The organism is Pseudoalteromonas sp. 0802, assembly GCF_013350085.1.
Lineage (GTDB): Bacteria > Pseudomonadota > Gammaproteobacteria > Enterobacterales > Alteromonadaceae > Pseudoalteromonas.
On the sequence record NZ_JABVXE010000002.1, the window covers coordinates 287551 to 402893 of the forward strand.

Genomic DNA, 115343 nt, shown 5'->3' on the forward strand with positions numbered 1-115343 from the left:
CGAGTACCCGGTACAATAATACGTGGACCAAACACGTTATATACAAGTGATGTCGAATGGAAACCATCAGCAGAGTCATAACCCATCTGTAAGTTTGCTACCCACTCAGAGTGACCCACTAAACGGCGCTCATCGTTAGTAACAATGTTAGACACTGTATCTGCATCAAGTGCATCTTTTAATTGCTGCTCAAACAACGAATCAACGCCGTCAGAATCATCGATACCTAGTTTCACAGTTGAATCAGATAGCGTAACGTTACCCGACAAGAACACACTCGACCAATCTGCACTGATAAAGCTAAAGTCAGTCAAGAAATCAACTTCAATACCCGTTAACTCACCTGATTCAGCGTTTGCAGTTAATAACTGTGGCGCAGCACCACCTACACCTGCAAGCTCTACCATTTCAATAGGGTTTGTAATGTCTTTGTAGAACAATGCAACTGATAGGTTATTACCCGATGCCATATACCATTCAAAACGGAAGTCAGCATTTTTCAGTTTTGAACTTTGTAGTGTCGGTGAACCACGAACTAGGAACTCTGTTAATGGGTCAACGAAGAACGTTGAACTTACATCACGCATATCAGGGCGAATCGTTGTTTCGCTTAAATTTAAACGAAATTGCATTTCTTCATCCATGATATAAGTCACAGCTAAAGAAGGATAAAAATCGTCTTCTTTAATTGCTACTTCAGCGAGTTCATCCGTTGTTGCATCAAATAAGTTACTATGCGCCTTAAATGGTACTGATACTTGGGCAAAATCTTCCCAACGAACACCACCGGTAATACGCCACGTGTTGTCTAGGAAATAATCAGCCATAAAGTAATATGCATCTAACTTATGGGCTGCACTGTATTTATCGCCGTCTGTTGTTCTGTCATCAAAAATGCCAGAACCCGTTGAACTTGCATAGAAAGCATCATTATTGATGTTGTCGTAAGCAAAAATCTCATCTAAACGTGAACCAAATGAATAATCATCTGAAATACCGCGGTGTGTAATCCCAAATGTAGTATTGTTTGCTATACGGGTTTTCTCTGAGAAATCGCCACCCACTTTTAGCTCAAGCTCATAGCCTTCACCATAAAATGGCATACCCATGTTCCAACCCCAGGTATCAACTTCGTCATGAAGCACTTGGAATTCACGTGTTACGTTAGTTGCTGAAACGTCTTGTAATTGCTCAGAAACAAACACACCATCGTCGTAGTTACGTTGGAAAACAGCGTCTACACCACCTGGTGCATCACGGTTTGCACGGCTTGTACCGGCGTACCAATCAACAAACAAGTTGTTAAAGTCGATAAAGTTGTGTGTACCTTTTAATTGGCTAGAGAACATTTCACGCTCTTCATACACAACATCAACACGGCGAAGATCACGTACACCTTCTTCCGTTTCGTTAGCATCATAGAAATTACGATTACGAACACGGTCACGCATGTCATGCAGGGCAATATTAGTCAGTTCAATTTTATGGTTTGAATTAAACTCATAACCAATATTGAAGGTACCACTCCAACGCACATTTTGTTCAGTCGATGTACCATCGTAATACTGAGCAAAACACTTGTCTTCACACCCTAAGCTGCCGAGGTTTGTACCACTTTTTTCTTGTGCTACTTCCCACTCATTTTCGTAAGAAACCGCAGCTAACACACCAAATGTACCCATTTCACTTTCAAAGCGATCGCCTAGCGAAACTGAAAAGCTCATTTCAGGATCAACGTCTTTTTCAGTTGCTGAAATGTTCCAATCAAGAGCCGACATCAATGCTTGGCGTTCAGCCAGTGTTGTGTTGATATCGCCTTCAAGGCCCGCACCATAAAAGGCATCGATGAACTCACTTGGTAACGCACGAGTACCATCATCACGCCCCATCCAGTCATCATCACCACCTTCATAGAAGTAGCCTGTATCACTGTTATTGGTGTTATAAGAAGTACCAATATCGACTTTAAATAAAAAATCAGTCGGAATTGATTTGGTTCTAATATTTACGTTACCACCACCAAAATGCGCAGGCATATCGGGTGAAAACGATTTTTGAACACTTAAACTTTCAATAATATCTGATGGAAATAAGTCAAGCGGTACAACTGAGCGAGTTGGATCTGGACTTGGTACATACATGCTATTAAGCTGAGTACTCGAATATCGCTCACCTAAACCACGAACATAAATGAACTTGCCATCAACAAGTGTCAAACCTGTTACACGACGAAGTGCCGATGCAGCATCGCCATCACCAGTACGAGAGATTTGCTCTGCACCCATGATATCGGCAACGAAAGCTTGATTTTGACGCTCTTGAAGAACCGCGCCGGCACTCCCTTTTAAACGCTGTCCTACAGCAACCACTTCTTCAATTTCTTGTGCTTCATCCGCTGCATAGGCAGTATTCACTGATAAGCCAACTAATGCTGCAAGCACTGCGTGGTTTATCTTTGAACGCACAAGTTTAGAGGGGGTAAAAGATTTCATTATTATACTCCGAAAACAAAACTAGAAGCTGGCCGGGGTTGCCCCCGACCATGGATTAGAAGGGCTTAGTTAAGACCTACTTTTACCCAACCTGCTGTCCAGTCTGTTTGCGCATCCATTGCACCGATGTAATCTACTTGGTCGAAGAAGCTATTTAGGCTTGAAGCATCGAAACCGCTACCAAGTAGTGCTGATTCAGCACTTGGTTGATAACCGTTGTCGCTTAGACCTAACATTGCTGCGTCCATGATAGAGTTACCTTCTTGGCCTTCGAACCAAGATTGAACATTACCCGTTCCAATTGCTTGGCTTGAGAAGTTGTTATCTGTTGCACATGCAACTACTGAGTGGCTGATAGTAAGTGAACCATCTTCAGCGCGAGGTGCTGAATCTGCGCCAACTCGTAAGCAGTTTTTATAACCTTCGCCACCTGTTACTACTACGTTTTTCAGCATACCTGCAGTACCTGCACGTAAACGGATACCGTTTACACCATCTGCACCGATGATAGTTACGTTAGAGATAGTAGGAGTTGTTAAAGGTGATGCATCTGAATCAAACTCTGAGTTATCAGCTTCAATTGCATTGTCACCTTCAGATGAAGACTGCTTGATTAATACGTATTGTGCATTACCAGTCCAACCGAATGACCAATCTAGCGAGTCATCACCAATGTTTGTTAGTACTAAGTGGCTGATGCTTGCAGTACCACCGAAGAACTCAACACCGTCATCAAGGTTTTCGTGAACGTGGATATAATCAAGTTCAGTTTGGCTACCAACACCTGCAAGTGAAATACCGTTAAGCTCATCACCGTTACCAAGTGTTTTACCAGCTTGTTTTACAACAACATACTTAAGTGTACCTGAGTTATCTTCTGGTTGATTACCACCGAATTGACCAGCATCACCTTCTGCAGCAACACCACAGTTTGCTAGTTCATCAGCCGTTGTTTCACCCACTTGGTCACCACAAGAGTTAGCTGGTGCGTTACCAAGAAGCACTACACCACCCCATTGACCAATGCCTGTTTCAGCACCTGTCATATCTTGGATAGATGTCATAACGATTGGTTGAGTTGCAGTACCTACCGCTTCAATCTTCGAGTCACGACGAACAACTAAGAAGTCATCACCGCTTTCACCGATTAGCGTTGTACCAAATTGAACATAAAGCGTTGCACTATCTGTACGGTCACCACCCACTGCCGTGCGGCCTTTAAGGATCCAGTGAGCATCGTTAGTTAATGTCACGTCAGATGTGAAAACAACATCTTGTGCTAACTGATAAACTGGCTTATCGGTAATTTGTGGGAAGCTTGCAGAAACATCAGTTGCTAAACCTTGCTCCATTGCGTTTGTGATATCAGCAGGGAAGCTAGGGTTAACAGCAACTGTCCAACCTTCCATCCAGTTGTTGTCACCGTCAAATGCACCAATGTAGCTTGTTTTAGTGAAGAATGGGTCAAGGTCTGACGCATCAACACCTGCACCTAATAGCGGCGAGCTTGATTTAGGCGTGAAACCATCTGTAGCAAGGTTTAATGTCGCTGCAGTAAGTGTTTGGTTACCAGTTTGACCTTCGAACCAAGACTGAACATTACCAGAACCGATTGCTTCAGAACCGAAGTTATTGTCTGCACTACATGCTACCACTGAGTTCTCGATAGAAAGCTCACCAGACTCAGCATTTGCTACAGAGTCAGAACCTACACGTAAACAGTTTTTGTAACCTTCTGGGCCTGTCACGACCATGTTACGGATAACACCCGCAGTACCTGCACGAAGACGAACACCGTTTTTACCGTCAGCACCAACAATCGTTACGTTTGAAAGTAGTGGCTTAGTTAATGGTGTAGCGTTTGAATCGAATTCTGAGTTATCAGCTTCGATTGCATTGTCACCTTCAACAGATGATTGTTGGATATAAACGTTCTGTGCGCGACCTGTCCAACCAAATGACCAGTCAAACGCGTCATCACCAATATCAGTTAGTACAACGTTACGAACGTTGACAGTACCACCGAAGAACTCGATACCATCGTCAAGGTTTTGGTGAACCTGGATGTATTCCACTTTTGTTTGAGAACCAACACCCGCGAATGAAATACCATTTAGCTCATCGCCATTACCCAGTGTTTTACCTGCGTGTTTAACAACAACATAACGAACAACGCCCGAGTTGTCTTCTGCATCATCACCACCGAATTGACCTGCATCACCTTCAGCTGCAACACCACAGTTTGCTAGCTCTTCAGGTGTTGTTTCACCTTGTTGGTCACCACATGAGTTAGCCGGTGCATTACCAAGTAATACTAAACCACCCCATTGACCGATGCCTGTCTCTGCACCTGTCATATCTTGGATAGATGTCATAGTGATTGGTGCTGTTGCATTACCATTTGCGTTAATTTGTGAGCCACGACGAACAACTAAGAAGTCATCACCTGTTTCACCAATTAATGTAGTACCCGCTTGAACATATAATGTTGCGCTATCAGTACGGTCACCACCTACTGCTGTACGACCATTTAAGATCCAGTGAGCGTCATTTGTTAATGTTACATCTGCAGTGAAGGTTGTATCTTCAGCTAAGCGATACACTGGTTTGTCAGTAATTTGTGGGAATTCAGATGAAACGTCTGTCGCAAGACCTTGCGCCATTGCATTTTCGATATCAGTTGGGAAACCGCCATTGATAGCAACAGTCCAACCTTCCATCCAGTTATTTGTTGCGCTAAACGCACCGATTTGACCATTCGCTAATAATGGTGAACCTGCTAAAGGCATATAACCATTATCATCTAGCATTAAATCTGCTGGTGTAAGAGTTTGGTTACCGTCTTGGCCTTCAAACCATGCTTGTACAGTACCACCATTAATTGTTTCGCTACCGAAGTTATTAGCAGCTGTTTGACAAGCAACAATTGAGTTAGTGATAGTTAGAGAGCCATCTTCTGCACGAGGCACTGAATCAGAACCGACACGTAAACAGTTTTCATACGTTGCAGGGCCTGTAACGAAAACGTTTTTCAGCATACCTGCAGTACCTGCACGTAGGCGAATACCATTGTTACCTTCAGCACCCACGATTGTTACGTTTTCAATTGTAGGGTTAGTCAGTGGTGTAGCGTCTGAATCAAACTCTGAGTTATCCGCTTCAATCGCGTTGTCACCTAAGTTCGCAGCTTGTTGAATGTATACGTTTTTCGCCGTACCAGTCCAACCAAATGACCAATCTAGTGAGTCATCACCAATGCTTGTAAGTACCACGTTACTTACGTTTACTGTACCACCAAAGAACTCGATACCATCATCTAAGTTTTCGTGTACTTGAATGTAATCAACAGTCGTTGCAGAACCAACACCAGCAAATGAAATACCGTTTAATTCGTCACCATTACCCAGTGTTTTACCTGCATGTTTAACAACTAAGTATTTCAATGTACCAGAGTTATCATCTGCAACGTTACCACCAAATTGACCTGCATCACCTTCTGCAGCAACACCACAGTTTGCAAGTTCGTCTGCAGTTGCTTCGCCTTCTTGGTCACCACAAGAGTTTGCAGGTGCATTACCAAGCAGAACTAAACCACCCCACTGACCGATAGACGTTTCAACATTAGTTACATCTTGAATCGAAGTCATCGTGATTGGCTGGCTTACAGTACCTACTGATTCGATTTGTGAACCACGACGAACAACCAAGAAGTCGTCACCCGATTCACCAATTAATGTAGTACCTTGTTGGATATATAAAACAGCGTTATCAGCACGGTCATTACCTACAGCTGTACGACCATTTAAAATCCAGTGAGCATCGTTTGTTAGTGTTACATCAGCTGTGAATGTAGTGTCTGCTGATAAACGGTAAACTGGTTTATCTGTAATCGTTGGGAATTCTGAAGAAACATCTGTTGCTAAACCTTGTGTTAAAGCATTTTCGATGTCAGTTGGGAAACCAGTTGTTGCGTTTTGAGAATCATCACGACCTGATTGGTCGCCGCCGTTATCACCATTGTCACCACCATTATCGATGATGTTTGTGACGTTATCGCCTTCGTTGACAGTGGTGTCGCCTTCTTTAACGACTAAATCACCACCACAACCAGCTAAAGAAACTGCTGCAGCTACCAAACTAACTTTGAATAAGTCAGATAATTTCATTGTTCACTCCGTTAAGATAGATATTTAATTATTGTGTTAGCGCATAAACTCAAGTCACCAAAAAGCACTGGCACTTAATGCTTTTGGGTCACTTGAGTTTTAAACTGCGACTACCTTACGGGAGCTGTATGACAAACTAGTTACACTTTAATAAACATAAAATGACAATATTAATTATATAAAAAAGAGTGAGTTAGTTAACTTTAGGAACGGAAAAAAGCCGCCCGAAGGCAGCTTTGGTGTTGCGATTATAAATTAGTTCTTTTGTACGCTTACCTGTTGAATACGATTTAGAGTAAAGCGGTACGTAATGTTTCGGCGTGCACTTTTTCACGCTTCACATACTTGATCCATTGCTCAGCTAAACGCTGCGACTTTTTGTGTTTTTCCGCTTGTTCAAACGCTAAAATCGAGGCATCAAAGTTTTGTAAATTGTATTGCGCCATACCTAAGGCAACATATACATTTGATTCAAACTCTAAGCCGCCTTTATCTAGGGCTTTACGTGCTGCATCCGCTGCTTCTTCGTATTTTTCAAGGTTAATGCTTACCTCTGCAATACGTTGTTCGTACTGACCATGCGTTACTAAATCAGCGGCTTTTGCAAAGTAAGCAAGTGACTTTTCAGCTTCTTTTGCTTGTACCATTGCTTCTGCAACAAAGGCATAGTTTTTCGCTGATTTTTCAGCGACACCGTCTTGCATAGCTTTACTCATCACGTTCGCCGCTTTAAAAGCCAGGCCGTTGTATAAATACACTTGTGATAATTGACGTAAATCTGATTTAGATTTCATGAAACCTTGTTGGTATGCCGCTTCTAAAATCGCTAATTGCTTTTTCTCTGCGCCCGTTTCACCGTACATGCCGCCTAACTGAACCCAGTACTCTGGCTTGTTGTAAAGCTTAACTAAACGCTCAAGTACCTCGACCACTTTGTCAGACTGATTAAGTGAGTAGTACATTGCACGTTGTAAGATTAACCAGTTTTCTTTCGGCATCTCACCTTTGCTGTCGGCTTCTGCAATAGCTAAGTTAATGTTCTCAATGCCTTTTTGGTAATCTTTAAGCTGATAATACGCTTGAGATTTCAATACATAATAAGCATCTGTTTTAGGCTTGTCGTTAATCACATCCCACTGTGCTAAATATTTGATTACCTTTTCGTAATCGCTATTAGCCATGGCAAGTTGCGCTAAGCTAAAAGTGGTGCTTACACGTAATGTTTCAGGAATCGCATCTTCGTTTACTACTTTTTCAAACGACGCAATTGCTTTATCAAGGTCGTTTTCGTTGTAGTAAATAAAACCATAGAAATTATGCATCATGGCAATTTCATACGAGTTCATGCTCGAAGAGCGCTCTTGAATACTATCAAGAGCTTCTAGCCCTGCTTTTGCATCACCATCATCAGCCAGCTTTTGTGCTCGTGCTAATTGGCTATACACTTTTTCGCGCAGTGCAGGTACTCGTTTAGTTTTTTGTTCTTGTGCGTAAGCCGTTGCCAGTGTGACACCTGGTAACATGCTAACAACGCTTGGGACTACAAGGCTGCTTGTGAAAGCAGCCGCGCAAATCACGGCAACTTTTAAAGGTTTCATAATCGCATTCCTCTTTTCTAACCGTTAATTTGGAAAGAAATTTTGTTCTGTACGCCCGCTACTTCAACAGCTTCACCGTTAACAACGCGCGGTTTATATTTAAATTTAAGTGCTGCATCCATCGCAGCGCGGTCAAACAATGACTCTGGTTCAGCTTTAATAACTTTCGGGTTACGTACTGTGCCTTGCTTGGTTACTGTAAACTCAACAATCACATAGCCTTCGATCCCACGCGATAAAGCTCGGCGCGGATAAACAGGCGCTACTTTTACAATCGGTAAGTATTCACCGTCGCTTGATTCAAGGGCTAAGCCGCCAGCTAAGTTAACGTCGGCTTCAACACTGGCACCAAAGTCAAAATTGGCATTGCTCGCGTTAGGATCACTGTTTTGCATTTGAGGTGATTCCATTGGCGGAGGTGGCTCTTTTGGCGTTGGTGGCTTTTGCGGTTTACGTTCTTTCTTTTGCACTGTCTCTTCTTTTTTCAGACGAACAAAATCAAGTACGTTTCCTTTTACGGGCTCAGACATGGCCCCTTCACCACCGGTGATCAGTGCCTGCATGCCTAAAAACAGCATAACAGTCACGATACCAGCGATGATTAATGCAACTATATAACGCATCGCTCACATTCCTTATGATGCTTCTTGCGCAGCAATCGACACATCAAATGCGCCTGCAGCACGCGATGCATCCATTACTTTAATAAGTACATCGGTTGTGGCTTTCTTATCAGCTTGAATAACCACACTACCTTGTGGATTTTCAGCTTTTAAGCGCTCGATATTTGCTTGTACTGCACGAACATCTACTTGGCGTTTGTTGATCCAAATCTCACCTTTGTCAGAAATAGCAACTAAGATGTTGGCACGCTCTTTTTTCACTGCCGTTGCTGCTTCTGGGCGGTTTACATCAATACCGGCTTCTTTTACGAATGATGCTGTTACGATAAAGAAGATAAGCATGATGAAAACAACGTCTAGCATTGGCGTCATGTTGATTTCTTCAGCGTCGTCTTCTTGAAATAAGTTACCTAGTGGCGCTCTCATTGTTAGTCTCCTCGTGGGTGATACTCACATCACCCTAAAATTCGTTTAGTGGTCTAAGACCATGTTGTCTTCAAGTAATTGCACTTCGCGTTTTGCACGACGTTGTAAGAACGTTGATGCGAAAACCCCTGAAAGTGCACCCACCATGCCGGCCATTGTTGGGATAGTGGCTTTAGACACCCCTGATGCCATCGAACGTGCACTGCCTGTGCCTGTAATTGCCATTACATCAAATACTTCGATCATGCCGGTTACGGTACCTAACAGACCTAAAAGTGGACATAACGCAACCATTACGTTGATTAGCGCAAGGTTATTATTTAGTTGCATGCCAGCGCGTGAAATCATCGCTTGGCGAATTTGCTCTGCGTTCCAGCTGTTACGCTCTGCTCTATTGCTCCAAGTGCTTTTTACGTCTTTCTTGTAGCGTTTAAAGCCACCAAAGAAATACATAAAACGCTCAAGTATCAATAACCACATCGCGAAGATGAGGACCCCGATGACCAAGAGAACTTGGCCACCTGTGTCGAGGAAATCACGTAGAGCATTGATTGCATCAATCAATAGCACCATGATTTATGCTCCTTTCTCGCTTCGCTCTGCGATGATACCTGCGCTTTGCTCTTGTAAAATCAACAGCATATTTTTAGAACGCGTGTTAAGAAGTGTGTATAAGAATACTGTTGGGATAGCCACAACCAGACCAAGTACCGTTGTTACAAGTGCCTGAGAAATACCACCCGCCATTAGTTTAGGGTCACCTGTACCGAACAAGGTAATTGCTTGGAAGGTGTTAATCATACCGGTTACCGTACCTAGTAGACCAAGTAGTGGTGCTACTACAGAGATAATCTTAATTAGTGTCAGGTTACGAGTAATTTTTGGCATTTCACGAATGATAGCTTCACTTAATTTAAGCTCAAGCGTGTCGTACGCTACATCTGGGTACTGGTCTTTCACTTTCATTACGCGACCAAGTGGGTTGTCATCACGTGCCACTGTGTCTTTAAGCTGACGACGGATTTTGCTACCCATAATCATCAGAGATACAAAACGCTCAAGTGCAATTAGTAAAGCGATTAAGCCAACACCTAAGATGATGTAACCAACCGTACCACCTTGGTGAACTTGCTCTTCAGTGTCTGGTGCTTGTACTAAAAGACCTAAGATTGAACCACCTGTAGGGTCAAGTGCGAACGGCACAACACCTGAATTTGCTTGCTGTAAATCAGCTGCAGTTGCTGTGTAACGGCTGCTTGGCTGACGCGTAAGCTGGCTGATTGTATTTGTAGCCGGTGTGTACTCAAGGTATTTACCATCTGCGATTAAGTTAAATGCACCAACACGCACCACTTCTTTTTGTGCTTTGCTGCCACCTTCAACGATTACATCTGTTGTAAAGCGAGATACTTTACCTTGCTCAGTCATTTCGCGTTGTAATTCAAACCATACTTTTTCGATATCATCGATAGAAGCAAGCTTTGACGTTGAACCCATTTTTTGTGCTAGCTCATCCATGAAGTTACTACGACCAGGAAGCTCTGCAGAAACAACTGACGTCATGAATTTATTGCTTGAATCGCCCGCTACTTGTTGTAACACACCGAATAGCTCTTTAAGTGAACCCATACGGTTTGAAAGTGTGTCTGTTAAGTTAGCAAGCTTTACTTCGTTTTCTTCAAACTGAGTTTCTAAACGCTCTGATTCGTTTAGCATTGCTGTACGTTTTGCTTGTGTATCTTTAAGCATTTGTACTTGCTCGTTTTGACGCGCCATGAACTCTTGTTCACGTTGTTTATTTTCAGCGCTTTGCTGTGCTTTACCTTGCTCTAATGTTTTTAGTAATGAGTCTAAATCCATTGGCTCAGCCGCTAGGCTGCTACCAGCAAAACCAAGGCCAGCTGCAAACACGGCCATTTTTGTCATTTTCGTTAATAATTTCATCTCAAACCTCTTATTCAGCAGCGTGGACTGGCAGTGTTAACATATCTGGGGCAAGTTGCTTACGTGCAATGCGTAAACCTTTGTTGATTTGGCTGATTGCAGAATCTGGTAATTCAACAAACGATTTTGTTTCTTTATCCCAGCTACCTGCTTTTTTGCCGTCGCGTGTTAAATAAATAAGTTCTAAACGACCGATGCGTAAGAAATCTACTTCGCGCTCTTGGCCATCTACATTCAGTAATGATGTGTACGCTTCGATAGTGCGACCGTAATCTACTTCTACTTGATAAGCTTCAAGTAAGCGGCGGAATTTTTCACTTGAAGTGATGTCTGCGCGGTCCATCATTTCTTTTAATGATGCAATACGCTTGCTACGTTCTTCAGTTAAGAAAGGCACGTCTAGTGCAACAAATTGCTCAAGACCTGTGATCATACGCATCATTAAAGGCGTAATTTGACGCTCAATAACTGATACCTGATCCATTGACTCGTTTAACGCGTCCATTTCTGCAATTTGGTTGTTTAATTGCTTAGTAAGTTGCGCGTTATAAACAGTTAAGCCGTCAATTTCTTTATTAAGGGCTTTGAATTGTTGTAAACGACCTTGCATTGAATCTGCAATCTTGTCGATTTTAGTTTGTGATTGCGCTGCAGATTTGTTTATCTCGCTGCTTTTATCAATTACTTTATCTAGATCGTTTGCATGTACTGCTGCAGATGCCGCTACAATACCTGCTAAAATCAGTGGTTTAACGCCTTTCATCGCATACACCTTTACTCGTTAAGTTAGCTTAATTTGCTAGTTGGGTTGTTTTATTGTGCGAAAGGATAACGATGAAAAATGACAAGCATGTTGCGCAAAAAATACAAAAATATGACAGCTGTAACAATTAGTTTATATTGCGCAAAGATAAGGCAAAAGTTGCAGGGTTTCGGGAACTAAATATGGGATAGGATTTGCTGATAAGTGCTTTGCCAGTCTAGGTAATTAACAGGGACAGCAGCGTAGAGGCCTTTATTTTCAAGGACTAAAGAAGGAAAACCTTGAATAGGTAAACTTCTCGCCTGGTTTATTTCGGCCAAAAGTAACGAATTTATTCTTTCACTTTCAATTTCGTTAATAAATGCATTTTTTTCTAACCCTATTTGCTCAGCAAGGCTTGCAAGGGTGCTGATGTCAGATGGATTTTGTGCATCTAAGTAGTAGGCTTTTTGAATGGCGAGTAGCATCTCGTGCTCTTTATTGTGCTGCCTTGCAACAAGCACTGCACGGCATGCAGGGTAAGTAGAGCGGCGTGGTTGCGCGGTATGCCAAAACTCATGATTGAATGGCGTGCCAAGTTGCTGTTCAATACGTTGCCATGTTTGCTGTAAAAACTGCTGCATCTCTTTAGGCATTGGCTCATCTGAATCAGGCGCAAGGCCACCTACTTTATATTCAATAGCAAGTTTATCACCAAGGGCAGCTTTTAGTTTTAACCAGGTTTCTCTGTAGCCCCAACACCAACTACACATTGGGTCATATACATAAATTAGCTTTGCCATTTAGCTTATCTCAGTTAAATCAGAGACCACTACATTACGCCCTTTAGCTTTGGCTTTATAGAGGTTGTCGTCAGCTTGTTTAATCGCTTTACTAAATTGGCTACCACGTTCTAGGCTGGCAATACCGATACTACAGGTAATAGTCACAGACTGCCCCACATCATAAGGGATCTGTTTTTCGGCGACATAACTACGCAGTTTTTCAGCCACAGCATGGGCAATGTTAAGCCCAGCTTTTGGCAGCAAAATAATAAACTCTTCACCGCCATAACGGGCTTTTATATCTGTACCACGTAATTTATCGTGCAGCATAGAGGTAAAGGCTATTAATGCCTGATCGCCAAAGTCATGACCATAAGTATCGTTAAGTGATTTAAAGTTATCTAAATCAATTAATAATACCGACATAGGTAAATAATTAGCCGCTTCAGCTTCAAGGCGCGGCTGAATATGCTCATAAATGTAACGACGATTGGCAAGGCCTGTTAGTGGGTCTGTTAATGCATCGCGTTTTTCTATTAAGGTAATATCAGCAATTTTTTGATGGCTTTTTTGTCTAAAGTATTCACTGATCCCAGAAAACAAAATCACCATAGTGAAAGAGGCTAAAAAGCGTGAAGTTTCAACTTGCCCGTAATGCGCTTGGCCAAAGTTGGGGCTAAACAGCAGTGCAACTGCACTAGCATACATAATCCCAACCAACACACTGCCCACTTTTAACCCTAAGGTGACATAAGCCACAATAGGGTAAAACATAAGCCAATATAAAGCGGTGTTTTCTTTGCCGCCGGTGTATACCAAGGCTACACAGAGCAGCAAAATGATCGATAAAATAATGCAGCTTACAGAGACTAAAGCACCAGTGCGAAAGTAATAGAGCATACACAGCACAATAGTGACATCGCTCACCACTAACATAATAGTGAGCGGTAAGGCGTAAATTTGATAGTTAGATAACACTAACGAAGTGATTAATACGATGGCAAAAAAAGCCATGGCAAATAACGTGAAGGCACGACGCTGTTTATCCGCCGTGTCGACACTGTTTAACGTAATGGCATTAAGCCAATTTTGATCCAAAATTGCAGTCTCTTAACAACTAAACTTTAAATTTAAGTACCAATTGTTCAAGCTCATAGAACTGGGCTTTCAATTTAGTGCACTCATTCAAGGTGTTATTAAGATTACTTTGACCTTGATTTGAAAGCTCACTAATTGAGTGTATGTCACTGTCTAAACTTTGAATCACTTGATTTTGCTCAGTCGTGGCATTGGCAACACTGTGGTTCACCTCATCAATTGACTCAATGGCACGGGTTACCTCTGCCATTTTATCGCCAGCTACATGAGCTTGCTCAACACTCTTTTCACTGTCGCGAATACTGGCCGTCATAACTTCAACGGCAGACGCAGAACCTTGTTGTAACTGAGAAATAGTGTCTTCGATTTCTTGTGTTGATTGTTGTGTACGGTGCGCAAGTTGGCGTACCTCGTCGGCTACAACCGCAAAACCACGACCTGCTTCACCTGCACGGGCCGCCTCTATCGCCGCATTAAGTGCGAGCAAGTTAGTTTGCTCACTCACACCTTTGATCACTTCAAGCACTTGGCCGATGCTTACAGTGTGTGCATCTAAACTATTAATGGTTTTTTGCGCCTGCTCCATATTACGAGATAAAGCATTAATAGCTGATAAGTTGTCAGCTAATGCAGATTGGCTTTGTAATGATTGGCTGTTAGCACTGGTTGCTAATGTTGACGCATTACTTGCACTATTTGAGATTTCTACCGCACTCGATGTCAGTTCATTGATTGCAGTTGCCACGTTATCAGTACGTTTTGTTTGGTCAGCATACATGTCGAGCGTGCCTTGAGTTTGATTAACTAAACTCTCAACTAAGCGTTCAAGCTCAACGGTGGTATTTTTAACTTGCTCAATTGATGTATGAATTTTCTCGATGAACGCATTAAAGTAATGGCTTAGCTCACCAAACTCGTCATTATTTTCAACCTCAAGTCGGCGGGTTAAATCCCCCTCACCTTGCGCAATATCTTTAATTGCATCGTTTAAGCGTTGCATTGGGCGCATTAAATAGCGAAGTAAAAACTGCATCATTAATACAATCGCAACTATACCCAATAGCATGTAAATAGCCGCCATATTTCTAAATGAGGCAACTGATGAGTAAGCAATTTCTTCGTTGATCACCACACCTAAATACCAATCAACGTTTTGAATTCCTTTGATTTTGGTAAACGATACTAATTTGTCTAAACCACCTACCTGTACTTCAACAAACTCAGATTGTAACGACAAGCTTTTACCGAATAAGTCACTCATGTTTTTGTCGTTAAATTTAGTTTCTGGGTGGCTTAAAATGCGGCCTTCACTATCTAGCAAAAAGCCATAACCGAACCCTAAAAAGTCAATTTCGTTGACGATTTTAGTAATGGTTTTCATGTCGATGTCGGCACCTGCAACCCCACTAAACACACCGTTAGCTTGCATAGGCGCTACAGCTGAAATAGTCAGTTCATTGGTGGTTACGTCAATATAAGGGGCAGTAAAGGCAGTGTTTGTTTTGTTTTCAACAAGCTTGTACCACGGACGTGTTGTTGCATCGTAGTCTGGCGGTAAGACAACAGATTGGTCGTTTAATACAAAGGTGCCATCCGTGATACCGATGTAGGTATTTTTAAAACTCCCCGCTTTGTCGGCTGTGTTCAGCTGCGTAAGCGTAAGCTCTTTGCTATCACCAAGTTGATAGGTATCAGCAACTGACGAAACAATGGCTAATTTAGCATTTAACCAGTTAGCTATGTTTTGCGACACTGACTGAGAAATCTCTTGAAGAACAAGCGAAAGCTGCTCCTGCGTTTGGCTGCGCATAGAGATGAAGTTATTAATGGTGAATAAACCGAGCACTATCACTAAAACCAGTGATGCAGCCACAGTTACCTTGGTGGTAAATTTAAGAGTGCTTTGCATGACAAACCTGTTTGTTATTTTTTTCGTTGTTAGCCTCTTTATATTTAACAAATTTAAAGCTCTTTGTCTTATAAAATTAAGCTAAAACTAGAAAAACGTTCCTTTTATTAAAGTACGCTTTCTTTGAAAATCAATTACTTTGTTAACGGCAGCCAATTTCACTTCTTAAGTCGTATTAATAAAAAAGCAGCAAAAAACCCTTTGGAACGTTCCTATAAATTGTTACTTAAACCGTCCCTGAATACGTATTCATTAAATCATTTTGTCATCTAGTTTTTTTCGGTATAGCAAAAAAATGGCACAAAAAAACCCCGCAACTCAGTGCGGGGTTTTTATTGATAGTAATTTTAGCTGATGCGTTTTTTCCAGCTATCAGCTAAACGTACAACATTTAAGCCATACCAAGCGATAAATGCATAACAAATCACTGGTACAAAGAAGCTTTGTTGGATGTTTACTGTATCAGCAACTACACCTTGTACTAATGGTACTAAGGCACCACCAACGATTGCTAAACATAACCAACCCGAACCTTTACTGGTTAGTGAGCCTAAACCTTCAATAGCAACAGAGAAAATAGTCGGGAACATAATTGAGTTGAATAAACCAATTGCAAGTACTGAGTAAAGCGCCACATCACCTTCAGTGAATATAGTCACTAACAGCAATACAATAACCATCATGGCATTAAAGAATAACGCTTTTGAAGGCGCAATTTTTTGTAGTGCTGCAGAGCCAATGAAACGACCCACCATTGCACCACCCCAATAATAAGCAATTAAGCTTGCAGCCGCATGCTCTTCAAGGCCAGCAATGTGTTCTTCACCAAAATAGTTTACTAAGAAGCTACCAATTGAAACCTCAGCACCTACGTAACAGAAGATACCTATAACACCCATCATTAAATGAGGTGCTTCGGCAAGGCTGTGGCCTTTCGCTTTACAGTCTTGCTCTTCTGTATGCTCTGCAATCACCGGTAATTTAAAGAAGGCAAATACTACAGCAATGGTCAGTAGTGCTGCTGCAAGCATAAGGTAAGGCACTTTTACAGATTCTGCAGTTGCTGCGTTTGCAGCTAATGTGCCTGCTGTACCAAAGAATAAAATACCACCCACATATGGACCAACTGTGGTACCGAGTGAGTTAAGTGCTTGAGCTAAATTTAAACGTGACGACGCCGTTTTTTCAGGACCTAACGCCACAACATACGGGTTAGCAGATACCTGTAATACGGTAATACCTGCTGCTAGAACAAATAACGCACCTAAGAATAACCAGTACTCATGCACAACAACTGCTGGGTAAAATAACATACAGCCAATTGATGCCACGACTAAGCCGGTTAGTACGCCATTTTTGTAGCCCATTTTTTTAACCAACATACCCGCAGGTAGCGAAACAATAAAGTAAGCACCAAAGAAACAAAACTGAACCAGCATTGCTTCTGTGTAGGTTAAATCGAATACCCCTTTTAAGCGCGGGATCAACACGTCATTTAAAACTGTAATGAAACCCCATAAAAAGAACAGGGTTGTCATTGCTGTCAGTGGTAGCAGGTAGTTTTTATTTTGCTGCGAACCATCGGCGACAAACGATTGGTTTGTATTTATTTCACTCACGTGGTTTTCACTCCGTTAACAAGTTACCTTTGATTCTACACATTGAAGTAAAAATAGCACAAAGATTTACTAGGAACGTTCCAATATTTTTATTTCCTGCTATAGTTGCAAGATGTACACAGATTTATTAATAACCCATGGCCAAAGTTGACTTTAAAAGCCCTGATTTTCTTAAGCAGCATATCCAAGATACCCTTGCTTTTTATCACCCCCATTGTGTTGATCATTCAGCCCATGGCTTAGCGGGCTTTTATCAGTTCTTTAAAAATAATGGCGCGATTTACGATAAACACACTCGCCATTTAGTCTCGAGCACCCGCTTTGTTTTTAACTATGCAATGGCGTACATAGAGTTTAAAGACCCAGAATATTTAAGCCTCACTAAACATGGTTTAGCTCACCTTGAACATGCGCATAAACAAGCATCTGGTGGTTATGCTTGGCTTATTGAGCAAGATGATAACGGCAAAGTCACTGTGTTAGACGACACCAACCATTGCTACGGGCTTGCCTTTGTAATGCTTGCAAACGCGGTTGCTTTAAAAGCAGGGGTGAACGACTGCAAAAAAACTATTTCACAGGTATGGAATTTATTAGAGCAGCACTACTTTGAACCACAGCATAATGCCTATTTAGATGAGCAAAATGCTGATTTTAGCTGTGCAGATGACTATCGCGGCCAAAATGCCAATATGCATTTATGCGAAGCCTTACTCATGTGTTTTGAAGCAACTAACGAGACCCGTTATTTAAAACGCGCTAAACAGCTTGCCGAAACTTTTACCGTAAAACTGGCAGCCCACAGCCAACAGTTGGTGTGGGAGCACTATTCTAAAAATTGGCAAATCGATTTAGATTACAACAAAGATGACCCGCAGCATTTATTTAGACCTTGGGGATTTCAACCAGGTCATCAAACTGAGTGGGCAAAACTGTTACTTATTTTAAACCGCCATATTGATGAACCTTGGCTGGTAACGCGCGCTAAAAGCCTGTTTGATGAAACTCTGAGCATCGCGTGGGATCAACAACATGGGGGCATTTTCTATGGCTTTGCACCAGATAAACAAATTTGTGATAGCGATAAATACTTTTGGGTGCAGGCCGAGTCATTAGCCGCAGCAGCCCTACTAGCTGATGCCACACATGACGAAAGCTATTGGCAATGGTACGAAAAAATATGGCAATACAGTTGGCAACATATGGTAGATCACCAATATGGTGCGTGGTATCGCATTTTATCAGCACAAAACCAACCATACAGTGACGAAAAATCGCCAGCAGGCAAAACCGACTACCATACTATGGGTGCCTGCTACGAAGTATTAAGAACCTTAACCTTGAGGAATGCATAATGAGTTTAGTGTGTTTTGGCGAAGCATTAATCGACTTTTTATCAGATGGTAAACAACCAGAGTCATTTACCAAATACGCAGGTGGCGCACCAGCTAATGTGGCTGTTGCAGCAGCAAAACTAGGCCTAAACACCAGCTTTTGCGGTATGTTAGGCGATGATATGTTCGGTCACTTTATTAAACAAGAGCTTGACCAGCATGCGGTAAACACTGATTACTGTACTTTCACCGATGCGGCTAAAACAGCATTGGCGTTTGTATCACTTGATGACAGTGGCGAACGCTCGTTTAGCTTTTATCGCCCACCAGCCGCCGATTTACTGTATCGCGTAGACGATTTTGACCATGCAATGTTTGCAAATCACGCCATCATGCATGTATGCAGCAACAGTTTGACTGAGCACAATATCTATCAAACCACAATTTATGGTTTAACGCAGGCGAAAAAAGCCGGTGCAATTTGTAGCTTTGATATGAATCTGCGCGAAAACCTATGGCCAAGTATGCGCCATACGCTTGATAGAATGTGGCATGTAATTTCACTTGCAGATATCGTAAAACTTTCATTTGAAGAGCTTGAGTTTTTAAATCAAAAAAGCCATCAAGAAATGCCACTTGAGCATACTATTGATGCCATTTTAAAGGCCGGTGTAACCTGTTTGCTAGTTACTAATGGCGGCGAAGCAATCAGCTTTTACCACGCAGACTTTAAAGGCCAAGTTAGCCCACCAGCTACAAAAGTGGTTGATACCACAGCCGCAGGCGATGCATTTATTGGCGGTATGCTATCAAAGATTGGTCAGCACTGTGAAAACAAACAAAGCTTTAAAGCGTTTTGCCAAACGCCAGAGAATATCGAACAAACCATTGCTTATGCAGCTAAAGCTGGCGCTTTTGCAGTAAGCCGTTATGGTGCATTTGCGTCTTTACCAAGCGCAGCCGATTTAGCCTAGAACTTTGTTTAGGTTGAGTAAAAAGCCCAGCATTAGTAATTAATGCTGGGCTTATTTGCTATTGCTCAACTTTACATTTATCGATAATTGGTAAATACCTAAACACCTTCATGCTTGGAGCGAACACCACATAACCCCCGCTTTTAAAGCAATGCTAATCTCGCCATTTCAACGTTAAGTTGTTCACTGATTGAATAACAAAACGAAAATATTTCATCATCAAATCAATGCAAAAAAGCCCAGCGTTTCTATAATTAATACTGTGATTTACTTAAAAGGATTTGATAATGCTCACTTTAAAACAACCTCGTATGTTAACGATTTTATCTTTCGGTTTAGTATTCGCCTCACCAACCGTTTATGCCGACCAATGGCAATTTTCTGTAGAGCCTTATTTAATGGCCACTGCGATTGATGGCAGTTCGGCAATCGGCACTATAGAAGCCCCCCTTGAAGTCGAATTTGATACCATTTTAAACAACCTCGACAGCGCATTTATGCTCCATCTTGAGGGATATCATCAATCAAACTGGGGTTTTATTGCTGACTGGGGCTATATGGATTTAAGTAAATCTCATAACGCCCCAAAACTTGGCGTGCTCAGTGCCCGGGTGCGCCAAGCCGTGCTCGAATTAAGTGTTGCGTACCGTTTTTCTAGCCCGTCGATGGGTGATTGGGTTAACTATATGGGTATTCGTCGTTGGGATAACACCTACGAATTCGATCTTGATCCTAACTTTATGTCACAAGTGTCAGTGGTCGACAGAGATGAAGATTGGATTGACCTAATTTTTGGCTTTCACTTTAACAAACAATTAAGCGAACATTGGCAATTAACAACTGCTGGAGATCTCGGTGGCTTTAACTTAAATGCTAAATTGACTGGCAGCTTTAAATTAGGTGCGGTGTATCAAATAAACCCGCATTGGGATCTGGGTATGAGCTATAAAACCACCTATGTAGATTACCAAACCGGCCAACGCGGAAATAAAAACTTCTTTAGTTATGATACGTTTACCCATGGTCCGCAAATAAGCGTGAGCTATCAGTTTTAGTCGTTAGCCTGCTAGTAATTTGTTTCTATTTCATGGTATGTTTTTTAACTAATTAAAGAAAAAGGAATTCATCCTATGAATAATAAGCTTCTTGCTGGGGGCGCGATTGCTATTGTTGCAGGTGCGTTGTTGTACTCACAAAATAAAGCCAGTGTTGATGTAGATTTACCTGAGCTTGCCTACGTACCTGCCGACACGGCGGTTTTTTATGGTCAACTTAAACCGTTTCCGTACAGCAAATACTTTGCGCTTATGCCAGATGCAATGAAAGGCACGAGCGATTTAACGCCCATCATTGCTGAGCTTAAAACAGTTGATGATAAGAATGCCCTATTCCTTGCATCACTGATGGAAAAATACCAACAATCACTGAGCTCTTACGATGCCTTCAAATCGATTTGGGGCTTTGGTGATGACTACAAAGGCATGATGTATGCGCAAGGTTTAATGCCGATTGTGCGTTTTCAGGTCGCTGATCAAAGCAGCATTATCAATAGCATTAAGCAATCTGCTGATGAAGCCGGTATTGCGTATACAACTGAAAGCCTTGAAGGCGTAAACTACACACGTTTTACCATTGAGCTTGAAGGCTTAGATAACTTCAACCTAATTGCATCAACTCATAACAATTGGGCTACCATCACGCTAACCACTGCGCTTTCTAATGATCAAGATTTACGTATTGCCCTTGGCGTAGAAAAACCGGCTCAATCACTGGCTGAAACTAAAAAACTACCTGAGCTTATTAAAACTTTCTCGCTTGATGGCAACTCGGTTGGCTTTGTTGATCATCAACGTATCGCTAATGCTGTAACAGGCAAAGAAGACTCTCGCTTACACCAAATGCTCAAAGAGCTACTTGATAAAGCCCAGCAATCAAATGCATTAGCAGCGATTTCAACACCTGAGTGTCAAGATGATATTGCTGCCATTGCCGCTAAATGGCCTGCAACAGTATCAGGCACAACAAAAACCCGTATTACTGCCGACTACGCCGACTTTGACGTAAAAGCGGTACTTCAAAGCACAGATCAAGACTTACTAAATACCCTACAAGCTGTGCGTGGTTTTGTGCCAAAACATACCACTGGGCTTGACGGGCAAATGATGAGTGTTGCTTATGGTATTGATGTAGCAAAAGTCCTGCCGCTAGCCAATACACTAACCGGTGCAATTAAATCAGCTGAGTTTAACTGTGGCCCAATTGTCGCACTACAAAATGAAATGCAAGAAGTAAGCACCGCAGGCCTTGCTATGATGTCGGGCTTTGCAAATGGCGTACAAGGCATGAGTGTCAGCGTTCAAGATGCTGCATTTACTATCGATGACTACAATGGCCCACAAATAGACAAGCTTGATGCCATCGTTACCCTATCTGCAACCGATGCCCATGGCTTGTATTCAATTGCGCAAGGTTTTGTACCGCCGCTTGCTAACATAAAACTACCAGCCAATGGTGATGCAGTGTTGATTAATGAATACATTCCATCGCCTGTGCCACTTAACTTTGATATAAAAATGGCGCTTAAAGGCAATCATATTGTGATTTTCACCGGTGATAAGTCAGCGCAGATTGCCGAGACTTTAGAGTCGCAAAGTGTCACTAAAAATGGCTTTGTGAACATGGCATTCGACGTACAAAAAATCTTATTACCTTTACTTGATACGATTGCATCAACGGGTCAATTAACGAATGAAGAAATGGCTGAGCTTGATTCCCTACGCGACCAACCTGTCGGTGTTTATTTTGCCACAGACATTACCGACAACGGCATTGGCCTTGAAAGTAACGTACAAATTACTAAAAAGTAGTTTTGAGTTTGGATCTAAAGAGAGCGCTATTCAGCGCTCTTTTTTTGTTGCCATTTAAGTGAGTTGTTATTGTCTCGACTATTACAAATGGTGTCGTTTGAACTCTCAATACCACCGAGTTTGGCAAGTCGGTCGTATAGCACAACATTGCAGGTTGCAGCTAGGTTCATACAGCCTATGGTTGGCACATACACTACTTCATCACACCATTTCAGCACGTCTTTACTAACCGAGCCATCTTCAGGGCCAAACACATAAAATGCGTTTTCAGGGTGCTTAAATTCAGGCAGCGGCGTTGCACCTTCAACAAGCTCAATCACCACCGTTGTGGCACCTTCAGGCTTTGCTTGCTCTAGGCTTTCAACTTGCGTTAGCGGAATATGCTCAAGCACATTTTTGGTATCAGTATGGTACTTATTAGCGCGTAAATAGCGGCTACCAGTAAAAAACACCTGCTTAGCGTTGTAACAACCCGCGGCACGTAATACCCCACCCACATTGGTTGGGCTTTTTGGGTTTAACAAGCCAATGCTTGCTTTAAGGGCGCTCATTAATCAATGTCTCTGGTTGGCCATTCGGCCACGTAAAGGTCAAAGTCATCAAGGTCTACATCACAGTCTTTCACTGTTTTGTCACGCACAGAAATACCTAACTCATGCATCATGTCTTTACTGCCATCGTTCAACAGTGGGTGCCAAGACGCAAGGCCACGGCCTTCGTAAAGGCGACGGTAGCTACAGCTTTGCGGCATAAAAAAGATATCTTTGAGGTTTTCTTTAGTGAGCTTTACACATGAAGGCACCAAGGTTTGGCGGTTCGCATATTCGCTACACCCACAGGTGTCGTTGTCTAGGTATTGGCAAACGATATTAGTGAAGATCAGTTCTTCACCCTCGCGAAGTTGATCCGTTGCGGTAAATTCATCTTCGTCTTCACTGTCGATAAATGTGTTTAAACAACATTTACCACAGCCGTCACAAATGGCTTCCCATTCGGGTTGTGACATTTGCTCAAGCGAGCGCTTAAGCCAAAATTGATCTTCTAACATGGTATTACTCAAAGCCCCTAAACAGCGCGCATTCTAGCGTAAAGCCAGCATGCGCGCAAAGTTTAGCGTGTTTGAGCGATTACTTTTGCTCGTTAACCCAACGCTTAATTTTCTCTTCAAGAATTGGCATAGGTAATGCGCCATCAATCAGCACTTGCGTATGGAAAGCTTTAATGTCGAACTTATCGCCTAGCTCTTTGCTCGCGTAGTCACGTAGTTCTTGAATTTTGAACTGACCTAACTTGTACGATAGCGCTTGGCCCGGCCATGCAATGTAACGCTCAACTTCGGCGATAATGTCACTTTCGGCCATTGATGAGTTAGCCAACATGTAATCAATACCTTGTTGACGTGTCCAACCTTTTGCGTGGAAACCAGTATCAAGCACTAAGCGCATTGCACGTAATTGCTCATCTGATAAACGACCGTACCACATGTAAGGGTCGGTAAATAAGCCAAGCTCTTTACCTAAGCTTTCTGCATACAATGCCCAACCTTCTGCAAATACCGTGTAGCCACCAAATTTACGAAACAGCGGTAGTCCTTCAATTTCTTGTTGCAAGGCAATTTGAAAGTGGTGACCCGGTGCGGCTTCGTGAATAGACAAGGTTTCAAGCAAAAACTTAGGCTGAGCTTTTAGGTTAAAGGTATTGATATAGAAAATACCTGGACGTGAGCCATCTGGTGCTGGTGACTGGTAAGATGCACCCGCAGCTGATTCTGCGCGGAAATCTTCAACTGCTTTTACAACATATGGCGCTTTTGGCGCAATATCGAACATTTGCGGGAGCTTAGCATCAATCTTTTCTTTTACAGCTTCGTACGCGGCAATTAACTCTTCTGGCGTATCGTAGTAAAACTCATCTGAGGTTCTTAGGTGTTCAAAAAACGCTTTTAAATCGCCTTCGAAACCGACTGTCTCTTTGACTTTTTTCATCTCAGATAAAATACGCGATACTTCGCTTAAACCAATGTCATGAATTTCATCGGCGTTTAAGCTCAGCGTTGTATGCTGTTTAATTTGGTACTCATACCACGCTTTACCATTTGGTAGGTCACTGTAACCTATGCTTTCACGGGCATTTGGAATATATTCATTCGCTAAAAAGTCAGCCATTTTTTGATACGCAGGCACTAAACGCTCGCTGATCATCGCCGTGTACGCGCTTGTTAGCTGTGCTTTTTGTTCGTCGCTGAAAGATTCAGGTAACTGAGCAATTGGCCCCCAGAATAATGACTCTTCTGGTTTTTCTACAATATGAGTTTGAAATTGTGGTAATAGTTTTTCAGCAAGCGGTTTAGGAAGAACCACTTTGTCTTTCATGCCTTGGCGCATTGATTGTTCAACACTGTCTAACCAAGCGATGAAACCGTCAGCACGTTTTTCAAATGCTTGATAATCTTCAACCGTGTTAAAAGGTTGTGCACTTTGCCCAGAACCTAATGCAGCAAAGGTATTATGCGCCCCGCCCATTTGGTTAATTGGCATTAAGTAGCTTGGAAACTGAGCGCCTTCAATCGCAAGATCTAAATCGCGGGCTAGAATTTCGTAGCTCAATAATGACTGACCTTTTAATTGCGCTTTGTCGATATTTGCTAGTTTGTTCTTGTATTCTTTAACAAAGTTAAGCTGCTCATCGCGGTTTGCTTTACTAATAGGTGCAATAAATTGGTCGTTATATTCGCTACGGCCAATGTAGGTACCACCAATTGGATTAAACTTTAAGCCTGCTTCAAAGTAGTCTGCTAGTAATGTATCAAGTTGCTCTGTGGCTGACGTTGCGCTTGGTGCTTGTTTGCTTACTTCTTGAGTTGGTTTTTCGTTGCTTGGCGTTGATTCATTACAACCAAGTAATGCAAACATCACTGCCGAACTAAGTAGTGCTAGTTTTACGTTTTTCATTCTTTCCCTGCCCTTATATTAAGTACGCGTAAATTATGAGGGTTTAGTTCCCTATTTAGCAAGTATCGCTGCAACTTATCGCAGTTTATTTACACTTTGCAAGCTGATTGCTAGAGTGGCGGCTCGACTTACCAATTTTGAATAAAAATGAAAAAGACTGCTCTTGCTATTAGCCTAGGCCTAGCTTGCCTAACCTCTTTAAATACCTACGCAACAACCTACTTATCGGCAAAAGCCATGGTAGATGTAAATTCAGGTAAACTGATTAAATCACCACTTATTAGTATAGATAATGGTCAAATTACAGCCGTACAAAGCAATAAACAGCCTAGCTTAAAAGACGGCGATAAGCACATTCAATTATTAGAACTGACTCTGGTGCCAGGTTTAATGGATATGCATGTGCATTTAACAAGCGATCCGACCGTGCCACGCAGTGAGCGAATTGGTCAATCGATTCCGCGTAAAGCAATTAAAGCAGCGCACTTTGCCGAAAAAACACTGTATGCAGGTTTTACAACGCTGCGTAACTTAGGCGCAGAAGGCTACAGCGTGATTGCAGTACGCGATGGCATAAACGCTGGCGACATTGTTGGCCCACGTATTTGGGCGGCTGGCCCGTCTTTAGGTGTTACTGGCGGTCACTGCGATAACAACCGTTTACCACCAGAAATGAAATACACCGCCGAAGGCGTTGCTGATGGCCCATGGGCTGTGCGCGCTAAAGTGCGTGAAAACATTAAGTACGGTGCCAATGCCATTAAACTTTGCGCTACAGGCGGGGTATTTTCAAAAGGCACAAAAGTGGGTATTCAACAATATAGCCAAGACGAAATGAACGCCATTGTTGACGAAGCTCATTTACGTGGCCTAACCGTTGCAGCCCATGCGCACGGTACCAGTGGTATTAAAGCAGCCATTGTTGCTGGTGTAGACAGTGTTGAGCACGTTAGTTTTGTCGATGACGAAGCCATTAAACTTGCCAAAAAACACGGCACTTGGTTCTCAATGGATATTTACAACACTGAGTACACCCTTGCCTTTGGCGAACAAAACGGGGTTGCAGAAGAAAACCTCAATAAAGAACGCCAAGTATCTAAAAAGCAACGCGATAGCTTTAACCGTGCAGTAAAAGCAGGCGTAAACATGGTATTTGGTACCGATGCAGCCATTTACCCTCATGGCGATAACGCGAAGCAGTTTTCGCGTATGGTTGAATTTGGTATGACACCGCTGCAAGCATTGCAGTCTGCCACCATCAATAGTGCCAAACTACTTAAAGCTGATGATCAACTTGGCCAAATCAAAAGCGGTTTCTTAGCCGATATTATCGCCGTAAAAGGCAACCCGCTTGAAAACATTGCAGTACTTGAAGATGTACAATTTGTTATGAAAGACGGTAAAGTTTTTAAATAAGCTATTATGCTGGCTTTGCATTAGTGAAGTCAGCAATCTTCCTTTGTATCTATATCGTAAACAAGATTACCAACCATAAAACTAGTTGTTAGCAACTTGTATCCAAAAAAAGAAATTACCCAAAATAGATAAATAAAACTTGAAATGAAAATAGCTCGCATTATCATTGCCGAAAAATTTCGACAATTTACCTATAATGACGACATATAAATATTCAATTTTAGCCCTAGCCTGCTTAAGCGCATTCAATGCAACCGCCAACAATTTAGATTCTGTTGAACGTATTACCGTATACGACAAACAAAACCGTGTAGTACTTGAATCTGGCCTTGCCACTAAATCAAATATGACCCTAATGGAAACGCCAGCCCCGGTTGTGGTTGTTGATCAGGAGCTTATCAACTCGCAAGGCGCAACAAACTTACAAGACTTAGTGCGTAACATCAGTGGTGTAACCCAAGCCGGTAACAACTACGGCATTGGCGATAACTTAGTGATCCGCGGTTTAGGTGCAAACTATACTTACGATGGCATGTACGGCGGTGCAGGCCTAGGTAACACCTTTAACCCAACACGCTCAATGACCAACGTTGAATCTGTAGAAGTTCTTAAAGGCCCTGCAACGGGCTTATATGGTATGGGTAGCGCAGGCGGTGTTATCAACCTAATCGAAAAGAAACCGCAATTTACTGAGCAGCACACCGTTAATGCCGAGCTTGGTCAATGGGATAGCTACTCATTAGGCTTTGATAGCACAGCGGCATTAACCGACAACCTTGCTTATCGCGTTAATGCTAAAACCGCTCGCAGCGATGGCTATCGCGACTTAAAAGACGACCGTGATGAAATTTATGGCGCGTTAAAATATGTATTAAGCGACAAACAAGACATCATGATTTCTGCCGCTTATATTAAAGATGCCATTGCTGTTGATTCAATTGGCCACCCTATTCGTATTTTTAACAGTGACTCAGTAAATGGTAAAACCGCAGGTGAAGTAACCGCTGCCGATTTAATTAACGATGCAACAGCAAAAGGCCTGCAACTAACCGAACAGCAACGCCAACAATTGGCAGACTCACTGGCAGCAAATGATGGCCTAACACCTTACACCTTTGGCCATAACGGTATTATCTCGCCAATGGCAAATGATAACGAAGGCGAAGAGCTGCGCTTTAAGTTAACCCATAACTACTTCATTACTGATAATTTATTTTTAAATCAGCAACTACAATACCGTAATTACGAATCAAGCTTTGCCCGCCAAACCGGTGCTTATAACTATGTTTATTGGAACCGCAGAGGCGTGATCAATGCCGACCCACGCGCTCCTTTAGTGGTTGATGACGTACTTTACCCATTTGCAGCGCGTCGCCAAGAGTACCGCCAAGTAGAAGCAGACGAAAAATCATGGCAATACTTTGCTGACTTGCGTTATGACTTTAGCTTTGCCGGTATTGATAACGAACTACTGGTAAACGCCAACTACGAAGACCGCGATATTCGTTTTAAACAATACTCAATTTACGATGCTGATCAGGTCATTAAAAACAAAGATGGAGAGATTATTTACCAAGGTCAATTACCTTACATTTTTGATATTCGTAACCCGAACTGGGGCGAAGGCAGCTTTTTTGATTACGATCCGCTAAAAACCAGCGATTACAACAAAAAGGTTCAGGCTTGGGGTGTGGGTATTCAACATGTTGCCTATATTCACGATACCTTTACAACCCGAGTAGGCGTTGCTTTTAATCGTATTAAACAAAGCTACGAACACTTTGGTGTTGATGCACGCTACCGTGCAAGTGCCGCCGAGCCAACGCCAGAAGCAGATACATCAGACAGCGGTATGACCTACAATCTAGGTGCAACTTACAAACTGAGCGATGATATTTCGTTCTTTGTAAATCACTCTAAAGGTCGTACAGCTTACAGCGTGCTTGGTAGCGTAACGGGTAACGAAGCTGACCGCGATGACGCCGAGTCAGTCAGTAACGACATTGGTATGCGTGTAAAAGCCTTTGACGATCAACTACTAGCATCACTGGTGTTATTTGATAGTGCCCGTACAAACCTTGAGTATGCCAACCCAGATTACGAAGCCGGTGTGTCTGATGCCTCAGTACCAAAAAGCTTTTACGATGGTGAAGAGCAAACCAAAGGTGTTGAACTTGATTTAAATGCCGATTTAAACGAGCAGTGGAAACTTAACGTAAACGCGGTTTATCAAGACGCCCGCGATAAGAAAAACCCTAACTCATCATCTTTCGATACTCGCCAAAAAGGTGTGCCTTATGTAACAGCAAGCAGCTGGTTAAGCTATGACGCTAAATGGTTTGATTTAGCCGAGCCACTGACAATTAGCGCAGGCGTAAAGTATGTTGATGACCGCAACACAAACTCAACCTCGTTTGGTATTCCTGATGGCTACGTACCTAGCTACACGGTATACGACGCCGCAATTCAATATCAAACAGATGATTGGAAACTACAGTTAAACCTAAATAACTTGTTTAACAAAACCTATTACTCAAAAGCAATGTTCTTAGGCGGTATGCCAGGTGAAGAGCGTAATGCTAAATTAACCTTTAGCTACACACTTTAATTGTGAATTGATAGCAAAAAGCGCGGCTTAGTTAAGCCGCGCTTTTTTGTTTGGATTTTTGATATTAAACATAAGATGATAGATTTTAGATGAAAGATGAAAGATGAAAGATGAAAGATGAAAGATGATTTTGCAGGGATTTTGTGAATTTTAAGACAATTTTTCTAGTTACAACGCTAGTTTCATTTAAAGGAATCACAATGGAAAACACATACTTCACATGGGCGGCGTTCTCTAAAAATTATAACGATGAAATTAATAGTGCAGATTCTGTTTATTTCAGCATGGAGTCGAATGGCTTAACACCATATTCGATGCTCGCTTTCGATTTTCATTTTCTTTCTGACAGTAAAGCCAATTTAAATAATTTGGCTTTACTTCTGAAAAATAGTTACGGATATAAAGTTTTAGGGCCAGTTAAGACCGAAAATGGTGTATGGGATTTATCAGGAAAAACGAGTCCCTTCCCTGTAACCGCAGATAACTTGGTGTATTGGACATTAGATATGTACAAAAGAGGATACGAGTTTGATGCAAAATTTGATGGGTTTGGAGCGCCATTCGATAAAAACAATCAAATTTTTCCGCAATTTGAGGCAACAACAGCAGACGAATTTTTTAACAAAGGTTTTGATTACTATAATCAAGGCAATCTTTCTGCTGCCATTGCGCAATGGACAAATACTCAAAGTGAATAGCAAAGACGTAGACGCTCTTTATTCGAGAGCGATAGCAAAGAATGAATTATATGCTTCTAATGCTGCAATGATTGATTATGATAAAGCGATAGAGATTGCACCAAACTTTTCGAGCGCATTTTTAAATAGAGGAGCGTTAAAAGATGACAACGGCGATCATCTGGGGGCAATTGCTGATTATGGTACTGTAATTGAAATTATCCCGAAGGATGAAATTACATTGCAGCGCGCTTACGCTAATATGGCAAACTCCTTCAAAGCCTTAGGCGATTTAGAAGCCGCTTGTCAGAATTGGAAAAAAGCAAAAGAGCTTGGTGCAGATTACGTTAATGCAGTACTAGCGGAATACTGCAAGAGTTAGATAGGCTATTACAGTCTGAACTGTAACTTCGATGAGAGTTGATAGGATAACAGCCAAACTTTAGCTATACATGTTATGAAATACCAAAAGGTCTGTCATTGAAATACTACAATTCGACAATTATAAAGACTGCAGCAAAAGCATCGTTCTTTTATATCTCTTGGCTAGTTGCATTAATCGGTATTCCAATAGTGTTTTTTAGGGATGGACTTGATCTCATTGAAAAAGCCTTATTATTCACAGGGTTTCTGTTATTTTTCTGGTTGATGTATTTGCTTTTATGTATTTCATTTCATCGATTTAGTATGCGAAATGAACAAAGTCGTATCAGTTATTTAGCTAAAGAGGATATTGAAAAGGGTAAAGAACTAGGTACATATTTGGATGGTTGGTAAGCATTCAAGTTTTATAAATTTGAGTATGTTTAGTCTCATTTAAAAATTAACCCGACAGGTTAGCTAGTTTCAAACTGGTGTTCCATTTATATGCTTGAAACGAGTATCGTCGAATTTAAAAATAAATTCCTTTTCAATTTCAAGATTAGCACCCACTTTTAGCCTATTGTGATTGTTTAAAACAAAGAATGAGTAATATAAGCTTTTATTGGATTATTAATTTTCGTCATTCAACTCAAAATCCAACCTGACTTGCAATTCCTTTTGAGCAACTTGAACACCATTTACAACTTTAGGTTTGAATTTCCATTTCTCCAAGGCAATAACAGCTTCTTTATCAAAAACAATAGACGGATTTGACTCAAGAACTTTGATATTAATAGGATTTCCATTGCTATCAATATCGAACGAAAGCAAAACCCAGCCTTTTGGAACAGGTTCCACATCAGAAGAAGCACACCCCGATAAAGCATAGATAAGACAAATCAATATTAACTTTTTAATTTTGAACATCCTTTTGACAGTTACCGACCCATTTAGGTTGTAAGTAATACAACGGGATCTTACGCTCTAATAATTAAGCACATATTCAATGTTTGATAAATTGCTTATTAATCCCACCAAACTGCTACTGGGCGGGTTTCAGTGGGTATTTCATAAGCCTCGTAATCTTGATTAACAAAGCCCTCCCAAATTTCGTCGGGTTTTAAGTGTTCAGGGAACCATGAACCTACCTCAGATTCAGAAGCAGAGGTCATTATGTACACTGTATCCGAAAATGGCCAATCTGGATCATCAAAAGCAGATACTTGGATTCTAATATCCTTTACATCAGGTCGGTGGCTAATAGCCTTAAATACTTTGAAAAATTCATTGGGATGCGGAATATCAATTAAATTGCATCCTATGCTTCCTACTACATCGTTTCCCTCGAAAAACTCATCAATTGAAAGTAATGGTCTTGGTGTCTCCGGATCATCTGGATGACCGTTGCGACATACTCTTTCAGTGATTCTTTCTAGTGCTTCCATGGATAACTCTCTCCTAATTAATAAATTTATAGTTCGCTGACACTGTTGAACACAATGAAAACAGCCAAATGTTAATTTACCCACTTACTATCTTGTTATATACCCTTTACTTACCTGTTCTTATTTGAGGGAGTTGTATTTGCAATATAACAAATGCAGGAATCAATGGTAAAAAAGCCAACCAAGATAATGGATTAACAACCCAAAACCAGATGAACCAAGCTTCTGCGATAATTAAAAGAAGTAATTTATTAACGCGCTTGAAAAGAATGCAGTCACCGATAGCTAATAAAGGTAAACCAAAACATAACGAGCCAAATAAGACTATAAATGGGTGCGGAGCCTCAATTTGAATGTTTTTTATCACAGAAAAGTAAAATTCGCTCCCATAGCTAGACAATAATGGGCTCATTAGTAAAAACACCCAAACTGTGCTCCAGCTAGCATTACGCTGATGTCTAGAGTGGATTTTATTTTTTTCTTGAAGCTTGCTCAATGCATCCATTTAACTCAGGCTCTCTCTAAGTAGATAACGAAAAACTATGTGCTACTATGTTTGGTTAAAATTAGTCACGAGAGCGCACGCCAAGGTTTTGCGTTCCAACGAGCGGTAGCTAGTGCCATAATTTGTTTGTTATACTTTTGACTGAGCAAAAAACTGCCTCATCCCAGTACTATAAAACACATAGTACGCCCAAAAAGCAATTAATGCCCCACCTATTACTACCCCAGTTAAAGAATAGAAAGACATAAAGGCAATAATAGATGCCCAGTATAAAAAAGTACCTACACGGCCAGCCCAGTGTTTATTCACTGAAGCGAAGCAAATTGAAATGATTAGTATGCAAAATAATAGGAAACCAGGTGCCATGCCTGTTAACCAAAATTCTTGGTAAGTAAGGCTGCGCCCATTCAACGAATACTCTCCGTTTGGCCAAGGCCAGAAAGCAAAAAGTACCATTAGTGAATATGTAATTGAGTTAAGCATATGCTGAAACTGGAATAACTTTGGCATCCCTTTCGTTTCTTTGAATACTCTAATGAATTTATTAAAAATCATCTGTGATGCCTGTTCGACGTATAACAATTTTATATTGTGCGCTTCGCGCATCTTTCTGCAGATGTCACGCTCATGTATTAATAAATCTATTCTTAACAAATAACGTATGTATTACCAACTATAATTTTTTATTAATACTAGAGAGATTCAGAAAGATAAATTGCGCTCATCGCTTATTTTTTTGAATATGGAAGCACAACAAGAAAACTAATATATTTACACAGTCCCTCGTATTGGTAATAACATAAAAGTTATGTGGTATGTCAGATTTATGGAGTTTAGCCAATAGCATTAAATGCATAGCACTGTATCGGATCACTCAAAGCAGACCTATTGAGTAATTACGTTAGCTCATCTAGAGGCAATAACGAGTTACACCCCCCCTATTTTCTAGCATATGAAAAACTGTCAGATTCAATTGATTACTCAACAAACCTGACAGCATTAACTAACTCAGCTTAAAGCGTCATCACGATTCGGCCTGTGATATCGCCTTTTAGCATGTCGTCAAAAATATCGTTGATATCTTCGAGGCGTTTTTCTTCAATAATGGCTTTAACTTTACCTTTCGCTGCAAAGTCTAGGCATTCTTGTAAGTCTTTACGCGTACCAACGATTGAGCCTACAACAGACACACCATTTAACACGGTATCGAAAATTGGCAGTGGCATATCTTCGGGTGGTAAACCTACAAGCACACATTTACCGCCACGGCGTACGCTTTTATAAGCTTGCTCAAAACCGGGTTTTGATACAGCTGTACAAACAACACCATGTGCCCCGCCCACTTGTTCAAAAATGGTTTCTGAAGGCACTTGCTTCATAAAATCTATGGTGATGTCTGCGCCAAGCTCTTTGGCTAGTGCCAATTTGCTTTCGCCGGTATCAACGGCAATCACATTAAAGCCCATTGCTTTTGCGTACTGCACTGCCAAATGACCTAGGCCGCCAACACCGACAATTGCAACCCAGTCGCCTGCTTTTGCATCAGTCACTTTAAGCGCTTTATAGGTAGTAACCCCCGCACAGAATAAAGGTGCAGCTTCTGCAAAGCCTAATCCTTCAGGAATTTTCACCACGTAATCACCATGGGCTACACAGTACTCGGCGTAACCACCATCAACTGAATACCCTGTGTTGTGCTGCTCAAGGCATAAGGTTTCTTTGCCTTCTAAACAAAACTCACAATGACCACAGGCGCTATACAACCAAGGAACACCGACACGGTCGCCTACTGATAAGTGTTTGATGTTTGCGCCTACTTTTTCGATAGTACCTACCCCTTCATGGCCCGGCACTAATGGCATTTTGGGTTTGACTGGCCAATCTCCATGACAAGCATGTAAATCTGTGTGGCACACTCCACACGCGGCAATTTTAACTAGCACATCGTTAATTCCCACCTCTGGGCATGGGATATCTTCGATAGTTAATTTACCTTTGTACTCTTTATTTACTGCAGCTTTCATAACGTTCCTCCATGGTATTATTGGATTTCAGCCTATACGATAAACTTATTAACTGTCACTATTATTGATCCAAATCAAATAGCTAACCACTGCGGCACTTAATTAAACTATTGCTTAAATTCAATGACTTAAATTTAAAATATGATGTATCTACACTTTAGTAGTAGCAGATTGCATAGTGGCTATTTCTTTTAGTTATACCCCGAGCGTGCTAGCATTTAATTTCTGAAATTTTTGAATACTAAAAATTATGAGCCTATCTGAAAAAAACTTAGCTTTTGTTATGCACTGCGGTGAAATGGGAAGCCGTTGGGGCTTTAACCGCACCATTGGTCAAATGTGTGGATTATTAACCATTACTAAAGAGCCAATGACCGCCAATGAAATTGCCGATACTTTAAGTATCTCGCGCGGAAACGTTAGCATGGGCATTAAAGAGCTACAGTCTTGGCGCTTAATTAAAGTGCACCATATTCCGGGTGACCGTAAAGAATACTACGGCCCTGCTGGCAGCATTTGGGACATGGCCAACCGCGTATTCGAAGAGCGTAAAAAACGCGAGATAGACCCAACCCTTAGCCTTCTTCGCGATAACATTTTAGAAGAAGCCCACAATGATGATGAGCGCTTTGCTCAGCAGCAAATGCAAGAAATTCACGACCTACTCGAAACCGTGACCAAATGGTCTGCAGAGCTACAACGCTTAAGCCCTGAACAACTTCAAAGCCTAATGAAACTGGGTTCTGGTATTGGAAAGGTACTTGATTTTAAAGATAAGATTTTGAAAAAACCGGGGAAAGGGGAATAAGTTAGCGAGTTACTAGGGGAAAGAGTAAAGTTAGCGAGTTACAAGGGGAAAGTTAGCAAGTTACAAGAGTAAAGTTTGTAGGATGCGTTTAACGCCGAACATCTAAAGATTCACGGCTGAAGCCGTTCCTACGGGATTCACCGTAGGCGTGAAACTTGTTTCGCGCGCTCTCTTGTAGGTCGTGCTTTAGCTCGTCATATGAGAAAGCATTCAAGATTGTGTCGCCATAAATGACGACCTACACCAAAATAATCTCTGTGTAGGGGGCGTTTAACGCCGAACAAGTAGCTAAAAATAAGGATAAACATGTGAATAAGCTTCTATTGATAATCAGTATTGTATTAATTTTGGCAGGCATACTTCTATTCTTATATGACTTTTTACCTGTCGGAGTTGCTAACAAAGAAGGCTCTTATTTAAGAATAGTATCGAGTGATGCCTTCTCAATTTTAAACTACAGACTGCATTTATTGGTCACGGGTGTTGGGCTCTTAGTACTATACAAACTTAAAATATTTTAGCTTTAAAGAATTACTATGACTGCGAAGCCGATTTTAGATAAACACTTTTATCATGATGGCAGAGGACCTGAACTACAAAAGGTTATTTGGCAAAAAAATGGTAAAGACCTTTTAGGCTTTGAGTACTTCAATCCCGATGATGAATATTCGTTAGCTAACCTAAAGCATATACGATTAGATAACGTAATAGCATATTCAAAGGCAACTGTTGATGTTCATGGCTGTATTCTAGCGAATACAAAGTGTGTGGCAGCCATATTTGAAGTGCCTAATTCGAATTGGCTACCCTCATTAAATCAAAACGAAATTGCTGGGTGTAAGCACTTTCAAATAATGTTTTATGATGAGATTTATGACGTTGTTTGTAAAAGTGTAATCACAGGAAAAGGAAATCTGGCGTTTTAACGCCGAACATGTAGCAGCGATTTTATATCGCGTCCCAGAGCCTAAACCCTAGAGCCTAATGTTTTCTATCGTAGGCATGAAACTTGTTTCGCGCGCTCTCTTGTAGGTCGTGCTTTAGCGCGTTTTTAAAGGATAATCATAACTTCACTTGCCTTTGCTATACTAATGACTAAACGTTTATTTACGTTCTGACTTAAATGGATCTTAGGCTATGTATAAACAGACAGAAATAAGTTACTCGTTAATTATTATTTTATTAGTAATTAGTGCCTTTATAATTTTCTCGCCTGAACTGGCTGGCCTCAAAATAATTATATTATCGATAAACCTGCTTGTTACTTTGCTGTTCTTTTCACTAACAATAGTCATCAATGAGCAAAAGCTTCATTGGTATTTTGGGTTTGGGATTATTAGCAAAGATGTTGAATTATCTCAGATTGTACAGACCTCAGCTTACAAAACAAAGTGGTATCAAGGGATTGGTATTCGTATGCTAAACGATGGCTGGTTATACAATGCGTCAGTTGGACAAGCCATTAAAATAACTTTAACTGACGGAAAAAACATATACCTTGGCTGTAAAAACGTTGATGCACTGCAAAAAGCACTCAAAGTTAAGGTTTAAAAATTGTATCGAAGGGAAAGTTACAAGAGTAAAGTTAGCAAGTATATTTTAATAATTTTGTATTTTTCCTCTTGAGCGCAGCGCCTCTTGAACTCTTTGTGAGTAATTCACTTAGAGATCTTTTGCAGTAGTAATAAAAAAGCGCGAGATAAACTCGCGCTTTCTGCAAATCCCCTAGTGCCTAGCACCTAGTTACCTAGGCTCTAGTATCTAATCACTTAATCGCTGGGTAACCGATGCGATCTGATAAGTAACCAACACTGGTTGCAAAGTAATAAGAGCGGTTCCAGTGCATAAGTGCTTTGTAGTTATCGTAGGCTAGATACATACGGCCGTTTACGTCATCAGGCATTACCATTGCGGCGGTAATATCAACGTTTGGTAGATCGCTACCATCCATTTTACGAACACCGATTGCTTGCCAATCAGCAAGGCTGCGCTCTGAATCTTTCCAATACTCTAACCATTGGCTGCGTGTTCTAGTGCCACGCTTAAGAATATTTGAGTTATCAAAGCCTTCAGGTAGTTTAACTTGGCGACCCCAGGTTAAATCATCGTTCCAACCTGCTTGTTTAAGGTAGTTAGCAATTGAAGCGAATGCGTCTTCTTCTGTGGTCCAAATGTCTTTGCGGCCATCACCGTTGTAATCAACAGCGTAAGCGTTAAATGAGGTTGGCATAAACTGCGTTTGCCCCATTGCACCAGCCCATGAGCCTTTGAACTTATCAAGGGTAATGTGACCCTCTTTTAAGATATCAAGTGCTGCCCAAAGTTGGTTTTTATACATGGTTTCGCGGCGACCATCAAAAGCAAGTGTAACTAATGATGCAATTACACTGTGACCACCTTGGATTTTACCAAAGTTACTTTCAAGGCCCCAAAGTGCAACAATAAAACGTGCTTGAACGCCGTATTCTTTAGCGACTTTTTCCAGAACGTCTTGGTTTTCTTTGTATAACTTACGCGCGCGGTCAATTTTCCATTGCGGCACACGTTTTGGTAAATAAGTTTCGAGGGTTTCTTTTACTTCTGGCTGATTTTTATCTGCTGAAATAACTTTCTTTTTGAATTTAGCTGTTGCAAGTGCTTGATCAACTAGGGCTTCATCATAGCCTTTTTCAAGTGCTTCTTTTTTTAATGCTGCAACGTAAACGTCAAAATCAGCTTGTGTCTTTTGTTCTGCCAATACTGAAGTACTTAGTGAAGCACTGAGTAAAATGACGGCAAGTTTTTTAATCACTCTCAACTCCCTTGTCTTTTTTAAATTGGGTTAACAGATTTTCTTCCGGCGGAGGTAATTGCAAGTAGAACCCTTGGTCAATTAACGCTTGCTTAACCGCGTCTAAGTCTGCCACACCTAACTTTTCACGGCTTGCTAGATTAATCATCATCACGTACTTAGGTTGACCAAACGTTTCTAGTAATGGCTCAGGTACGCGTGAGAAATCATCTCTTTTTTCTACAAAAAGGTATGTATCCGCTTTTTTAATACTTTTATACACCGCAGTTAGCATTATGGCCCTATAATATCTTGCTTAACGAAGGCGCACACTATAACATGAGTGATATAATAAGTTAGAAAAAATAGATTAGATTTTTACTGTATATGCCTTGTTCAGCCTGTGTTTATACTTAAATAATGCTAATCCAGACAATTCAATTGAGCGTGTATGTCGGAACAAATTTTTGAATTAAAAGGGAACCTTTTTACGTTATCTGTTTTACATTTATTTTCAGCAGATACAGCCCTTTTAAGTAAGCAGTTAGATGAGAAAATCGCCCAAGCACCTAAGTTCTTTGCCGGTGCGCCTATCGTAATCAACTTAAGCGACGTACAAGATGAAGCGCTTGATTTCTCTTTCTTAAAATCAATGTTAAGCGGCCTTTCGTTAAACCCTGTTGGGGTTTGTAATGGCTCTCAAGAGCAAAACGAAAGCGCAAAAGCTGCGGGCCTGTCGGTGTTAAATTATTCACAAGACGTTAAGGGTGCAACCGCTAAACAACAAACAAATACATCTATCGTTGAAAAAACCGTTCACCTGCCTGCGCAAGTTATTCATGGCACTGTACGTTCGGGTCAGCAAGTGTATGCAAAAGACCGCGACCTGATCGTAATTGGTGCTGTAAGTCATGGCGCCGAAGTGATTAGCGACGGCAACGTGCACATTTATGGCACTCTTCGTGGCCGTGCAATTGCAGGGGCTAAAGGTTACAACGAAGCAAATATATTTTGCCAAAAATTAGAAGCAGAACTTGTTTCGATTAATGGTAGTTATTGGATCAGCGACTCTCTACAAGGTGAACACTGGGGCAGCGCAGTACAAATCCAACAAAAAAATGATTCATTAGAAATTTCAGCTTTGGTTAAAGGATAAATCTCATGGCAAAAGTGATTGTCGTTACTTCTGGTAAAGGTGGTGTTGGTAAAACCACATCGAGTGCTGCGATTGGCACAGGTTTAGCGCTTAAAGGCTTTAAAACCGTTATTATCGACTTTGATATTGGTCTACGTAATCTTGACCTTATCATGGGTTGTGAACGCCGTGTTGTTTATGATTTCGTAAACGTAATCAATGGCGAAGCTAACTTAAATCAAGCACTTATTAAAGATAAGCGCGTTGATAAGCTACATATTTTACCTGCCTCACAAACCCGTGATAAAGACGCCCTAACCCGTGACGGTGTTGAGCGCGTACTAAACGAGCTGAAAAAAGATTTTGATTACATTGTGTGTGATTCTCCAGCGGGTATCGAAGCTGGTGCAATGATGGCAATGTACTTCGCTGATGAAGCGATTGTAACAACGAACCCAGAAGTATCATCAGTACGTGACTCTGACCGTATTCTTGGCATTTTACACAGCAAATCAAAACGTGCTGAAGAAGGCCTTGAAAGCGTAAAAGAACATCTACTATTAACTCGCTATAATCCTGAGCGTGTTGAAAAAGGCGAAATGCTTTCGGTAGAAGACGTACAAGAAATCTTAGCGATTAAACTACTGGGCGTTATTCCTGAATCACAAGCTGTACTTAGTGCATCTAACTCTGGTCAACCGGTTATCCTTGATGGTGAATCGGATGCAGGCCAAGCATACACAGATGCAATCAATCGTTTATTAGGCGAAACTGTTGATTTTCGTTTCTTAGACGTAGAGAAAAAAGGCTTATTTAAACGGATTTTTGGAGGTTAATGTGTCTTTACTTGACTACTTCCGCTCAGAAAAGAAAAGCAGTGCGTCATTAGCAAAAGAGCGATTGCAGATCATTGTCGCGCACGAACGTTCACAGCGTGGTACACCAGATTACCTACCACAGCTAAAACAAGACATCCTTGATGTTATTCGTAAATACGTGAATGTAAACACTGATGCAGTTCAGGTGCAGTTTGACCAAAACGAAGATGACTTAGCTGTACTTGAGCTAAACGTCACCTTACCTGACGAAGAAAAGAAATAGTCAAAATTGGGCGCTTAGTTTTTAACAGCGCCCTTTTTTATTTCTGCCACTGCATATGAAACTCATAGTCGTCTTCGCCTAGAGTCTTAAACCCTGCCCGTTGATATAGCCCATACGCTGGATTCGCTTTTAGCACCGTTAAATTAATCTCGGCTGTTTGTGCTTTTAGTGTATCTAACACCTTAGTGCCTAACCCTTTGCCCTGCTCTTTAGGTGCAATTTGTAGCTGTAATAAACTGATTGCTTGGTCACTCACGATGAACTTTGCAGCGCCTACACATTGCCCATCATTAAACACTAAATGACTATGCTCAAAGTGCTCTGCCACTCTTGCTTGATGCTGCTCGAGTGATAAAAATAACCCTTGATTCTCTAAGTGCTCAACCATGGTATTTAATCTTAAGTCAAGTAAATAGGCTTTGTCTTGCTCCGTTGTTTTTAAAAATTCAATCATTATTATCTTAAAAAAGAAAAAGGTACTTTAATAAAAGTACCTTTTTAGGTTGCAACAAACAACATGTCTTGGGTTAGAAATTATAATTTGCGCCTAAGTAAAAACGACGACCCGAATATTGGTTATAGGTAAACCGATTACTTTGTTTCCAATATCCTTCTTCTATTTCTTCTGTTAGGTTCACCACTGACGCAGTAAACGAAAGATCCTCTGTTAAGTTATACGAGGCATTCACATCTAGCTGACCATAGTCTTTGGTATACAAGTTGTAGCCTTGGTGAATACCGTTGGCACGGTCATCTTTCCAGTTGTAAGACGCACGAACACTAAAGTCGTCATTTTCAAAGTACACCGACACATTATATTGGTGCTTAGCGGTGCCTGGTATTTCAGCCTCTGTTTTTTGTCCGTCTGTCGAGACTTCGCTAGTGCTGGTATCTGTGTAGGTATAGTTAGTTAAAATACCAAAACCATTATCAAATGAGTGCTGGAAGAACAGCTCTAAACCTTCTGATTTTGCATCACCCCCACCCACTTTGGTGTTCATTTCGACCTCAATTGGGCCGTTACAACAATCGTGTTCACGCTCTACAATTTCTACTGTCGAGATTGGTAAGTTAGAAATATCTTTAGAGAATAATGTCGCACCCAGTGCAGAACCATCGCCATAATACCATTCAATACCTAAATCAAATTGGTCAGATAACATAGGTTCAAGGCCTGTGTTTACCGAGGTACCATTACCACGGCCTGTCCATGAATCTGGCGAGTTAATATTAACTGGAGGACCGTATGACTCTGCTTGACTTAAGTCTGAATAGCTCACTCTTGCCATAGTGCGTGCTGCGGCAAAGCGCACCACAAGATCTTCGGTTGCATCCCATGCAAGGTTAAAGCTTGGTAATACTTCACTGCCATCGCTACTGCGCTCGTTTGGATCGGTGTCGTCATCGTCTTGACCAATGACATCATCGTAGGTCAAAGTGCTAAGCTCTGTGTTGACATAGCGCACACCGACATTACCGCGGAAATCTTGCCACTCAAAATCAGCTTGGGTGTAAACAGACCAAATTTTTTCTTCTAAAGCATAAGTACCCGAAAGCGTTGGCACTACAGTCTGGCTAAAGTTTTCTTTTAAGTAATCATCCAACGCTCTAAAATCAAACGCTAAAAAGTTAAATGCGCCTGTATCACCCGCGCTGTTATCAACTACATGGTCACTCACCAATGTTGGCGCATCTGGGTGAAAATCTGGATTATGGAACCATTCAGTTCCTGGTAAGTAGCCGCGGTAGCCACCGTTGTCAGCTATGCCATCATCCCAACGAAAGTCGTTACGAATGCCTTTAATTTCGTGGTCGCGGTATTTAGCACCTACATAGACACGGGTGAAAAAGTTGCCATCGAGGTCAAATTTTACATCTGTTTGAATGTAATCTTCTGAGTCTTCATTTTCTGATGAGTATGAGTCAAACCAATCGTAATATTGGTATGCCTCTTTATCGGTGGCTAAATCAGTCGACACTTCGTAGCTTGGTTTACCGTTTTCAATTGACCATAACCAGCTGTTTACTGAGCCTAAACGCGCATCTATATTGGCGTAGGTTTCTTTTGAAGTACCGCCTTCAGCTTCAGTATGACCTAGTTTTAATGTAATGCTGTAAGTATCGCCATAATAAGTGCCTTCAAAATCATAGGTGTTTGATTTTGACTCGCCAAAACGCTCACGCCCTGTTAACTGCGGCGATAACAAACCACGGCGAACAGCCACACCACCATTTACATCGGCATCACCCCAGTTATTATCATTAAGTAAACCATTATCGCCATTACCGTAGGCAACCACGGTATCGCCATCAAGTACAATACCGTAATACGGGTTGTGGTTATCATTCCACTCGGCAAAAGTAATACTTTGCCCTGTTTGGTCGTAGCCTAACTTGGCACCAAAATAGTTAAAGTTTAAATCAAGTCTGTCACTCGGTGCCCACTGCACAGCGACTTGATAACCATCGCGTGTACGGTCTTGGTTTGAGTTATTAACACTCATCGCACGAGGTGCCCATACATTGTTGTACACTTCGCCAGTGGCTTGGTCTACCAGCGCTGGGCGCTCTGCCCCTTCAACGGTATCTGAGTGAAAACGCCAGTGTGATGCGTTGTTAGTGATGGTTGTTACGGTGCGATCTTGACGAGTAAAACCGGCCAGTACACCAAAGTTTTCGTCGTCATTTTTCCATGAATACAGCACGTTGACTTGCGGCTTAGTGTCTTCAGACACATCATCGTAAGTCACCTCTGCACTTAACGCCCCTGAGTTTGCTTCCATCTCAAGCGGTTTACGGGTGTGTAAAATAACCGTACCACCAATACCACCTTCATCGATGCGTGCTTCTGCACTTTTGTACACTTCTACACTTTTGATCATGCTTGAAGGCAATAACGTGTAATTAAAACTACGGGTAGGAGTACCAGAACCTGATGAAGCAATATAGTTACCGTTTAATTGGGTGAGAGTCCAATCCGGTGACGTACCACGAATACTCACCCGGCTACCTTCGCCACCGTCGCGGTCAATCAAAACGCCCGATACACGTTGTAAAGAATCAGCGACGTTTTTATCAGGAAACTTACCAATATCCTCTGCGGTGATTGCATCAACGGTAGCCGTTGAAAGTCGTTTTATTGCTAAGTTTTCTGCGGTTGAAGAACGAATACCCCGTACTTCAATCACTTCTACATCATCATTGGCTTGCTCTGCTGCATAGCTTGTATTAATTGCAGCCAGTAGCGAAATTAAAATTGCATTACGCTTAAAATGCCTTCCTTGCCCTTTTGTTTTTATTGCAGTTTGCTTGCCCATGCCTATCTCCAATTGTGTGTTCTGTTTTTGTTTATGAGGCTTTAATTCTCAAAAAACGATTTATTGTTGTCGGTTTTTAAACTGATTATCGGTAGTTAACAGCTTGTTAAACTCAAACTCAGAATAGGGTGAGTGGTCAAAAAGTGATAATAAAAATTCGGTGAGAGATATGACAAAATCGGCGTTAGGAATATTTTATATTCATTTTTATATTTTCTTAATTATAGTTAAGCTCAGCGAATTTAAGTTAACTGGCTTAGCAAAGAAAACTTAAAATATTATGTAATTTATTGATAATAAATAATAATTTAACATCTTGCGTATTTGTTGATGACTCACAGATTGAGTAACTAAAAAATAGGTGTAATAGATATGGTAAAAACACGCCCATGAATAATGGTAAATTTCTCGAAGTATGCCTAAACGAAGGGTGCTTAAAGCAGCTTGCTAACAACATTTCGGTGGCTAGTAACTTAGGTTCAAAGCGCTTTGAATTGTGCAGTAATTTACACCTAGGTGGCCTAACACCAAGTGTTAAAGCAATTGATTGCGCTGTAAAAAGCCTGACTAATAGCGCAGAGTTAGTGGTGATGATACGCCCTGAAGCAGGCAACTTTATTGTTAGTACTGAGTGTCACCAAGTTATGCAAAAACAAATAACAATGGTAGCGAATGCGGGGGCACATGGCGTGGTATTTGGTGCAGTAAAGCACGGCGAACTTGATTTTGAGGTGATCCGCTCTTTAGTAGCCACAGCCAAACAGCATGGCCTGATGGTGACCTTTCACCGTGCATTCGATACTCTTACAAACCCGTTAAGCACACTTGATAAACTGATTAGCTTAGAGGTTGACCGCATCTTAACAGCGGGCACGCCATGGCAAAGCAGTCAAAGTGCTGTTGATGGTCTAAATCAGCTCAACACATACTTAGTGCACAGCGCTAATCAGATAGAAATTGTTATGGGTGGTGGCGTTACTTTAGAAAACGCGGCAACACTTTGGCAATTAATAAAAAACCATTCAGCCAATGCAGCTGTGCATGTACACTCATGCGTGCACAACGAAAACGGTGCAATTAACGCTGAGGCTATCAATAAGCTACTTTCAAAGGATTAAACATGGCAAGCAAAGCAACGTATTTTTTAGGTATTGATGGCGGCGGCAGTAAGTGTAAAGTTCGTTTAGAAAACGAAAATGGCTTATTGCTTAGTGAAGCCATAAGTGGCTCAGCAAACGTGGCCACCAGCAGCCAACAAAGCCAAGAGTCAATACTTCACGCTACTGAAGTTGCATTTCTTGAGGCTGGGCTTGCCTTAAGCGAGCTGAAAAACACTTATGTGCATGCAGGACTTGCCGGTGCCAATATCGACTCAGCTTACCAAGCTATGACCAAATGGCAGCACCCTTTTGCTAAATTTACCCTGTCTACAGATATGCTGATTGCCTGTAAAGGCGCACATCAACACCATGATGGCGCGGTGATTATTCTTGGTACGGGCTTTTGCGCAGGCTACCAGCAGCAAAACCAATTTAGCGAATTAGGTGGTTACGGTTTATTACTGAGCGATGGTGCCAGTGGTGGTTGGTTAGGCTTACAACTTTGCCGTAAAGCATTTGAAGTGCTTGATGGTGTTGCGCAAAGTTCAGCTGCAATAGATACCCTACTCACCGAGCTTAACTGCGACTCAAGCCAAGCGTTAAGTCAGCGTTTAATATCAGCGCGCCCGGCTGAGCTTGCCAAATTTGCGCCGCTCGTTTTTAGCCATTCTGACGATGCTTTTTGCCAGCAATTAATCAATGAAGCGTGCGCATACATTAGCCGCTATATCGCTTACTTTGAAAAACAAGGTATTGAAAACGTCACCTTAATGGGCGGCATTGCCAATGCCATCACGCCTTACTTAACTGATGCCAGTAAAGCGCATTTAACCCCCGCCCTTGCCAGTGCAGAGCAAGGGGCTATTTTAATGGCGAGAGAGGCAATTTAATCGCCTAATTGCGAGCGCATTTGTGAGGGAATTTCACCAAACAAACGCCGAAATTGTTTGCTGAAGTAACTTGGTTCAGAAAACCCACACTGGTAGGCCACTTGTGAAATGGGCAGTTGCGTTTCAATTAGCAGCTTGCGGGCATTTTCTAGGCGTACTTCGTTTATAAATTGATTAGGTGTTTTTGCTAAGTGTTTTTTAAAACGGCGCTCTAAAGCACTTACCGACAAGTGTGCAAGCTCAGCTAATTCATCAATGCTGATCTGACGATGATAATGCTCGCGAATAAATTTTACCGGCTCTTCAATTGCCCTTACGTGTGAAAGCGCTTTTGAGGTTTTTTGTAGATGTCGGGTTACTCCGTAAGTGCCAATCACATTGCCATCGTGATCTTTTAAAGCATGCTTTGATGTAGAAAACCAACCAAGCTCACCTTGTTGGGTTTGGTTAAGCTCTAAACGGTCAGTCACTATGTAGCCTTCCATCACCCGTTTATCGTCATTGACGTACTGAAACGCAAGGTGCTTTGGTGAAAAATCGAAGTCTGTTTTTAGCAATATTTGCTCCAGTGTTTTATAACCCTGATGCTCAATAAAATGCTGATTACAATGCAAGATTCTACTATCTGTGTCTTTTACCCAAAAGAGGATATCTGGCAGTAAATCAAATGCAGCAATTAGCTGATTTACGCCAGCTTTTTTTATTATTTCTTGAATATCCATCGCTTAATTTTGTCTCAATAAAGAACAGCCCTATATATTTTAAACGCCGATTTTGTTGCAGTGTCAACCGAATTTTTATTAGCGCTTATTGGTTAAGCTTTCCTATTATCAATAACATGACATTAACAGTAGCAGACGCTATTTAAATTTAGGAGCGCTTAAGATGAGCAAAGCTAAGATCCGCATGGCAATGGTAGGCGGTGGCGATGGTGCCTTCATTGGCGCTATTCATCGAATTGCAGCGCGATTAGACGGAATGATTGAGCTTGTTGCAGGTGCATTCAGTTCAGACGCACACAAATGTAAAGCAACCGGCGAACTACTTGGGCTTGATAGCAGCCGTTGCTACGACAGTTACCAGACGCTATTTACCGAAGAAGCAAAATTACCCGCTGATGAGCGTATTGATTTTGTGGCTATTGTCACGCCAAACCATTTACATTTTCCGGTCGCGAAAATGGCGCTTGAGTATGGCTTTCATGTGCTCTCAGATAAACCTGCAACGCTGACTCTCGCAGAAGCAGAGCAATTACAAAGCATCATTGCAAAGCAGCAGGTTTTATATGGGTTAACCCACACTTACACCGGTTACCCTATGGTTAAAGAAGCCAAGCATCGCGTAAAAGCAGGCGAGCTCGGCACCATACGTAAAGTGATTGTTGAGTACACCCAAGGCTGGTTATCTCAACGTGAAGACGAGGGCTCAAAGCAAGCGAGCTGGCGTTTAGACACCAGTAAGTCTGGTATTAGTTGTTGTATGGGCGACATTGGCGTGCATGCAGCTAACTTAGCCGAGTATGTCTCTGATCTCGAAATCACCGAGCTTTGCGCCGATTTAAACCATGTAGTTGAAGGCCGAGCCCTTGATGATGATGGCACTGTGCTACTTAGATTCAATAATGGTTGTAAAGGCGTTTTACTGGCAAGCCAAATTGCTGTTGGAGATGAAAACAACTTACGTCTGCGAATTTATGGCGATAAAGCCAGTCTTGAATGGTCGCAACTTGAGCCAAATAGCTTATGGCTACGAGGCCACAATCAAGCCGCAACATTACTTAGAGCGGGCGTAGGTGAATTACACCCTGACACGCAAAATGCCCTGCGCGCCCCTGCCGGTCACACAGAAGGCTACCTTGAAGCATTTGCCAACATTTACAGCAATTTTGCAGCGCAGATCCATGCATTTAAGCAAGGCGACAACGCAACAAATTCAGCATTTGATGTGCCAGGCATCAATGAGGCTGTGCGTGGCATGGCGTTTATTGAGCATGTTGTTGCTTCAGCTAAACAAGATACTAAATGGCACAAATTACAGATTGGATAATAAAGAATGAATAAAATCAAAGGGCCAGCAATATTTTTGGCGCAGTTTATTTCAGAGCAAGCCCCGTTCAATAGCTTTCAAGGTTTATGTGAATGGGCAAGCGGTTTAGGTTACAAAGCGATTCAAGTGCCAACCTCAAACCCGACTATTTTTGATTTAGAAAAAGCAGCTCAAAGCCAGCATTACTGCGATGAAGTCACTGGTATTGCTACAGAGTATGGACTTACAATTTCAGAGCTATCAACACATTTGCAAGGCCAGTTAATTGCTGTTCACCCTGCCTACGATGAAATGTTCGATAACTTTGCCGCAGAGCATGTAAAAGGTAACCCTGCAGCGCGAACAAAGTGGGCAACAGAGCAACTGATGATGGCTGCTAAAGCAAGTAAAAACCTTGGCTTAACAACCCATGCGACATTCTCGGGTTCTTTTTTATGGCATACCTTTTACCCGTGGCCACAGCGTCCACAAGGACTTGTCGAACAAGGCTTTAGTGAACTTGCTAAGCGCTGGTTACCCATTTTAGATTGCTTTGACGAGCATGGCGTGGACGTGTGTTATGAATTACATCCGGGTGAAGACCTGCATGATGGTGTGACATTTGAGCGCTTTTTAGCAGCAACCAATAATCACCCACGCGTTAATATTCTTTATGATCCGAGCCATTTTGTATTGCAACAGCTCGACTATTTAGCGTTTATCGATATTTATCATTCGCGCATTAAGGCGTTTCATGTCAAAGATGCAGAATTTATCGCAAATGGCCGCTCAGGTGTTTATGGCGGATTTCAAAACTGGCAAGACCGACCAGGGCGTTTTCGTTCTTTAGGTGATGGCCAAGTAGATTTTAAGCAAATCTTCAGCAAGTTAACTCAATATGGTTTTGATGGTTGGGCTGTACTTGAATGGGAATGCTGCTTAAAGCACCCAGAAGATGGGGCAAGAGAAGGCGCTGAGTTTATTAAAGCACACATAATAAACCCAACAGATAAAGCCTTTGACGATTTTGCCAGTGGCGCAACAAACACTGAGCGTAATAATCGAATTTTAGGTTTATAAAACCGACAACAATAGAACACACAGGACACACAATATGGACAACAATAATTATAACCGCATTGTCTTTCGGCTTTGCTGTATAGCACTGATTGTGACCTCTATGACCTTTGCCATTCGTGCTGGTATTTTGGGTCAACTTGGCAGTGAGTTTGGCTTAACCGACACCGAATTAGGTTGGGTTAATGCCATGGCATTTTTAGGCTTTCCGGTTGCGACTATGGTCGGCGGTATTATTTATAATGCCATTGGCGCGAAAAAATTAGTGGCGTTAGCGTTTATCTGTCATTTACTTGGTCTTGTTTTGACGATAACAGCTGATGGTTTTTGGGGCTTACTGGTTTCTACCTTTTTAATTGGTTTTGCCAACGGCGCTGTTGAAGCTGGCTGTAACCCACTAATTGCAGAAATGTACCCTAAAAACACTACAACTATGCTAAACCGTTTTCATGTTTGGTTCCCAGGTGGCATTGTGATTGGCGCACTTGCTTCGAATTTTATGTCGGGAGCAGGCTTAAACTGGCAATGGCAAGTAGCGTTAATTTTAATTCCTACGGTTATCTATGGCGCTATGCTGATCAAAGCACAATTTCCACGCTTTGATACGCGTACTCACTCTACCAGCAGCAATATTCGCCACTTATTTACGCCGTTATACATCTTTTTAATTGCCTGCATGACGTTTACCGCAACCACTGAATTTGGCACTCAGCAATGGATTGAGCGTATTTTAGGTTCATCGGGTGCCTCTCCTATGATGGTATTAGCCCTGATCACCGGCTTAATGGCGGTTGGTCGCTTCTTTGCAGGCCCCATTGTGCATAAGCTCAACCCTACCGGTGTATTACTTGGATCTGCCATTTGTGCAAGCTTAGGTATTTTTATGATGAGCCAAGCAGAGGGCAGCATGATTTATCTAGCAGCGATGCTTTTTGCACTTGGCGTTACCTACTTTTGGCCGACCATGCTTGGCTGCGTTGCTGAATACATTCCAAAGTCAGGAGCGCTGGGTATGTCGTTAATGGGCGGTGCAGGCATGTTTGCTATGAGTATCTGGAACCCTGTAATTGGTAGCTGGATAGATACAGCACGCTCATCGGCAGAAGCAAGTGGCGCAAGCGCAGAACAAATTGAAATTTTAGCCGGACAGGCTGTATTACAAAACCTACTGATCTTCCCAATTATTTTAATCGTCGCATTCATTGGGTTGCATTTAGTAATTAATAACAACAAACGCACCGAAAAATGTGCGTCTTAAGCAAGTAAATCGTCGAGGAACACTATGTTTAAATCTCTTAAAGCACTGACTTTAATGCTCACCGTTAGTAGCTGTGCACTCGCTAATGCGGCTGATAATCAGCTTACACAACAAGAAAAGCAAGCTGGTTGGCAGTTATTATTTGATGGCAAAGATATGTCGCAATGGCGTAATTTTAAAAGCGAATCTTTAAATCCTGCATGGGTGGTTGAAGATGGCGCTATGACATTAACCAAAGGTGGTGGCGACCTGCTTACTAAAAAGCAGTACCAAAACTTTGAATTACAGATTGATTGGAAAATCTCTACCAAAGGCAATAGCGGTATTTTTGTGTTAGCTGATGAAACCGGACAGATGATTTACTCTCATGCACCTGAAATTCAAATTATCGATAACGAAGAACACCCAGATACTGAAATTGACTCGCACTTGGCTGGGTCAATTTACGATTTATTTGCAGCACCAGTTGCGGCGCACAAACCAGCAAATAGCTGGAACCATGTACGCATTAAAATGCAAGACAACCACTTACAAGTTTGGCAAAACGGTATTAGCACCACCAGCATTGTGATTGGCAGTACAACATGGAACACCCTTGTTAAAGGCAGTAAGTTTGCAACTTGGAAAAACTTTGCAACGGCTGAACAAGGTCATATCGGGCTTCAAGACCATGGTGACAAAGTGTGGTTTAAAAATATAAAAATCAAGGAGCTATAAGATGTCTGATTTTAAACATAAGGTATTAGTTGTTGGCTCTGGTGCTGGCGGTGCAATGGCCGCATATACGCTAACTAAACTTGGCCACAAAGTGTTATTACTTGAAGCAGGTCGTAATTATGACCCGAAAACAGAAAGCCCGATGTTTCGTCGTAACAGCGAAGCACCACTTATGGGTGCAGGTAACAAAGACAAAAACTTTGGCTTTTACGATGCAACCGTTGATGGCGGCTGGCAAGTACCTGATGAGCCATACACAAGTGCTAAAGGGAGTGACTTTTATTGGTGGCGCGCACGTATGTTAGGTGGTCGAACTAACCACTGGGGCCGCTATTCATTACGCTTCAGTGAGCACGATTTTAAAGGCAAAAGCCGTGATGGTCACGGTGCCGACTGGCCATTTGAATACGCTGACTTAGCGCCTTGGTACGATAAAACCGAAGAACTTGTGGGTGTATGTGGCACCAATACAGGCCATGAAGATATGCCAGACTCGTCACCGGGTATTTTACAGCCGCCACCAAAGCCACGTGTTCCTGAGCTTTTAATTGCCGCTTCTGCAAAGAAAATGGGCATTCAAGCAGTACCGATGCATCGTGCAGTATTAACCCGCCCTAAAGATGATCGCATGGCCTGTTTTTATGCGACACCTTGTGGCTCTGGTTGTTCAATTGGTGCTGCTTTTCAAACTACTACATCGCTATTACCTATGGCAAAAGCCACTGGTAACTTAAAAGTTATTACTGATGCCATGGTTAAATCAGTCAAAGTTGATGAGCAAGGTAAAGTCACTGGCGTAACTTATGTTGATAAACACACGGTAACCGAACATGCTATTGATGCCGATGTGGTTATCTTAGCCGCCAGCGCCTGTGAATCAGCGCGTATTTTATTAAATTCAAAGAATAAAAAGCACCCAAAAGGCCTTGCTAACTCAAGTGGCCAAGTAGGTCGAAACTTGATGGATTCGACGGGTGCATGGTTAGGTGCGCAAATTCCGGCACTTAAAGGTCGCCCACGTTATAACGAAGATGGACATACCGCTAATCACTTATTTATTCCTTGGTGGGGTCATCAAGCACAAGCTAACAATGAATTAGATTTCCCACGTGGTTATCACTTTGAAATTGGCGGTGGCTTTAGACAACCAGGCTCGGGTGTATCGGGTGATAAACAAGGCTATGGCCCTGCCCTTAAACAGCAAATTCGTGATGCATATGGCTCTTACGTTGGTTTTGCGCTGCGTGGCGAGATGTTACCGAACAAAGATACCTACATGGAAATTGACGAAAACGTTAAAGACAAATGGGGTATTCCGGTATCAAAGTTCCACTTTAAGTGGTCTGACAGAGAATTAAAGCAAATCGAACATGGTTTAAAAACTGCGAAGCAAATTCTAGAAAACATGGGTGCGACCGTTGGCGAACTCCCGCCTGCTGAAAAAGCAATTTCAAAAGGTGGTGAAATCATTCACGAAGTGGGCACCACACGAATGGGCAGCTCAAAGAAAGACTCTGTCACCAATCAATGGGGTCAAACATGGGATTGTAATAACCTATTTGTGATGGATGCCGGTGTATTTGCTTCTAACCCTCATAAAAACTGTACGCTCACCATCATGACACTGGCAATGCGTAATTCAACTTGGCTTGCTCAACAAATTGATAACGGGGTACTTTAATTATGCATCATCGTAACGAACACGACTCATATAACTATGTTTCAAACATGAGCCGCCGTGAGTCTTTAAAATGGCTTGGTCTATTAGCTGCAGGCTCGGCGATTGGTTTAACTGCTGGCTGCACAAAAGCACTAGAAGATGACGTTGCAGTCTCTGCAAAAGAGCATTGGCCTGATTTAGATATCAAGCCTGTAACCGCTAAAGGCTATGGTCAAGATCCAAATTTAGTGATGCCACCAGAATCACCTTGGCCGCTAACCTTAACAGCAGACGAACTCACGTTAGTAGCGCTTTTATCTGATTACATTGTACCGCGCGAAGGGGCTATACCTTCAGCCAGTGAGCTACAAGTACCGGCCGTTATTAATGAATGGGTGAGCGCGCCTTATGAAGGCCAACAACGCGATAGAATTAAAATTTTAAATTCATTAGCGTGGCTTAACGATGAAGCACAGCTTCGTTTTAAAAAGCAATTTGTTGCACTTAATGAAAAGCAACATCGCGCGATTTTAGACGATATTGCGTTTTTAAACGAGCAAACACCTGCTCAATTTCAGCGCATTGGTAAAGCCTTTTTACGCTTTAAAGAGTTAGTGCTTGCTGCCTTTTTCTGTACGCCAGAGGGCTGTAAAGACATTGGCTACCTAGGCAATGTGCCTATTGCAGGTGATTACCCTGGCCCTTCTGATGAAGCAAAAGCCCATTTAGATCAGGTTTTAGCTGAGCTTGGTCTGAGCGAGTACGCCTATACCGATTAACTTTCCCCCTTGTGTTATTTGTAACACAGTGCAGGGGGTCAGCCCCCTGCTTTTTTTAGGATTGAAGTATGTTTAAAACCCGCATTTTATTGCTCATTATTAGCCTTGTATTTAGTGGTCAATTATTCGCAAAACTGCCAGTGAGTGTACAGCTATGGTCAGTCAAAGACACCTTAAAAAATGACTTTCATGGTACGCTTAAGTCTCTTGCCGAAATGGGGTTTGACGGCGTGGAGTTTGCCGGAGACTTTGGCCCATACTCAAATAATCCAGCAGCCTTAAAAGCAAAGCTCAGTGAATTAGGCTTAGTTGCCAGTAGTGCCCATATAGGCTTTGATGTACTCAGTGAAAACACTATTGATAGCACCCTGCTGTTTTACAAGACCCTTGGCGTTACTACACTTTATGTACCTTGGGATGAAAGAGCATGGCACCCTGTGGGAGTTAAATCTCTGGTTAAAGAGCTTACTAAGGTCAGTGATTATGCAACTCGCTTTGATATGAAGATCGGTTTTCACAATCATAATAAAGAGTTTAATGCATTTAATAACGCAACGTTTTGGGATTACATTGCCACTAATACCCCCAAAACCATGCCATTGCAGTTAGATATTGGCTGGGTCAATTACGCTGCTAAAGATCCAATCTACTTTATTAAAAAGTACCCTAACCGCACGCTTGCTACGCACATTAAAGTACGTACAGTTGAGGGTAGCAACATGAGCCCTATTATCGGCGAAAACAACATTGATTGGCCTGCCATCATCGATACTTTAGAGTCGCACGGCAACACCAAGTGGTTAGTGCTTGAGCAAGAAGAATACCCAAACGGGTTAACCCCACTACAAAGCGTTGCTAAATCAAAACAAAACTTAGATAAGATTTTACTTGGTTTGTAGGGTTATTTTAGGAATGAGCTTGCTTTAAACACGTGAGTTCATGACTTGGATTTAATTTGAATAGTCGTTCACTCATAGCTCTTTATTAGGGTTCATCTTGCCAGGAGCTATTGCCTTCAGAACGTTTTGCAAAGCTTTCTGGTTTCCTGATTGGTTTATCTATACTTTTATAGAATATCAAGATTCCCGCTCCACCTATGACAGGGAGTAACCAAACCAGCACTATTTGTGCTACTTTTTGAAAAGTTTCAAAATCATTTCTTTTATAAATTACTATACTAATCAATATATTGAACAGTACCAGTAACCCCAAGCCAGCTAGTGCATAGTTTTCCATATATTAATCCTATTGATGCCAAAAACACACTGTGGAAACGACCGAATGACGGCTTAAATTGTTTGTTATGCGCTTTAAAACAAACAGCTAATCGTCCTTTCTTCGGTGTTTAAAGATAAATCGCCCAAATTGAAAACATAAAACTAAAAATACAATGAGAAAAATGAGTCCATTTGCCCACTCCGGCACAAACTCAACAATCTTCGGAGCAATGAATTTAAGAATACCGAAAACTGCTACGATGAGAAGAATGAATGCAGTCCCTTTCACTAAAGCGCTCCTAAATTTCCGTTCTATGCATCTGTTTATATTTTAAAAATACCAACGCGAAAATTAATTGCGGGAATATCCTTAAATGTACCACCCATCTCGCATAGGGACAAAAAGGATGGCTATATTAACAAGCGGGGACGATTCACATTCTTTAATCCCAGCATGTTCCTCCCAATCTACAGCGGTTTGTTATGTGGCTTACCTCTTTGATATAGTTTTAACAAATTACTTAAGGTATTGCTATCACAAGTTTTTTAAATCTTTTATGTAAAGTTAAATACATTAATATGCTCGCGTCGATCATTTTCATAAAAATATATGCAAAGAACAGCTTGGCCATTTCAATGACTCATAATCCTTAATGAAGATATATAACGTGGCTTATTCTACCAACCTATTTTACATTTATTATTATATCTTTCACCGTTCAATATCTTATTTAATTTCAACAAACTAAATAAAACACAGCATTAAAAATTAATAATAAAACATTAAAAACAGCTTTTACTTTCATTTTTTTGGCAGATTGTTTTATCTAAGTAGCGAAGTACTATATTAAAAAAGCCTCTCAGGGACTGAGAATGAAAGTATTGAATTTAAGGAAGAGTTCAGAGAAAAGCACAATTGCGTTCCTCGTGACTTTAGCTGTTTTAACATTGTCTATTCTAAAAGCGACATCCCAAAAGCATCCGCTCTATGAGCTACTTTTGCTGGCTTTTATGCTTACATCGTTAGTCATTACTTTTTTGGTATTGAGCAGTAAAAATGAGCTGACTATATGTCGTCACGGTATTTTTTATAGCTCAGCGTTTGGGAGTGTTCATATTGAGCCAAACAAAACTAAACTAATTAAACAATACTCTAAATATGGCTTTAATTGTGTGGTAATCATTGGTCATGGCTATTTTATATTCGCGCCATTTTATTATTTAACATCGAAACAAAAGCAACGATTAAAACGATATGATAATAACTTACTGCATTGGTTAGAGGTTACGCGTAAACGCAGTAAGTTTCAGGGCTTTTAGTACGAATACAAAGCATACAAAAGCCCTTTAAAAAGTTAGTTACTTAGTTTTGCCACTCTTTAAGTACGTCTTTCACATACTCATAGCGCCATGAGTTAAACAGATCTGGCTTTGATGCAGCTTTACGCTCATCGGCATCGAGCTTCCAATTCCAGCTGATCAGTTGGTTAATCTGTTTTTTAGAGGCCAATACATCTTCAGGAATACCCTGCTCTTTTGCAGCTTTGGTAATTTTTTGTTTAATATCTTTAGCCGCTTTTTTGTATGCCGGAAAATCGATTAAACGTTTTAGTTGTGCAGGTTGTTCGCTAACAGGAACGGCTTTACCACGCTCAATACATTTTAAAATTTCTACGCCTGAACGGTTAACTTCCATTGGTTCAACACCTGGCACTCTGCGTAACGCATTTAAACTTGCAGGCTTGCGCTTAGCAATTTCAACCATGTTGTGCTCTTTTACCACGAAGTTAAGCGCGAGGTTTTTGCGCTCTGCCTTTTCACGGCGCCATGCGGCAAGTTCGCGCAATACAGCTAAGTCGTGCGGTCGTAATTGCCAAGCATTTTTAATATCTTTGTAAAGCTGCTCTGCAGGTGGTTGGTAAGCACGTTTTTGCGCGACTAACTCGCTTTCGCTGATCACAATGTCAAAAAAGCCTGCTTCATCAATTTGTTCTTTAATAATTTCAAAACAAGGCAGTAAGTGATACGTATCAGCAGCGGCATAATCTAGCTGCTTTTCTGTGAGTGGGCGCTGTAACCAGTTCGTGCGCGATTCACTTTTATCTATTTCGATATCAAGTAACTCTTTAACCATGTGGGCAAAGCCCATGCAGTTTCCATGACCTAGTATTTGTAGAGCAAATTGGGTATCAAACAGCGGTGTTGGTACAAAGCCAGCGTATTTTTGAAACACTTCAATATCTTCTGACGGTGAATGCAATACTTTTAACACCTCTGGGTTTTTAAGTACTTGCCAAAAATCAAAAAGCGACAACTCAGCCAGTGGGTCGATTAACGCTAAATGCTCACCATCGTATACTTGAATAAGTGCAACTTCAGGGTAAAGCGTACGACGACGCATAAACTCGGTATCAATTGCCAGTACCGGTTTTCCTGTTATTTTTTCTACAAAATCATTTAATTGATTTTGCGTTTCGATCAGTTGATATTGCACTTATACCCCTTTCTTTACCATAAAAAAGCCGGCTAATGCCGGCTTTAATTATTTTTGTTCGTCCTTTAAGGCTCTTCTTAGAATCTTACCAACGTTTGTTTTTGGTAGTTCATCTCTAAACTCAACGAGTTTAGGCACCTTATAGTTCGTTAAATTATCACGACAGTGCTTTATTATATCTTTTTCAGTTAAAGATTGATCTTTTTTCACGACAAAAACTTTAACTTGTTCGCCACTGACCTCATGAGGGATACCGATTGCCGCTACTTCAAGCACGCCATCGTGCATAGCAACAACTTCTTCGATCTCATTTGGGAACACGTTGAAACCAGATACGATAATCATGTCTTTCTTACGATCAACAATATAGAAGAAGCCTTCATCATCGTAAGTTGCAATATCACCTGTTGCAAACCAACCGTCTTTTAAGCACTCGGCTGTTGCATCTGGGCGGTTATAGTAACCTTGCATAACTTGTGGGCCTTTAACCCAAAGCTCGCCTGGCTCACCTTTCGCTGCTTCTTCACCATTTTCAAGCATAAGCTTAATATCAGTGCTAGGAGCAGGTAAACCAATTGAACCGTTATAACCTTCAAGGTCGTAAGGGCTAACAGTTACAAGTGGTGCACACTCAGTTAGGCCATAACCTTCCATTAATTTGGTTTTTGTTACAGCTTGCCATTTTTCAGCAACTGGACGCTGTACCGCCATGCCACCGCCAAGTGACATTTTTAGGCTTGAGAAATCAAGTTCAGCAAAACCTGGGGTATTTAGTAAACCGTTAAATAGCGTATTTACACCCGTTACAGCAGTAAATTTGTGTTGTGCTAACTCTTTTACAAAGCCAGGCATATCACGAGGGTTTGTAATAAGTACGTTTAAACCACCGTATTTCATAAATGTTAGGCAGTTCGCAGTCAAAGCAAAGATGTGATAAAGCGGCAGTGCTGTAATAACCACTTCTTTTCCGCGATCTAAAACGTTATCTAGACAACCTGAAACTTGTTCAAGGTTACCAACCATGTTGCCATGCGATAGCATTGCACCTTTAGATACACCGGTTGTTCCACCTGTGTATTGCAAAAATGCTAAGTCGTTTAAATCAACATCTGGCTTTTTATAGCTCGCTTCGTTACCAGCAAGTGTATCGGCAAATTTGATTACATTTGGCAATGAGTAGCTAGGCACCATTTTCTTAACGTGCTTAACCACAAAGTTAACGATGTGCTTTTTAAGGCCGCCCACCATGTCACCTACTTGGGTAACCACAATGTGCTTAACGTTGGTTTTTGGTAATGCTTTTTCTAGGGTATCGGCAAAGTTAGCAAGAATGAAAATTGCTGATGACTCTGAGTCATTTAACTGATGCTCTAATTCACGCACGGTGTAAAGTGGGTTTACGTTCACCACTACACAGCCTGCACGAAGAATACCTAAAATAGTAACAGGCGTTTGCAGTAGATTCGGCATCATCACCGCTACTTTATCGCCTTTTTTCAGACCAAGATCATTTTGAATGTACGACGCAACACGTTTTGTAGCACTGTCTAACTCACTATAGGTCAACACTTTACCCATGTTGGTAAAGGCTGGAAGGTCACTATAGTCAGCAAAACTTTTTTCAAACAAGTCGAGTAGCGAGTGATAATGCTCAGGGTCGATTGTTTCAGGCATACCTTCTGGGTAGCGTTTAAGCCAGATTTTTTCCACTCTTAGCTCCTGTTTATAATTATATTTTTTAATAACCTTAATCTAACTAAGGCCGTTTCTCAATGGAGTAAATACTCTAATGGTGCAGATAATCCCACATTTGGTGCAATTATACAATTAACTTGCTTTATACTGCCCAATAAATGCATGAATGTGTTCTAAGGTTAATGCAGGACTTTGCATATGGCAATGGTGACCTCCAGGTATCTCATGAATTTTTAACTCCTTGTAATATTTACCATATGCCTCTAGGTTATCTCTAACAAAAGGATACCCCTTATCCCCTAAGATAAGCTGACATGGTGCGGTAATTTGTTTGATGGTTGCAATACATTGCGCCTCATCAAAGCGAAATCCTGAGTGATTTTTAAGCTTAGGATCGGTTGTTAAATACCACTTCCCTGCTTTTTCGTAACTATTTCTTGTCATTAATAGCTCTGCTTGTGGGTATTCAAGGTCGCCACTTGCAAGCCTTGCACTAATAATGTGCGCTATTGAGTCAAATGCACGAGGGCCTTTGCTGTTTACCCGCGCTCTATTTAATATCGCTTTACGAAGTTGGCTGCTCATTTCATTACTGTTGGTTGTAACGCAGCCAATTCCCTCAATAAAGTTTACCGATGCCACCTTTTCAGGAAAGCAGCTCGCAAAAACACCAGCGACCATGGCGCCCATAGAATGGCCAACTAAATGCACTTTCGTTACATCAAGTGACTCAATAAACTTGTATACATCATCAACATAATCAATAAAGTAATAGTGGGCGTCACTGCTTCGCCAATCAGATAAACCATGGCCAGGAAAATCAAGGCAATACCAACGCTGGTTTAACTGCGCGTTTTGTAACATAGGTATGTAACTATGTGCGTTATCAAGCCAACCATGTAAGGCAATCACAACCTCTTCGCCATGACCAAAGGTTAGGCCATGCATTGCCTGAGTGCCAGTTTGAAAAGAAAAAGGTTGCACAATTGCTCCTATTTATTAAGCGTTTCAACTTAAAGGCGTTTATTTATCGTCTGGCTAGTATACAATAATCCTCGCAGTATAAATAAGGGCACAATAATAAGGTTACATCAATGAAATTAAAATTAAGTCTTTTAGCATTATTATGCTCAGCAGGCTCAGTAATGGCTGAATCAGCACCAAAAAACATCATTTATATGATTGGTGATGGTATGGGCCCGGCGTACACAACTGCATATCGTTACTTTAAAGATGATCCAAATACTAAAGTTGTTGACCCAACTGTTTTCGATACTATTTTGCGTGGTATGGCACATACCTACCCTGATGATCATACCTATGTAACAGACAGCGCAGCGGGTGCAACAGCTCTGAGCAGTGGTCATAAAAGTTATAATGGCGCAATTGCCGTTGATACTGATAAAAAACCAGTAAAAACTATGCTTGAAGTTGCTAAAGAGCGTGGCATGACAACAGCACTCGTAGCTACTTCGCAAATCAACCACGCTACACCAGCAAGCTTTGCTTCGCACAACGAATCACGCCGTAACTACGACGAAATTGCTAACGACTATATCGATAACAAAATCGCGGGTAAATTACCGGTTGATTTAATGCTTGGTGGCGGCACGAAATATTACGTTCGTGAAGACCGTAACCTTGTAGAAGAGTTTAAAGCGGCTGGCTATCAGTACAGCGATGACTTTGCAGCAATGAATGACTTAAAGCAAGTTCCAGCGCTTGGTTTATTCGCTGAAGTCGGTTTACCGTTTGCGCTTGACGAAAATCCAACGCGCCTTACGCAAATGACAACGAAAGCACTTGATTTACTTGATGGTCAAAACGACAAAGGTTTCTTTGTGATGATCGAAGGCAGCCAAATTGACTGGTGTGGTCATGCAAACGACATTGCATGTGCAATGGGCGAAATGGATGACTTTGCTAAATCAATTGAACAAGCAAAAGCGTATGTAGATAAAAACCCTGATACCCTGCTTGTTATCACTGCCGATCACTCAACAGGTGGCTTAACACTCGGTGCTCATGGTCAATATAAGTGGGAAACAGACGTGATTAAAGGTGTTAAAGCAACAGCTGGCACTATCACAAAAGATCTACTTGAAAGCGATGACTTAAAAGCAGTATGGCAAAAGTATTCTGATATCGAATTCACTGATGCTAACAGCATTAAGCTAAGCGAAGCTAAGAAAATGGGCGAGAAAGCACTGCTACTTGCTGTAAAAGATATTATCAATCATGCCAGCTTCACAGGTTGGACTACTGGCGGCCACACCGCTATTGATGTACAAGTGTTTGCCTATGGTAAACGTGCTGAAGATTTCTACGGTTCGCAAAACAATACTGCGATTGCCGACAAGCTGATTGATTTTATTAAGCAGTAATTTATATTGAATATTGTCCAATCATAAAAAAAGCCTAAACATATTGTTTAGGCTTTTTTTTATGAATTCAGTATTAGCAATTAGCTAAGCATATACATCAACGCCAATAAGGCTTTGCACTTCAGCGCGGCGCTCTAAGTTAGCAAATTCCGTATAGGTTGAAATAGCGCGACTGGTTTTTGGGTTGCTTGGTTTATCATAAATTGTTTGCTGATAGCTTTGCGACTCAGCTTTAAATTCATCAGCAATAGCAACAGCTTGAGGGCTTGATTTAACATACTCTGTTGACGATTTTTGCTCAGCCGTTTGGTCTGATATCGCTTTAGGCTTATCAGTAACGGTATTTTTACGGCTATATTGACCGGGAATGTCACCGGTATAAAAGCCTGAGCCAATAGGTAAAGTCAAACTCGTAATTCCACATTAAACATGATTAAATTATGTGCCATAACTGACTGGCACGCAAGTCCCGTTACTCTCTCAGTTACTCTCGGCCTGGTAGCTTTTTCCAAGTCACTGTATCACGAACATATTTAGGCTGTGCATTGGCTGCAGTCACTGTATCACCGTGAGCATAAGCAGTGGCAACCGAGGCCAGCATGTACTTTGCATCAGGCAGTAAAATGTTTTCATTTAAGCTTACATTTGCCAAATCTGTAACAAGTGCAGGATAGGTCTGCCAACCCGTACCCACCGCTGCCGCCGTTGTTTCAGGTAACGTTAGCAACTCAGGTTTAATGACTTGCTCTTCATCAACAAGCAGCATTAAGCCATTATCATCAGCTTTATAATGAGCGTAATAAATCTCACCCATACGTGCATCAATGGCAGAAAACACATCGCTGGCTTGGTCTTGTTCAAACGCTTGTTGCGCCATCATCTGCAATGTTGATACGCCAACCAAAGGTAAGCGTGCGGCATAAGCTAAACCTTGTGCAATCGCAACACTGATACGCACGCCCGTAAAGCTACCTGGTCCTTGACCAAAACCAATTACATCTAAGTCGGTTAGTTTACATTGCGCCTTTGCGAGTAACTCATCAATTAAAGGCAAAATCTTTTGGCTGTGCTGCTGAGGGCACTCTTCAAAATGATGAAATGTTTGCCCTTGATAATGTAGCACCAGCGATAAAGCTTCAGTTGATGCATCTAAGGCAAGAATATTGTGTTTAATCATCTAAGTTACTCTAATTGATCTGTTCTAAAAACGCGTTTGCCATTGCTAAGTCGCGCGTGCGGCGCATGGGTGGCAAACTTTTTAAAAATACTTGGCCGTAATGGCGTGTTACTAGGCGGTTATCGCAAATAACCAGCACACCTTTATCTTTACTATCGCGAATAAGTCGCCCTACCCCTTGCTTTAATGCAATGACCGCTTGGGGTAATTGAATATGTGCAAATGGGTCTTTGCCTTGTAACTGGCAATCTTGCATTTTTGCTTGCAATAATGGGTCATCAGGTGCGGCAAACGGCAATTTATCAATGATAACACAACTTAATGTGCTGCCTCTAACATCTACGCCTTCCCAAAATGAGGCTGTGCCGAGTAAAACGGCATTACCGTGACGGGTAAACTTCTCAAGGATAATGCGTTTAGACATTTGCCCTTGCATATAAACCGGATAATCCATTTGTGTGGTTAAACCTTCAGCCACTAAGTGCATCATACGATAGCTAGTAAAGAGCACAAAGCAGCGACCTTTTGCTGATTTAATCAACTCAAGGGTCAGCTTGATAATAGCATGAGGCATATTATTCGCATGAGACTCAGGTAAGTAGCGTGGCAAACAAAGTAGTGCTTGTTGTTGATAATCAAACGGACTTTCAACAATCATGCTTTGCGTTGGCTTTAAGCCAAGGCTAGCGTTAAAGTGTTCTAATTCATTATCGACCGATAAAGTCGCCGATGTAAACACAAAACCTGCTCCTGTGTCTTTCATCATTTGTGCGAATTTAGCCGATACATTGAGCGGTGTAATGTTTACCGTTAGGTATCGGCGAGTGGTTTCGTACCAATAACTATAGCCCGTTTGTGCGGTATCAAATACCCGCTCTAACTGACCTTTAAAGGCCAGCGTACGCTCAAACGGATGCTCTATTTTTTCGCTACGGTCTAAGCATAACTTTAATACTTGGTATAAAAAGTCGAGGTCGCTAATGACCCGGTGCAGTGCTGCACAAATATCTTTATCAGCCAGCTTTTCACGCCAATCACCACGGCTACCATCAACCCCAAACTGCAAGCGTAAATCTGCCACGCTAGTTTCTAACTTGTTGAGAGTTTTGCCTAATTGCAGCATATCAGGGATATCTGCACGGTAAATTGCTCGTAAGTCATTAATTAAATCCACCAGCTTTTTGGTGCTAACACTTTCACCAAAATAGTCACTGGCAATTTCACTGAGCTGATGAGCCTCATCAAAAATATAGGCGTCTGCAGTAGGCATTAATTCAGCAAAGCCTGTGTCTTTTACAGCCATATCTGCAAAGAATAAATGATGGTTTATCACCACCACGTCAGCTTCCATGGCATTTAAGCGGGCTTTACGAATATAGCAATCTTGAAAATCGGGGCACTCTTTACCCAAACAGTTATCAGCAGTTGAGCTAACATAAGGCAGTACTTTGGCGTCTTCTTCTATGCCGATACAATCTGCCAAATCGCCCGAACGGGTTTCACTTGCAAACTTTGCTACCATCGCTAGTTGATGCATTACATCAGGATCATCTGTTGGCACATGCGCAACATGCTGACTTAAACGATAGGTACACAAATAATTCGCGCGGCCTTTTAAAAGGGCGACTTTTTTAGTGGCGCTCAGTGCTTTGACTAAATTGGGTAAATCACGGTGAAACAACTGCTCTTGTAGTGCTTTTGAACCCGTAGAGATGATGGTTTTGCCTTTTGATTTTAATGCAGGCGCTAAGTAAGCATAGGTTTTACCCGTGCCTGTGCCCGCCTCAACCACTAATTGGTGACGTTTTTTTAAGGCATCATCAACTGCAACAGCCATGTCAATTTGTGGCTGCCGAGGAGTATATCCATCAAGAGAAAGTGCAAGGGGGCCAGTGGCACTGAAAAGTTGTTTGATAAACTTCGCCAATAGATTAAAAGTGATGGGCAGATTTTACGTAACTGACTTGCCAAGGGCAAGACTAAATGAGGAAGCAAGGCTTCCTCATGGTTAAAAGTATGATTGCATTTAAATCATTGTCCTTGAATCGTTAATGTCACGCCTGATGCAGCTCGGTAACCCTGTAAATCTATGTACCAAGTTCCACTTTGTGGGTTATCAAATTGACAACTTTCTTCGTTACCATTTTTGTAAGGCCGACATAGATAATTTGAACTTGTTGACGCTGAGCCATAGTTAACATACAAATCTGCATCGCCACTACCGCCAGTAATCGTCATCGTTAAATTACTAAGGCCTGCTGGTATTTGTTGAGTAAAGCGCTGCCAACTACCGGTAGCGACACTCACGTTTGTCTCAGTTCGATCAACGTTGTCGCCGCCACCTGAGGTGCTATAACTTCCCGTGAGTGACACATTCGAAATCTCATTCCACGCTTCAACCATGACATGATACGTGCCAGTTTGAACTGACGACATCACACAACTTTCATTACTTGTAGAGGTTGTGCTTTTACAATCAAAGTCCTGTAAGGTCGGCTTACTGCCAAATTTAACGTATAAATCGGCATCACCGGAGCCCCCCTCAGTTACAAACTCAAGGTTACTGCTCATTGCGGGTACATCAAGTGTAAAGAATAACTGATCTTTTGCTGCGCCCGCCAAACCCGTTTTAGCTACGCCATTTTCAAGCTGATTAGTCGGCTCAGTTACCACATCACCAGCGTTCTTTGCCATTTCAGCAACATAGCTCACTGCCAATTTTGCAAATTTACTGGCGTGAACCGCATCAAATTGGGCATCATTTGATGTGTGGATCAAAGGGTTAATGTCACTCATTGTTGATTCAAATGGCATTGAGGCGGCAAACCCTTGTTGATACCAAGAGGCATGATCTGAGCAGCCATAACCACATTGATCAAAGCCATAGCTCACTGAGGGCTGGTAAGCATCGAGCAACTGCGATAAATACTGATTTTGCGACGAGTTTGTGTAGTCCGTCATCATCACAATATCTGTGCTACTGCCGTTATTACCAGTCATATCAAACTGCACCATGCCTACAACATTCTTACCCAGTGTTTTATAACTTTGAGCAATATCTTTTGAGCCCCTAAGACCCACTTCTTCAGCGGCAAACCCCATAATTTGAATGGTTCGCTGAGGTTGGTAGTTATTTTCCACTATTGCTTTTAGGGTTTGTGTGAGCACTGCAATACCCGAGGCATTATCATCTGCACCAGGAGCACGACCATTACTTGGATTAGACTGATTGATTGAGTCTAAATGACCACCAATAATGACAATTTCATCTGCTTTTTCTGCACCAGGAATGGTCACAATAACTGATGATTGAGAAAAGCTATGGTTAAAATACTCAACAGTTATATCACTGCGGCTACTGGCTATTTGCTGCCAATGGCTCTTTAACCAATCAGCTGCATCAACACCACTTTGCACTGAATAATATCGGTTATGAAAGTTCATCATGCTATTAACCGTATCGCTCAGTTCACTACTATCAATCGATGATAGTAGCGCATTAACTGTCGCGGCATTATCAATACTGTAATTAACAAGGCTCGCATTCATTGTACCTTGCGAAACCGCATTTAATTGCTGAGTATAGAGCTCTGCATCTGCTAATGAGTCATGGGCTACAAAACCACCGCAGCGATGATAGTTATCGTGCATAAACTCACTTAACCCAGCGATATCCTGCTTGTTAACGCGCATAAAATTAACTTGATTCAAAGCCGATTTTTTCATCGCAAAATTGCTGTTTAATTTACGTTTACTCAGTGTATCTTGTTGAAAGTGCTCTGCAGCAAGGGCATCAATGGTGACCCAAATTGTTTCGTCTTGCGCTGCATAACTTAGTTGGCTCAGTGACAGTGTGGCAAAGCCCACTAGGCACTGTGTTAGGCGGGTTGTCATAATCAATCCTTTTATGATTTGCATTTTAATGAAAATAAAAAAGGGAGCCGAAGCTCCCTAAAAGGGTGGCTAGTTAGCCGAAATGGTGAGTGTTACACCACTTGCAGCGCGATAGCCGCGAAGGTCGATATACCAAGTACCCGCTTGTGGGTTTGTAAATGTGCAAGTTTCGCTATTGCCGTTTTTATAAGGACGGCAGTCATAGCTAGATGTTGTCGATTGTGAACCAAAGTTCACATACAAGTCAGCATCACCAGAGCCACCAGAAATAGTCACATCAAGTGATGAATAACCCGCATCTAGCTCTTGCGTGAAACGAGTCCAGCTATTTGTGCCAACACTTAAGTTAGACTCAGTACGGTTTATTGGTGTTACACCACCACCGCTGCCCGAATCAAAGCTACCTGTAAGTGATACACCAGATATTTGATTCCACGCTTCTACCATTACGTAGTAAGTACCCGCTTGTACATTACTGATAGCGCAGCTTTCTGTGCTAGTAGATGAAGTACTTTTACAATCAAAGTTGCTCAGTGTTGGTTTTGCGCCATACATAACGTAAAGGTCTGCATCACCACTTCCACCTGTTGTATTGAATTGTAAATTCGTTGCGTCTGCTGGTACTTCAAGAGTAAAGAACATTTGATCTTTCGCTGCACCACTGATCCCTGTGCGAGCAACACCATTAGTTAGCTCTTCATCACCGCTTGGAGGTGGCTCAGTTGTGCCACAGCTACTACCCGCACTTAAGCTTGAAGTCACACCAACCGCCGCAAGAGCCGCTTGAACATCGGCTGGGTCATAGCTTAAATCACAGGCTGCATCCATCACGCCGTTACCTGCTAAATCCCAATTTGTGCTGGCAGTCCAGTAAAGTTGGTTAGCGCGCGCCATCACAACAAACGCCTTTTGCGTATCCCAGCCAGGTGTGGTTGCAAGGTTATAAAATGCCTTGTTGAATACACCTGAGCTGTAGTGCACATCCATACCAGAGTAATAGTTGTTTTGATGATCAATTGAGCTGCCATCTTGGGTAGGGTTATTCATGTAACGTAATGCACCGTTACCTTTAAATATTTCCTGACCCACTAACCAGTCATTTGAGCCCTTCATGTAAAACTCGGCCGCTTCACCTGCCATATCAGAGAACGCTTCATTCAAACCACCTGATTTACCAGAATAAACGAGGCCTGAGTTTTGCTCGGTAAAACCGTGGCTTACTTCATGTGCTGATACGTCAAGACTTACCAGTGGATAGAAGGTATTTTGACCATCACCAAAGGTCATAGCACTACCATCCCAAAACGCATTTTCGTAATTACTGCCATAATGAACGCGCATTTTTAATTGGAAAGTTAATGGTGCAGTGCCTATCCAATCGTTATACATATTAAAAATTACGTTACCGAAATAATGCGCATCATTTAAAGGCGAATACGCACCGTTAATTTCTTTAAAAGTATTTTCAGGACATGTAAACGAATACGCTGTTGAACCACTTGTACTACCATTTAAGTTAATAGTTCTTACATTGGCGTTATTCATCGTACAAGTATTGCCAGACTGAGTAACATCGAGGCTGTCAAAATCAGTACCATAAATGTACTTACCCGTTTTTAAGTTACCACCTGGGCCTGTTGCACTGGCATGTTGTAAGTTATCGAAGCTAAATAAAACTTCACCGCTGTTGGCATCAATAATTTGATACGGACGAGATGGGTTATCGCCATAAGTCACATAAGATACTTCATACACTAGGTGTGCAACGCTGTCTTCATCTAGCCAAATAGCTAAACGTGACTGTTCATTATGCTTTTTTAACCCAACCGATTTAATTGCAGCAGGTGAATTAGCAAGGCCTTTCGCCATTGCTTTTTTCTTGTTAAGTGCCGGAGAGACTGAGTCGATGTCTGCCGCAATGTCATACACCGCTGCACCATGTGCACGTTTTAATTGGCCATTATCATCAAATGTTAGGCTAACCGTATCGCCGATAACAGGTAGACCTTGATACATTTGTTGATAACGACGCGTAGTATTGCCGTTACTGGTTTTGATTTCTTTTAATACAACTAAATCATTCCCTGCACCTAAACCAACTAACTGATTTGGATTTGCACTCAATACTGATGATGCATTGGTTTGCAAAGCTTGGTTAATCCCTGTTTGTTCGTTTAGGTATTTCTTGTTCGCAGCTACTGCACTTGTTGCTTGAGTCAAAGCAAAAGCAGCAAGAGTTGCTAATGTGATTTTAGATAAATTCACGTTTACGCTCCGTTAGATTGTTATGTATTTAATATTTTCCTAGTAACCGGACTGCACTGTTCCCGATTAATGACCAGCCTAGATTGAATGGAGCGAAATTAAAAATGAAACAAAAAATTTACAAATAAAGTATTAGCTCTAAATTAAAAGTTCCTAAATAACAGTAGGATACCAAATTTAAAGTTTATTAATTGTTAACAGATTGACTTGGAGTGTAAATCTATTGATACAAAATAATAACATTTATTAAACATTTGTACCTTTTATTTGTTTTTATTTTGCTCACCTTATTATTTGTGATTCACAGCTAAAAGGATTAGATATCCATAAAAAAGTCTGGGTACATAACTTGCAGCAATGGCAAGTATCTAGGGTTTAAGGACTAAGCATGATTACTGAACTAATACAAAACGAATGGCTAAATGAGCCATGGCTGGTCGTCATTGGTGGTACTGTACTAGCCGCCACAACCTTGTTTGTATTAAAGTTTATAATCATCTATTGCTTAAAGAAATGGACCCAACGAACCGACTTTGTGTTCGACTCATTACTGGTTGACTCACTGTCTACACCATTGACCTTGTGCACAATGATGGTGCTTGTGATCATTTTTGGTCAGTTATTAAACACCACCGGCTTTATGGCTGAGCACCCCTTACCTATTGCGGCCACTGCTAAAGCCATTTGTATTTTTGCCTTAGTGTTATTTTTAGATCATTTCTTATTTGGTACCGTTGATTATTACAGTGCCCGCTCAGTAGTTGTTTCGAATAGTCATAGCATCATTAAAGGCTTGATCCGCTGCGCAATTGTATGTGTTGGTTTATTGGTGTTATTAGGTACGTTAGGCATATCAATCACTCCGATTATTGCCTCTTTGGGCATTACCTCTCTTGCCGTCGCTTTGGCTTTACAACCGACACTCGAAAACTTCTTTTCTGGCGTTCAGTTGGTGATTGATAAACCTATTCGGGTCGGCGACTTTATAGAGCTTGAAAGTGGCGATCAAGGCTTTGTTGAGAAAATCGGTTGGCGCTCAACCTGGGTAAAAATGTTGCCAAATAACATGATAGTCATCCCCAATAGTCAGCTGTCTAAATCGCGCATCATTAACTATTTTTACCCAGAAAAAGAGCTCAGCGTCCCCGTTGAAGTGGGAGTGCATTATAGCTCAGACCTTGAAAAAGTTGAGCAGGTTACGTTGGATGTTGCTAGGCAGATATTAAAAAGCCATGAATGGGGCGTCGATGATTACGAAACTTTTGTGGTCTTTCATACATTCGATCAATCAAGCATCAATTTTACGGTGATGTTAAGAGCAAAAGAGTACTTTAACCGCTTTTGGGTGAAATCTGCTTTTATCAAAGCATTACATCAACGTTACGCAGAAGAAGGAATTGTGATCCCTTATCCAATTAGGGCAATAAATACCAGCCAAGAATCAGCTCAATTTAAACAGGCTGATTGACCTAACTGAACTTATCATAATTACGCTTTTTTCAGGTTTATTTTTGTCTCTTTTGAGACATTATTAACAGCGATTATACATATGCAATCAGCGCCTTGAATTTTTACTCTAAAATGTCATAAAAATCGCATAAACACTGTGACATACCTATTTTAGAGGCGTACTATATGCGGCCAGAAAGTGACTGCTTTCTGCGTCTTGTTATACAAATATTTAAGGTCAAACAATGAATGCTTGGTACCTCATTTGTTTTCTTTCAGCATTAGCTATTTTTATTGCTTTTGCTAACCAATTCATCCTCAAAATGCAAACTACGATTGCTATAACAACTGGCTCTGTTGTTATTTCTTTACTACTTATTCTTGCCGTTAAAATGCTTGGCGATACTACCGCCCTCGAAATGACCCAAATTGTTTCTAGTATCAACTTTAATCAGTTGCTATTAAAAGGCATGCTCGGCTTTTTGCTATTCGCAGGTGCGCTGGAAATCAACTTAGCAGCCCTTCGTAAGCAACGGTGGGAAATTACCGCATTAGTATTATTTTCAACCATTACCTCAACGGTCATTGTTGGTTACTTAAGCTATTATTTGTTTGCTTTTGTAGGCTGGCCAGTACCATTTATTTACTGCTTGTTGTTTGGTGCTTTAATCAGCCCAACCGACCCGATTGCAGTGTTAGCCATTATTAAACAAATGCGAGCCCCAGAAGGTATTTCTGTGCAAGTTGAAGGTGAGTCTTTGTTTAATGATGGTATTGGTTTGGTGATTTTCACAACGATATTTTCAGTGGCCTTTTATGGCACCGAAGCCACCTTTACTGACGTTGCTGAATTGTTCTTAGTTGATGCAATTGGCGGTATCGTGTTTGGTCTCGTGATTGCGTTAGTCGGGCATTTTTTAATTATTAATAGCCGCGATGTGAACATTCGTTTGCTACTAACCTTGACCATTCCAACAGCCGGCTTTGCAGCTGCGAATATTTGGGAGATCTCAGGTGCACTTGCTATGGTCACCAGTGGTATTTTACTAGGCAATATTACTCGTTCAAAAGCAACAGAGCGTACTGGGCCTGAAGATACTCGCTACGTAAAAGACTTTTGGCATGCCACCGATAGCTTTTTAAATGCATTGCTGTTTTTGATTATCGGTATGCTCATCGTCACTATGCCTATTACCCTTGAAGAAATTGGCTTAGGTTTACTGATGGTACCTGTGGTGTTGCTAGCTCGTTTTATAAGTGTAGGTGCGCCATTTGTGTTCTTTAAAAAGTATCGCCAATACGATAAGCACTCAGTGAAAATACTCACTTGGGGTGGCTTACGGGGTGGTTTAGCACTGGCAATGGCAGCTGCTATCCCACGCGATCAAGTGATGATTGCAGGCTCTGACCTTCACAACCTTATTGTAATTGTGACCTACGTGGTAGTGATCTTTTCAATTATCGTACAAGGTTTAACAATTTCGCCGTTGATCCAAAGTAGTATTCAATCGGCAGAAGCGAAAAATTAAGCACTGCTTTTTACTTTAAAGGCTCGATTATCGAGCCTTTTTTTGTGCTTTATCGGCATACATTCGCGCGTCTGCAACAGCGAGTAACTTCGTCAGTGAACAAGGTTGCTGATCAGAAAAATCGGCAATACCATAAGAAAAGCCAAGTTCAACTTGGTTATTAAAGCTATTAGGTAAGTCACTGAATGATAACAACAAGCGCTGCATTATAGTATCGCATTCACTGGTATTTAAATCTGTAAATAAAATTACAAACTCATCACCGCTCAAACGTGCATATAAATCCGCTTTGCGACAACAGTTCTCTAGTAATCCTGCAAAATCTTTCAGTACTCTATCGCCAGCGGCATGACCAAATTTATCGTTAATTGTTTTAAAGTTATCTAAATCAATAAACACTAATTTTGCTTTTAAGTACTGGCGAATACATAAATCAAGGTAATGCTCTGCAGTGCCAATAAAGCCGCGACGATTAGGCAGTAAGGTAAGCTCATCGGTAGTCGCTAATTGCATGATTGCAAACTCTCGCTCGACGATTGCTGCAAAGTCTTGTAAGGCTTTAATTTCTTGTTTGTTAAAACTGCGTGGTTGATGATCGATAAGGCACAAAGTGCCAATTCTATTTCCTGATTTAAGTGTAATTGGGCAACCCGCATAAAAGCGAATATTTGGGTCTCCCATTACCAGTGGGTTATCTGCAAAGCGCTTATCGTTTAAGGCATTTTCAACCACTAGGGGATCTTTGTATAAAATTGCATGGGCGCAAAATGAAATATCTCTTGCGGTCTCTGTCACATCTAGCCCCACACATGACTTAAACCACTGTCTATGCTCGTCAATTAAGCTAATAACACAAATGGGTACAGAGAAAAATTGTTGGGCAAGGCGAGTTATTCGGTCAAAGGCAGGCTCACTTTGAGAGTCTAAAACATTCAACGAACGAAGCTCTTCAAGTCTAGCTTGCTCGTTTAATGGTAATAAAGGTCGTTCCATTGAATTGCCTTGTAAGTAACAACACAAGTGTCTCTTAACGTTAGCAGAAAAAACCACTCAGTTGCATAAAAACAAATTCTTATATGGAGTATTAAGCCCATGTATCTAGGTGTTTATTACCCTCTTCATCTTCTTCTATGGCACTTTTGTTGCCTTTATCTTCTTTTTTTGAGGCTTTTTTGCGGCGTTCTATTTCACGCTTTTGGCGCTTTTCGAGCTCAATTCGCTGCACGTTCGCATCTTTTACGCCCGCAATATGGAACGCACCTTTACTTTCCAACTGTAAGCGCGTAATTCGACCTAAAAAGGGGATCATGATATCCATTTGTACCTCCTATCTATCCATTTATTATCGGCAGTTATAGCATATACTTTAATTTCGCAAAAAAATGCTTGCCAAAGATTAGCAAAGCATGTTTATCTATATACGTAACTTATTTAAACAGATTTACGCACTGGTTTATACAAACGAGTGCAATACAGGAAAAATTATGCGCTTCAATCTGACAACTATCCATCATCACCATCATTCACCGGAATAGCCTGTCAGGTTTTTCGCTGAGAGGTTATTCCTAAAAGGAACCTCTGGCGAGCAATCAACCAAATTATTTATTTTCGCCCTGAGGTTCCCTCGGGGTTTTTAGTTTTTGAATTAAAGGAAAATGAATAATGAGCAATACCAACCGTTTACGAATCGCCATCCAAAAAGGCGGCCGCTTATCAAAAGACTGCCAAGAGTTACTAAAGCAACTTGGTGTTAAATTAAATCTTCGTGAACAACGTTTAATCGCACACTCTACCAACATGCCAATTGACGTACTTCGTGTACGCGATGACGATATTCCGGGCCTAGTAATGGACGGTGTGTGTGACCTAGGTATCGTTGGTGAAAACGTACTTGTTGAAGTTCAAGCCGAACGCGAACGCCAAGGCGTGGCATTCGAAGTAAACAAACTTTCTAAACTTGATTTTGGTTACTGCCGCCTAGCACTTGCATGGCCACAAGAACTTGGTCCGCAAGATAAAAGCTGGTTTGAAGGTAAACGCATTGCCACTACTTACCCAGAAATCTTAAGCCAGTACCTAAAACGCGAAGGCATTAACGCAAGCACAGTCATGTTAACGGGCTCTGTTGAAGTTGCTCCGCGTGCTGGTTTAGCTGATGCAATTTGTGACCTAGTGTCTACCGGTGCAACCTTAGAAGCTAATGGCTTGATGCAAGGCGACACCATCTTAGAATCAAATGCATGTTTAATTCAAAACAAAGACCTTACTGATCAAAGCAAACTTGATTTAATCAACACGTTAATGCCGCGTTTACGTGGTGTGCGCCAAGCAAAAGAAAGTAAATACATCATGCTACACGCACCAAAAGCAAAGCTTGATGAAGTATGCGACTTACTACCTGGCACAGGCCAACCGACTTTACTATCGCTTGCTGGTAGCGACGATTATGTAGCACTTCACATGGTTAGCAGCGAAACCCTTTTCTGGGAAACAATGGAACAGTTAAAAGCACTGGGTGCCAACTCAATTCTTGTTATGCCAATTGAAAAAATGATGGAGTAATTATCCATGTTTCGCTGGAATGAGGAAAATCAACAAGCACAGCAGGCGGTACTTACCCGCCCTGCTGTTACTGCAAGTAAAGAGGTTGAAGCAATTTGCATCGACATCTTAAATGCGGTTAAAACTGAGGGTGACGCAGCGTTATTAAAGATGGCAAAAGAGTTTGATAAGCGCGAAACACCTCGCTTATTAGTACCAATTGAAGAAATAAACCAAGCTGAGCAGTTATTATCAAACGAATTAAAAGCCGCCATCGAAACGGCCTATGCCAATGTAAAACGTTTTCACCAAGCACAATTACCAAAAGACATTAAGTTAACAACGCAACCTGGCGTATTGTGTGAACTTAAATATCAAGCCATTGAAGCGGTAGGCATTTACGTGCCAGGTGGCAGTGCGCCACTGCCATCGTCAGTGATTATGCAAGGGGTACTTGCACAGTTAAGTGGTGCACAAACCGTTGTGCTTACTACACCTGTAAAAGCCGATGAAACTATCAACCCTGCCATTTTATATGCGGCAAAACTATGTGGTATTAAAACCATTGTAGAAAGTGGCGGCGCCGGAGCGATTGCAGCAATGGCATACGGTACAGAATCAGTGCCTAAGGTGAACAAGATTTTTGGCCCGGGAAATAGCTTTGTCACCATGGCAAAACAACTTGTTGCGCAAACTATTCCGGGCATGGCGATTGATATGCCAGCGGGCCCTTCTGAAGTGCTAGTGATTGCTGATGAGCGTGCAAACCCAGAGTTTATTGCGGCAGATTTATTATCGCAAGCAGAGCACGGTGCGGATTCACAGGTTATTTTACTATGTAACAGCGAGCGCATTATTGAAAAAACACAGCAAGCATTAGCAGAGCAGCTAGCAAAGTTGAGTCGTAAAGACACTGCCGAGCAAGCCCTTGCTAACTCAAGCTTGATTTTAGTGGACTCGGTTGAGCAAGCCTTTTCGGTGTCTGCTGAATATGGTCCTGAGCACCTTATTTTACAACTTGCTGATGCGCAGCCTTATTTAAGCTTAGTGAAAAATGCCGGCTCAGTATTTGTAGGTGATTACACCCCGGAGTCTGCCGGTGACTATGCATCGGGTACTAACCACGTACTACCAACGTATGGTTACAGTGCGACCTATTCGAGCTTAAACTTACTGGACTTCTTTAGAACTTACACAGTGCAAACCATCAGCAAAAATGGCTTACGTGAATTATCTAAAGCAATTTTACCTTTGGCTGCAGCAGAGGGGCTTGATGCTCACGCTAATGCTGTTTCGATTCGTCTTGAGGCTATGAACAATGAGCGATAATTCAAAAATAACGACACTGTTGCCAGATAACATTGCAGCGCTTACAGCCTATAGTTCGGCGAAAAGTGAAAAGCTGACAGGCACAACCTGGTTAAATGCCAATGAAAGCCCTTATTCACGTACGCCAAATATCAATTTAGCTGATTTAAATCGCTACCCAGATCCGCAGCCTCAGCAAGTGATCAATCGTTACGCTTGCTATGCTAATTTAGAGCCAGAGCAAGTACTGATGACTCGTGGCGCTGACGAAGGTATTGAACTATTAGTACGTACTTTTTGTAGCCCTGCTAAAGATAGCATTGCACTTTTTTTGCCAACTTACGGCATGTACAAAGTCACTGCTGATACCCACAACATTGCGATTAACGGTTTAACTCAAGAGCTGTTATTAAAAGGCACGGTTGATGAGATTGTCACTGCGGTTGCTGATTCAAAGCTGGTGTTTATTTGTAATCCAAATAACCCTACCGGCAGCATGACAAGCCTGGACAAAATCAGAAAAATCACCCAACAACTTGCGGGTAAAGCGATTGTAGTGGTGGATGAAGCTTATATAGAATTTTGCCCAGAACAAACAGCGGCAAGCCTGATCAACGAGTTTAGTAACCTTGTGGTACTAAGAACCTTATCAAAAGCATTTGCACTTGCGGGTTTAAGAACAGGCTTCACATTAGCCAACAGCGAGCTACTGGCGCCTATTCGTAAAGTGATTGCGCCATATCCTGTATCAACGGTGGTGGCGAGCATTGCCGCAGATGCATTAAGTAGTGACAACATCGCTTCAATGCGCCGTCAGGTGACTATTCTAAATAGCTTAAAAGGCAAACTGAAAAGCTGGCTTGAGCAATCACCTGCTGTTATCAAAGTACTGAGCGGTGAAGGTAACTTCGTCACCTTAAAACTAAAAGACAAACAATCATTTAATATCGCACTTGAGCAAGGACTCGTGATGCGTGCCTTCACCTTGTATGGCGAAAATGATTGGTTACGAATTTCTATCGGTAACGAGCAAGAACTAGAACAAGTAAAAATTTGGTTAGATGGTTTATCACTGACCAGCAATACAGTAGAACAGGAATTATCATGAGCAACCCGTATTTATTTATTGACCGCGATGGCACGATTATCGAAGAGCCTATCACCGACAAACAGGTTGATAGCCTAGAAAAATTAGTGTTCTTGCCGAATGTGATCCCTGCTCTATTACAACTTCAAGCGGCAGGTTACCGCCTTGTTATGGTATCTAATCAAGATGGTTTAGGTACTGATAGCTTTCCGACGGCTGATTTTGATATTGCTCAAGACAAGATGATGGATATCTTAAACAGCCAAGGGATTAAATTTGATGAAGTTCTGATCTGCCCTCACTTTGATGAACAAAATTGTGACTGCCGTAAACCAAAAACTGGCTTACTTACTGAGCTTATGCGCTCAGGTAAAGTCGATTTAGCACGCTCATTTGTGATTGGTGACCGCCAAACTGATATTGGACTTGCCAATAACTTATGTTGTGAAGGCATTTTGTATGACGGCAGCTGGGATGCCATTGTCACTAAGCTGACAACCGCGAACCGTGAAGGCCGTGTCACTCGCAATACCAAAGAAACACAAATCGATGTGCAAGTTAATTTAGACCAAACAAAAAATGGCGAAATTAGCACTGGCCTTGGCTTTTTCGACCACATGCTTGACCAAATTCGTACACACGCCAATATCGGACTTAATATTCAAGCCACTGGCGACTTACACATTGATGAGCACCACCTAGTTGAAGATATCGGCATTGCACTTGGCCTTGCCCTTAAACAAGCGCTAGGTACAAAAACGCAAATTGGTCGCTATGGCTTTGCACTCCCTATGGATGAATGTAAAGCAGAAGCGCAAATTGACTTATCGGGTCGCGCCTCATTTGTATTAAACGCCGATTTTAGCCGTGAAAAAGTGGGCGACTTAGACGTACAAATGGTTGAGCACTTCTTTAAAAGCTTAAGTGATAATGCCGCCATGAGCCTTATTTTGTCGGTTAGCAATGGTAATTGTCACCACCAAGTTGAAGGCCTTTTTAAAGCGTTTGCAAGAGCACTTCGCGCTGCGATTGCAAAAGATGCTTCGCAACAAACAGCAAGCTCTAAGGGGTGTTTATGATTGCCATAATTAATACCGGTTGCGCCAACATTAACTCTGTTCGTTTTGCCTTTGAACGCTTAGGGAAAACGCCTGAGGTTATCACCTCACCTGAGCAACTAAAAGGCTTTGAACGTGCCATTTTACCCGGCGTAGGTCATGCTTCTGTTGCCATGAAACGCTTAAAAGACGGTGGTTGGCAACAAGCAATTGATGAATATCAGCGCCCGTTGATGGGCATTTGTTTAGGCATGCAATTACTTTGCGACAGCACTGAAGAAGGCAATGTTGATTGCCTTGGCAAAATTCCAGGTATTGTTAAGCACTTAGATGTAGGTGAATTAACTTCACCGCACATGGGCTGGAACGACCTAAGCGTATTAAAAGAGCATGGCCTCACCAAAGGGTTATCGGCGCAAGATCAAGTGTACTTTGTGCATAGCTTTGCTCACACAGTGAACGATGCCACCCTCGTTAGTGGTGAATACGGACAAGCTTTTTCAGCAATTGTTGCTAAAGATAACTACGCAGGCATGCAGTTCCACCCAGAGCGAAGCGCCAAAGTAGGCACCCGACTTTTACAAAACTTTTTAGATTGGAAGCTGTAAGCGCAGCAAAAAATAAGAGAAATAAACGTGATTATTCCAGCACTCGATGTATTACAAAACCAAATTGTGCGCTTATACCAAGGTAAGTATGATACCGCACAATTTTACCCTTACGAACTTGGCGCACGCTTACAAGAGTATGCAAATAGCGGCGCAGGCAAACTGCACTTAGTTGATTTAGAAGGCGCGCGCGATCCAAATAAAAAACAGTGGCAGCACATTCAAGCTGCGACTAAAGCGCTTAATGTTCCTTATCAAGTGGGCGGTGGTATTCGCTCTGAGCAAGATGTTGCTGACTGGCTTGAAGCCGGTGCTAACCAAGTCGTGATTGGCTCAATGGCCGTTGAAAAGCGTGAGCAAGTAAAGGCCTGGATTGAAAAGTTTGGCAGTGAACACTTTGTTATCGCACTAGATGTTAATAAAACTGACAACGGCTGGGCACCAGCAACACATGGTTGGTTAAGTGAATCTGAGTTTGGCTTGTTCGAACTGGTTGATTTTTACGTGGCACTTGGTGTGGTTGATTTTCTGTGTACTGACATCAGTAAAGACGGCACCATGACCGGCCCTTCGTTTGCACTTTATGAAGATTTAACCAACCACAACAGCGAGATTAAAGTTCAAGCATCAGGCGGTGTAAGCTCACTGGATGATATTGCAAAGCTGAAAAAACTGGGTGTTGGCGGTGTTATCTTAGGTAAATCATTGCTCGATGGTGCCTTTAATGTTGAGGAGGCGTTAGCATGTTATCAAAACGCATAATCCCTTGTTTAGATGTAAAAGACGGCCAAGTCGTTAAAGGTGTTAAATTTAAAGGCCATGAAGTGGTTGGTGATATTTTAACGCTTGCTAAAGCTTACAGCGATGCCGGTGCGGATGAACTGGTGTTTTATGAAATCAGTGCCAGCGTCGAAAAACGCCTACTTGATGTCAATTGGGTAGAGAACATTGCACGCCACATTGATATTCCATTTTGTGTGGCGGGCGGCATTAAATCTGTTGCTGATGCAGCACGTGTTTTAGAACGTGGTGCAGATAAAATCAGTATTAATAGCCCTGCAATTGCTCGCCCAGAGCTTATCAAAGAATTACACGATGAGTTTGGTAAACAATGCGTGGTTGTGGGTATTGATAGCTTTTATGATGAAACCACTGGCGAATATTTAGTGTACCAGCTGACTGGCGACCCAAATGCATCAAGCCGTACTCGCTATAAAACCGAAGAGTGGGTTAAGCGCGTGCAAGACCTAGGCGCTGGTGAAATTGTACTCAATTGCATGAACCAAGACGGCGTGCGTAAAGGCTACGACAATGTTCAGCTATCAAAAATGCGTGCACTGTGCGATATTCCACTAATTGCATCGGGCGGCGCAGGTACGATGCAAGACTTTGTTGATGTGTTTCAACAAAGCCAAGTTGATGGCGCCCTCGCTGCCAGCGTATTTCACAAGAACGTCATTGATATTGGCGAACTAAAACAATTTTTAACTGATAATAATGTAGCGGCAAGACTATGCAATTAACCAAAGACACTCTTTCTCAAGTCGATTTTGCCAAAAGCGAATTAATCCCAGCTATCGTGCAAGACGCACGCTCTGGGGTGATTTTAATGCAAGGCTTTATGAATCAAGACGCATTAGCTGCCACTTTCGACAAACAAAAAGTAACCTTTTACTCGCGCTCTAAAGAGCGTTTATGGACTAAAGGCGAAACATCAGAAAACTACCTTGAAGTAGTCTCAGTACACACCGACTGCGATTACGACTCACTATTAGTATTGGCAAACCCACTTGGGCCAACATGCCACCTTGGTACACAAAGCTGCTTCGGCGATGATGCTAAACCTAGCTTGTCGTTTTTAGCTGAACTTGAACAAGTGATTGTTTCACGTAAAGACGATGATCCAATCAAAAGCTACACTGCGTCTTTGTTTGCAAAAGACTTAAGCCGTAGTTGCCAAAAAGTGGGTGAAGAAGGCGTTGAAGTTGCCCTTGCAGCCATGAAACATGATAACGATGAATTAACCAATGAATCAGCAGACTTACTGTATCACTTAACTGTGTTATTACAGCGCCAAGGCTTATCGCTGGCTGATGTGGTGAGCTGTTTAAAAGGCCGCCATAATTAATAATTATAGAGTGTGGTATCTAAATACCGCACTCTATTGCTGTTTTAATGCTTCTAACACAATTTTAAATGCCGGAGACGGTTGCCTTCGGCTCGGGTAATACAAATAATAACCAGGAAATGCAGGGCACCAATCAGCCAACACTTTAATTAAATTACCATTTTTTATATGCTCACCAAACTCTTCTTCAGGTAGAAACGCAATACCTAAACCCTGTAACGCAGCCTCAACAATATGATGAGAGGTATTAAAGATTAATTGACCGCGTACATTCACATTAAGTTCTTCACCCTCTTTTTCAAACTCCCATGCATACAAACCGCCATGAGTCGGAAAGCGAATATTGATACAATTATGTGCAGTAAGATCCTTTGGTGTATTAGGCTTTTGATGCTTAGTAAAATACTCAGGGCTTGCAACCGCTGCCATATTGAGCTCTTTACCGATAGGCACTGCAATCATATCTTTATCTATGGTTTCGCCAAGACGCACACCTGCATCAATTCGCTGAGCAACAATGTCTGTGTAGCCATAGTTAACATTGAACTCGATATTAATATCAGGATATTGCTTTAATACATTGGCAAGTTTGGGGAGTAATGTGTTCTGAATGATAAAGTCACCACAGGTAATTTTTACCGTACCCGCAGGTTTGTCTCGGAGTTCAGTTAATGCTTCTAACTCATTTTCAATATCATCAAAACGGTGCCCTATTGCATTGAGTAAACGCTCTCCGGCGAGTGTAGGCGATACGCTTCGAGTTGTTCTGGTAAGCAAACGAATATCTAAATTTGCTTCTAGTGAGCGAATAGCTTGGCTCAAGGCAGACTGTGTTACGCCTAACTGAGCCGCAGCACGCGTAAAACTTCCCGTTCTTGCCACAATGACAAAATAGTTCAATTCATTGAGGTTTTGTTTGATCATCTACCAGCCTATTGATAAGTTTTACTAATAAAGCATATTAGTATTCATTAGCTAGTCTATTCAACCTATGTTTGAAAAAATACTCCCTCACAATTAACTATATGGATTAGTATGACAAATTACTCAACCTATCAAGATGATCAGCCTATGGAGCAGCAAGCTAATTGGAGTGGGGTTTTTGCGATGACATTATGTATTTTCGCCTTAATAGCCTGCGAGTTTATGCCTGTAAGCTTATTAACACCTATGGCTGAAGATTTATCAATTAGTAAAGGCATGGTTGGTCAGGGGTTAGCAATATCTGGCTTTTTTGCGGTGGTCACGAGTCTATTCATGAGTCCTTTATTTGCTAAAAGTGATCGAAAAACCTTACTAGTCGCTCTAACCTTGATAATGCTACTGTCAACTTTAACAATCTCTGTAGCTGATAGTTACGCTGTTTATATGCTTGGTCGTGCGTTAATCGGCTTAGTCATTGGTGGCTATTGGTCACTTTCAACTGCTTCTGCAATGCGCTTAGTTCCCGAGGAAAAAGTGCCTAAAGCACTGGCAGTATTTAATGGTGGTAATGGTCTTGCCATGATAATTGCAGCACCACTTGGCAGTTATTTAGGCAGTGTTCTTGGCTGGCGAGGCGCGTTTATGTGTTTAGTGCCATTTATTGCTATTGCTGTATTTTGGCAATGGCAGGCTTTGCCTAGCATGCCAGCTCAGCAGCAATCAAAAGGACCTTTTTCTGCATTTAAGTTATTTAAAAAGCCACTCGTCCGTTTTGGTATGCTAGCTGTCGCGCTGCTATTTATGGGGCAATTTACTTTATTTACCTATGTAAGGCCCTTTTTAGAGTCAGCGTTTCAAGCCACCAGCCAACAAGTCTCTATGGTGTTATTTGTTATCGGTTTTGCAGGCTTTATTGGCACCTTATTGATCAGCAAGGTGATAAAGCTCAGTTTAGCGTTTGCATTAATAGCAGCTCCTGCGGTTATGGCTTTAATAGCATTTTGTTTAGCTAATCAAATATCTCTTTTTAACATCAACATCGTATTACTTGGATTATGGGGGTTAATTGCAACTGCAGCGCCTGTTGCTTGGTGGAGCTGGGTAGCTCGTGCTTTACCAAAAGATGCTGAAGTTGCAGGAGGATTGATGGTAGCAATTATTCAATTTTCGATAGCACTAGGCTCAACATTTGGCGGTATATTATTTGATGTTTATGACTACCCTATTACCTTCTTTGTTAGCGCAGCTATCTTATTTTTTGCAGCTATTGCCAGCTATTTCACTATAAAAACACCCTAAAAAATCATTAGGTGGCTCATACTTGGGCTACCTAATGTTCATTTTAAGCACCTAAAGATACATTCGACACTTTTAGGCAATAAATCGACTGTTCTAATATAACGCCAAACTGCACAAATAACCGACAATAACCTCATCAAAGCTGCATTGTGAAAACAAATTGCAGTCCCTGTTAATCAAAAAATAGGAGAGAGTTATGACAACCTCAACTGATAATTTTTACCAAAGCGATGCTGTTAACTTTGAAAAAGTAATTTTCAAAAACCAATTACAAATGAATGTAGTCGGTAATCTTTTTACACCTAAAAATGCAGAGAAAGGTGCGAATCTTCCGGCACTTGTAATTGGTCATCCTATGGGTGCGGTAAAAGAGCAAAGTGCTACTTTATATGCAACTAAACTTGCAGAGCTAGGCTTTGTAACTTTGGCAGTTGATCTTAGCTTCTGGGGCGAAAGTGACGGCGAACCACGTAATACTGTACTACCTGATTTATACGCAGAGTCATTCAGTGCCGGTGTCGATTACCTTGCTAGCCGTTCATACGTCAACAAAGAAAGCATTGGTGGTTTAGGTGTATGTGGTAGTGGTGGTTTCATCATTAGTGCCGCAAAAATTGACCCACGTATCAAAGCTGTGGCAACAGTTAGTATGTATGACATGGGTGGCGCAACGCGCAATGGTTTAGGCAACTCTATTGATCTTGATATGCGTAAAGATATGCTCGATGAGGCTGCAGAGCAGCGTAATGTTGAGTACCTTGGTGGCGAAGTACAATACACTGGCGGCTGCCCCCATCACATTGATGAAAGCTCACACCCAATTGCAAAAGAGTTTTATGACTTTTACCGCACTGAGCGTGGTGAATATACACCAGAGCGTTCATCAGCAGATTTAACAACACACCCAACATTAAGCAGCAATGTGCGTTTTATGAACTTTTATCCATTTAACGATATTGAGACTATTTCACCACGTCCATTGCTGTTTGTTGCTGGTGAACACGCTCACTCATTTGAGTTTAGCCAACAAGCCTATGATTTAGCTGCTGAACCTAAACAATTATTGGTTGTACCAAATGCAGGTCATGTTGATTTATATGATGATGTGGGTTTAATTCCATTCACTAAAATTGCTGAATTTTTCAAAGCAAGTCTTTAACTAAAACGTGTCATGGTAACGAATGGGACATAGGGATATGCCCATTCGTTTTTTATACCAATTCGCTTAATTAACTATTATTGCCCATTGGTATTATATGTAGCCGGCTATTTAGCCGTTGCTAAAAACGCCTCAACATCTCGTTTTGGTGATAAACCAAAAAACCGAGAATACTCGCGAGAAAACTGTGAGGGGCTTTCGTAGCCAACCTTAAAAGCAGCACCTGAGGCATCCATACTCTCGCCAACCATCAACCTTCTTGCTTCCATTAACCTTAAACGCTTTTGATATTGCAACGGACTCATTGAAGTTAGATCTCGAAAATGATGATGGAAAGTCGATTTACTCATTTTCGCAAGACCCGCTAAGTCCTCTACACTCAAGGGTTGATCATAGTTTTCTTTTAACCACTTAACACTACGAGCAATTCTCAGCCCTTGGCTACCTGTTGACACTATATGGCGAAGCTCTGCCCCATGCTCACTGTTAAGTACACGCCAAAAAATTTCGCGTTTAATTAATGGCGCAAGCACTGGCATAGACTCAGGATCATCAACCAGATCAATTAATCGTGTAAAAGCGTTAAGTAGCGGCTCTGTCATCTCACCTAAGGTCATTCCCTTATTGAGTGATTGCTTGTTTAATTTGTCGAGCGGTATTTGCGAAATCAGTTCACCTAACATAGCCAAATCAAGCTTTAACACTAAGCCTAAATAAGGTGCGTCGTCTTTTGCTTCAAGAACTTGCATTTTTGCAGGCAAATCAATAGAGGTAATCAAATACTTGTGTGGGTCATACTTGAACACATCTTCGCCCAAGGTCATGCTTTTTGCCCCTTGTAGCACCAGTGCAATACTTGGTTCAACCACACACATTGAACAAGAGGTGGCAGCCTGTGTTTGTCGATAAAAAAACAAATCCTCAATCACGCTATCAGCGGTTTCTTGCTGACCGATAAGCGGCGCAATCTTATCTGCTAAAGCGGCGCTCATTTTAGCAACAGCATCATAATCTGAATGCATAACCAACCCAATTAAATTAAAGATACTTAACTATACGCTCGGTTATACAATATTGACCAGTGATAAATTTGCCGCCTCGGACTAATAGGCAATAACTTGCGTGCATTGTACTTTTTAAAGGCACAGTTTTTAGCCAAAATGAAGATTCGTTCGGTTACAAACACATGGAGAAAAGTATGAAGTATATTATCGGTACCCTTATCTTAACGATGAGTGCATTTAGTCATGCAGAAAACGCCTCTTCACAACGTTTAGAATTACCGCAAATCACAGTGCAAAAAAATGGCACTCAGTACCCAATGACTGGGCTCGACAAGTATTTCACGGGCAAAGTACGCGTCGAGCCTAGTTTCCAAGCTCATGGCGAAGCGAAAGCCGCTGGTGCCATGGTAACGTTTGAGCCCGGCGCTCGAACAAACTGGCACACCCACCCTGTTGGCCAAACCTTAATTGTTACATCAGGTATGGGCTGGGTTAATCAGTGGCATGGACAACCTCAGGTTATAAAACCAGGTGACGTTGTACATATTCCTGCTAATGTTAAACATTGGCACGGTGCTACAGATAAAACAGCCATGATGCACTTAGCTATTCAAGAATCAAAAGACGGTAAGGTTGTTGATTGGTTAGAGCCAGTAACAGATAAGCAATATTTAAAAAAGCAGTAAAGATGGTAAGTGAAATGCAAATAAAGTTCACCAGTAACGGCAAAACTATGCAAGCGACTCTAGAAAGTAACAATGCCGCTAAGCATTTTTATCAACTTCTACCATTGACTTTAAAAGTAGAAGACTTCGCCAATGCTGAGAAAATTGCCACTTTACCAGAGAAATTAAACCTACAAGGCTTACCTGCTGGCACCGATGCCGGCGCAGGAGACATCACTTATTACGCACCTTGGGGTAACCTTGCGCTCTTTTATAAGCAGCAGAGTTATGCAAATGGTCTTATAAAACTTGGCAAAATAACGGGCGATAGTCAGTTTTTTAAAAGTTTAGGCCAAGCTGATGTCACTATAGAGCCCTTGTAGTAGATACTAACTCTCCAGTTAGCAAAGCTGCTTCTGTACGCCACAAAGCAGCTTTTTTATTGCCTGACTTTATCTGCCCAGTGCTTTTAAAACATCACGAGCAAAATCATGCTCACTAAAGCCTTTAAGCCCTGCAAGGTCGTACCCTCGCCTAACAATCACTAACTGCTCGCTTGGAATGATCACTAAAAATTGACCACGATTGCCTCGCGCTGCAATGGTATCGTTTGGTAACTCAGGAAAACGTTCGTTATAAAGCCACCACTGTGCGCCGTACCCCGGTGCCGTTTCTGGGGGTTGAGCTGAGGCAGGTTTACTAATATAACTTAACCAGCCTTTTGGTAATATTTGCTCACCTTGCCAGCGGCCATTATTCAGGTGTAATAGCCCCAAGCGAGCAAGATCACGAGAAGTAGTCCACACTTGCGATGACAAAATAAAGTCACTTTGCCAATCTGACTCTAAAAACGTGTGCTGCATGCCGATTTTATCGAGTAAATTGTCATATGGATAACGCAAATAGCTCGCTTCATCGTTGAACGTTTCTCGTAAGGTACGTAGCGCTAACATGGTGTCGTTATTGGCGTATTTCCAACGGCTACCAGGCTTTACTTCTAACGCAGTATGAGTCGCAGTATCAGACACTAAACCGCCACCCATATAGACACGATCTGTACGATTGCCCGCTTTATTACTGTCTAAACCTGATGCCATGTGAAGTAAGTTTTCAAGGGTAATTTCGCCACGTGGGTCAAGCGGATGAGACCAGCTTTCAAGCCCCGCAGGCTTTGTAACATCAAGTCGCTTTTGCGCTACCGCAACACCAATAATGCTTGCGCCAATACTTTTTGCAACAGACCAAGTACGCTGGGCAGTTTCAGGTGTAAAACCTGCTTTATATTGCTCTGCTATAATCGCCTCAGGGCTTGCTATTAAAATTGCTGAAGTTCGTGCGCCTTCACCATAATGACGAGTAAAAGCCTGTGCAATAACCTCATCAAGCGCCTTATTGCCCGTCGCTTTATTAACACCATTTAGCATTTGCCAAGGCTTACCATCATCCTTTTGGTAGGCTAAGTTTTCTTTAAACGGTGCTTGCACGAGTGTTGCAGCTTTCAGGCTTGCCCCTACGGGTAAATCAACACAGCCTAAACGAGGCCGCCACACCGATATACGTTGCTTATCTTTATCGTAATCAACAATGACTCGTTTATGCTCAGTATCAATGTTCGCTTTTAGTGTTTTTACAGTATCTGCAATTAAAGGATAAATACCGGTAAGTTCATCTATATTGATTTGATCTTTGCTTTTGCCAGCGTTAAACGTGGCACTACAGGTAAAATTGGCGACGTACCCAGCGGCATAAGCGTTCAAGGTTGTATCTGTTTCTTCGCTACAAACAAAAAAGCTGGAGCACAACAACGTACTTAGTAAGGTTATTTTTTTCATTATTACTCCTTGAGGGGCCAAAGAGTTTAAGTTAGCAAAAGAAAAAAATAATGATATGTTTTTACGGCAGTATTCGCTCTTTAAGCGATAAATCACCGAATAAAAAAGGAACAACAAAAAACGCCATACTGGGTATGGCGTTTGGCTTACTCAATCTAAAAATTATTTAAAATGTTGAGGCATCAATTACATAACGATAGCGCGCTTTTTTATCCACCACGCTTTGCCATGCATTATTGATTTCAGAGGCTTTGATTAACTGGGTTGCTGGCAGAATATTATTCTTAGCACAGTAATCAACAACTTCTTGCGTTTCTTGCATATCACCAATTAACGAAGCATTAAAGTTTACGCGGCTTGCAGCCAATGCTAATGCATTCATGTTTAATGAAAACTCTTCTGGCATACCCACTTGGGTATACGTGCCGAATGGTTTTACTAGTGATGCATATTTAGCGATATCATATTTCACTGGCAAGGTATTAATTAAATAATCAAGCTGCGACTTATGCTCGTTGTAAGCGTCTTCACCGTCAACAACAACCACTTTAGCGCCAAAGGCTTTAATATCGGCTACTTTATCTTTTGAGCTTGTGAACGCATAGACATCAGCACCTTGTGACACAGCCAATTTAACAGCTAAGTGACCAAGTCCACCAATACCAACAACACCTATTTTATCGCCTTTTTTCAAATTAAATTTAAGCAGCGGAGAATACGTTGTAATGCCGGCACATAATAAAGGAGCAGCATGCTCTAAACTAATGTTTTCAGGAATATGCACTGCAAAATGATCGCGAACAACAATGTTATTCGAGTAACCACCTTGTGTGCTACCCGTCGGTGAGCGTTCATCAGGGTAGCCATAAGTGAATTTTGTTTCTGGGCAATATTGCTCGCCTTGATCTTTACAGCTATTACAGTCAAGACAGCTATCAACCATACAGCCTACACCAGCACGGTCGCCCACTTTAAACTTAGTCACATTCTTACCGACTGCTGTTACGATACCTGCAATTTCATGACCTGGTACTTGAGGGTATTGCTGTGCGCCCCAATGCCCTTTCATCTGATGAATATCTGAGTGGCAAATACTGGCGAATTTAATTTCGATTAAAATATCGTTATCGCCTACTGGGCGTCTTTCGAACTCCCATGGTTTTAGTAAGCCTGAATTATCAAAAGCCGCATAGCCACGAGATTTTATATTGCCATTTGCAAGCTGCTCAGATGATGCTGCAAATGAAGGCGCCGCAAAGCCACCTAATAACAGGCCTGCACCTAAAGCTGAACTCGTTTTAATAAAATTACGACGTGATAAGTCTTGCGTTTCATGTTTGTCACACATCTCAATGTACCTTATGCTAAATAATCTTCATCTGAAACAGCTTCGAACCAGTCAACAGGTTTACCATCGAGTGCTTCTTGAACTGCTACATGCTTCATTGCACTATCAGCAGTCGCACCATGCCAGTGTCGCTTCCCGCAATTACACCAAATTAAATCACCTGGATTGATGACTGTTTTCTCACCACCCTCACACTGTGTCCAACCTTGACCTTCTGTAACTAATAAAACTTGGCCGAGTGGATGAGAATGCCAATTTGTGCGAGCTCCTTTTGAAAACTCCACCACAGCAACACCAACGCGGGCAGGTGCTGGTGCATTAAATAAAGTACTGATTTGCACTTTACCTGTGAAACATTCTGCTGGCCCTGCAATTGGATCTTGAGAACCTGACTTAATTACTTGCATATCGTTTGTTTGCGCTGAATCACTCATATGTTTCTCCTTGGCTTGCTTAGGTTATGGTCTACTATTTCAGTCTAAAGCATAGTTAAAAACCATAAATGCCTGAAGCTCGCGCTTTCTTGCCTATTTGTGTAAAAAAAGTTTTTAAAGCCTTTAAACCTTTTTTATCAGCACCTACGACTAAGCTAATAACACCACACATATGAAAGGGAAGAACCATGTTAAGTACAGTAAAAACGCTTTCACTCATTGCCGCAGGCTTATTATCAGCACAAACATTTGCTTGGGGTGATATGCCACTACAAGAAACTAAAAACCTAACGCTAGATGCAGCCTCATTAAGCGCTTTAAAAGTAGAAGCAGGCTCTGGTTTTTTACACATTACCGGTAGTGACAGTGATGAAGTAACCGTTAAAGCCGAGATTTATCAAGAAAAGCCTCATGATGAATACTGCTTAAACCTTGAAGCCAAAGGCAATAACGCAGCGCTTAGTGCAGGCCAGTGCGATTACCACACCAATAAGCAAACTCGCATTGATTTAACCGTTGCTATCCCTCGCTCATTTAATGTAAATGTGCACGATGGCTCTGGTGAAATTATCATTAGCAAAGTTGCGAATACTGTGATCAACGATGGTTCAGGTTCAATTACCGCAAATGACATTACAGGCACATTAGAAATCAATGATGGTTCGGGTAGCATAGAGGCACGTAATATCAGCCGTGATATTAAAATTCATGACGGCTCAGGTAATATTGATGTTGCCAACGCACAGGGCAATATTGAAGTACATGATGGCTCAGGCGGTATCGACTTAAATGATATTTCGGGTGATGTTGTCGTTTCAGATGGCTCAGGCAGCATTCGCGTTGATACTGCAGCAAACTTTGAGTTACTAAGTGATGGCTCTGGCTCAGTAAAAGTAACCAACATTGCAGGCAAAACCAAGATGTAAGCTCACGCTTTTATAGTTTTTAGCAACTATAATGCCTTCCTTTGCGAAGGCATTTTAAATTCTAATTACCAATCTTTATTAGCATTTTTACAAGGGCTTAGGTATCCTTTAGGAAACGTTTAAGGAACTGCTATTTAAAAGGATAGCCTGATATGAAAAAGCCACTCGCCGCCTTACTAACTGGCCTTGTTTTAACTGGTTGTACAGGACTAACAACTGAACAACAAGCGGCCATTGATAACCTAACCCCTTGCGAGAAAATCAACGCCCTATTAGGTGCTTACGACAACCGCTTTGAAGGCTTAAAACGTAACCGTGTAAATACTAAATACATGGAAACATGGACAGCGAAATACAACCTTATTGCCGATAACTGTCAAATCACGGCGCTTGATAAAGACAATGTTACCTACCGCTGTGTTGGCAACTACGAGCAACAGCAACAAGCTGTCGCTGATCACACTCGTGCAGTTAATTTTACCCAAGCTTGTTTAGCGGGTAATAATTGGCACCAAACACAAAAAGAGTCAGCTGAATCGTTACGCACCACGTTTGTGCTTGACGAAAACAACCCTGTTATCTCAATTCATTCGGGTAAAACCCTATCACGCAAACAGCCTTGGTCTACCACGCTTGAAATTGGTAAGCCAATTGAAGGTAAGTAATACACTCATGAAGGCTATATTAGCCTTCACATCACTATGACAAATTCAAAAAAACCAACCAGTCAATTTAAAACAGATTGCATCGGTCAATGTCATCGGCTAAATGGTTATTGCACTGGCTGTGGTCGCAGTAATGATGAAATTTTTGATTGGATCATTTTATCCGAGCAAGAAAAGCAAGCGATTTTAAATACTCCTCGCCCTGACATAAAAGCGAAATAGTTCTGACACCCAAGCGTCATTAAAGCTTGTTAGCCTGATTCAAACTGACCATCAGGTAACGATAATGACCGCTATTTTTGTAATTAACTTAGCAAGCTCTACTGAACGATTAAACCGTGTTAGCCATGAGCTCAACGCACAAAATTTGGCATTTGAACGCCTTGATGCAATTGATGGAAGAGAGCTGTCTGATACAGAGATAGCCAAGCACTATAGTGCTGATTTAAATATAAAAAAATACCATAAGCCATTGAGTAAAGGTGAAATTGGCTGTTACCTGAGTCACAGAAAAGCATGGCAAACCATTGTCGATAGGCAATTAGATTACGCCATTATTTTAGAAGATGACTTTGTTCTCGACCGCTCTATTCACAGTGCAATTGAAAACATTAGTACATTAAAACAGCCTTGGCAGCTAATAAAATTGGCCGCTTATAAAGACCGAAATCGGGAAATTGCCTTTACAAAGCCCCTTGCTGATGAGCAACACTTAGTTATTCATAAAAAGCTTATGTCTGGCTGCTGTGCAACTGCTGTTAGTTTTGAAGGTGCAAAAGCGCTATTAAAAGCCACAGCCATATTTGGCCGCCCCGTTGACTGCGATTTACAGCACGTGTGGGAAACCGGTGTTTATGGATACTCTTTGCTGCCCTACCCGGTATCACAACCTGATAATTCACAAAGTGATATTCGTGATAGATCAGTAAAAGTTAAAAAGTCGTTTTGGCGACGTAAAAAACAACAGCTACAAAGTGCACTACTAAACGCAAAATACACTAAGCAGTTTGTAAAAACGCAGCAAGTACCAAACAAAAAGAAAGGAGCCGCAGCTCCTCTCTTACCAATCAAAAATCATTAACGATTTATTTTGCTTGGCTGTTATTTAGCTTGATTTGGGTGGTCAACACCCATCCATGCTTTAAACAATGCCATTTGAGCTGGTGTTGCATCTTTTAATGCTTTGACCTTTTTCTCTTTATCAAAGTCTTCGCTAAGTGTTAGCGTTGTGCTTTGTAATGCATCGCGTCTAATGAAATCAACAGTCACTGTGTCGCCTGCTTTAAACGTTTCAAGGCTGGCTGTTAAATCTTTACCAACATGCTTTTTGTTAAACGCCACGATTTTGTCATCAGTCGTTAAGCCCGCTTGCCATGCAGCGCCACCACGGCGAACATGAGTTAGGGTTAATAACTCACCGCTGTTTTTTGCAAACGAATCAATACTAGGTACTGATTTTGCGCCTTCAGGGCGAATTAAACCTAAGCCTACTTTTGCAAGTAGCTCATCAAAGTCGATAGCAGCTGGCTCATCCACATTCGCTTGCCACCAAGCGCTGTAATCACGACCTGTGAGCTCTTTTAAAATTGCTTTAACATCATCTGGCGTAAAACCATCTGGTAAACGATGCTTGTTGTAAAGCGCGCGGTGAACGTCGCGGTAACTGATTTTGCCATCGCTTTTTTCTAGCAAATCAATATCAAGTGCCATTGAAATCAATGAACCTTCTAAATAGATATTGGTGCTGTAGTTGCGAGCGTGGTCGCCGCCTTGGTTGATCCACTTATCAAAGCTTGTTTCGGTTGCACTTTGTACTTCGCGACCCGGTGTTTGTAAATGACGATTAACGGTTTTCGTTAACGTACCGAAGAACTCATCAGTTGTTTCAATGCCAGCGCGCACCATTAAGTGATCTTCAAAGTAGCTGGTTGAGCCCTCTGCAATCCATAATGTTTTCGCGTAGTTAATATTGGTGTAGTCATACGGCGCGATACCTTTAGGGCGGTATGCTTTTACGTTCCAAGTGTGAATAAATTCGTGAGCTGCGGTGCTGATAAACGCAAGGTAATCTTTACGAGAACCAAAACGGTCACGTGGGCGCTGGATAATGGTTGAATTTAAATGCTCTGTTGCACCGCCTGCTCCTGACGTAGCATGCACCATAAATACGTAACGCTCATACGGGTAGTTATCCCAAATTACGTTACCCGTTGTCACTAGCTTTTTAAGGTCAGTTAGCATTTGTTCTACATCGTAGTTGCCTTCACCCCAAATAACGAGTTCGTATTCACGACCATCAACAGTGAACTTGTGTAGCTCATTGATACCTGTTTCGATTGGTGAATCAACTAAAATATCGTAATCAGCGGCCTTAAAACTGTGTTTAGAACCCGCATTTTCCATACCCGATACTGAGCGCCATTCTTTTGGTACATTTAGCTCAACTTTAACTGGGTCTTGGCGGAATGATTCGCTGAACATGAAAAAGCCAGATGCATCAATGAAGGCATGACTGTCATCAATATGACGAGCACGTTTACCTAGCTCGTTAGCGTAAACTTGGTAATCTACATTGACTTGAGTAGGTTCGTTTAGATGAACACGCCAAGTGCTGTGGTCAATTTTTTCCCACTTTAAAGCCTTACCATCATCATCTTTTGCTTCGAAAAAGCGCACGCCATTGGCAAGATTTAAAATTTCGTAACGGCCAGTACGCCAAGCTGGAAGTTTAATATCTAAATGTGCTTGTGCTGTTTGCGGAAACTCAACACTTACATTACCTAAATGGTGCTCAGGCTGAGTGATAGACAGTGAGTAGTTCACATCTGCAAACGCACTGCTAGAACAGGCCGCCAAAATAGACATTGCCAAAAACTTTTTCATAACAACTCTTTTTATTACTATCAAAATTGCGAAACAGCCTAACAATTGCGAGAAAAAATGTGAATTAAAAACCGATAAACAGCCATTGCAACAAGTTTGATAGACAAAATAGCTAAGTTTTTGACTTGGAACCTACATTTCGTATTAATTTGTTGTAAACTTAGCTAATAGAAATTTGAATTTTGATGGCGGTATTACTAGGTGCAGCAACAGCATGATGTTCTTAATAAAAAGTTAAAGCAAGCGATCGACGCTCGAACAGTGGTCGAAGATGCGCGCAAACATCAAGTTGAAGTTCTTTCTCAGTTTGCAGCGAAACTATCGCTAAGCTGTAAAGGACTAGACATTGAACTAGACAATCGTTTAGCAAAATTTAGAAATGCCCTTAAAAAAGGGGTTAAATTCGAATTACTCACCCCCTTTATCGATGATGTGCTTGGCCTGTTAAAACAACAAGAAACTAAGCAAATGGCACTGCAACGTGAGCTAAATGAAAGCGTCACTGACGCAGGCAAGCAGCTGCAAAAAGTACGAGGCTTGCCTGATGATGCACGTCGTTCGCTACGTTACTTACTCGATCACGAATTAAATAATATTCAGTCTAATCATGACTTTGTGCCACTACTTTCGAAGCTGATTTTAATTTATCATCAAGCCTTACAAGCCAAGCTTGCAACAACAAATACAGCTGAGGCGCAAATAAGACCAGAGCTTGCCACACAGCTGCTTTCTCTTGCCAATGACTTAGTGCTCGAAGATGAAAGTGCCGAGCAAATTAAGACTATCAAAAGTAAAATAACCCACAATGATAGTGTTGACGATCTGCTTGATTCTGCACTGAATATTATCAGCATCGTTACGCGCAATATGAGCAAAGAGCGCCAATCAGCGCAAAGCTTTTTGATCTCATTAAATCAAACAATCGAAGATTTACATCATTCCATTGTTTCTACCAGCAAGCATTCAGAATCTCTGAGCGCTGAATACGACACGCTTAACAAGCAAATCGAAAGCAAAATTAAAAACCTGCATACGCAAACACAGCAAGCGACATCTATTTCTTCGCTTAAAGAGCTTGTAGAAGAAGAATTAAAATCATTAAGTGATGATTTAATTGCGAAAGAAAAGCTAGAACAAACCGAACGCGAAAACTTACTCGCTAGCTTTAACGATATTAATAGCCGCATTAGTCATTTAGAAACCAAGCTTTCTACCTATAAGCAGCGCCTAAATGAGCAGCGCTTTAAAAGCTTACTCGATGGCCTAACTAAGTTGCCAAACCGTGCTGCATTTGATGAACGCTTTAACCATGAATTTAACTTATTTAATGTGCAAGAATCAGATATCACCTTTGTAGTGATTGATGTAGACCACTTTAAATCAATCAATGACCAATATGGCCACAGTGCTGGTGATAAAACACTGCAAGTAATTGCTAAAGCATTACAAAAATCAATTCGTAAATCAGACTTTATTTCCCGTTACGGCGGCGAAGAGTTTGTGTTATTAATGAGTGGAATGTCGATTGAAAATGCCGCTGTGCCACTTGAAAAACTGCGCAAAACAATTCAAGGCATTCCGTTTAAATTTAAAAATAAGCAAGTAGAAATCACCATTTCTCTTGGTGCAACCCAGTTGAAAAAAGGTGATACCCCGCTGATTGCCTTTGACCGTGCAGATGAAGCACTATACAAAGCTAAGAACGAGGGACGAAATAAAGTTTGCATTAGCAAATAAAGGCCTCATCTAGTATGTGAGGTCTTTGACACACAATGATAAAGGCTCATAGACGAGCCGGGAGAGTGCTTATGTTAAAACAACTGAATCCTACAGGTGTACTGGATTTACTATCGCAACTAGAAGTTGATCTACTCGAACAATCATCCACCAGCGAGCGCTATAAATTATTTAGGAACTGTGTGCTCGCGGTTCTCAATGTGGGCAGCCACACCGATTCAAGCTCTGAAATTTACAATAAATACGAAGACTTTGATATTCGCTTATTAAGCCGCGAACGCGGGATTAAGATCGAACTTGAAAATCCACCCGAATCCGCCTTTGTTGACGGCGAAATTATTACCGGTATTCATGAACATATCTTCTCGGTTATTCGCGATATTCTGTTTATTTGTCAAAAGTACGAAAAAGATTTAACAGAACAAAAAGCCATTACTCATATGGTATTCGATATGCTGCGAAACGCAGGCGCATTGAGAGTAAATAGTGACCCAAGCATGATAGTTTGTTGGGGCGGCCACTCTATTAACGAAGTGGAATACAAATATACCAAACAAGTTGGCTATGAGCTTGGCCTTCGTGGCTTAAACATTTGTACCGGCTGTGGCCCTGGTGCAATGAAAGGCCCAATGAAAGGTGCCACTATTGGCCATGCCAAGCAACGTATTACTAATAATCGTTACTTAGGTTTAACCGAGCCAAGTATTATTGCCGCTGAGCCACCTAACCCGATTGTAAATGAGCTGGTGATTTTGCCTGATATCGAAAAGCGTTTAGAGGCTTTTATTCGTACAGCCCATGGCATTATAATCTTCCCAGGTGGGGCGGGTACCGCAGAAGAGCTGTTATACCTTTTAGGTATTTTGCTACACCCAGATAACGAAAAACAATGTTTACCAGTGATCCTTACTGGTCCTAAAGAAAGTGAAAACTACTTTATTGAGCTGTGTAAATTCGTTGAAAAAACGCTTGGTAAAGCGGCGCTAGATAAGTTTGAAGTGATCATCGATGATCCAGAACGCGTTGGTAAAACGCTTAAAGAGAAGATGGTGGAAGTGCGCGAATACCGCAAGAGCCAAGGTGATGCCTACTACTTTAATTGGACACTAAAAATCGATCATGATTTCCAACAGCCGTTTGCACCAACTCATGCTAATATGTCGAGCTTAGATTTACATTTAGATCAACCAACTCAGCAACTCGCAGCTAATTTACGCCGTGCGTTTTCAGGCATTGTAGCTGGTAATGTTAAAGACGAAGGCTTACAAGCCATCAAACAACATGGCCGATTTGTGCTAAGTGGTGAACCTGCGCTTATGGCTGATATGGACAAACTACTGGCAGCATTTGTTGAGCAAGGCCGAATGAAGTTGCCTGGCAGTAAGTATATTCCTTGCTATGAGATCAAAGCCTAACAGGAGCCTATGTGACAACCCAATTACTTTTAATAGATGCGCTAAATCTTATTAGGCGCATCTATGCTGTTGATAGTAATCAGAGTCATCACAGTGAAGAGCATATGATAAAAGCAAGCTGTGCCCGCGTGGCACATGCTTGCAAAAAGTTACGCCAGCAAACGAATGCGACTCACGCGATTGCCGTGTTTGATGGTGAAAGAAGTTGGCGTTATCACTACTTTGAGGCCTACAAAAGCACTCGTTCACCAATGCCTGACATCCTCAAGCAAAACTTATCACGCTTTAAACAAGCAATTGAAGACACTGGCATTGTGGTGTTTTCACCTGATAATGATGAAGCCGACGATATAATTGCTACTCTTGCTTACAAGGCCGCATCTAATAATGTGCATTCTACTATCGTTTCTACCGATAAAGGGTTTTTGCCGTTTTTATCTGAGCAAATTGCAATATTTGATTACTTCAAAAAACAGTATATTGAGCTTGAAGATATCAAGCAGCGCTTTGATGTACCAAAGCATCGACTTGCTGATTTTTGGGCATTAGCAGGTGATAAAACCAATGATATTCCGGGCGTTAAAGGGATAGGTAATAAGTCGGCGCAGCAATTAATCAACGATTATGAGTCGATAGAAGCGGCCATGAACGATAATGAGCTAAACCCGACTCTTAAACGTAAGCTGAGTTCAGAAATGGACATGTTCGTAATATCAAAAAACCTTGTTATGCTGCGTACCGATATTAACTTAGGCTTTAGTTTAAAGCAGTTAAGGCTCAATTAGTCGCAATCTCGTAGCACAGTTTGCCAACTAAGCGTATACTGAAAATTCGCGTTAGTTTTATAGAGTTACACATGTTTAAAAAGGTTTTCCAATATCTGGTACTTGGGTTAGGTGTTTATGCACTGATAGCAACCCTAGTGATCACTTTTTATAAAGATGATCCGCAAGCCATGATCTGGCAAGACCGCGAAGCTTTTAATAAACGCTATATCGCAAAACTATCGATTGATAAGCCCGAAAACCTTAATGCGGTGCTTGATTATTTAGGTAGCCCCGATCTAACCTATGCTAAACGAGTCGAAGACAATGTTTGGCAGATTATTTTTTACCGCACTCAGCATGTTAAATCTGATGGCATAACCACCATCGATGAATGCACAGGCCTACTATTTAAAAATGGTCAGCTGGTATTATGGGGGCCAAGTGCCTATGAAAGCTATCAACAAGAAACCTAACCGCTTATGATGGAAAACGTGACGCCACGGGAATTGGCACGCTTATTTGATAGTACACACCAGCTACTTAAGCTTTATCATCAAAAGCAAAAATGGTCACAAATTTTCCCTTTATTAAGTAACCTAGCTGAGCGTTATTACCTGCTGTATCAAGCCTGCCCAAAAGGTATGCAAGCACAACTAAGCTTGTATGTACCGAACCATGGTTACACCACAAACTTAGTTGTAAACCAATGTGTTGTAGCCTGCATTTTGTGCCGCAGCCTTAACTACAACCAAGCCATTAGCGAACAAATTATTAGCTGCTGTTTAGCCAATTACCTTTGCGTTCAATCCCAAAGTAATAAGTTAGCGGCAGGACAAACCCTGACGGCTCAAGATAAAAAGCTTTGGCAGTGTCGCCATCAATTAGCAGCAAAATTACTAAAAGACTCAGGCCCACATACGCTTTCTATTCAGCATTTACTAGCGCGTTTAAATAAATATAAACAAGCCCTATTAAGCGCGCCAAAAATTATGATTTACGATGGCGCAACAACCTTAGTTGCTTTGGCTAATATTATTGCCATGAATACGACTTACCGCGAGTCGGGTGGTCACATTAGTGTGCACAAAGCCTTAGCTGATATTTATTTACGCACCCCTAATGAATTTGCCCAAAATGCTATAAAAGCACTGATTGCGCATATTGGCCCTTACATTCCGGCCAGTGAAGTAAAGTACGCCGAACAAGTACTTATTTATTTAGCCACAGATGAACATGGCCGCCATATATTGGTTGATGCCAGCCGCCCTGAAAAAATTCGTTGGCATCGCTTCAAAGCAAGCTTAACTATTTTTGACAAACAAAGGCATTGTAAAGACTCTCGTTTGCTATACACAGTTTGGTTTAGTGAAAACATTAACTTTGCTGAGCCACAGCCAATAAATCAGCAGCGCAGGCAGCACTATTTAGAGTTAATTAGCACGTTAAAAGTATCGCAAGAATATAGCTTTCGTGGTTTAAATAAGCTTTTAAGCCCCTACCCTGAATTGATAACCCAGCTTACTGTTGCTTCTAAACCCTACAATAAAGAGCAGCAAAGAGCTAAAGACTTGCGCCATTGTTTATCTATGGTCGGATACGATAACGCCCCTGCGATTATACAAAAAGTATTATTTCAACGCTTGGTTGCAACCACCTCTCACCCGCTTTTTCAGCATATATCTAAGCGCCTTGAGAATATGGTGCGCATTATTCAGGCGCTATTTAAGCACAACGATTCTATTCAATTTGAGCAAGTTACTTTGCCCTTATATGCCTATGTTCTTTATCTTTGCGAACATCAAGCAACCTGTATTTCTCGTAAAACTGTATTTGAGCAGGCCGAAGAGCAAGTAATAAGTCCACCGCTTGCCTGTTTGTTTGGGGTTAGTCACTTAAATCAAGAGCCACTAACGGCGTATTTAAATCAACTGATTGGCGATAACAGTTGGACACAGCATTTACTTGGTAGTGAGCAACATAAAAAGCAAACACTCGATATCAATGAAAAACATTGGGTCGCGATTAAGCTATTTACTTATTATGTTTTTCAGCCCAAAGCACTATTTAGTAGTTGGCAAGAACAGATTATTTTCGACAGCTTATCGGCTGCTGGTTGGCAATCAAAAGCAGATTTTTATGCATATCTGAAAAACTGTGAATTTGCAGACAATTTTTAGATTGTGTTGTTAAAAAGTGCGAAAACGTTAAATAAATATGAACTTTAGTCTGTTTATAGTCAGTATTCACAGGATAAACTGGCAAAAAGCTGAATAAATTGCTATAAAAGCCGCTTAAATTTTCAAACACATCCACGTAAACCCTCTAACAAGTAAATCGCATGCTATTTCGCGATAAGTTTACGTGTTTATCTACTCATAAATAGGAAAAGTAAATGGCTAAACAAACCATCACAGTGATCAAAGGCGACGGCATTGGTCCTAGCATTATTGATTCAGCACTTGAGATCCTTAAAGCTGCAGGTTGCGATTTTGATTATGAATTCGTTGATGCTGGCCTTGCTGCCCTAGAAAAAACTGGTGAGTTACTTCCGCAAGAAACAATCGACACAATCGCGCGTAACAAGATCACTTTAAAAGGTCCTTTAACGACGCCAGTTGGTGAAGGTTTTACTTCAATCAACGTAACTTTACGTAAAAAGTTTGGCCTTTACGCTAACGTACGTCCTGTTAAATCATTCGCAGGTACACAAGCTCGTTACGACGACATCGATATCATCACTATTCGTGAAAATACACAAGGCATGTACTCAGGTCTTGGCCAAGTGGTTTCTGAAGATGGTAACGAAGCAGAAGCAATGTCAAAAATCACCCGTGAAGGTGCAGAAAAAATCGTTACTTTTGCATACGAACTAGCGGTACGTGAAGGCCGTAAAAAAGTAACTGCTGTACACAAAGCTAACATCCTTAAATCAACATCAGGTTTATTCTTAAAAGTTGCACGTGAAGTAGCTGAGCGTTACCCACAAATCGAATCAACAGAAATGATTGTTGATGCAACTTGTATGAAACTAGTTATGACTCCTGATGAGTTTGATGTAATTGTTACTACAAACTTATTCGGTGACATCCTATCTGACCTATGTGCTGGTCTTGTTGGTGGTTTAGGTATGGCTCCTGGCGCAAACATCAGTGAAGATGCAGCAATTTTCGAAGCTGTACACGGTAGCGCACCAGACATCGCTGGTAAAAACCTTGCAAACCCAACGTCAGTGATCTTAGCATCTATCCAAATGCTAGAGCACCTAGGTATGGGCGACACTGCAGAGCGCATCCGTAGCGCAGTTGCTGATGTTATCAAATCAGGCGACCGTACAACTCGCGACCTAGGCGGCAGCCACGGTACTACAGACTTCACTCAAGCTGTAATTGAGCGTCTATAAGAGAACTCTTGTTTAAGGCTTATGATAATCTAATAGCCCTCAAACACCTCTTTATCAAAAGCCAGTCTACGACTGGCTTTTTTATTCCCTCTACTAAATTGAATACTTAATTGGACATCCACTTTTATCTTTTTAGTAAAACCTCAACATAAAACTAGACACCCAACTTAAAATTTCTCACTTCTTAAAATTATGGCTAAACTTAAATTGTTCAACTCATGGAGGAGAAGAGCATGGCAACCCCACGTAGAAACTTAATTAGCGTTTCAAACACGCCTTACTATCATTGTATTTCACGCTGCGTTCGTCGCGCTTATTTGTGCGGGCAAGACCCACTAACAGGTCGTTCGTATGAACACCGGCGCGATTGGGTTGAAAAGAAACTATTTCAACTTGGCAGGATATTTTGTATTGATATTTGCGCCTATGCGGTTATGAGTAATCACACGCACTTGGTCCTTCACATCGATATAGCAAAAGCAAAGCGCCTGAATAATAGAGCGATTCTTATTAGATGGCACAAGTTATTCAAAAGTGCATTCCTTTGCCAACGATTCTTAAATGGCGAATTGCTAACACAAGCTGAGCTCGCTGCAGTTAATGCCAGAGTAAATTTATATCGAGAACGGCTCAGCAGCATTAGTTGGTTTATGCGAGTTCTTAATGAGAGCATTGCACGAAAAGCGAATCTAGAGGATGAATGTAAAGGACGATTTTGGGAAGGTCGCTTTAAATCACAAGCTTTACTTGATGAAGCAGCACTTGTCGCTTGCCTCGCTTATGTTGATTTGAACCCTGTAAGAGCAAAAGCGGCTGATTTACCAGAAGAATCTGACTACACCAGTATTAAATCTAGATTTAATGCAGCTCAAAATAATAAGCAACCAAAATCACTTATGCGCTTTGCAGGTAAGCCTCGTAAACATATGCCTAAGGGACTACCATTTGAGCTCAAGACATATCTGCAACTTGTAGATTGGACTGGCCGCTCAATACGAAAAGATAAGCCTGGGAAAATCCCAGAAGAAGCATTACCAATACTTGAAAGATTAAACATTTGTACAGAAAACTGGCTTACACTCACCACTTCTTTTACCCGCTCATTTAAAAATACTGCAGGTAAAGAACAAGCAATCACAGCTTATACTAATCACATGAAGCGAAAACGAAGAAGCTCTATAGCTAATAGCTTAGCCTTGTTTACTTAGTTACGGATTCGACACTAGAAATCAATCTTACAAATCCAATCCTTTTAATTCTAGAGGCATAACGACTTGTGCAACTAGCGCTGACCAGTGTGTAAAACTAAAAATTAAATCAGCACATAAGGCTGAAATGTAATTAATGACAATGAAAAATCACTATTTTTATAGCAATTCAACTTGTTCTGAATAATTCAAAACTATCTTTAGCTGATTCTTATTAAAAATAAGTTGGGTGTCTAACTAAATATTTAAGTTGGCTGTCTATTCAAAAATTAACCAAATCTTATTGTAGCGAGGTGTTAAAGTGGGTGTCTAATTAAAAAATAAATCCGATTCTGATAGTAGCTAAGTTATGCAAGGCAGTAACGTAAATGCATTATCTATTGGTATAGTTAGCAATTTGCCACACGAACAATTCAATGCATAGTTACACCTAAAAATAATGATAATAAAGCATTTAGATGCAACGAAAATATCAAAAAACAAAAATACAGAAAAATTAATGCAAAAAGCCACATTTGCGGTTGACATCAGTTTCCAAAACGCTTAAAAATACTCCTAACATTTTTTAAACAGCAGCCATCTAGTCGGCTGTGCATTTTTTAGAAGAAAATTAAAAAATAATGAATATTCGCCGTCACCTTTTAGTCGTCAACGTTCTCGTACTGGTCTTAGTTACAAGCCCAGCGGGAGGCTATTAAAAGGTGAAAGCACGCTTTTTAAAAAACCCCCGCCATATGCGGGGGTTTTTTTATGCATTTATGCTTGCACACACAGAGGAATGAGGATGAGTACAACTGAATATAATGGATCCGAACTAGTTGTTCGGGCACTTAAAGAATTGAATGTTAAGTATATTTTTGGCTACCCTGGCGGGTCTGTTCTTGATTTATATGACGCGTTATTTCAACAAGAAGATATTGAACATATCTTAGTACGTCACGAACAAGCCGCTACTCATATGGCTGATGGTTATGCCCGTGCTACCGGTGAAGTCGGTGTGGTGCTAGCAACTTCTGGCCCTGGCGCTACAAACTGTGTAACAGGTATCGCGACAGCGTACATGGATTCTATCCCAATGGTGGTGTTATCTGGCCAAGTTCCTACTGGTTTAATTGGTGATGATGCATTCCAAGAAACTGATATTGTTGGTTGTTCTCGCCCTATCGTAAAGCACAGCTATAACTGTCGTAGCGCAAAAGATATTCCAACAATCTTAGCTAAAGCATTCTACTTAGCCAGCACAGGCCGCCCTGGACCGGTTGTGGTTGAATTACCAAAAGATATGCTTAATCCAGAGCTAAAGTTCCCATTCGAATTTCCAAAAACAACTGAGCTTCGAACTTATAACCCGAACACTAAAGGCCACTCAAAACAAATTCGCAAAGCAGTTAGCGCAATTTTAGAAGCTAAAAAACTGGTTATTTACTCAGGTGGCGGCATTATTCTATCAAATACCTCTGAGCAACTAACTCACTTGGTTGAATCATTAAACGCGCCAATCACTAACACCTTAATGGGTCTAGGTGGTATCAGCGGTACTCACCCTAACTTTATTGGTATGTTAGGTATGCATGGTAGTCTTGAGGCAAATAAAGCCATGGCAAATGCTGATGTTATTCTAGCTTTAGGCGCTCGATTCGATGATCGGGTAACAAATAACGTTAAAAAGTTCTGCCCTAATGCCACTATCGTTCATGTTGATGTTGACCCAACCTCTATTTCTAAAACAATTAAAGCGCACATCCCTGTTGTTGGCTGCTTACAAACAGTGCTTGAACAGTTACAAACGGCGATTGATAAGAGCCCTATTTCAATTGATCGTTCTGCACAAGAAGACTGGTGGCGTCAAATTATTAGCTGGCGTGAACAAAAATGCCTAAGCTACAGCACGGATGGCGATAAAATCAAACCACAAGCCGTTATCGAGGCAATTTACAAAGCAACCAATGGTGATGCTTACATCAGCTCTGATGTAGGTCAGCATCAAATGTTTGCAGCTCAGTATTATCCGTTTAAACATCCGCGCCAATGGATCAACTCTGGTGGCTTAGGCACCATGGGCTTTGGTTTACCTGCGGCAATGGGCGTTAAGCTTGCCTTCCCTGAAAAAGAATCTATCTGTGTGACGGGTGATGGCTCAATCCAAATGAACATTCAAGAGCTATCAACTTGCTTACAATACAATTTAGCAGTAAAAGTTGTGTCGTTAAATAACCGCTCACTGGGCATGGTACGTCAATGGCAAGATATGATGTATTCAGGTCGTCACTCATCTTCTTACATGGAATCACTTCCTGATTTCGTAAAATTAGTTGAAAGCTATGGCCACGTAGGTATTCGCGTTGATCATATTGATGAGCTTCAACCTGCTATTGAAAAAGCCATGTCAATTAATGACAGACTGGTATTTTTAGATATCTGTGTAGATGAAAAAGAACATGTTTACCCTATGCAAATCAAGCTAGGGGCAGTCGATGATATGTGGTTACGTAAAGGAGTAAAAGCATAATGCGCCGTATTTTATCAATCTTATTAGAAAACGAACCTGGCTCGTTATCGCGCATTGTAGGCTTATTTTCACAGCGCGCTTACAACATCGATAGCTTGACTGTTGGCACGACAGACGATCATTCTCTTTCGCGTATTACCATTACAACCATGGGTGATGATCGCATCGTTGAGCAAATTACTAAGCAAGTTAACAAACTGGTAGATGTTCTTAAGATTATTGACTTAACCGAAATGGCGCACATCGAGCGTGAGCTATTATTGGTGAAAGTTTTTGCCCAAGATGAAACCACTCGTGCAGCAGTAACGCGTGTTGCTGATGTATTCCAAGGTGCTATTTTAGATATGGGTCGCCACAGTTACACACTGCAACTTGTAGCGAGCACAGAAAAAATTGAATCCTTCCTTGATACTTTGCGTCATGAATCAGACATTATTGAAGTTGTACGTTCAGGTGCGGTTGGTATTGGTCGTGGTGATAAAGCGTTAAAGGCATAAGCCTTTTTCGCTATCGCGACAAAACTCCAGATACAAAAAAAAGGGCTATAAGCCCTTTTTTCAATAATTAGTAAGTTACCCTATTAAGGATTTACTTGGTCTTTAAGACCTTTACCCGCTTTAAAGCTTGGGATAGTTGCTGCTGCGATTTGGATTTCTGCACCAGTTTGTGGGTTACGGCCAGTACGCGCTGCGCGCTCTTTTACTGAGAAAGTACCGAAACCAACTAATGCTACTGAGTTACCTTCTTTAAGAGAGCTAGTAACTGCGCCAGTGAATGCATCTAGTGCACGAGTTGCTGCCGCTTTTGAGATTTCTGCATCAGTAGCAATTTTTTCAACTAATTGAGCTTTATTCATTGTTAGATTCCTATTCGTTATTATTTTGCCTTCGCAAAACCTATCTTTATGCATTTTTGAGAAGTTAGCAACAGCAAATTGCTATTTTTACGTAATTTATTCAAAAATGACTACTATTTAACTATCAATCACAAGGTTAGTGACATCAGTATTAATAAAGACTTAATTTAACTTCCATCACAAAATTTTATGATAGCCAAACCATCATTCAATTTTCTCGATAACCAAGGTAACTTCCCCGACCTCAAAGCCAAACTTATCAATAGCGGTACGGTTTATCAAGCGTGATTGTGTTACCAAGTACATCCAATCATCGAAATTTACCACTAAAGTACTACCATCATATGGAAGCTCGACAGAATATGTCCAATGGAACACGCTTCCATTGCTCTCACCCTTTGCTTCGCCAATCACATCTGATGCTGTCCCTGTGATACTGCCATCATCATTAATGGTAATGTACCAAACACGCGTTTGCGTTTCGCCATCATCATAAACAAATTGCTCGTCAATCACTCCCTGATTGCCGTTCCAAGATGCTTGCATGTCAACTACCAGCTTACGAGTTAACTCGCCCTTGTGGTCTTGCACAACGCCGTAGGCTTTGAGCTCACCACTAAAAAACTGCTTAAAGTCAAACTTAGGCTCTGTTCCTTGATAATAATCAACATCTGGCGCAGAGCAGCTGGTAATTAACAGTACCATAGCAAAAATAAAGAGTGCTTTGAGCTTAATCATGTTTCCCTCCAATAAGCTGTTTACGAAGTGATGGTTCAGACGTGTCGGCGCTTAGCCAAATTGCTAAGAAGTTGTCAGCGAATCTATTATCATCGATCTGACCTAGTTTTTTATCATTAAAGTAGAAAGTGCCGATCCCTTGCTCGTTGGTTTGAAACGACAAGGAATCGTTTTTTTTGATATCAGGCCAAAGGGCTAATAGTTGGTTATCGTAAGTACCTACCATGTCATTGAGCTTTAAATGTTGCCATTGCTCGTTGGTTGCTTTGACGATGTCTTTAGCATCGAAATCCCGCAAATAAGTAAGTGTAAGTTTGCTGGGGTGTTGGCCAAACTGATACGAACCCGATGGGGTCTCTAATTTAGCGTTATAAACATCCCAAAACAGATACTCCATTTTCGCTTGGCCCACCGTTTTAAAGCCATTTGCATACACGCCCGCAGAGAACAATAACGCAGCAAATAAACTTAAATTAAGTGATTGTTTCATCAAATAACCCTTAAAGTTGTGTTATAAAACACTACGGTGAACCACTTAAAACTGATCATTAAGCCGCTAAAAATCGCTTATTTATAGCGATTATAGCCATAAACATACTTGCCCAACCTAAGCCATAAACAAGCCAAAATTGCCAAAGAACAAGCTCAGTATTAAGTACTTCAAAGCGCATTCCAGCGTAGTAACTAGCAGGAGCAAATAACACACAAACACCCCATGCAATATACCAAGGCAGCTTTTGTAGGAATTGCATCGAAGTATTAATGGTTAAAAGCAGTGCAGCCCAAAGTACAGCAAGCCATAAAGGAAAAGGGCTTACTTTAAAGGCAAGTAAATTTAAGCTGCTGGCAAGCCATTCATAGCCCAGTGCGAGAGGCAAGCCACATAAGAGTAGCCAACTATCTTGCTTGCGTTGCTTTGATAGATAAATCATCAAAGCGACAACAGCTAAAGCGGGTATCAGAGAGTTATGCTCAAGGAATAAGGCCATAAACCAGACTCCTTGAAACAAAGCAAAATTAATAATCGAGCGCGATATCATCGCCAGAATGGCCAAAACGAGGTTTACGGGCAACTAAATGCACTGTACTGATAGCACGGGTTCTAAACGCACCTTCACAGTAAGCTAAATAAAATAACCACAAACGATAGAATCGCTGGTCAAATTTGACTTTATCTATTTCAGGCCAGCTAGCGACAAAGCGCTCGCGCCAATCAGCCAGTGTTCTAGCATAGTGAACACCAATATCTTTTACACTATGCACAACCATGTCTGTTTGCTGCTTTATTTGCTTATTCATTTCGTCTAAACAAGGCAAACAACCACCTGGGAAGATGTATTGCTGAATGAAATCGGAATTTTTAAGGTAATGGCTGTAACGCTGATCAGCTATGGTGATTGCTTGAATAAGCATTGCACCACTGTCTTTTAGTAAAGACTGACATTTTGCAAAAAAGCCAGGCAAATACTCATGCCCAACAGCTTCAATCATTTCGATTGATACAAGCTTATCGTACTTGCCTTCTAAAAGACGATAATCCTGCTTTAATAACGTGATTTTATGCTCAAGGTTAAGCTCTTTGACCTTTTTTTCAACATAAGCATGTTGCTCGTCAGAAATGGTGGTCGTCGTTACATGGCAATCAAAATGCGTTGCGGCATAAATCGCAAAGGCGCCCCACCCTGTGCCTATCTCAATCACCGAATCACCTGGTTGTAAATCAACCTGCTCACAAATCAATGCTAGTTTGTGCTCTTGGGCCTGTTCAAGGCTAGCTTGTTTTGACGGGTAAACAGCGCATGAATACAACATTTCGTCACTTAAAAATGCACTGTATAAATCGTTGCCTAAATCATAGTGCGCCGCAATGTTCTTTTTTGAACCGCTTGCTGAGTTTTTATTTTTAATGTGATTAACTCGGTGCGCAATGCCGCTTAAGAAGGCGAATTTTTTCTCGAATGCATCTAGCTGTTCTTGATTAAGGGCAAATATTTCAATAAGTTTAGTGAGGTTGTCACAATCCCAATAGCCGAGAATATACGCCTCGCCGGCACCCACACTGCCAGACAAAGCAAATGACTTATACATAGCAGCATCATTTACCGTGACCGTTGCGTGTAAATCACTTGTAATGTCACCGAATTGCTCTTTTTGATTACCCTCTTTTAGGGTAATGCAACCGACATTGATACTATTGAATGCACCTATTACCAGTTTTTTATAAAGCTTTGTCATCCAGCCGGTCGTTTGGGCTTGCGTTAAATTTGATACTTTTTCCATCACATCACCTAGTTGAATTCTCTTGTTTGCCCGAGTGGCCAATAAATGGCACACGTTTGCAAAACAACTTCAAAGCATGAAGGTAAATACCTTTAAAAATACTTAACGTCATAGCCGGAAACTGTTTAAGCACGGCACTAACCTGCTCTTTCGTGAGAGGGTGCTTTTGCAAACGCAGGGTTGCATCAAACAAAAGAGTGTCGTCTTTTTTATTTTCAATATGAATCATGGTGTTATCAGAATTCATTCTAATATGCCAATGATAGTTCATATCTAAGTTCATGAAAGGTGATACGGAGAAAACCTTTTTAAAGTTCACTTTTTTTTCAAGGGGTACGACATAATAATGACGCTCATTCCAAGGCGTATTGCTCACTTCAGCAAGCATATGAGTGAACTCGCCATTACCAGTTTGAAAGAAGAAAAAGTTAACCGGGCTAAAATAAATTCCTAAGCAGCGCACCTGTCCGAGCATAAAAACATGGGCAAATTCATCGTCAATGCCAAGCTCTTTAATTTTATTAAGTGCACGCTGCTTGAGTGGCAGCTGCATATCGGTTTGATAATTAAAATAGTCGCTCTGATTAAATTTGAGCGCCTTAAAGCCACTTAAGCCAAGCCAAGGATGAACTCCATTAAGCTCGTCAGGCTTAGCTAAATCAACCCACATCATATAAAGCGGGTACTTAAAGTGATGCTCTTTGACGGCAAAGCGCCTGTGGCGAACATCACCTACATATATGGCGCTATTCAAACTCGACTCCGAGTTGCTTTGCCACATTTACGGCACTTCTTACACCGTCTTCGTGGAAGCCGTTGTACCAGTACGCACCGCAAAAATAGCTATTATTTTTACCGTCAATTAGAGACTTTTGCTGCTGTGCGGCAATCGACTGTTTATTAAATACCGGATGATGATAAGTAAACTCACGCAGAATTCTGTCTTTTTTAATGCCTTCAAGGTGATTAAGCGTGACACAAAATTGCGTGTCGCTCTTAATGCCTTGCAAAATATTCATCTGATAAGTCACAACAGCAGCTTTGTCTGTGTTGTTATTTAACAGATAATTCCAGCTCGCCCATGCGGCTTTGCGTTTTGGTAGCAGTGTAGTATCAGTGTGTAGTACCACTGAGTTAGCCGTATAAGGTATCGCTGATAGAACACTTTTTTCGTCTTCAGTCGGATCTAATAACAGTTTTAATGCTTGATCTGAGTGGCAAGCAAACACAACTTTATCGAATGATTCACTGTGGCCATCATCAAAATGAACATGCACATTATCATCTTTTCGAGATACCGAGCTGATATTACTATTTAAACGAATTTTATCAGCAAAACCTTGGATCATAGGTTTAATGTATTCGCGAGAGCCACCCGGAATAACATACCACTGCGGGCGATTAGTGATATCCAACAAACCGTGGTTATAAAAGAACTTAACAAAAAACTCTACGCCAACCTGCGCCATTTCTTTAATGCTTGTTGACCAAATAGCAGCGCCCATCGGCAAGATATAATGAAAACGGAAGAACTCGTTAAAATCATGCTCGTCTAAAAACTCACCTAGGGTTTGATTTTCCTTGTAATTTTGTTCAGCATGCAATGATTTACATACATCATTAAAGCGAACAATGTCTTTTAAAAGTTTCCAGAATTTAGGGCGAAAGATATTGCGCTTTTGTGCGAACAAACTCCAAAAAGTATGGCCGTTATATTCAAAGCCGGTTTGTTCGTTATGCACACTAAAGCTCATTTGGGTTTTCTGACGCTCAACGCCCAAGCGCTTAAGTAGCTTTTCAAAATATGGGTAAGTTCGGTCGTTAAAGACAATAAAGCCTGTATCAACAGCGTACTCAACGCCATAAACTTTTACGTCTATGGTTGCAGTATGGCCACCTATGTAGTCGTTTTTCTCAAATACGGTTACATCGTAGTGCTTATGCAATAGGTGCGCACAGCTTAAACCCGCTATGCCAGATCCAATAACAGCCACTTTTTTCAACGTGATAATCCTTTTGCAAGCTTCAGCCAAAGTGGCGTAGGAAGCATTCTTAAAAATTTTAAAATGAAGGTAAAACGGTGCGGAAAGTGCACTTCTTTGCGCCTTTTCGCGACCCCTTTATAAATATAATTTGCCGCTTTTTCTGCACTCACAGCCATAGGCATTGGAAAGTCATTTTTGTCTGTAAGCGGCGTTTTAACAAAACCTGGGTGAACTAAAGTGACATCGATATCTTTTAAATCAACCGCTAAGCTATTAGCTAAATAACTTACACCGGCTTTAGACGCACCATATGCTTGGCTGCGTGGTAAGGGTAAATAAGTCACACTAGAGCTTACGATCACCAGCTGACCACCGGGCTTTATTTTTGGTAATAACGCCTCCAGGCAATAGCCCATACTGAGCAAGTTGGTCGTGATCACCCGCTCAAACAAACTGCTGTCAAAATTGCGAGCATCATCAATGTATTCACAATTGCCAGCATTTAGAATAACCCGGTCAAATTGTGTATAAGCCACTGTGCTCGAACGAATATCTTGAAGGTCGGTTGCGTCAAACTGGCAAGACTCTATATTTTGATGCTGGCTCAATTTAGCAAGCTTTTCTGTATTTCTACCGCATGCAATGACCTGTTCATTATTGTCTGCATAAAGCTTTGCTAATGACTCGCCAATACCTGAGGTAGCACCTGTAATTAATGTCGTCATTATGCACTCGCTCTTTTATCGATGTATTTCACAGCCGAGCCAAGCACTGGAATATGCCTGTAGAGCATAGCACCTACGTCAAAATAATCGCGATGATTGATTATCTTATCGCCAGCAAATTTTAAACGGCTATGACCCGCAACCGAGATTGCTTGGCCTTTATTGAGCTTTGGATGGCGATAATGCATGGTCCAATAAATAAACGCGATGTCGTCTTTGCTCTGAATATTTTCAGTCACATAGCTGTCTTCGATAGCAAATTCACAAGAAAGCACATTGGCATAGAGGTTTTTAAAATAGTCACGCAGCTCCCCAAGACCATTTACCGCATGCAAGGGATCTGCAAACTGAATATCTGGGTGATAAATTTCATCCAGTAACTGTAAATTGTCTTTATTGAGTGATTGATAAACACTAATAAACCTATCAAGGATCGCCTTGTCCATGTCACACCTTAAATGCGTTTAGCGCTCGCTCTCGCGCGGCTTTATGATCAACAATTGCTGGCCAATAACTGCTCGACTTACCCTGTTTCGCTAAATAGTCATGCGGAAAATGGATTTGCTTAGCAGGAATTTTTTCCAGCTCTGGTAAATATTTACGGATAAATTCACCATCTGGATCAAATCGCTCGCTTTGGGTGATAGGATTAAAAATTCGAAAATACGGCTGAGCATCACACCCCGTACTTGCAGCCCATTGCCAGCCACTGTTGTTAGAGGCAAGGTCGCCGTCTATAAGATGCTGCATAAAAAAGCGCTCGCCTTTACGCCAATCAATTAATAAGTGCTTGGTTAAAAAGCTCGCGACTACCATGCGTAAACGGTTATGCATCCAGCCAGTTTGCAGTAGTTGCCTCATTGCAGCATCAACTAATGGATAGCCTGTTTTACCTTCGCACCATGCTTTAAAGTCGCTGTCATCATCACGCCACTTCACGGCGTTGTATTTCTCATTAAAGTTATCGTATTTATTTAGGTTTGGATAAATCGCGATAAGATGGCGGTAAAATTCACGCCAAATCAGTTCGTTAACCCAACAAAATAAGTTACTTTTACTACTGCGTAGTACATCAGGGTGGCGCTGTTGGATCAGTGCCAATAATTGATGAACGCTAATAATGCCAAGTGCTAAGTAAGGGCTTAAACCTGAGGTGCCTTTAATGCTTGGGATATCTCGTTGGTCTTGATATGTTGCGAGTTTTTCTTCAATAAAGCGCGCGCAAACGTGGCTGAGCGTTTCATCATCTACAGGCCACTTTTCTGAGCTTCCGTCTGAGGCTAATAACTCACTTGGCTGCCACTCAATGGGTTCGAACATCTTAGGCGGCTCAGCAAAATAAAAGTGGGTGTCTTGATAAACTTTTAGCCATGCATTTTTAAATGGCGTGAATACTTTAAACATTTCGCCGCTTTGATTTTTGATGCTTCCCGGTGGCGCAATTACATCGCCATCGTATGCGTAAAAAGCAATCCCTTTACTATCAGCGTGCTGTAAAAAGGCTTTATCTCGGTTTACTTCATTAAGCTCATATTCGTTGTTAGCGTATACATTTTTTACTTGATGTTGCTCGCAAAATGACGCTATTTTTTCAACACAACCTGCGTAATCAGCTGCATCAATAATATGTAATTCAATACCTTTGCTAGCTAAAAGCTCACCTAAAAAGTGAAGCCTACGCTTTAGTAAATCTAGCTGAATAGCAGCCACATCATGCTTTTGCCATTGCTTTTCAGTAATAAAAAACACTGCATTTCGGCAGCCATTTTCGATTGCCTGATACAAAGCGTCGTTATTAAAAAGGCGCAGATCGCGCCTAAACCAAAATAATGTATTCATTAAATTCCGTAGCGTAGTTTTAATTCGTTCGGATAGGGGTCAAGATACACTTGCTTAGCAAGATACTCGTTTGGGTGCACTTTTAAATGATGCTTAATTAACGTAAGAGGTACGTAAAGTGGCACTAACCCTTGGCGATATTCATCGATGGCATCACGTAGTTCTTGCTTTTCAATCTTAGAAAGTGATTTCTTAAAGTAACCTTGCAAGTGCATTAATGTATTAGCGTTATTTTTACGTGAAGCTGGTTTTTTAAGGGCTGTCATTAACCCTAAAATATATTCATCAGCCAAAGTTTGGATATCTTCGCCATCAAAAGTGCCAAGTAGGTTTCCTAAGCTACGGTAAGCTTCGTAGTTATGTGCCATCAATAAGTACTTATATTGGGCATGAAACTGAGTCAATCTATGTACTGTGAGTGGTTGCTCGCTTAGTGTTTGCCAGTGCTTGTAGGTATAAACACGCATTACAAAGTTTTCGCGAAGATGCATATCATTTAAACGACCGTTTTCTTCGCATGGTAACAATGGGTTATGTGCCATTATTTGCTCTGCAAAAAAACCCACCCCTTCTGAAGTATTGCCTGTACCCGCTTCGTTGTAGATTTTAATACGTTCCATACCGCAACTAGGACTTTTAGCGCAAAACACAAAGCCGCTTAATTCTGCAGTTTGTTCTGTCGCAACACGCTTACCGTATTCTGTTAATTTAGGGCCAACATCGCCTGTGCCATCTGGGCGGCACACTTTAATAGTATCGCCAACACGCACTTGACGAATAGTTGGTCGAGGGATTGGTAGCCCTACCGCTACTTCAGGACAAAACTTTTTATATTCAACATGGTTAGCCAACTCATCCATGCAAAAATTAGATTTTTTGTGCCCGCTATCAAAGCGAACCTTGTCGCCTGCTAAGCAGGCGCTTAAACCAATTTTAATTGTCGATTGCTGCATATAAACTCTACTAATAGATAAGATTTCCAATTGGGTTCAGTAATTTACTAATACCTTTATTGAAGTGTAGGGCACTACTAACAACTGTAAAGCACAAGCACCCTTCAATCGTTTTTGGTGTGTGATTGTGACGACCATCTAACATCATAAAGTCACCTGGTACATAGTGTCCGTCTTCATCACTAAACTCCCCATCTAATAATAAAGTGAGCTCAAATCCAGTATGTGTGTGCTCAGGTATTTCACCACCCGCATCAATATGAAGCAGGCTTGCTCGTAATGGGCCATCCTCTAAATCAATACGAGAGCGGGCAAGTTTACCTATTTGCATAAAGTTACTGTGGCCAATACGCGTAAGTGCTCTAGGCAAAGTGTAGGTTTTATCTTTAACATCAACCAACACCTGTTCTTGCTCGTAAACTTCATCAATTGATTCATCAGCGGTGATGGCATCAAAAAGAGTTTTATCGAACACATCATCCAGGTCGCTAGCTGATTCAGTAAATACATTGTCAGCGTTTTTTGCTTCAAGCGCAGCGAGTTCTTTTTGACACACAGGGCACATTTCAACATGAATAGCGACTGCAACACTCAAAGTGGCAGGTAGATTACCTTCACTGAACTTGGCAAGTAATTCGTTGCTAGGATGGTGCTTAATCATGGTGATCTCCCATTTCATTGCGTAACTTCTGCAAGGCTAAGCGAAGACGAGATTTCACTGTGCCTACGGGAATATTTAAATGCTCAGCAAGCTGTTCTTGCGACATATCTTGAAAGTACACCCCGCGGACAACTTCACGTTGCGCAAGCGGTAATTTATCAAGGTATTGTTTAATCTGTTTATCTTCTAAGTGGTCACTAAATTCGTGCTGGCCCGGCTCGGCTTCATCAATCAATGGCCAGATATCTTCACTAATACACTCTTCTTTACTGCTCTTCATTTTTCTTAGCATATCGAAAGAGGCATTACGCATTACTGTGTATACCCACGTTGTCGCTGCACCTTTTTCTTTATGGTAAAGGTGTGCTTTACGCCAAACTGAGGTTAGTGTTTCTTGAACTAATTCCATCGCTTGTGCTTCAGAACCGAACTGCTTTATTCCAAAACGTTTAATTTTTGGTGAGAAATATTGGAAAAGTATTGCAAACGCACGTTTATCACGGTGCTCAGCAACAGCAAATAAAGCATCAGCAAGCTCTTTGCTTGGAGTATCTGGCATGGCAGAGTATTGACCTGTGTTAGGTTTACAACCTGTTTGAAGATGTTGACTTACCATCTTTATGTCATCCAATTATTGTCGTTAGAAGTAATACGGCAAAAAGTTGATGTTAGATCACATTAATCAGTAAATTCGTTGTTGATTAGAGTATGGAGGAAACTTAGCAAGTTTTCAAAGTTAGATTTATAAGCAAGTTGTTGTTTTTTAACTAACGATATAGGCAAAATTTCAAGCCAGCGGGCAACAACCCAAGCAAGGTTATCGAATTGTGGGTCTTTATATAGGCCTGCTAAATCCGGCTGATTTGCAAATACAGCACGAAGTGTGTCACTCAATAAAGTGTTTTCGTCATTAATTGGCGTGCTTACGTACCATGAAGGTGACGTAATTATTTCGATGTCAGCATGTCGAAGTTGCTGCTTATCCTGAAAAGCGTTATGCATAGACACTGCATGCTCAGCATAAACATCAATTAATAATTGACCATTATCATCTTGATTGAAGTCGGTTATTTGCACTAAACAACCAATTTCGG

Annotated in this window: 108 protein-coding genes (2 of these 108 only partly in view); 52 read left to right on the forward strand and 56 right to left on the reverse strand. The window is 41.4% G+C overall.

Features of this window, described 5'->3' with window-relative positions; all coding sequences use genetic code 11:
- From HUS61_RS06120 to fucP, 12 genes are all read right to left on the reverse strand, one after another.
- On the reverse strand, positions 1-2492 hold the 5' portion of the coding sequence (locus tag HUS61_RS06120; protein ID WP_175081528.1) for a TonB-dependent receptor domain-containing protein. 199 nt of this gene lie to the left of the window's left edge; the window shows 2492 of its 2691 coding nt (coding positions 1-2492); its start codon is at positions 2490-2492; its stop codon lies beyond the left edge, outside the window.
- Between the two features lie 65 nt (positions 2493-2557).
- Positions 2558-6658: a hypothetical protein gene (locus tag HUS61_RS06125; RefSeq protein ID WP_175080701.1), complete on the reverse strand. Its 4101-nt coding sequence runs from the start codon at positions 6656-6658 to the stop codon at positions 2558-2560.
- A 290-nt stretch (positions 6659-6948) separates the two neighbouring features.
- Entirely contained in the window at positions 6949-8256 is a 1308-nt protein-coding gene (locus HUS61_RS06130) for a lipopolysaccharide assembly protein LapB (protein ID WP_062565604.1), read from the reverse strand.
- 17 nt (positions 8257-8273) lie between these two features.
- Positions 8274-8879, reverse strand: coding sequence for an energy transducer TonB (locus tag HUS61_RS06135; RefSeq protein WP_175081529.1), 606 nt, complete (start codon positions 8877-8879; stop codon positions 8274-8276).
- Between the two features lie 12 nt (positions 8880-8891).
- Entirely contained in the window at positions 8892-9305 is a 414-nt protein-coding gene (locus tag HUS61_RS06140) for a biopolymer transporter ExbD (RefSeq protein WP_036971869.1), read from the reverse strand.
- A 45-nt stretch (positions 9306-9350) separates the two neighbouring features.
- On the reverse strand, positions 9351-9878 hold the full coding sequence (locus HUS61_RS06145; RefSeq protein ID WP_054552070.1) for a MotA/TolQ/ExbB proton channel family protein: 528 nt from the start codon (positions 9876-9878) through the stop codon (positions 9351-9353).
- 3 nt (positions 9879-9881) lie between these two features.
- Positions 9882-11249 carry a MotA/TolQ/ExbB proton channel family protein gene (locus tag HUS61_RS06150; RefSeq protein ID WP_054552069.1) on the reverse strand — a complete coding sequence of 456 codons (1368 nt, stop codon included), beginning with the start codon at positions 11247-11249 and terminating at the stop codon, positions 9882-9884.
- 10 nt (positions 11250-11259) lie between these two features.
- The gene (locus HUS61_RS06155) at positions 11260-12012 is read right to left on the reverse strand and encodes a DUF3450 domain-containing protein (RefSeq protein ID WP_054552068.1); all 753 of its coding nucleotides are present in this window, start codon (positions 12010-12012) and stop codon (positions 11260-11262) included.
- Between the two features lie 176 nt (positions 12013-12188).
- Positions 12189-12794 (reverse strand): DsbA family protein, encoded by a 606-nt coding sequence (locus HUS61_RS06160; RefSeq protein ID WP_175081530.1) that lies wholly within the window; start codon positions 12792-12794, stop codon positions 12189-12191.
- Positions 12795-13874, reverse strand: coding sequence for a diguanylate cyclase (locus tag HUS61_RS06165; RefSeq protein WP_258535939.1), 1080 nt, complete (start codon positions 13872-13874; stop codon positions 12795-12797).
- A gap of 19 nt (positions 13875-13893) precedes the next feature.
- Positions 13894-15783: a methyl-accepting chemotaxis protein gene (locus HUS61_RS06170; protein ID WP_063528100.1), complete on the reverse strand. Its 1890-nt coding sequence runs from the start codon at positions 15781-15783 to the stop codon at positions 13894-13896.
- Between the two features lie 347 nt (positions 15784-16130).
- The gene (gene fucP, locus HUS61_RS06175) at positions 16131-17402 is read right to left on the reverse strand and encodes an L-fucose:H+ symporter permease (RefSeq protein WP_175081531.1); all 1272 of its coding nucleotides are present in this window, start codon (positions 17400-17402) and stop codon (positions 16131-16133) included.
- 137 nt (positions 17403-17539) lie between these two features.
- Between fucP and HUS61_RS06180 the strand changes: the two genes are divergently transcribed.
- From HUS61_RS06180 to HUS61_RS06195, 4 genes are all read left to right on the forward strand, one after another.
- Complete coding sequence (locus tag HUS61_RS06180) at positions 17540-18757, forward strand: AGE family epimerase/isomerase (protein ID WP_175081532.1); 1218 nt, start codon at positions 17540-17542, stop codon at positions 18755-18757.
- Positions 18757-19710, forward strand: a complete 954-nt coding sequence (locus HUS61_RS06185) for a carbohydrate kinase (RefSeq protein WP_175081533.1) — start codon at positions 18757-18759, stop codon at positions 19708-19710. The genes HUS61_RS06180 and HUS61_RS06185 overlap by 1 nt, the downstream gene beginning before the upstream one ends.
- Positions 19711-19997: 287 nt before the next feature.
- On the forward strand, positions 19998-20765 hold the full coding sequence (locus HUS61_RS06190) for a hypothetical protein (RefSeq protein WP_175081534.1): 768 nt from the start codon (positions 19998-20000) through the stop codon (positions 20763-20765).
- A 75-nt stretch (positions 20766-20840) separates the two neighbouring features.
- Positions 20841-22577, forward strand: coding sequence for a hypothetical protein (locus tag HUS61_RS06195; RefSeq protein WP_175081535.1), 1737 nt, complete (start codon positions 20841-20843; stop codon positions 22575-22577).
- 26 nt (positions 22578-22603) lie between these two features.
- Here the strand turns inward: HUS61_RS06195 and HUS61_RS06200 are convergent, their stop codons facing one another.
- The 3 genes from HUS61_RS06200 to HUS61_RS06210 all read right to left on the reverse strand — a co-directional run bounded on the left by HUS61_RS06200 (position 22604) and on the right by HUS61_RS06210 (position 25528).
- Positions 22604-23128: an RNA methyltransferase gene (locus tag HUS61_RS06200; RefSeq protein ID WP_175081536.1), complete on the reverse strand. Its 525-nt coding sequence runs from the start codon at positions 23126-23128 to the stop codon at positions 22604-22606.
- On the reverse strand, positions 23128-23625 hold the full coding sequence (locus HUS61_RS06205; protein WP_175081537.1) for a YcgN family cysteine cluster protein: 498 nt from the start codon (positions 23623-23625) through the stop codon (positions 23128-23130). The genes HUS61_RS06200 and HUS61_RS06205 overlap by 1 nt, the downstream gene beginning before the upstream one ends.
- Before the next feature lie 79 nt (positions 23626-23704).
- Entirely contained in the window at positions 23705-25528 is a 1824-nt protein-coding gene (locus HUS61_RS06210) for a DUF885 family protein (RefSeq protein ID WP_063707407.1), read from the reverse strand.
- Between the two features lie 147 nt (positions 25529-25675).
- On the opposite strand from HUS61_RS06210, the gene HUS61_RS06215 reads away from it, so the two are divergent.
- From HUS61_RS06215 to HUS61_RS06235, 5 genes are all read left to right on the forward strand, one after another.
- Positions 25676-26944: an amidohydrolase family protein gene (locus HUS61_RS06215; RefSeq protein ID WP_175081538.1), complete on the forward strand. Its 1269-nt coding sequence runs from the start codon at positions 25676-25678 to the stop codon at positions 26942-26944.
- A gap of 196 nt (positions 26945-27140) precedes the next feature.
- Positions 27141-29552, forward strand: coding sequence for a TonB-dependent siderophore receptor (locus HUS61_RS06220; RefSeq protein WP_175081539.1), 2412 nt, complete (start codon positions 27141-27143; stop codon positions 29550-29552).
- 200 nt (positions 29553-29752) lie between these two features.
- Positions 29753-30250: a ribonuclease E inhibitor RraB gene (locus HUS61_RS06225; protein WP_175081540.1), complete on the forward strand. Its 498-nt coding sequence runs from the start codon at positions 29753-29755 to the stop codon at positions 30248-30250.
- A complete protein-coding gene (locus HUS61_RS06230) occupies positions 30243-30611 on the forward strand; it encodes a hypothetical protein (RefSeq protein ID WP_175081541.1) in 369 nt (122 codons plus the stop codon). The genes HUS61_RS06225 and HUS61_RS06230 overlap by 8 nt, the downstream gene beginning before the upstream one ends.
- Positions 30612-30709: 98 nt before the next feature.
- A complete protein-coding gene (locus HUS61_RS06235; RefSeq protein WP_063529932.1) occupies positions 30710-31006 on the forward strand; it encodes a hypothetical protein in 297 nt (98 codons plus the stop codon).
- Between the two features lie 216 nt (positions 31007-31222).
- On the opposite strand, the gene HUS61_RS06240 is transcribed toward HUS61_RS06235, so the two are convergent.
- The 5 genes from HUS61_RS06240 to adhP form a co-directional block, all read right to left on the reverse strand.
- Positions 31223-31519: an energy transducer TonB gene (locus tag HUS61_RS06240; RefSeq protein WP_181447679.1), complete on the reverse strand. Its 297-nt coding sequence runs from the start codon at positions 31517-31519 to the stop codon at positions 31223-31225.
- Positions 31520-31617: 98 nt separating this feature from the next.
- Entirely contained in the window at positions 31618-32037 is a 420-nt protein-coding gene (locus HUS61_RS06245) for a hypothetical protein (RefSeq protein WP_175081353.1), read from the reverse strand.
- A 106-nt stretch (positions 32038-32143) separates the two neighbouring features.
- Positions 32144-32542 carry a hypothetical protein gene (locus HUS61_RS06250; RefSeq protein WP_175081542.1) on the reverse strand — a complete coding sequence of 133 codons (399 nt, stop codon included), beginning with the start codon at positions 32540-32542 and terminating at the stop codon, positions 32144-32146.
- Positions 32543-32671: 129 nt separating this feature from the next.
- Positions 32672-33097 (reverse strand): hypothetical protein, encoded by a 426-nt coding sequence (locus HUS61_RS06255; RefSeq protein WP_175081543.1) that lies wholly within the window; start codon positions 33095-33097, stop codon positions 32672-32674.
- 458 nt (positions 33098-33555) lie between these two features.
- A complete protein-coding gene (adhP, locus tag HUS61_RS06260; RefSeq protein ID WP_054563854.1) occupies positions 33556-34566 on the reverse strand; it encodes an alcohol dehydrogenase AdhP in 1011 nt (336 codons plus the stop codon).
- A 250-nt stretch (positions 34567-34816) separates the two neighbouring features.
- On the opposite strand from adhP, the gene HUS61_RS06265 reads away from it, so the two are divergent.
- From HUS61_RS06265 to HUS61_RS06275, 3 genes are all read left to right on the forward strand, one after another.
- A complete protein-coding gene (locus HUS61_RS06265; protein ID WP_054552053.1) occupies positions 34817-35374 on the forward strand; it encodes a GbsR/MarR family transcriptional regulator in 558 nt (185 codons plus the stop codon).
- A gap of 536 nt (positions 35375-35910) precedes the next feature.
- Positions 35911-36300: a hypothetical protein gene (locus HUS61_RS06270; protein WP_175081544.1), complete on the forward strand. Its 390-nt coding sequence runs from the start codon at positions 35911-35913 to the stop codon at positions 36298-36300.
- 211 nt (positions 36301-36511) lie between these two features.
- On the forward strand, positions 36512-36925 hold the full coding sequence (locus HUS61_RS06275) for a hypothetical protein (RefSeq protein ID WP_175081545.1): 414 nt from the start codon (positions 36512-36514) through the stop codon (positions 36923-36925).
- Positions 36926-37139: 214 nt separating this feature from the next.
- On the opposite strand, the gene HUS61_RS06280 is transcribed toward HUS61_RS06275, so the two are convergent.
- Together HUS61_RS06280 and HUS61_RS06285 are read right to left on the reverse strand one after the other, a co-directional pair.
- Positions 37140-38165: a lytic transglycosylase domain-containing protein gene (locus HUS61_RS06280; protein ID WP_063529109.1), complete on the reverse strand. Its 1026-nt coding sequence runs from the start codon at positions 38163-38165 to the stop codon at positions 37140-37142.
- Complete coding sequence (locus HUS61_RS06285) at positions 38158-38439, reverse strand: YcgL domain-containing protein (RefSeq protein ID WP_054552050.1); 282 nt, start codon at positions 38437-38439, stop codon at positions 38158-38160. The genes HUS61_RS06280 and HUS61_RS06285 overlap by 8 nt, the downstream gene beginning before the upstream one ends.
- Before the next feature lie 156 nt (positions 38440-38595).
- On the opposite strand from HUS61_RS06285, the gene minC reads away from it, so the two are divergent.
- From minC to minE, 3 genes are read left to right on the forward strand one after another with little or no spacing between them, the layout of a single operon-like run.
- Positions 38596-39300, forward strand: a complete 705-nt coding sequence (gene minC, locus HUS61_RS06290; protein WP_054552049.1) for a septum site-determining protein MinC — start codon at positions 38596-38598, stop codon at positions 39298-39300.
- Between the two features lie 5 nt (positions 39301-39305).
- Positions 39306-40115, forward strand: coding sequence for a septum site-determining protein MinD (minD, locus tag HUS61_RS06295; protein ID WP_054552048.1), 810 nt, complete (start codon positions 39306-39308; stop codon positions 40113-40115).
- Between the two features lies 1 nt (position 40116).
- Positions 40117-40380: a cell division topological specificity factor MinE gene (gene minE / locus HUS61_RS06300; RefSeq protein ID WP_054552047.1), complete on the forward strand. Its 264-nt coding sequence runs from the start codon at positions 40117-40119 to the stop codon at positions 40378-40380.
- A gap of 37 nt (positions 40381-40417) precedes the next feature.
- On the opposite strand, the gene HUS61_RS06305 is transcribed toward minE, so the two are convergent.
- Positions 40418-40834 carry a GNAT family N-acetyltransferase gene (locus HUS61_RS06305; RefSeq protein ID WP_175081546.1) on the reverse strand — a complete coding sequence of 139 codons (417 nt, stop codon included), beginning with the start codon at positions 40832-40834 and terminating at the stop codon, positions 40418-40420.
- A gap of 73 nt (positions 40835-40907) precedes the next feature.
- A complete protein-coding gene (locus tag HUS61_RS06310) occupies positions 40908-43697 on the reverse strand; it encodes a TonB-dependent receptor (RefSeq protein WP_175081547.1) in 2790 nt (929 codons plus the stop codon).
- A 389-nt stretch (positions 43698-44086) separates the two neighbouring features.
- Between HUS61_RS06310 and HUS61_RS06315 the strand changes: the two genes are divergently transcribed.
- Complete coding sequence (locus tag HUS61_RS06315) at positions 44087-44815, forward strand: copper homeostasis protein CutC (protein ID WP_175081548.1); 729 nt, start codon at positions 44087-44089, stop codon at positions 44813-44815.
- A 2-nt stretch (positions 44816-44817) separates the two neighbouring features.
- A complete protein-coding gene (locus HUS61_RS06320) occupies positions 44818-45687 on the forward strand; it encodes a BadF/BadG/BcrA/BcrD ATPase family protein (RefSeq protein WP_175081549.1) in 870 nt (289 codons plus the stop codon).
- On the opposite strand, the gene HUS61_RS06325 is transcribed toward HUS61_RS06320, so the two are convergent.
- Positions 45684-46409, reverse strand: coding sequence for an AraC family transcriptional regulator (locus HUS61_RS06325; RefSeq protein WP_054552042.1), 726 nt, complete (start codon positions 46407-46409; stop codon positions 45684-45686). The genes HUS61_RS06320 and HUS61_RS06325 overlap by 4 nt on opposite strands.
- 163 nt (positions 46410-46572) lie before the next feature.
- Here HUS61_RS06325 and HUS61_RS06330 point away from each other — a divergent pair, with 163 nt between their 5' ends.
- The 7 genes from HUS61_RS06330 (at position 46573) to HUS61_RS06360 (ending at position 54102) form a co-directional block, all read left to right on the forward strand.
- Complete coding sequence (locus tag HUS61_RS06330) at positions 46573-47733, forward strand: Gfo/Idh/MocA family protein (protein ID WP_175081550.1); 1161 nt, start codon at positions 46573-46575, stop codon at positions 47731-47733.
- A 6-nt stretch (positions 47734-47739) separates the two neighbouring features.
- Entirely contained in the window at positions 47740-48792 is a 1053-nt protein-coding gene (locus HUS61_RS06335; protein WP_175081551.1) for a sugar phosphate isomerase/epimerase, read from the forward strand.
- Positions 48793-48826: 34 nt separating this feature from the next.
- Positions 48827-50047 carry a sugar MFS transporter gene (locus tag HUS61_RS06340; RefSeq protein ID WP_175081552.1) on the forward strand — a complete coding sequence of 407 codons (1221 nt, stop codon included), beginning with the start codon at positions 48827-48829 and terminating at the stop codon, positions 50045-50047.
- A 24-nt stretch (positions 50048-50071) separates the two neighbouring features.
- Positions 50072-50764 (forward strand): DUF1080 domain-containing protein, encoded by a 693-nt coding sequence (locus HUS61_RS06345; protein ID WP_054552038.1) that lies wholly within the window; start codon positions 50072-50074, stop codon positions 50762-50764.
- A 1-nt stretch (position 50765) separates the two neighbouring features.
- Positions 50766-52445: a GMC family oxidoreductase gene (locus tag HUS61_RS06350; protein ID WP_175081553.1), complete on the forward strand. Its 1680-nt coding sequence runs from the start codon at positions 50766-50768 to the stop codon at positions 52443-52445.
- 2 nt (positions 52446-52447) lie between these two features.
- Positions 52448-53203, forward strand: a complete 756-nt coding sequence (locus HUS61_RS06355; protein ID WP_119852938.1) for a gluconate 2-dehydrogenase subunit 3 family protein — start codon at positions 52448-52450, stop codon at positions 53201-53203.
- A 68-nt stretch (positions 53204-53271) separates the two neighbouring features.
- Positions 53272-54102 carry a sugar phosphate isomerase/epimerase gene (locus tag HUS61_RS06360; RefSeq protein WP_175081554.1) on the forward strand — a complete coding sequence of 277 codons (831 nt, stop codon included), beginning with the start codon at positions 53272-53274 and terminating at the stop codon, positions 54100-54102.
- Positions 54103-54187: 85 nt separating this feature from the next.
- Here the strand turns inward: HUS61_RS06360 and HUS61_RS06365 are convergent, their stop codons facing one another.
- From HUS61_RS06365 to HUS61_RS06380, 4 genes are all read right to left on the reverse strand, one after another.
- Positions 54188-54439 carry a hypothetical protein gene (locus HUS61_RS06365; protein WP_175081555.1) on the reverse strand — a complete coding sequence of 84 codons (252 nt, stop codon included), beginning with the start codon at positions 54437-54439 and terminating at the stop codon, positions 54188-54190.
- Between the two features lie 1344 nt (positions 54440-55783).
- Complete coding sequence (rnd, locus tag HUS61_RS06370) at positions 55784-56914, reverse strand: ribonuclease D (RefSeq protein WP_175081556.1); 1131 nt, start codon at positions 56912-56914, stop codon at positions 55784-55786.
- A gap of 48 nt (positions 56915-56962) precedes the next feature.
- Positions 56963-58624 carry a long-chain-fatty-acid--CoA ligase FadD gene (gene fadD, locus HUS61_RS06375; RefSeq protein WP_058584177.1) on the reverse strand — a complete coding sequence of 554 codons (1662 nt, stop codon included), beginning with the start codon at positions 58622-58624 and terminating at the stop codon, positions 56963-56965.
- Between the two features lie 117 nt (positions 58625-58741).
- A complete protein-coding gene (locus HUS61_RS06380) occupies positions 58742-59593 on the reverse strand; it encodes an alpha/beta fold hydrolase (protein WP_175081557.1) in 852 nt (283 codons plus the stop codon).
- A gap of 110 nt (positions 59594-59703) precedes the next feature.
- Between HUS61_RS06380 and HUS61_RS06385 the strand changes: the two genes are divergently transcribed.
- Positions 59704-60993, forward strand: a complete 1290-nt coding sequence (locus tag HUS61_RS06385; protein ID WP_175081558.1) for an alkaline phosphatase — start codon at positions 59704-59706, stop codon at positions 60991-60993.
- A gap of 84 nt (positions 60994-61077) precedes the next feature.
- Here HUS61_RS06385 and HUS61_RS06390 read toward each other — a convergent pair whose 3' ends face one another.
- The 5 genes from HUS61_RS06390 to HUS61_RS06410 form a co-directional block, all read right to left on the reverse strand.
- Complete coding sequence (locus HUS61_RS06390) at positions 61078-61401, reverse strand: hypothetical protein (RefSeq protein WP_062565644.1); 324 nt, start codon at positions 61399-61401, stop codon at positions 61078-61080.
- Positions 61402-61477: 76 nt separating this feature from the next.
- Positions 61478-62170 (reverse strand): tRNA (adenosine(37)-N6)-threonylcarbamoyltransferase complex dimerization subunit type 1 TsaB, encoded by a 693-nt coding sequence (gene tsaB / locus HUS61_RS06395; protein WP_175081559.1) that lies wholly within the window; start codon positions 62168-62170, stop codon positions 61478-61480.
- A 10-nt stretch (positions 62171-62180) separates the two neighbouring features.
- Entirely contained in the window at positions 62181-64097 is a 1917-nt protein-coding gene (locus HUS61_RS06400) for an ATP-dependent DNA helicase (RefSeq protein WP_054563876.1), read from the reverse strand.
- Between the two features lie 104 nt (positions 64098-64201).
- Entirely contained in the window at positions 64202-66064 is a 1863-nt protein-coding gene (locus tag HUS61_RS06405) for a M28 family metallopeptidase (RefSeq protein ID WP_175081560.1), read from the reverse strand.
- 69 nt (positions 66065-66133) lie between these two features.
- A complete protein-coding gene (locus HUS61_RS06410; RefSeq protein ID WP_175081561.1) occupies positions 66134-68329 on the reverse strand; it encodes a M4 family metallopeptidase in 2196 nt (731 codons plus the stop codon).
- Between the two features lie 388 nt (positions 68330-68717).
- On the opposite strand from HUS61_RS06410, the gene HUS61_RS06415 reads away from it, so the two are divergent.
- Positions 68718-69797, forward strand: a complete 1080-nt coding sequence (locus HUS61_RS06415) for a mechanosensitive ion channel family protein (RefSeq protein WP_175081562.1) — start codon at positions 68718-68720, stop codon at positions 69795-69797.
- Positions 69798-70023: 226 nt separating this feature from the next.
- Positions 70024-71307, forward strand: a complete 1284-nt coding sequence (locus HUS61_RS06420) for a sodium:proton antiporter (protein ID WP_062565648.1) — start codon at positions 70024-70026, stop codon at positions 71305-71307.
- 27 nt (positions 71308-71334) lie between these two features.
- On the opposite strand, the gene HUS61_RS06425 is transcribed toward HUS61_RS06420, so the two are convergent.
- Both HUS61_RS06425 and HUS61_RS06430 read right to left on the reverse strand, forming a co-directional pair.
- Positions 71335-72300, reverse strand: coding sequence for a sensor domain-containing diguanylate cyclase (locus tag HUS61_RS06425; protein ID WP_175081563.1), 966 nt, complete (start codon positions 72298-72300; stop codon positions 71335-71337).
- Between the two features lie 91 nt (positions 72301-72391).
- Complete coding sequence (locus tag HUS61_RS06430; RefSeq protein ID WP_175080643.1) at positions 72392-72625, reverse strand: hypothetical protein; 234 nt, start codon at positions 72623-72625, stop codon at positions 72392-72394.
- A gap of 344 nt (positions 72626-72969) precedes the next feature.
- Between HUS61_RS06430 and hisG the strand changes: the two genes are divergently transcribed.
- Genes hisG through hisIE form a run of 8 tightly spaced genes read left to right on the forward strand, consistent with a single transcriptional unit; the run spans position 72970 to position 80037 of the window.
- The gene (gene hisG / locus HUS61_RS06435; protein ID WP_054563881.1) at positions 72970-73869 is read left to right on the forward strand and encodes an ATP phosphoribosyltransferase; all 900 of its coding nucleotides are present in this window, start codon (positions 72970-72972) and stop codon (positions 73867-73869) included.
- 6 nt (positions 73870-73875) lie between these two features.
- A complete protein-coding gene (gene hisD / locus HUS61_RS06440) occupies positions 73876-75177 on the forward strand; it encodes a histidinol dehydrogenase (protein ID WP_175081564.1) in 1302 nt (433 codons plus the stop codon).
- Positions 75167-76264, forward strand: a complete 1098-nt coding sequence (hisC, locus tag HUS61_RS06445; protein ID WP_135926407.1) for a histidinol-phosphate transaminase — start codon at positions 75167-75169, stop codon at positions 76262-76264. The genes hisD and hisC overlap by 11 nt, the downstream gene beginning before the upstream one ends.
- The gene (gene hisB, locus HUS61_RS06450; protein WP_175081565.1) at positions 76261-77322 is read left to right on the forward strand and encodes a bifunctional histidinol-phosphatase/imidazoleglycerol-phosphate dehydratase HisB; all 1062 of its coding nucleotides are present in this window, start codon (positions 76261-76263) and stop codon (positions 77320-77322) included. The genes hisC and hisB overlap by 4 nt, the downstream gene beginning before the upstream one ends.
- Complete coding sequence (gene hisH / locus HUS61_RS06455) at positions 77319-77909, forward strand: imidazole glycerol phosphate synthase subunit HisH (RefSeq protein ID WP_175081566.1); 591 nt, start codon at positions 77319-77321, stop codon at positions 77907-77909. The genes hisB and hisH overlap by 4 nt, the downstream gene beginning before the upstream one ends.
- Positions 77910-77936: 27 nt before the next feature.
- Complete coding sequence (locus HUS61_RS06460) at positions 77937-78671, forward strand: 1-(5-phosphoribosyl)-5-[(5-phosphoribosylamino)methylideneamino] imidazole-4-carboxamide isomerase (protein WP_058584164.1); 735 nt, start codon at positions 77937-77939, stop codon at positions 78669-78671.
- Positions 78653-79432, forward strand: coding sequence for an imidazole glycerol phosphate synthase subunit HisF (gene hisF, locus HUS61_RS06465; RefSeq protein WP_054563887.1), 780 nt, complete (start codon positions 78653-78655; stop codon positions 79430-79432). Before HUS61_RS06460 ends, hisF begins: the two co-directional genes overlap by 19 nt.
- Positions 79423-80037: a bifunctional phosphoribosyl-AMP cyclohydrolase/phosphoribosyl-ATP diphosphatase HisIE gene (gene hisIE / locus HUS61_RS06470; protein WP_175081567.1), complete on the forward strand. Its 615-nt coding sequence runs from the start codon at positions 79423-79425 to the stop codon at positions 80035-80037. Before hisF ends, hisIE begins: the two co-directional genes overlap by 10 nt.
- A 33-nt stretch (positions 80038-80070) precedes the next feature.
- Here hisIE and HUS61_RS06475 read toward each other — a convergent pair whose 3' ends face one another.
- Positions 80071-80961, reverse strand: a complete 891-nt coding sequence (locus tag HUS61_RS06475) for a LysR family transcriptional regulator (RefSeq protein WP_175081568.1) — start codon at positions 80959-80961, stop codon at positions 80071-80073.
- A gap of 111 nt (positions 80962-81072) precedes the next feature.
- Here HUS61_RS06475 and HUS61_RS06480 point away from each other — a divergent pair, with 111 nt between their 5' ends.
- Together HUS61_RS06480 and HUS61_RS06485 are read left to right on the forward strand one after the other, a co-directional pair.
- Positions 81073-82260, forward strand: a complete 1188-nt coding sequence (locus HUS61_RS06480; protein WP_175080648.1) for an MFS transporter — start codon at positions 81073-81075, stop codon at positions 82258-82260.
- A gap of 196 nt (positions 82261-82456) precedes the next feature.
- On the forward strand, positions 82457-83419 hold the full coding sequence (locus tag HUS61_RS06485) for an alpha/beta hydrolase (RefSeq protein ID WP_175081569.1): 963 nt from the start codon (positions 82457-82459) through the stop codon (positions 83417-83419).
- Between the two features lie 107 nt (positions 83420-83526).
- Here the strand turns inward: HUS61_RS06485 and HUS61_RS06490 are convergent, their stop codons facing one another.
- Positions 83527-84441 carry an AraC family transcriptional regulator gene (locus tag HUS61_RS06490; RefSeq protein ID WP_175081570.1) on the reverse strand — a complete coding sequence of 305 codons (915 nt, stop codon included), beginning with the start codon at positions 84439-84441 and terminating at the stop codon, positions 83527-83529.
- A gap of 176 nt (positions 84442-84617) precedes the next feature.
- Here HUS61_RS06490 and HUS61_RS06495 point away from each other — a divergent pair, with 176 nt between their 5' ends.
- The gene (locus tag HUS61_RS06495; RefSeq protein ID WP_105181850.1) at positions 84618-85109 is read left to right on the forward strand and encodes a cupin domain-containing protein; all 492 of its coding nucleotides are present in this window, start codon (positions 84618-84620) and stop codon (positions 85107-85109) included.
- Between the two features lie 14 nt (positions 85110-85123).
- Positions 85124-85471 carry a cyclophilin-like fold protein gene (locus HUS61_RS06500; protein ID WP_175080651.1) on the forward strand — a complete coding sequence of 116 codons (348 nt, stop codon included), beginning with the start codon at positions 85124-85126 and terminating at the stop codon, positions 85469-85471.
- 69 nt (positions 85472-85540) lie between these two features.
- Here HUS61_RS06500 and HUS61_RS06505 read toward each other — a convergent pair whose 3' ends face one another.
- From HUS61_RS06505 to HUS61_RS06515, 3 genes are all read right to left on the reverse strand, one after another.
- On the reverse strand, positions 85541-86920 hold the full coding sequence (locus HUS61_RS06505; protein WP_175081571.1) for a serine hydrolase: 1380 nt from the start codon (positions 86918-86920) through the stop codon (positions 85541-85543).
- A 166-nt stretch (positions 86921-87086) separates the two neighbouring features.
- Positions 87087-88268: an NAD(P)-dependent alcohol dehydrogenase gene (locus HUS61_RS06510; RefSeq protein WP_175081572.1), complete on the reverse strand. Its 1182-nt coding sequence runs from the start codon at positions 88266-88268 to the stop codon at positions 87087-87089.
- Positions 88269-88279: 11 nt separating this feature from the next.
- Complete coding sequence (locus tag HUS61_RS06515; RefSeq protein ID WP_055021700.1) at positions 88280-88702, reverse strand: cupin domain-containing protein; 423 nt, start codon at positions 88700-88702, stop codon at positions 88280-88282.
- 188 nt (positions 88703-88890) lie between these two features.
- Here HUS61_RS06515 and HUS61_RS06520 point away from each other — a divergent pair, with 188 nt between their 5' ends.
- The 4 genes from HUS61_RS06520 to HUS61_RS06535 all read left to right on the forward strand — a co-directional run bounded on the left by HUS61_RS06520 (position 88891) and on the right by HUS61_RS06535 (position 91374).
- The gene (locus HUS61_RS06520; RefSeq protein ID WP_175080653.1) at positions 88891-89628 is read left to right on the forward strand and encodes a hypothetical protein; all 738 of its coding nucleotides are present in this window, start codon (positions 88891-88893) and stop codon (positions 89626-89628) included.
- A 152-nt stretch (positions 89629-89780) separates the two neighbouring features.
- Positions 89781-90293: a hypothetical protein gene (locus HUS61_RS06525; RefSeq protein ID WP_175081573.1), complete on the forward strand. Its 513-nt coding sequence runs from the start codon at positions 89781-89783 to the stop codon at positions 90291-90293.
- A gap of 36 nt (positions 90294-90329) precedes the next feature.
- A complete protein-coding gene (locus tag HUS61_RS06530) occupies positions 90330-90515 on the forward strand; it encodes a DUF1289 domain-containing protein (protein WP_138557701.1) in 186 nt (61 codons plus the stop codon).
- Between the two features lie 64 nt (positions 90516-90579).
- Positions 90580-91374 carry a glycosyltransferase family 25 protein gene (locus tag HUS61_RS06535; RefSeq protein ID WP_175080655.1) on the forward strand — a complete coding sequence of 265 codons (795 nt, stop codon included), beginning with the start codon at positions 90580-90582 and terminating at the stop codon, positions 91372-91374.
- 20 nt (positions 91375-91394) lie between these two features.
- Here the strand turns inward: HUS61_RS06535 and HUS61_RS06540 are convergent, their stop codons facing one another.
- A complete protein-coding gene (locus tag HUS61_RS06540; RefSeq protein WP_175080656.1) occupies positions 91395-93176 on the reverse strand; it encodes a M61 family metallopeptidase in 1782 nt (593 codons plus the stop codon).
- A 201-nt stretch (positions 93177-93377) separates the two neighbouring features.
- Here HUS61_RS06540 and HUS61_RS06545 point away from each other — a divergent pair, with 201 nt between their 5' ends.
- The 9 genes from HUS61_RS06545 to ilvN all read left to right on the forward strand — a co-directional run bounded on the left by HUS61_RS06545 (position 93378) and on the right by ilvN (position 104709).
- A complete protein-coding gene (locus HUS61_RS06545; protein ID WP_175081574.1) occupies positions 93378-94913 on the forward strand; it encodes a GGDEF domain-containing protein in 1536 nt (511 codons plus the stop codon).
- Between the two features lie 71 nt (positions 94914-94984).
- Positions 94985-96328 (forward strand): nucleotide 5'-monophosphate nucleosidase PpnN, encoded by a 1344-nt coding sequence (ppnN, locus tag HUS61_RS06550; protein ID WP_175080658.1) that lies wholly within the window; start codon positions 94985-94987, stop codon positions 96326-96328.
- 11 nt (positions 96329-96339) lie between these two features.
- Positions 96340-97113 (forward strand): flap endonuclease Xni, encoded by a 774-nt coding sequence (xni, locus tag HUS61_RS06555; RefSeq protein ID WP_175080659.1) that lies wholly within the window; start codon positions 96340-96342, stop codon positions 97111-97113.
- A 71-nt stretch (positions 97114-97184) separates the two neighbouring features.
- Entirely contained in the window at positions 97185-97568 is a 384-nt protein-coding gene (locus tag HUS61_RS06560) for a DUF3192 domain-containing protein (RefSeq protein ID WP_054563904.1), read from the forward strand.
- A gap of 18 nt (positions 97569-97586) precedes the next feature.
- Positions 97587-99272 (forward strand): hypothetical protein, encoded by a 1686-nt coding sequence (locus tag HUS61_RS06565; RefSeq protein WP_175081575.1) that lies wholly within the window; start codon positions 97587-97589, stop codon positions 99270-99272.
- 215 nt (positions 99273-99487) lie between these two features.
- Complete coding sequence (locus tag HUS61_RS06570; RefSeq protein WP_054563906.1) at positions 99488-100495, forward strand: isocitrate dehydrogenase; 1008 nt, start codon at positions 99488-99490, stop codon at positions 100493-100495.
- A gap of 233 nt (positions 100496-100728) precedes the next feature.
- Positions 100729-101703, forward strand: a complete 975-nt coding sequence (locus HUS61_RS06575; RefSeq protein ID WP_175081576.1) for a transposase — start codon at positions 100729-100731, stop codon at positions 101701-101703.
- A 784-nt stretch (positions 101704-102487) separates the two neighbouring features.
- A complete protein-coding gene (locus HUS61_RS06580) occupies positions 102488-104212 on the forward strand; it encodes an acetolactate synthase 3 large subunit (RefSeq protein ID WP_175081577.1) in 1725 nt (574 codons plus the stop codon).
- The gene (ilvN, locus tag HUS61_RS06585; RefSeq protein ID WP_054551998.1) at positions 104212-104709 is read left to right on the forward strand and encodes an acetolactate synthase small subunit; all 498 of its coding nucleotides are present in this window, start codon (positions 104212-104214) and stop codon (positions 104707-104709) included. The genes HUS61_RS06580 and ilvN overlap by 1 nt, the downstream gene beginning before the upstream one ends.
- Positions 104710-104792: 83 nt before the next feature.
- Here ilvN and HUS61_RS06590 read toward each other — a convergent pair whose 3' ends face one another.
- From HUS61_RS06590 to HUS61_RS06655, 14 genes are all read right to left on the reverse strand, one after another.
- Positions 104793-105068 carry an HU family DNA-binding protein gene (locus HUS61_RS06590; RefSeq protein ID WP_004586404.1) on the reverse strand — a complete coding sequence of 92 codons (276 nt, stop codon included), beginning with the start codon at positions 105066-105068 and terminating at the stop codon, positions 104793-104795.
- Between the two features lie 204 nt (positions 105069-105272).
- The gene (locus tag HUS61_RS06595; protein ID WP_054562353.1) at positions 105273-105806 is read right to left on the reverse strand and encodes a DUF3833 domain-containing protein; all 534 of its coding nucleotides are present in this window, start codon (positions 105804-105806) and stop codon (positions 105273-105275) included.
- A complete protein-coding gene (locus HUS61_RS06600) occupies positions 105799-106296 on the reverse strand; it encodes a chalcone isomerase family protein (RefSeq protein WP_175080135.1) in 498 nt (165 codons plus the stop codon). The genes HUS61_RS06595 and HUS61_RS06600 overlap by 8 nt, the downstream gene beginning before the upstream one ends.
- Positions 106297-106354: 58 nt before the next feature.
- Positions 106355-106846 carry a DUF2878 family protein gene (locus tag HUS61_RS06605; RefSeq protein ID WP_175081578.1) on the reverse strand — a complete coding sequence of 164 codons (492 nt, stop codon included), beginning with the start codon at positions 106844-106846 and terminating at the stop codon, positions 106355-106357.
- Entirely contained in the window at positions 106824-108086 is a 1263-nt protein-coding gene (locus tag HUS61_RS06610) for a cyclopropane-fatty-acyl-phospholipid synthase family protein (RefSeq protein WP_175081579.1), read from the reverse strand. The genes HUS61_RS06605 and HUS61_RS06610 overlap by 23 nt, the downstream gene beginning before the upstream one ends.
- A 4-nt stretch (positions 108087-108090) precedes the next feature.
- Positions 108091-108840 carry a DUF1365 domain-containing protein gene (locus tag HUS61_RS06615; protein ID WP_175081580.1) on the reverse strand — a complete coding sequence of 250 codons (750 nt, stop codon included), beginning with the start codon at positions 108838-108840 and terminating at the stop codon, positions 108091-108093.
- Positions 108833-110089 (reverse strand): NAD(P)/FAD-dependent oxidoreductase, encoded by a 1257-nt coding sequence (locus HUS61_RS06620; RefSeq protein WP_175081581.1) that lies wholly within the window; start codon positions 110087-110089, stop codon positions 108833-108835. The genes HUS61_RS06615 and HUS61_RS06620 overlap by 8 nt, the downstream gene beginning before the upstream one ends.
- Positions 110086-110796, reverse strand: coding sequence for an SDR family NAD(P)-dependent oxidoreductase (locus tag HUS61_RS06625; RefSeq protein ID WP_054562359.1), 711 nt, complete (start codon positions 110794-110796; stop codon positions 110086-110088). Before HUS61_RS06625 ends, HUS61_RS06620 begins: the two co-directional genes overlap by 4 nt.
- The gene (locus HUS61_RS06630) at positions 110796-111242 is read right to left on the reverse strand and encodes a nuclear transport factor 2 family protein (protein WP_175080141.1); all 447 of its coding nucleotides are present in this window, start codon (positions 111240-111242) and stop codon (positions 110796-110798) included. The genes HUS61_RS06625 and HUS61_RS06630 overlap by 1 nt, the downstream gene beginning before the upstream one ends.
- A 1-nt stretch (position 111243) precedes the next feature.
- Positions 111244-112635, reverse strand: coding sequence for a deoxyribodipyrimidine photo-lyase (gene phrB, locus HUS61_RS06635; RefSeq protein WP_175081582.1), 1392 nt, complete (start codon positions 112633-112635; stop codon positions 111244-111246).
- The gene (locus tag HUS61_RS06640) at positions 112635-113588 is read right to left on the reverse strand and encodes a DUF523 and DUF1722 domain-containing protein (RefSeq protein WP_054551988.1); all 954 of its coding nucleotides are present in this window, start codon (positions 113586-113588) and stop codon (positions 112635-112637) included. Before HUS61_RS06640 ends, phrB begins: the two co-directional genes overlap by 1 nt.
- Positions 113589-113598: 10 nt before the next feature.
- The gene (locus HUS61_RS06645; protein WP_175081583.1) at positions 113599-114249 is read right to left on the reverse strand and encodes a ChrR family anti-sigma-E factor; all 651 of its coding nucleotides are present in this window, start codon (positions 114247-114249) and stop codon (positions 113599-113601) included.
- The gene (locus HUS61_RS06650) at positions 114242-114865 is read right to left on the reverse strand and encodes a sigma-70 family RNA polymerase sigma factor (protein WP_175081584.1); all 624 of its coding nucleotides are present in this window, start codon (positions 114863-114865) and stop codon (positions 114242-114244) included. Before HUS61_RS06650 ends, HUS61_RS06645 begins: the two co-directional genes overlap by 8 nt.
- Positions 114866-114927: 62 nt before the next feature.
- Positions 114928-115343, reverse strand: the 3' portion of a protein-coding gene (locus HUS61_RS06655) for an LON peptidase substrate-binding domain-containing protein (RefSeq protein WP_175081585.1). It continues 163 nt past the right edge of the window; only the last 416 of its 579 coding nucleotides appear in the window; the start codon falls outside the window, past its right edge; it ends in the stop codon at positions 114928-114930.

Coding starts and splice junctions, on each gene's coding strand:
- ppnN (WP_175080658.1), top strand. CDS start 94,985: ATGTTAAAACAACTGAATCCTACAGGTGTACTGGATTTACTATCGCAA.
- HUS61_RS06640 (WP_054551988.1), bottom strand. CDS start 113,588: ATGCAGCAATCGACAATTAAAATTGGTTTAAGCGCCTGCTTAGCAGGC.
- HUS61_RS06405 (WP_175081560.1), bottom strand. CDS start 66,064: ATGACAACCCGCCTAACACAGTGCCTAGTGGGCTTTGCCACACTGTCA.
- HUS61_RS06350 (WP_175081553.1), top strand. CDS start 50,766: ATGTCTGATTTTAAACATAAGGTATTAGTTGTTGGCTCTGGTGCTGGC.
- HUS61_RS06210 (WP_063707407.1), bottom strand. CDS start 25,528: ATGAAAAACGTAAAACTAGCACTACTTAGTTCGGCAGTGATGTTTGCA.
- minD (WP_054552048.1), top strand. CDS start 39,306: ATGGCAAAAGTGATTGTCGTTACTTCTGGTAAAGGTGGTGTTGGTAAA.
- HUS61_RS06645 (WP_175081583.1), bottom strand. CDS start 114,249: ATGATTAAGCACCATCCTAGCAACGAATTACTTGCCAAGTTCAGTGAA.
- HUS61_RS06145 (WP_054552070.1), bottom strand. CDS start 9,878: ATGGTGCTATTGATTGATGCAATCAATGCTCTACGTGATTTCCTCGAC.
- HUS61_RS06580 (WP_175081577.1), top strand. CDS start 102,488: ATGAGTACAACTGAATATAATGGATCCGAACTAGTTGTTCGGGCACTT.
- HUS61_RS06140 (WP_036971869.1), bottom strand. CDS start 9,305: ATGAGAGCGCCACTAGGTAACTTATTTCAAGAAGACGACGCTGAAGAA.
- HUS61_RS06245 (WP_175081353.1), bottom strand. CDS start 32,037: ATGGAAGCACTAGAAAGAATCACTGAAAGAGTATGTCGCAACGGTCAT.
- HUS61_RS06525 (WP_175081573.1), top strand. CDS start 89,781: ATGAAAAAGCCACTCGCCGCCTTACTAACTGGCCTTGTTTTAACTGGT.
- HUS61_RS06415 (WP_175081562.1), top strand. CDS start 68,718: ATGATTACTGAACTAATACAAAACGAATGGCTAAATGAGCCATGGCTG.
- HUS61_RS06570 (WP_054563906.1), top strand. CDS start 99,488: ATGGCTAAACAAACCATCACAGTGATCAAAGGCGACGGCATTGGTCCT.
- HUS61_RS06355 (WP_119852938.1), top strand. CDS start 52,448: ATGCATCATCGTAACGAACACGACTCATATAACTATGTTTCAAACATG.
- HUS61_RS06425 (WP_175081563.1), bottom strand. CDS start 72,300: ATGGAACGACCTTTATTACCATTAAACGAGCAAGCTAGACTTGAAGAG.
- HUS61_RS06190 (WP_175081534.1), top strand. CDS start 19,998: ATGCTCACTTTAAAACAACCTCGTATGTTAACGATTTTATCTTTCGGT.
- HUS61_RS06385 (WP_175081558.1), top strand. CDS start 59,704: ATGAAATTAAAATTAAGTCTTTTAGCATTATTATGCTCAGCAGGCTCA.
- ilvN (WP_054551998.1), top strand. CDS start 104,212: ATGCGCCGTATTTTATCAATCTTATTAGAAAACGAACCTGGCTCGTTA.
- HUS61_RS06560 (WP_054563904.1), top strand. CDS start 97,185: ATGTTTAAAAAGGTTTTCCAATATCTGGTACTTGGGTTAGGTGTTTAT.
- hisD (WP_175081564.1), top strand. CDS start 73,876: ATGTTTCGCTGGAATGAGGAAAATCAACAAGCACAGCAGGCGGTACTT.
- HUS61_RS06270 (WP_175081544.1), top strand. CDS start 35,911: ATGACTGCGAAGCCGATTTTAGATAAACACTTTTATCATGATGGCAGA.
- HUS61_RS06185 (WP_175081533.1), top strand. CDS start 18,757: ATGAGTTTAGTGTGTTTTGGCGAAGCATTAATCGACTTTTTATCAGAT.
- HUS61_RS06285 (WP_054552050.1), bottom strand. CDS start 38,439: ATGCTAACTGCGGTGTATAAAAGTATTAAAAAAGCGGATACATACCTT.
- HUS61_RS06215 (WP_175081538.1), top strand. CDS start 25,676: ATGAAAAAGACTGCTCTTGCTATTAGCCTAGGCCTAGCTTGCCTAACC.
- HUS61_RS06150 (WP_054552069.1), bottom strand. CDS start 11,249: ATGAAATTATTAACGAAAATGACAAAAATGGCCGTGTTTGCAGCTGGC.
- HUS61_RS06510 (WP_175081572.1), bottom strand. CDS start 88,268: ATGTGTGACAAACATGAAACGCAAGACTTATCACGTCGTAATTTTATT.
- HUS61_RS06500 (WP_175080651.1), top strand. CDS start 85,124: ATGCAAATAAAGTTCACCAGTAACGGCAAAACTATGCAAGCGACTCTA.
- HUS61_RS06330 (WP_175081550.1), top strand. CDS start 46,573: ATGAGCAAAGCTAAGATCCGCATGGCAATGGTAGGCGGTGGCGATGGT.
- phrB (WP_175081582.1), bottom strand. CDS start 112,635: ATGAATACATTATTTTGGTTTAGGCGCGATCTGCGCCTTTTTAATAAC.
- hisF (WP_054563887.1), top strand. CDS start 78,653: ATGTTATCAAAACGCATAATCCCTTGTTTAGATGTAAAAGACGGCCAA.
- HUS61_RS06265 (WP_054552053.1), top strand. CDS start 34,817: ATGAGCCTATCTGAAAAAAACTTAGCTTTTGTTATGCACTGCGGTGAA.
- HUS61_RS06610 (WP_175081579.1), bottom strand. CDS start 108,086: ATGGAAAAAGTATCAAATTTAACGCAAGCCCAAACGACCGGCTGGATG.
- adhP (WP_054563854.1), bottom strand. CDS start 34,566: ATGAAAGCTGCAGTAAATAAAGAGTACAAAGGTAAATTAACTATCGAA.
- HUS61_RS06135 (WP_175081529.1), bottom strand. CDS start 8,879: ATGCGTTATATAGTTGCATTAATCATCGCTGGTATCGTGACTGTTATG.
- HUS61_RS06530 (WP_138557701.1), top strand. CDS start 90,330: ATGACAAATTCAAAAAAACCAACCAGTCAATTTAAAACAGATTGCATC.
- HUS61_RS06485 (WP_175081569.1), top strand. CDS start 82,457: ATGACAACCTCAACTGATAATTTTTACCAAAGCGATGCTGTTAACTTT.
- HUS61_RS06240 (WP_181447679.1), bottom strand. CDS start 31,519: ATGTTCAAAATTAAAAAGTTAATATTGATTTGTCTTATCTATGCTTTA.
- HUS61_RS06520 (WP_175080653.1), top strand. CDS start 88,891: ATGTTAAGTACAGTAAAAACGCTTTCACTCATTGCCGCAGGCTTATTA.
- minC (WP_054552049.1), top strand. CDS start 38,596: ATGTCGGAACAAATTTTTGAATTAAAAGGGAACCTTTTTACGTTATCT.
- HUS61_RS06480 (WP_175080648.1), top strand. CDS start 81,073: ATGACAAATTACTCAACCTATCAAGATGATCAGCCTATGGAGCAGCAA.
- HUS61_RS06315 (WP_175081548.1), top strand. CDS start 44,087: ATGAATAATGGTAAATTTCTCGAAGTATGCCTAAACGAAGGGTGCTTA.
- HUS61_RS06250 (WP_175081542.1), bottom strand. CDS start 32,542: ATGGATGCATTGAGCAAGCTTCAAGAAAAAAATAAAATCCACTCTAGA.
- HUS61_RS06420 (WP_062565648.1), top strand. CDS start 70,024: ATGAATGCTTGGTACCTCATTTGTTTTCTTTCAGCATTAGCTATTTTT.
- HUS61_RS06490 (WP_175081570.1), bottom strand. CDS start 84,441: ATGCATTCAGATTATGATGCTGTTGCTAAAATGAGCGCCGCTTTAGCA.
- HUS61_RS06340 (WP_175081552.1), top strand. CDS start 48,827: ATGGACAACAATAATTATAACCGCATTGTCTTTCGGCTTTGCTGTATA.
- HUS61_RS06195 (WP_175081535.1), top strand. CDS start 20,841: ATGAATAATAAGCTTCTTGCTGGGGGCGCGATTGCTATTGTTGCAGGT.
- hisG (WP_054563881.1), top strand. CDS start 72,970: ATGAGCAATACCAACCGTTTACGAATCGCCATCCAAAAAGGCGGCCGC.
- HUS61_RS06430 (WP_175080643.1), bottom strand. CDS start 72,625: ATGGATATCATGATCCCCTTTTTAGGTCGAATTACGCGCTTACAGTTG.
- hisC (WP_135926407.1), top strand. CDS start 75,167: ATGAGCGATAATTCAAAAATAACGACACTGTTGCCAGATAACATTGCA.
- HUS61_RS06475 (WP_175081568.1), bottom strand. CDS start 80,961: ATGATCAAACAAAACCTCAATGAATTGAACTATTTTGTCATTGTGGCA.
- HUS61_RS06495 (WP_105181850.1), top strand. CDS start 84,618: ATGAAGTATATTATCGGTACCCTTATCTTAACGATGAGTGCATTTAGT.
- hisB (WP_175081565.1), top strand. CDS start 76,261: ATGAGCAACCCGTATTTATTTATTGACCGCGATGGCACGATTATCGAA.
- tsaB (WP_175081559.1), bottom strand. CDS start 62,170: ATGATTAAACACAATATTCTTGCCTTAGATGCATCAACTGAAGCTTTA.
- HUS61_RS06360 (WP_175081554.1), top strand. CDS start 53,272: ATGTTTAAAACCCGCATTTTATTGCTCATTATTAGCCTTGTATTTAGT.
- HUS61_RS06205 (WP_175081537.1), bottom strand. CDS start 23,625: ATGTTAGAAGATCAATTTTGGCTTAAGCGCTCGCTTGAGCAAATGTCA.
- HUS61_RS06540 (WP_175080656.1), bottom strand. CDS start 93,176: ATGAAAAAGTTTTTGGCAATGTCTATTTTGGCGGCCTGTTCTAGCAGT.
- HUS61_RS06590 (WP_004586404.1), bottom strand. CDS start 105,068: ATGAATAAAGCTCAATTAGTTGAAAAAATTGCTACTGATGCAGAAATC.
- HUS61_RS06595 (WP_054562353.1), bottom strand. CDS start 105,806: ATGATTAAGCTCAAAGCACTCTTTATTTTTGCTATGGTACTGTTAATT.
- HUS61_RS06625 (WP_054562359.1), bottom strand. CDS start 110,796: ATGACGACATTAATTACAGGTGCTACCTCAGGTATTGGCGAGTCATTA.
- HUS61_RS06310 (WP_175081547.1), bottom strand. CDS start 43,697: ATGGGCAAGCAAACTGCAATAAAAACAAAAGGGCAAGGAAGGCATTTT.
- HUS61_RS06275 (WP_175081545.1), top strand. CDS start 36,512: ATGTATAAACAGACAGAAATAAGTTACTCGTTAATTATTATTTTATTA.
- HUS61_RS06605 (WP_175081578.1), bottom strand. CDS start 106,846: ATGATATCGCGCTCGATTATTAATTTTGCTTTGTTTCAAGGAGTCTGG.
- HUS61_RS06365 (WP_175081555.1), bottom strand. CDS start 54,439: ATGGAAAACTATGCACTAGCTGGCTTGGGGTTACTGGTACTGTTCAAT.
- HUS61_RS06225 (WP_175081540.1), top strand. CDS start 29,753: ATGGAAAACACATACTTCACATGGGCGGCGTTCTCTAAAAATTATAAC.
- HUS61_RS06320 (WP_175081549.1), top strand. CDS start 44,818: ATGGCAAGCAAAGCAACGTATTTTTTAGGTATTGATGGCGGCGGCAGT.
- hisIE (WP_175081567.1), top strand. CDS start 79,423: ATGCAATTAACCAAAGACACTCTTTCTCAAGTCGATTTTGCCAAAAGC.
- HUS61_RS06160 (WP_175081530.1), bottom strand. CDS start 12,794: ATGGCAAAGCTAATTTATGTATATGACCCAATGTGTAGTTGGTGTTGG.
- HUS61_RS06125 (WP_175080701.1), bottom strand. CDS start 6,658: ATGAAATTATCTGACTTATTCAAAGTTAGTTTGGTAGCTGCAGCAGTT.
- HUS61_RS06220 (WP_175081539.1), top strand. CDS start 27,141: ATGACGACATATAAATATTCAATTTTAGCCCTAGCCTGCTTAAGCGCA.
- hisH (WP_175081566.1), top strand. CDS start 77,319: ATGATTGCCATAATTAATACCGGTTGCGCCAACATTAACTCTGTTCGT.
- HUS61_RS06650 (WP_175081584.1), bottom strand. CDS start 114,865: ATGGTAAGTCAACATCTTCAAACAGGTTGTAAACCTAACACAGGTCAA.
- HUS61_RS06130 (WP_062565604.1), bottom strand. CDS start 8,256: ATGAAACCTTTAAAAGTTGCCGTGATTTGCGCGGCTGCTTTCACAAGC.
- HUS61_RS06170 (WP_063528100.1), bottom strand. CDS start 15,783: ATGCAAAGCACTCTTAAATTTACCACCAAGGTAACTGTGGCTGCATCA.
- HUS61_RS06305 (WP_175081546.1), bottom strand. CDS start 40,834: ATGATTGAATTTTTAAAAACAACGGAGCAAGACAAAGCCTATTTACTT.
- HUS61_RS06255 (WP_175081543.1), bottom strand. CDS start 33,097: ATGATTTTTAATAAATTCATTAGAGTATTCAAAGAAACGAAAGGGATG.
- HUS61_RS06200 (WP_175081536.1), bottom strand. CDS start 23,128: ATGAGCGCCCTTAAAGCAAGCATTGGCTTGTTAAACCCAAAAAGCCCA.
- HUS61_RS06630 (WP_175080141.1), bottom strand. CDS start 111,242: ATGGACAAGGCGATCCTTGATAGGTTTATTAGTGTTTATCAATCACTC.
- HUS61_RS06180 (WP_175081532.1), top strand. CDS start 17,540: ATGGCCAAAGTTGACTTTAAAAGCCCTGATTTTCTTAAGCAGCATATC.
- HUS61_RS06600 (WP_175080135.1), bottom strand. CDS start 106,296: ATGAAACAATCACTTAATTTAAGTTTATTTGCTGCGTTATTGTTCTCT.
- HUS61_RS06345 (WP_054552038.1), top strand. CDS start 50,072: ATGTTTAAATCTCTTAAAGCACTGACTTTAATGCTCACCGTTAGTAGC.
- HUS61_RS06535 (WP_175080655.1), top strand. CDS start 90,580: ATGACCGCTATTTTTGTAATTAACTTAGCAAGCTCTACTGAACGATTA.
- HUS61_RS06335 (WP_175081551.1), top strand. CDS start 47,740: ATGAATAAAATCAAAGGGCCAGCAATATTTTTGGCGCAGTTTATTTCA.
- HUS61_RS06515 (WP_055021700.1), bottom strand. CDS start 88,702: ATGAGTGATTCAGCGCAAACAAACGATATGCAAGTAATTAAGTCAGGT.
- HUS61_RS06325 (WP_054552042.1), bottom strand. CDS start 46,409: ATGGATATTCAAGAAATAATAAAAAAAGCTGGCGTAAATCAGCTAATT.
- HUS61_RS06505 (WP_175081571.1), bottom strand. CDS start 86,920: ATGAAAAAAATAACCTTACTAAGTACGTTGTTGTGCTCCAGCTTTTTT.
- HUS61_RS06155 (WP_054552068.1), bottom strand. CDS start 12,012: ATGAAAGGCGTTAAACCACTGATTTTAGCAGGTATTGTAGCGGCATCT.
- HUS61_RS06575 (WP_175081576.1), top strand. CDS start 100,729: ATGGCAACCCCACGTAGAAACTTAATTAGCGTTTCAAACACGCCTTAC.